This window comes from Anaerocolumna sp. AGMB13020 (assembly GCF_033100115.1).
Lineage (GTDB): Bacteria > Bacillota > Clostridia > Lachnospirales > Lachnospiraceae > Anaerocolumna.
Map to the genome: position 1 here is coordinate 634,386 of NZ_CP136910.1, position 115,343 is coordinate 749,728.

At 38.8% G+C, this 115,343-nt stretch carries 103 protein-coding genes, 1 pseudogene and 1 riboswitch (1 of these 105 only partly in view); of the genes and pseudogenes, 33 read left to right on the forward strand and 71 right to left on the reverse strand.

Going from position 1 to position 115,343, the window contains the following annotated elements; genetic code table 11:
* Positions 1 to 299: 299 nt before the first annotated feature.
* The 5 genes from R2R35_RS02675 to R2R35_RS02695 form a co-directional block, all read right to left on the reverse strand.
* Positions 300 to 707, reverse strand: a complete 408-nt coding sequence (locus tag R2R35_RS02675) for a hypothetical protein (RefSeq protein ID WP_317732949.1) — start codon at positions 705 to 707, stop codon at positions 300 to 302.
* Between the two features lie 446 nt (positions 708 to 1,153).
* Complete coding sequence (locus R2R35_RS02680) at positions 1,154 to 1,354, reverse strand: hypothetical protein (protein WP_317732950.1); 201 nt, start codon at positions 1,352 to 1,354, stop codon at positions 1,154 to 1,156.
* Between the two features lie 12 nt (positions 1,355 to 1,366).
* On the reverse strand, positions 1,367 to 1,570 hold the full coding sequence (locus R2R35_RS02685; protein ID WP_317732951.1) for a hypothetical protein: 204 nt from the start codon (positions 1,568 to 1,570) through the stop codon (positions 1,367 to 1,369).
* Between the two features lie 149 nt (positions 1,571 to 1,719).
* Positions 1,720 to 1,911 carry a hypothetical protein gene (locus R2R35_RS02690; RefSeq protein WP_317732952.1) on the reverse strand — a complete coding sequence of 64 codons (192 nt, stop codon included), beginning with the start codon at positions 1,909 to 1,911 and terminating at the stop codon, positions 1,720 to 1,722.
* Between the two features lie 96 nt (positions 1,912 to 2,007).
* On the reverse strand, positions 2,008 to 2,610 hold the full coding sequence (locus R2R35_RS02695; RefSeq protein WP_317732953.1) for a hypothetical protein: 603 nt from the start codon (positions 2,608 to 2,610) through the stop codon (positions 2,008 to 2,010).
* Between the two features lie 348 nt (positions 2,611 to 2,958).
* Between R2R35_RS02695 and R2R35_RS02700 the strand changes: the two genes are divergently transcribed.
* Positions 2,959 to 3,420, forward strand: coding sequence for a hypothetical protein (locus R2R35_RS02700; protein ID WP_317732954.1), 462 nt, complete (start codon positions 2,959 to 2,961; stop codon positions 3,418 to 3,420).
* A gap of 764 nt (positions 3,421 to 4,184) precedes the next feature.
* Here R2R35_RS02700 and R2R35_RS02705 read toward each other — a convergent pair.
* The gene (locus tag R2R35_RS02705; protein ID WP_317732955.1) at positions 4,185 to 4,391 is read right to left on the reverse strand and encodes a hypothetical protein; all 207 of its coding nucleotides are present in this window, start codon (positions 4,389 to 4,391) and stop codon (positions 4,185 to 4,187) included.
* A gap of 430 nt (positions 4,392 to 4,821) precedes the next feature.
* On the opposite strand from R2R35_RS02705, the pseudogene R2R35_RS24520 reads away from it, so the two are divergent.
* The 3 genes and pseudogenes from R2R35_RS24520 to R2R35_RS02720 all read left to right on the forward strand — a co-directional run.
* Positions 4,822 to 5,043, forward strand: a pseudogene (locus R2R35_RS24520) (transposase); the annotation flags it as partial.
* Positions 5,044 to 5,472: 429 nt separating this feature from the next.
* Entirely contained in the window at positions 5,473 to 6,600 is a 1,128-nt protein-coding gene (locus R2R35_RS02715) for a hypothetical protein (protein WP_317732956.1), read from the forward strand.
* 3 nt (positions 6,601 to 6,603) lie between these two features.
* Complete coding sequence (locus tag R2R35_RS02720; protein ID WP_317732957.1) at positions 6,604 to 7,029, forward strand: hypothetical protein; 426 nt, start codon at positions 6,604 to 6,606, stop codon at positions 7,027 to 7,029.
* A 92-nt stretch (positions 7,030 to 7,121) separates the two neighbouring features.
* Here R2R35_RS02720 and R2R35_RS02725 read toward each other — a convergent pair whose 3' ends face one another.
* Positions 7,122 to 7,400: a hypothetical protein gene (locus R2R35_RS02725; protein WP_317732958.1), complete on the reverse strand. Its 279-nt coding sequence runs from the start codon at positions 7,398 to 7,400 to the stop codon at positions 7,122 to 7,124.
* A gap of 211 nt (positions 7,401 to 7,611) precedes the next feature.
* Between R2R35_RS02725 and R2R35_RS02730 the strand changes: the two genes are divergently transcribed.
* The 5 genes from R2R35_RS02730 (at position 7,612) to R2R35_RS02750 (ending at position 13,306) form a co-directional block, all read left to right on the forward strand.
* On the forward strand, positions 7,612 to 9,198 hold the full coding sequence (locus R2R35_RS02730) for a recombinase family protein (RefSeq protein WP_317732959.1): 1,587 nt from the start codon (positions 7,612 to 7,614) through the stop codon (positions 9,196 to 9,198).
* A gap of 408 nt (positions 9,199 to 9,606) precedes the next feature.
* Positions 9,607 to 9,987, forward strand: a complete 381-nt coding sequence (locus R2R35_RS02735; protein WP_317732960.1) for a BlaI/MecI/CopY family transcriptional regulator — start codon at positions 9,607 to 9,609, stop codon at positions 9,985 to 9,987.
* Positions 9,980 to 11,575 carry a M56 family metallopeptidase gene (locus R2R35_RS02740; protein WP_317732961.1) on the forward strand — a complete coding sequence of 532 codons (1,596 nt, stop codon included), beginning with the start codon at positions 9,980 to 9,982 and terminating at the stop codon, positions 11,573 to 11,575. Before R2R35_RS02735 ends, R2R35_RS02740 begins: the two co-directional genes overlap by 8 nt.
* Before the next feature lie 338 nt (positions 11,576 to 11,913).
* The gene (locus R2R35_RS02745) at positions 11,914 to 12,330 is read left to right on the forward strand and encodes a glycosyl hydrolase family 18 protein (RefSeq protein ID WP_317732962.1); all 417 of its coding nucleotides are present in this window, start codon (positions 11,914 to 11,916) and stop codon (positions 12,328 to 12,330) included.
* Positions 12,331 to 12,355: 25 nt separating this feature from the next.
* A complete protein-coding gene (locus R2R35_RS02750) occupies positions 12,356 to 13,306 on the forward strand; it encodes a multicopper oxidase domain-containing protein (RefSeq protein ID WP_317732963.1) in 951 nt (316 codons plus the stop codon).
* Positions 13,307 to 13,310: 4 nt separating this feature from the next.
* Here the strand turns inward: R2R35_RS02750 and R2R35_RS02755 are convergent, their stop codons facing one another.
* The 3 genes from R2R35_RS02755 to R2R35_RS02765 form a co-directional block, all read right to left on the reverse strand.
* Positions 13,311 to 14,048 (reverse strand): amino acid ABC transporter ATP-binding protein, encoded by a 738-nt coding sequence (locus R2R35_RS02755; protein ID WP_317732964.1) that lies wholly within the window; start codon positions 14,046 to 14,048, stop codon positions 13,311 to 13,313.
* A gap of 137 nt (positions 14,049 to 14,185) precedes the next feature.
* Positions 14,186 to 14,950, reverse strand: a complete 765-nt coding sequence (locus R2R35_RS02760; protein WP_317732965.1) for an amino acid ABC transporter permease — start codon at positions 14,948 to 14,950, stop codon at positions 14,186 to 14,188.
* Positions 14,951 to 15,141: 191 nt separating this feature from the next.
* Entirely contained in the window at positions 15,142 to 15,981 is an 840-nt protein-coding gene (locus R2R35_RS02765) for a transporter substrate-binding domain-containing protein (RefSeq protein ID WP_317732966.1), read from the reverse strand.
* A 228-nt stretch (positions 15,982 to 16,209) separates the two neighbouring features.
* Positions 16,210 to 16,389: riboswitch (Lysine riboswitch) on the reverse strand.
* A gap of 160 nt (positions 16,390 to 16,549) precedes the next feature.
* On the opposite strand from R2R35_RS02765, the gene R2R35_RS02770 reads away from it, so the two are divergent.
* Together R2R35_RS02770 and R2R35_RS02775 are read left to right on the forward strand one after the other, a co-directional pair.
* The gene (locus R2R35_RS02770) at positions 16,550 to 17,563 is read left to right on the forward strand and encodes a substrate-binding domain-containing protein (RefSeq protein WP_317732967.1); all 1,014 of its coding nucleotides are present in this window, start codon (positions 16,550 to 16,552) and stop codon (positions 17,561 to 17,563) included.
* 185 nt (positions 17,564 to 17,748) lie between these two features.
* On the forward strand, positions 17,749 to 19,467 hold the full coding sequence (locus R2R35_RS02775) for an ATP-dependent metallopeptidase FtsH/Yme1/Tma family protein (protein WP_317732968.1): 1,719 nt from the start codon (positions 17,749 to 17,751) through the stop codon (positions 19,465 to 19,467).
* Between the two features lie 371 nt (positions 19,468 to 19,838).
* Here R2R35_RS02775 and trxA read toward each other — a convergent pair whose 3' ends face one another.
* From trxA to R2R35_RS02800, 5 genes are all read right to left on the reverse strand, one after another.
* Positions 19,839 to 20,156 carry a thioredoxin gene (gene trxA, locus R2R35_RS02780; protein WP_317732969.1) on the reverse strand — a complete coding sequence of 106 codons (318 nt, stop codon included), beginning with the start codon at positions 20,154 to 20,156 and terminating at the stop codon, positions 19,839 to 19,841.
* Positions 20,157 to 20,291: 135 nt separating this feature from the next.
* Positions 20,292 to 20,771: a glutathione peroxidase gene (locus tag R2R35_RS02785; RefSeq protein ID WP_317732970.1), complete on the reverse strand. Its 480-nt coding sequence runs from the start codon at positions 20,769 to 20,771 to the stop codon at positions 20,292 to 20,294.
* Between the two features lie 204 nt (positions 20,772 to 20,975).
* Positions 20,976 to 21,605, reverse strand: coding sequence for a hypothetical protein (locus R2R35_RS02790; protein ID WP_317732971.1), 630 nt, complete (start codon positions 21,603 to 21,605; stop codon positions 20,976 to 20,978).
* 41 nt (positions 21,606 to 21,646) lie between these two features.
* On the reverse strand, positions 21,647 to 22,519 hold the full coding sequence (aguB, locus tag R2R35_RS02795) for an N-carbamoylputrescine amidase (RefSeq protein ID WP_317732972.1): 873 nt from the start codon (positions 22,517 to 22,519) through the stop codon (positions 21,647 to 21,649).
* A gap of 98 nt (positions 22,520 to 22,617) precedes the next feature.
* Positions 22,618 to 23,628 (reverse strand): agmatine deiminase family protein, encoded by a 1,011-nt coding sequence (locus R2R35_RS02800; protein ID WP_317732973.1) that lies wholly within the window; start codon positions 23,626 to 23,628, stop codon positions 22,618 to 22,620.
* A 129-nt stretch (positions 23,629 to 23,757) separates the two neighbouring features.
* Here R2R35_RS02800 and R2R35_RS02805 point away from each other — a divergent pair, with 129 nt between their 5' ends.
* The 4 genes from R2R35_RS02805 to R2R35_RS02820 are packed head-to-tail and all read left to right on the forward strand — an operon-like array spanning position 23,758 to position 27,388.
* Positions 23,758 to 24,723, forward strand: a complete 966-nt coding sequence (locus tag R2R35_RS02805) for a hypothetical protein (RefSeq protein ID WP_317732974.1) — start codon at positions 23,758 to 23,760, stop codon at positions 24,721 to 24,723.
* Positions 24,695 to 25,714 (forward strand): SPL family radical SAM protein, encoded by a 1,020-nt coding sequence (locus R2R35_RS02810; protein ID WP_331670208.1) that lies wholly within the window; start codon positions 24,695 to 24,697, stop codon positions 25,712 to 25,714. The genes R2R35_RS02805 and R2R35_RS02810 overlap by 29 nt, the downstream gene beginning before the upstream one ends.
* A gap of 3 nt (positions 25,715 to 25,717) precedes the next feature.
* A complete protein-coding gene (locus tag R2R35_RS02815) occupies positions 25,718 to 26,413 on the forward strand; it encodes an SDR family oxidoreductase (protein WP_317732976.1) in 696 nt (231 codons plus the stop codon).
* A 12-nt stretch (positions 26,414 to 26,425) separates the two neighbouring features.
* On the forward strand, positions 26,426 to 27,388 hold the full coding sequence (locus R2R35_RS02820; RefSeq protein WP_317732977.1) for a phospho-N-acetylmuramoyl-pentapeptide-transferase: 963 nt from the start codon (positions 26,426 to 26,428) through the stop codon (positions 27,386 to 27,388).
* Between the two features lie 620 nt (positions 27,389 to 28,008).
* Here the strand turns inward: R2R35_RS02820 and R2R35_RS02825 are convergent.
* Positions 28,009 to 28,740, reverse strand: coding sequence for a sugar phosphate isomerase/epimerase family protein (locus tag R2R35_RS02825; protein ID WP_317732978.1), 732 nt, complete (start codon positions 28,738 to 28,740; stop codon positions 28,009 to 28,011).
* A gap of 166 nt (positions 28,741 to 28,906) precedes the next feature.
* On the opposite strand from R2R35_RS02825, the gene R2R35_RS02830 reads away from it, so the two are divergent.
* Together R2R35_RS02830 and R2R35_RS02835 are read left to right on the forward strand one after the other, a co-directional pair.
* Positions 28,907 to 29,749, forward strand: coding sequence for an AraC family transcriptional regulator (locus R2R35_RS02830; protein ID WP_317732979.1), 843 nt, complete (start codon positions 28,907 to 28,909; stop codon positions 29,747 to 29,749).
* Positions 29,750 to 29,915: 166 nt separating this feature from the next.
* A complete protein-coding gene (locus R2R35_RS02835; RefSeq protein WP_317732980.1) occupies positions 29,916 to 31,619 on the forward strand; it encodes a WG repeat-containing protein in 1,704 nt (567 codons plus the stop codon).
* Positions 31,620 to 31,667: 48 nt separating this feature from the next.
* Here R2R35_RS02835 and R2R35_RS02840 read toward each other — a convergent pair whose 3' ends face one another.
* Positions 31,668 to 32,753, reverse strand: a complete 1,086-nt coding sequence (locus R2R35_RS02840) for a radical SAM/SPASM domain-containing protein (RefSeq protein ID WP_317732981.1) — start codon at positions 32,751 to 32,753, stop codon at positions 31,668 to 31,670.
* A 308-nt stretch (positions 32,754 to 33,061) separates the two neighbouring features.
* On the opposite strand from R2R35_RS02840, the gene R2R35_RS02845 reads away from it, so the two are divergent.
* The 3 genes from R2R35_RS02845 to R2R35_RS02855 all read left to right on the forward strand — a co-directional run bounded on the left by R2R35_RS02845 (position 33,062) and on the right by R2R35_RS02855 (position 35,614).
* Positions 33,062 to 33,994, forward strand: a complete 933-nt coding sequence (locus tag R2R35_RS02845) for a serine/threonine protein phosphatase (protein ID WP_317732982.1) — start codon at positions 33,062 to 33,064, stop codon at positions 33,992 to 33,994.
* A 210-nt stretch (positions 33,995 to 34,204) separates the two neighbouring features.
* Positions 34,205 to 35,008: an ATP-dependent sacrificial sulfur transferase LarE gene (gene larE, locus R2R35_RS02850; protein WP_317732983.1), complete on the forward strand. Its 804-nt coding sequence runs from the start codon at positions 34,205 to 34,207 to the stop codon at positions 35,006 to 35,008.
* A gap of 234 nt (positions 35,009 to 35,242) precedes the next feature.
* Positions 35,243 to 35,614 carry an ArsR/SmtB family transcription factor gene (locus tag R2R35_RS02855; protein WP_317732984.1) on the forward strand — a complete coding sequence of 124 codons (372 nt, stop codon included), beginning with the start codon at positions 35,243 to 35,245 and terminating at the stop codon, positions 35,612 to 35,614.
* Between the two features lie 257 nt (positions 35,615 to 35,871).
* Here the strand turns inward: R2R35_RS02855 and R2R35_RS02860 are convergent, their stop codons facing one another.
* The 8 genes from R2R35_RS02860 to R2R35_RS02895 form a co-directional block, all read right to left on the reverse strand.
* Positions 35,872 to 37,722 carry a heavy metal translocating P-type ATPase gene (locus R2R35_RS02860; RefSeq protein ID WP_317732985.1) on the reverse strand — a complete coding sequence of 617 codons (1,851 nt, stop codon included), beginning with the start codon at positions 37,720 to 37,722 and terminating at the stop codon, positions 35,872 to 35,874.
* 1,136 nt (positions 37,723 to 38,858) lie between these two features.
* Positions 38,859 to 39,077 (reverse strand): cation transporter, encoded by a 219-nt coding sequence (locus tag R2R35_RS02865; protein WP_317732986.1) that lies wholly within the window; start codon positions 39,075 to 39,077, stop codon positions 38,859 to 38,861.
* 224 nt (positions 39,078 to 39,301) lie between these two features.
* Positions 39,302 to 39,796, reverse strand: coding sequence for a MogA/MoaB family molybdenum cofactor biosynthesis protein (locus R2R35_RS02870; RefSeq protein WP_317732987.1), 495 nt, complete (start codon positions 39,794 to 39,796; stop codon positions 39,302 to 39,304).
* 80 nt (positions 39,797 to 39,876) lie between these two features.
* A complete protein-coding gene (locus R2R35_RS02875; protein ID WP_317732988.1) occupies positions 39,877 to 40,308 on the reverse strand; it encodes an MOSC domain-containing protein in 432 nt (143 codons plus the stop codon).
* 16 nt (positions 40,309 to 40,324) lie between these two features.
* A complete protein-coding gene (gene moaA / locus R2R35_RS02880) occupies positions 40,325 to 41,314 on the reverse strand; it encodes a GTP 3',8-cyclase MoaA (protein ID WP_317732989.1) in 990 nt (329 codons plus the stop codon).
* 31 nt (positions 41,315 to 41,345) lie between these two features.
* Entirely contained in the window at positions 41,346 to 41,852 is a 507-nt protein-coding gene (gene moaC / locus R2R35_RS02885; RefSeq protein WP_317732990.1) for a cyclic pyranopterin monophosphate synthase MoaC, read from the reverse strand.
* Entirely contained in the window at positions 41,842 to 42,195 is a 354-nt protein-coding gene (locus tag R2R35_RS02890) for an arsenate reductase family protein (RefSeq protein WP_317732991.1), read from the reverse strand. Before R2R35_RS02890 ends, moaC begins: the two co-directional genes overlap by 11 nt.
* A 37-nt stretch (positions 42,196 to 42,232) precedes the next feature.
* Positions 42,233 to 43,060, reverse strand: a complete 828-nt coding sequence (locus tag R2R35_RS02895; RefSeq protein ID WP_317732992.1) for a M48 family metallopeptidase — start codon at positions 43,058 to 43,060, stop codon at positions 42,233 to 42,235.
* A 210-nt stretch (positions 43,061 to 43,270) separates the two neighbouring features.
* Between R2R35_RS02895 and R2R35_RS02900 the strand changes: the two genes are divergently transcribed.
* Positions 43,271 to 43,696, forward strand: a complete 426-nt coding sequence (locus tag R2R35_RS02900; protein ID WP_317732993.1) for a CBS domain-containing protein — start codon at positions 43,271 to 43,273, stop codon at positions 43,694 to 43,696.
* A gap of 284 nt (positions 43,697 to 43,980) precedes the next feature.
* Here R2R35_RS02900 and R2R35_RS02905 read toward each other — a convergent pair whose 3' ends face one another.
* From R2R35_RS02905 to nifH, 3 genes are all read right to left on the reverse strand, one after another.
* Positions 43,981 to 44,340 (reverse strand): NifB/NifX family molybdenum-iron cluster-binding protein, encoded by a 360-nt coding sequence (locus R2R35_RS02905; RefSeq protein WP_317732994.1) that lies wholly within the window; start codon positions 44,338 to 44,340, stop codon positions 43,981 to 43,983.
* A gap of 47 nt (positions 44,341 to 44,387) precedes the next feature.
* Positions 44,388 to 45,257, reverse strand: coding sequence for a radical SAM protein (locus R2R35_RS02910; RefSeq protein ID WP_317732995.1), 870 nt, complete (start codon positions 45,255 to 45,257; stop codon positions 44,388 to 44,390).
* Positions 45,258 to 45,322: 65 nt separating this feature from the next.
* Positions 45,323 to 46,201 (reverse strand): nitrogenase iron protein, encoded by an 879-nt coding sequence (nifH, locus tag R2R35_RS02915; RefSeq protein ID WP_317732996.1) that lies wholly within the window; start codon positions 46,199 to 46,201, stop codon positions 45,323 to 45,325.
* A 573-nt stretch (positions 46,202 to 46,774) separates the two neighbouring features.
* Here nifH and R2R35_RS02920 point away from each other — a divergent pair.
* Positions 46,775 to 47,713, forward strand: coding sequence for a hypothetical protein (locus tag R2R35_RS02920; RefSeq protein WP_317732997.1), 939 nt, complete (start codon positions 46,775 to 46,777; stop codon positions 47,711 to 47,713).
* Between the two features lie 162 nt (positions 47,714 to 47,875).
* Here R2R35_RS02920 and R2R35_RS02925 read toward each other — a convergent pair whose 3' ends face one another.
* The 3 genes from R2R35_RS02925 to R2R35_RS02935 all read right to left on the reverse strand — a co-directional run bounded on the left by R2R35_RS02925 (position 47,876) and on the right by R2R35_RS02935 (position 52,544).
* Positions 47,876 to 48,877 (reverse strand): LacI family DNA-binding transcriptional regulator, encoded by a 1,002-nt coding sequence (locus tag R2R35_RS02925; RefSeq protein WP_317732998.1) that lies wholly within the window; start codon positions 48,875 to 48,877, stop codon positions 47,876 to 47,878.
* An 80-nt stretch (positions 48,878 to 48,957) separates the two neighbouring features.
* Complete coding sequence (locus tag R2R35_RS02930; RefSeq protein WP_317732999.1) at positions 48,958 to 51,447, reverse strand: family 16 glycosylhydrolase; 2,490 nt, start codon at positions 51,445 to 51,447, stop codon at positions 48,958 to 48,960.
* A gap of 590 nt (positions 51,448 to 52,037) precedes the next feature.
* Complete coding sequence (locus R2R35_RS02935; RefSeq protein WP_317733000.1) at positions 52,038 to 52,544, reverse strand: HD domain-containing protein; 507 nt, start codon at positions 52,542 to 52,544, stop codon at positions 52,038 to 52,040.
* Positions 52,545 to 52,741: 197 nt separating this feature from the next.
* Between R2R35_RS02935 and R2R35_RS02940 the strand changes: the two genes are divergently transcribed.
* The 3 genes from R2R35_RS02940 to secF are packed head-to-tail and all read left to right on the forward strand — an operon-like array spanning position 52,742 to position 55,479.
* Positions 52,742 to 53,176 carry a hypothetical protein gene (locus R2R35_RS02940; protein WP_317733001.1) on the forward strand — a complete coding sequence of 145 codons (435 nt, stop codon included), beginning with the start codon at positions 52,742 to 52,744 and terminating at the stop codon, positions 53,174 to 53,176.
* 45 nt (positions 53,177 to 53,221) lie between these two features.
* On the forward strand, positions 53,222 to 54,493 hold the full coding sequence (gene secD, locus R2R35_RS02945; RefSeq protein WP_317733002.1) for a protein translocase subunit SecD: 1,272 nt from the start codon (positions 53,222 to 53,224) through the stop codon (positions 54,491 to 54,493).
* A complete protein-coding gene (gene secF / locus R2R35_RS02950) occupies positions 54,490 to 55,479 on the forward strand; it encodes a protein translocase subunit SecF (RefSeq protein WP_317733003.1) in 990 nt (329 codons plus the stop codon). The genes secD and secF overlap by 4 nt, the downstream gene beginning before the upstream one ends.
* Positions 55,480 to 55,652: 173 nt before the next feature.
* Here the strand turns inward: secF and R2R35_RS02955 are convergent, their stop codons facing one another.
* From R2R35_RS02955 to R2R35_RS03005, 11 genes are all read right to left on the reverse strand, one after another.
* Positions 55,653 to 56,876 carry a Zn-dependent hydrolase gene (locus tag R2R35_RS02955; protein ID WP_317733004.1) on the reverse strand — a complete coding sequence of 408 codons (1,224 nt, stop codon included), beginning with the start codon at positions 56,874 to 56,876 and terminating at the stop codon, positions 55,653 to 55,655.
* Between the two features lie 19 nt (positions 56,877 to 56,895).
* Positions 56,896 to 57,309, reverse strand: a complete 414-nt coding sequence (locus tag R2R35_RS02960; RefSeq protein WP_317733005.1) for a hypothetical protein — start codon at positions 57,307 to 57,309, stop codon at positions 56,896 to 56,898.
* Between the two features lie 15 nt (positions 57,310 to 57,324).
* Positions 57,325 to 58,647: an aminotransferase class III-fold pyridoxal phosphate-dependent enzyme gene (locus R2R35_RS02965; RefSeq protein WP_317733006.1), complete on the reverse strand. Its 1,323-nt coding sequence runs from the start codon at positions 58,645 to 58,647 to the stop codon at positions 57,325 to 57,327.
* A 22-nt stretch (positions 58,648 to 58,669) separates the two neighbouring features.
* Positions 58,670 to 59,830, reverse strand: coding sequence for a PucR family transcriptional regulator (locus tag R2R35_RS02970; RefSeq protein WP_317733007.1), 1,161 nt, complete (start codon positions 59,828 to 59,830; stop codon positions 58,670 to 58,672).
* Between the two features lie 47 nt (positions 59,831 to 59,877).
* Entirely contained in the window at positions 59,878 to 61,401 is a 1,524-nt protein-coding gene (gene preA, locus R2R35_RS02975) for an NAD-dependent dihydropyrimidine dehydrogenase subunit PreA (protein WP_317733008.1), read from the reverse strand.
* Positions 61,402 to 61,457: 56 nt separating this feature from the next.
* Positions 61,458 to 62,813, reverse strand: a complete 1,356-nt coding sequence (hydA, locus tag R2R35_RS02980) for a dihydropyrimidinase (RefSeq protein ID WP_317733009.1) — start codon at positions 62,811 to 62,813, stop codon at positions 61,458 to 61,460.
* 126 nt (positions 62,814 to 62,939) lie between these two features.
* Positions 62,940 to 64,043, reverse strand: coding sequence for an ABC transporter substrate-binding protein (locus tag R2R35_RS02985; RefSeq protein ID WP_317733010.1), 1,104 nt, complete (start codon positions 64,041 to 64,043; stop codon positions 62,940 to 62,942).
* A 60-nt stretch (positions 64,044 to 64,103) separates the two neighbouring features.
* The gene (locus R2R35_RS02990) at positions 64,104 to 64,904 is read right to left on the reverse strand and encodes an ABC transporter permease (RefSeq protein ID WP_317733011.1); all 801 of its coding nucleotides are present in this window, start codon (positions 64,902 to 64,904) and stop codon (positions 64,104 to 64,106) included.
* Positions 64,888 to 65,733, reverse strand: coding sequence for an ABC transporter permease (locus tag R2R35_RS02995; RefSeq protein WP_317733012.1), 846 nt, complete (start codon positions 65,731 to 65,733; stop codon positions 64,888 to 64,890). Before R2R35_RS02995 ends, R2R35_RS02990 begins: the two co-directional genes overlap by 17 nt.
* Before the next feature lie 32 nt (positions 65,734 to 65,765).
* Complete coding sequence (locus tag R2R35_RS03000) at positions 65,766 to 66,539, reverse strand: ABC transporter ATP-binding protein (protein WP_317733013.1); 774 nt, start codon at positions 66,537 to 66,539, stop codon at positions 65,766 to 65,768.
* A 256-nt stretch (positions 66,540 to 66,795) separates the two neighbouring features.
* The gene (locus tag R2R35_RS03005; protein ID WP_317733015.1) at positions 66,796 to 69,147 is read right to left on the reverse strand and encodes an ABC transporter ATP-binding protein/permease; all 2,352 of its coding nucleotides are present in this window, start codon (positions 69,145 to 69,147) and stop codon (positions 66,796 to 66,798) included.
* Between the two features lie 233 nt (positions 69,148 to 69,380).
* Here R2R35_RS03005 and R2R35_RS03010 point away from each other — a divergent pair, with 233 nt between their 5' ends.
* Both R2R35_RS03010 and R2R35_RS03015 read left to right on the forward strand, forming a co-directional pair.
* Positions 69,381 to 70,532, forward strand: a complete 1,152-nt coding sequence (locus tag R2R35_RS03010; protein ID WP_317733016.1) for a class I SAM-dependent methyltransferase — start codon at positions 69,381 to 69,383, stop codon at positions 70,530 to 70,532.
* A 21-nt stretch (positions 70,533 to 70,553) separates the two neighbouring features.
* A complete protein-coding gene (locus tag R2R35_RS03015; protein ID WP_317733017.1) occupies positions 70,554 to 71,141 on the forward strand; it encodes a TetR/AcrR family transcriptional regulator in 588 nt (195 codons plus the stop codon).
* A gap of 91 nt (positions 71,142 to 71,232) precedes the next feature.
* On the opposite strand, the gene hisS is transcribed toward R2R35_RS03015, so the two are convergent.
* The 4 genes from hisS to R2R35_RS03035 form a co-directional block, all read right to left on the reverse strand.
* Positions 71,233 to 72,468, reverse strand: coding sequence for a histidine--tRNA ligase (gene hisS / locus R2R35_RS03020; protein ID WP_317733018.1), 1,236 nt, complete (start codon positions 72,466 to 72,468; stop codon positions 71,233 to 71,235).
* Positions 72,469 to 72,895: 427 nt separating this feature from the next.
* Positions 72,896 to 73,837: a lipase family protein gene (locus tag R2R35_RS03025; protein WP_317733019.1), complete on the reverse strand. Its 942-nt coding sequence runs from the start codon at positions 73,835 to 73,837 to the stop codon at positions 72,896 to 72,898.
* A gap of 108 nt (positions 73,838 to 73,945) precedes the next feature.
* Positions 73,946 to 74,776, reverse strand: a complete 831-nt coding sequence (locus R2R35_RS03030; protein WP_317733020.1) for a hypothetical protein — start codon at positions 74,774 to 74,776, stop codon at positions 73,946 to 73,948.
* 69 nt (positions 74,777 to 74,845) lie between these two features.
* Positions 74,846 to 75,700: a pyridoxamine kinase gene (locus R2R35_RS03035; RefSeq protein WP_317733021.1), complete on the reverse strand. Its 855-nt coding sequence runs from the start codon at positions 75,698 to 75,700 to the stop codon at positions 74,846 to 74,848.
* 511 nt (positions 75,701 to 76,211) lie between these two features.
* Between R2R35_RS03035 and R2R35_RS03040 the strand changes: the two genes are divergently transcribed.
* The gene (locus R2R35_RS03040) at positions 76,212 to 77,996 is read left to right on the forward strand and encodes a methyl-accepting chemotaxis protein (protein ID WP_317733022.1); all 1,785 of its coding nucleotides are present in this window, start codon (positions 76,212 to 76,214) and stop codon (positions 77,994 to 77,996) included.
* A 214-nt stretch (positions 77,997 to 78,210) separates the two neighbouring features.
* Here the strand turns inward: R2R35_RS03040 and R2R35_RS03045 are convergent, their stop codons facing one another.
* The gene (locus R2R35_RS03045; RefSeq protein WP_317733023.1) at positions 78,211 to 79,167 is read right to left on the reverse strand and encodes an NAD(P)H-dependent glycerol-3-phosphate dehydrogenase; all 957 of its coding nucleotides are present in this window, start codon (positions 79,165 to 79,167) and stop codon (positions 78,211 to 78,213) included.
* 573 nt (positions 79,168 to 79,740) lie between these two features.
* Here R2R35_RS03045 and R2R35_RS03050 point away from each other — a divergent pair.
* Entirely contained in the window at positions 79,741 to 80,664 is a 924-nt protein-coding gene (locus tag R2R35_RS03050; protein ID WP_317733024.1) for an ArsR/SmtB family transcription factor, read from the forward strand.
* Positions 80,665 to 80,878: 214 nt separating this feature from the next.
* Positions 80,879 to 81,415 carry an HXXEE domain-containing protein gene (locus R2R35_RS03055; protein WP_317733025.1) on the forward strand — a complete coding sequence of 179 codons (537 nt, stop codon included), beginning with the start codon at positions 80,879 to 80,881 and terminating at the stop codon, positions 81,413 to 81,415.
* A gap of 146 nt (positions 81,416 to 81,561) precedes the next feature.
* On the opposite strand, the gene R2R35_RS03060 is transcribed toward R2R35_RS03055, so the two are convergent.
* The 17 genes from R2R35_RS03060 to R2R35_RS03140 form a co-directional block, all read right to left on the reverse strand.
* Positions 81,562 to 82,506 (reverse strand): IS3 family transposase, encoded by a 945-nt coding sequence (locus R2R35_RS03060; RefSeq protein ID WP_317734732.1) that lies wholly within the window; start codon positions 82,504 to 82,506, stop codon positions 81,562 to 81,564.
* Positions 82,461 to 83,141: a transposase gene (locus R2R35_RS03065; protein ID WP_317731278.1), complete on the reverse strand. Its 681-nt coding sequence runs from the start codon at positions 83,139 to 83,141 to the stop codon at positions 82,461 to 82,463. Before R2R35_RS03065 ends, R2R35_RS03060 begins: the two co-directional genes overlap by 46 nt.
* A 230-nt stretch (positions 83,142 to 83,371) precedes the next feature.
* Entirely contained in the window at positions 83,372 to 84,850 is a 1,479-nt protein-coding gene (locus R2R35_RS03070; protein WP_317733026.1) for an L-fucose/L-arabinose isomerase family protein, read from the reverse strand.
* 237 nt (positions 84,851 to 85,087) lie between these two features.
* Complete coding sequence (locus tag R2R35_RS03075; protein WP_317733028.1) at positions 85,088 to 85,711, reverse strand: peptidase C39; 624 nt, start codon at positions 85,709 to 85,711, stop codon at positions 85,088 to 85,090.
* Between the two features lie 53 nt (positions 85,712 to 85,764).
* On the reverse strand, positions 85,765 to 86,637 hold the full coding sequence (locus R2R35_RS03080; RefSeq protein ID WP_331670209.1) for an ABC transporter permease: 873 nt from the start codon (positions 86,635 to 86,637) through the stop codon (positions 85,765 to 85,767).
* Between the two features lie 56 nt (positions 86,638 to 86,693).
* Entirely contained in the window at positions 86,694 to 87,638 is a 945-nt protein-coding gene (locus R2R35_RS03085; protein WP_317733029.1) for an ABC transporter permease, read from the reverse strand.
* Positions 87,631 to 88,647, reverse strand: coding sequence for an ABC transporter ATP-binding protein (locus R2R35_RS03090; protein ID WP_317733030.1), 1,017 nt, complete (start codon positions 88,645 to 88,647; stop codon positions 87,631 to 87,633). The genes R2R35_RS03085 and R2R35_RS03090 overlap by 8 nt, the downstream gene beginning before the upstream one ends.
* 289 nt (positions 88,648 to 88,936) lie before the next feature.
* Complete coding sequence (locus R2R35_RS03095; protein ID WP_317733031.1) at positions 88,937 to 89,929, reverse strand: ABC transporter ATP-binding protein; 993 nt, start codon at positions 89,927 to 89,929, stop codon at positions 88,937 to 88,939.
* The gene (locus R2R35_RS03100; protein ID WP_317733032.1) at positions 89,926 to 91,578 is read right to left on the reverse strand and encodes an ABC transporter substrate-binding protein; all 1,653 of its coding nucleotides are present in this window, start codon (positions 91,576 to 91,578) and stop codon (positions 89,926 to 89,928) included. The genes R2R35_RS03095 and R2R35_RS03100 overlap by 4 nt, the downstream gene beginning before the upstream one ends.
* A 387-nt stretch (positions 91,579 to 91,965) precedes the next feature.
* A complete protein-coding gene (locus R2R35_RS03105; protein ID WP_317733033.1) occupies positions 91,966 to 92,091 on the reverse strand; it encodes a hypothetical protein in 126 nt (41 codons plus the stop codon).
* A 66-nt stretch (positions 92,092 to 92,157) separates the two neighbouring features.
* Positions 92,158 to 92,991, reverse strand: a complete 834-nt coding sequence (locus tag R2R35_RS03110) for a hypothetical protein (RefSeq protein WP_317733034.1) — start codon at positions 92,989 to 92,991, stop codon at positions 92,158 to 92,160.
* Between the two features lie 221 nt (positions 92,992 to 93,212).
* A complete protein-coding gene (locus tag R2R35_RS03115) occupies positions 93,213 to 94,694 on the reverse strand; it encodes a HAMP domain-containing sensor histidine kinase (RefSeq protein WP_317733035.1) in 1,482 nt (493 codons plus the stop codon).
* A 36-nt stretch (positions 94,695 to 94,730) separates the two neighbouring features.
* The gene (locus tag R2R35_RS03120; RefSeq protein WP_317733036.1) at positions 94,731 to 95,411 is read right to left on the reverse strand and encodes a response regulator transcription factor; all 681 of its coding nucleotides are present in this window, start codon (positions 95,409 to 95,411) and stop codon (positions 94,731 to 94,733) included.
* Positions 95,412 to 95,871: 460 nt separating this feature from the next.
* Positions 95,872 to 96,810, reverse strand: coding sequence for an EF-hand domain-containing protein (locus R2R35_RS03125; RefSeq protein ID WP_317733037.1), 939 nt, complete (start codon positions 96,808 to 96,810; stop codon positions 95,872 to 95,874).
* Between the two features lie 99 nt (positions 96,811 to 96,909).
* On the reverse strand, positions 96,910 to 97,833 hold the full coding sequence (locus tag R2R35_RS03130; RefSeq protein ID WP_317733038.1) for a hypothetical protein: 924 nt from the start codon (positions 97,831 to 97,833) through the stop codon (positions 96,910 to 96,912).
* Entirely contained in the window at positions 97,820 to 98,053 is a 234-nt protein-coding gene (locus R2R35_RS03135; RefSeq protein WP_317733039.1) for a helix-turn-helix domain-containing protein, read from the reverse strand. Before R2R35_RS03135 ends, R2R35_RS03130 begins: the two co-directional genes overlap by 14 nt.
* A 44-nt stretch (positions 98,054 to 98,097) precedes the next feature.
* Complete coding sequence (locus R2R35_RS03140; protein ID WP_317733040.1) at positions 98,098 to 99,099, reverse strand: hypothetical protein; 1,002 nt, start codon at positions 99,097 to 99,099, stop codon at positions 98,098 to 98,100.
* A 150-nt stretch (positions 99,100 to 99,249) separates the two neighbouring features.
* Here R2R35_RS03140 and R2R35_RS03145 point away from each other — a divergent pair, with 150 nt between their 5' ends.
* Together R2R35_RS03145 and R2R35_RS03150 are read left to right on the forward strand one after the other, a co-directional pair.
* Positions 99,250 to 101,484 carry an alpha/beta hydrolase family protein gene (locus tag R2R35_RS03145; RefSeq protein WP_317733041.1) on the forward strand — a complete coding sequence of 745 codons (2,235 nt, stop codon included), beginning with the start codon at positions 99,250 to 99,252 and terminating at the stop codon, positions 101,482 to 101,484.
* A 62-nt stretch (positions 101,485 to 101,546) separates the two neighbouring features.
* Positions 101,547 to 102,023, forward strand: a complete 477-nt coding sequence (locus tag R2R35_RS03150) for a TspO/MBR family protein (RefSeq protein WP_317733042.1) — start codon at positions 101,547 to 101,549, stop codon at positions 102,021 to 102,023.
* 102 nt (positions 102,024 to 102,125) lie between these two features.
* On the opposite strand, the gene R2R35_RS03155 is transcribed toward R2R35_RS03150, so the two are convergent.
* The 3 genes from R2R35_RS03155 to R2R35_RS03165 form a co-directional block, all read right to left on the reverse strand.
* Positions 102,126 to 104,504, reverse strand: a complete 2,379-nt coding sequence (locus R2R35_RS03155; protein ID WP_317733043.1) for a sensor histidine kinase — start codon at positions 104,502 to 104,504, stop codon at positions 102,126 to 102,128.
* Complete coding sequence (locus R2R35_RS03160; protein WP_033165896.1) at positions 104,470 to 105,189, reverse strand: response regulator transcription factor; 720 nt, start codon at positions 105,187 to 105,189, stop codon at positions 104,470 to 104,472. The genes R2R35_RS03155 and R2R35_RS03160 overlap by 35 nt, the downstream gene beginning before the upstream one ends.
* A 575-nt stretch (positions 105,190 to 105,764) precedes the next feature.
* Complete coding sequence (locus R2R35_RS03165; protein ID WP_317733044.1) at positions 105,765 to 106,616, reverse strand: Ig-like domain-containing protein; 852 nt, start codon at positions 106,614 to 106,616, stop codon at positions 105,765 to 105,767.
* 324 nt (positions 106,617 to 106,940) lie between these two features.
* On the opposite strand from R2R35_RS03165, the gene R2R35_RS03170 reads away from it, so the two are divergent.
* Positions 106,941 to 109,037: a serine hydrolase domain-containing protein gene (locus tag R2R35_RS03170; protein WP_317733045.1), complete on the forward strand. Its 2,097-nt coding sequence runs from the start codon at positions 106,941 to 106,943 to the stop codon at positions 109,035 to 109,037.
* Between the two features lie 111 nt (positions 109,038 to 109,148).
* Here R2R35_RS03170 and R2R35_RS03175 read toward each other — a convergent pair whose 3' ends face one another.
* The 4 genes from R2R35_RS03175 to R2R35_RS03190 all read right to left on the reverse strand — a co-directional run.
* Entirely contained in the window at positions 109,149 to 109,571 is a 423-nt protein-coding gene (locus R2R35_RS03175) for an Hsp20/alpha crystallin family protein (RefSeq protein ID WP_317733046.1), read from the reverse strand.
* A 470-nt stretch (positions 109,572 to 110,041) separates the two neighbouring features.
* Entirely contained in the window at positions 110,042 to 110,842 is an 801-nt protein-coding gene (locus R2R35_RS03180) for a 3-keto-5-aminohexanoate cleavage protein (protein WP_317733047.1), read from the reverse strand.
* A gap of 73 nt (positions 110,843 to 110,915) precedes the next feature.
* Complete coding sequence (locus R2R35_RS03185; RefSeq protein WP_317733048.1) at positions 110,916 to 113,954, reverse strand: glycosyl hydrolase; 3,039 nt, start codon at positions 113,952 to 113,954, stop codon at positions 110,916 to 110,918.
* A gap of 251 nt (positions 113,955 to 114,205) precedes the next feature.
* Positions 114,206 to 115,343, reverse strand: partial view of a DUF5605 domain-containing protein gene (locus tag R2R35_RS03190; RefSeq protein ID WP_317733049.1) — the 3' portion only. 395 nt of this gene lie beyond the right edge of the window; the window shows 1,138 of its 1,533 coding nt (coding positions 396-1,533); its start codon lies beyond the right edge, outside the window; its stop codon occupies positions 114,206 to 114,208.

Below are 115,343 nucleotides of genomic sequence, written 5' to 3' on the forward strand. Positions count from 1 at the left end.
ATGGGAAAAGCAACCCGTTGTTAATTGTTTATAAAGAAATCAAGCAGAAATATATTAAATCCATCTTTATACTCCTAACTATATATAAAATTAATATACTCCTTGTATTCATTGATCATTCGCCAGATGTACTTATATTCATCTTAAAATCTTTCTACGCTGATCCTGAATAACTCTCCTACCAAGTTTGTAAAGATTAATAATTCTTCGGCTTCATTCGCTATTTTAAGGAATCGATTCTGCATAATAAAAGCACCCTAACGAGTGCTTTTATTAATTGGGATAGAGTTATTTATTAATTAATATATTAAATTGCATCCTGAAGGATTTTTAAGATTCACTTGGTTAGCTTTATATGTGCCCGCAGGAAGCTTTGCATAGACTGTATATTGAACATAATCATTTCCAAAATATAAGTTTTGTCCATTAGTTGCTGTAAATTCCATAGTCGTTATTGAACCATTACTTTTCTTCATATCAAGTTTTATATACACCGTATTTACATACTGTAATGCTGCATTAAGTGCTAATATTTCCAAAGTTGCATATCCACCAGAAGAGCTTATATTATTAACACCACCAAGTCTTGTATAACTAGTAGTATTACAGTTAGCGCCAACGTATGTAGCAGCTAATGCTGAATTAGTTGACATAGATACTGTAAATACAATAACTAATAACATAGCAAATAATTTCTTTAATTTCATAATCATCCTCCCATATACTCATCCCAATTATTTACATTATATCACCCATATTTTGTAATTTCAATGCATTCCATAAAAAAACACGCTCTAATTTTCAGACGTGTCTTACAGGAAAAGTATTGTGAAAAAGCCTCCATCAAGAAGAAACGGAATATCCGGGAGTCGAACCCGGCAACTATGTCATTGCTCCCATATTTGAAACTGTCGTGCACACAGTCAATGACATAAACTGACACCGCAACAGGCTTAATATTCCTCTTGGTTTTTGATTCATCTTTTAACAGTGATGCAAAGAAACCAGGAAACAAAAATATCTGTCAATTCAGCTACCGTCCTTTGACAACCGGCAGCTACAGGAGGAAGCTCATTTGTACAGAGTTCCAATACGTCATTGGCACTTTAAGGTGCTCTTTGACTTATACTTAGTATAACGCTTTGAAATGGTATTAGGGGGGTAGTTTTAAATAATTTGCTATTTTCTTTCCAACGGTACTCCGATCCATATTTAATTTATCACCTATCTCGTGGAGATTGCTTCCCTCTATGTATCTATAGCTAAATAACATCTGTATTTCTTCATCACTTATTCCAGCAATAAACTCTTCTACTGCCTCAGTCTGCCTGGTTAGATTATCTATATCTTTCATAAGCTCTTCGATTCACTTATCTCTCTTCTCTGCTTGTACTGGATTATAAATCCATACCCCCATAAGACCATCAAGATAAGGAAAGTGCTTAGACGTCTTTTTAACGGTACCCATTTGTAACTCTGGCTCCTTTTCATAGCTTTCTGCAAGCTTAGAAACTTTATACTCCAATGAATATTTAAGTTTTCTATACTTCTCTAATTCTTTTTTAGTCAATAATATCCCTCCTCTCTGTTCACAATCTTTTCAATATCCCATCAAACAAAGGACACATTCTGCAGTTATACTTAAGTTGTGAATAAGTTAAACCCCTCGGTACTTTTTCATTATTGGCCAGTAGGATAACCTGCTGGCCATTCCTCTGTTTAATTCGATATCCGGTTTATTCTCTCCCTGATAACATCATACCAGGCTGTCCGCTCCACTTTATCCAGGCAATCACTGCAGATATCTGTTATTTCAGCAAGTTCCAGTATCTGTTCTGTCTCTACCAGTGTTTTTCTATTGCTGCCTGGTGCTATTTCCTTTTCACATATATCACAAAATAATTTCTTCATACGACACCTTCTTTCTTAATTTTGGGTACAAAAAAACTACCAACTGATGTTGATAGCCGGTAGTACTATTATGCATACATGTTATATAAATGAAAATTAAGTCAACTTTATTCTCTTGTTTAAAATCAGCAACTCAAAACATAACAACATAGTTCCTAACCCGTACCCCATTGGTGCAATATACCATATATTTTGATTAATTAGTATCGCTCCAAAAAAACCAACTAAACATAAGAATCCATTTACACACAGTGTTATTTTAATTTGTTTATGTATTTTTTCTTTTTCTATACCTAAAAACGAGAAAAGAAAAGCTAAACCCATAAACAAACCCCATGCTAAATAATCAATTGCCATTTCAACTGATGGCCATTTTCCTATTTGTAAATAATAAGGAACATCAATCCCCATTTTTAGCAATTGTTCTGTTACTGTTAAGTTAACCATATGTGTACCATTAGTAAGGATCATACAGGCAGCCGAAAATACAGTGGCAATAATTTTATAATTTACCATTTTCTCAGTTTTGGTAAATGGAATTACTAACACTAACATTATCATTAATAAACCAGACACCATTGTAATCAGTTCCATTGCAGTCAACAATATTGGTGAGCTTGTTATTATTAATCCAAAGGTTACAATAAAATATATTGAACATATTATTATTCCTAGAATAGCTACATTTTTTCTATTCATTTACTCCTCCGTATTTAAAGTTTAGCCTATTTAGTATAGTACAAATCTTACCAACTATCAATATCAACTTATCAATGTACGGATAAAAAAATTTACAATTTATGTCCGCTTTCTTCTCTTTCTTGGTTAATCTTACTCTGTAAATCAACAATGATAGCAGTTACAAATAATAAGTCAGTATTATCCAATAGACACATGCGTCCATTTACATATATTCACATTTTCTCTATAATGTAAATTATAGTAAATAAAAATGTTATTAATTGTTTTCTCAATGCTTTTTTTTAATCAGAGAAAATATTAATAAAGAAACTCGTTGAAAACATATTATGAAAGGTGGTTATTCTTATGAAGAAAAGTTTAAAACGTATTTTAGTACTAACATTCCTTGTTGTATTATTGGTCACTGCACCAACTACTACCGCGTTGGCCGCATCTACACCTGCGCTGTTATATGTGGATTATTCTAATGGTAGCACTTTTGTTTACAGTTATCAGCCTGCTGCGTACACATTATCATATGGAGTTTCTACTCAATTACTAAATATTTTTAATAGTAATGGAGATTGGATTGTTCCCGCATACAAAACTTTCCATATACAATATTCTCTTTACGATTCAAGTACTGTAAGACTAACAATATTAAAAATGTCAGGCTCTACTTTTGAAGTTGTTTATAACAGCGCTTCTACAAATTATGGATTAGGATATTCATTTACGAATAACTCTTCAAGTGATGCTACATATAGAGTCTTAGTTTCAGGTGAATCAAACGCACTCTTAACTTCTTATATTGCATCAATTAAGTAATTACTTTAAAACTATAAATGTGTTGGCTGTTCTTAGCAGAGCAGCCTTTTTTAACTTATCTTAGTAAGTCCCATGCGACCATTCTACAATAATATTTTTCTTTTATAGAAAAATTAGTCATCCTCCCAGTCTCCGGTTTCGCATATTTCATCAGGAGATTCTAAACGGCTTTTCAATACATTAGTATCTACGCATAAATTTATAGTTTCGTCTAATGATTCAAGCAGCCCATCCAGGCTATAGATCTCTTAGTCAATCTCTACAGTATAAACTAATTTCATGATATACACCTCCTACGCGAATCTAATTGTGGTTTACTATCATCTATTTTATTATTTGGCATTCTTTCCCCACCTTCAGGTAAGGTACATTAGCCTCTTTTAAAACTCTTGCTAAACCAGGGCAAACCTTTCCATTGATATCAATGAAACGATCAAGGCCTTTAGGACAAATTAATCTCCCTCATCTTCAATCAGATTCTTTGTCTCATCACAATTAGCACATTTAATGATCAGATTATAGACTTTTAAACAGATCATGTCTCTTTATGTAAATATCTCAACTGGCTCCCGATCTTTCATCCCCCTAGTTCTTCTTGTTTCGATTGGAAAGGTAATCCTTCCAAAAGAATCCAAATTTCTTACGATTCCTGTACTTTTCATTCCTATATCCTCCTGCTATTAAAGTTTTTTATTGCTCATTATCGAATACCTGTATGTAAAATTATTTAGATCTTGTCCATCAGTACTGACCGCATAAGCGGTCTATTGCTTATCTTTCGCATCAGTAGACTCAGCCTCTTTTGCCTTCTCCGCTTCCATCGCCAATCTTCTATACTTCGCTACCAAGAACTTGGAGGCCTTTTCGTTGAATCCTTTCATAATTTGAGCGCTCTCTTCTGGGCTTCTTATATAATCATCATGAATAAGCACCTTGGCACCTCTTATATTTAATTCCATTACCACTGCCATTCGCTTAACCTCCTGGTCTATCTGGTATATGGTATGCTGTATCGTTTGTACTAATTTCCTGTTGTTATTTGTTATATTTGTAAATGATGTTATAATCTCCTTACATTCTCTGCAAAGCCAAAATTCTTAGTAGAGTTAAAGATTATTATTATATTTGGGTTTAAGGAAAAATTTAATTACCTTAAGAGAAACACTGGGTAAAGTAAGGAAGAGCTAGGTAACAAGATAGGTTTAAGTAGATTCCCTGTATTTATTTATTAATCAGGTAAAAGAAATGTTAACCTATGGAGTAGTTTAAGATTATTTGTAGAGAATTTAATATCAACGAATCATGGTTGAGAACTGGAGAAGACACTGCATTCGTTGAAATTCTTTCATACCATCAGATGATACATAAACAACAAAATAAAAGACTCACCATCGTAAACAGAACTGGGATGCCATTTCCCCGATTTTCAAATTTTCAACAGAAGTGCGTAAAGTTATTTATACAACAAATGCAATAAAAAGTTTAAATGCTACATACCGAAAGCTGAATCGCCAAAGAAGTGTATTTCCAAGCGATACAGCACTTCTAAAAGCACTATATTTATCTACCTTTGAGGCGACTAAGAAATGGAACCTGCCACTCAGGAACTGGGGACAGGTCTACCCCTTAAATCTTTTTATCAATATTAGGGCTGGTATTACCATGTATCGTAATATTTCCTTTCCGGTTATAACTGATAACTATAACTTCACCAGGATAGTAATGTTTCTCTCTGCTGTGCAACATGTATTTCCATAAAAACCTCAAACCTTCATTTCTATTAAATATATGACTGATTGTAAAATAAAAACCGTGGACATTATGTATGTCTTAGAAGGTTTTTATTAGAGCCAGATGGAATCAACAGTTCAATAACTTTTGAATTGGACACAAACGTCTATTTACCATTGCAATAGTCACTGTTATAATATACTTGTATTGTGCTTCTCCGGAGAAGTTCATTCACCAACGACTGACTACTTAATTTCACATTATTCGTATCTGCAGCTATATGCTGAAAAATCAATAAAAGTGTAAAATAAGGAGGTTCTAATGAAGTTCAAAAGATTATTATCAAGTATACTAATTGTCATTCTGATGGTTACTTTATTTATTCCAGGAGCAGCAGTACATGCTGAAGAACTGATATCTACAGCTTCAGAACTTGATAAACTGGATATCATGATTTCTGCAAACTCAGCTCTCAGATCTCCTATTCTGGAAGATAGTATTCTGGATAAATCGTCTTCTCTTAAGGAAATCGTTGCATTATATAATACACAAGGCGATATTGTTGCATTCTATACCTCTTTTTCACCTAAGGGCTATTCTGTGATTAATAACAATCAAGATAATCCTACAGCGATTGAATTCGGGGATGGAGATAACCAGTTCATTCGGGAAATTCTTAATACCTCTCCCACATCACGTATAATCTATAACAGCCCTGTTGATGTTTATACAACTTCAGCCTACAGAATTAATTCTGTTGAAGATGCCGATGATCTTTATACAAATTACCCGGAACTGAACATTGCCAATGAATCTGTAAAGGCACTTCACGAAAAACAAAGAGAAGCGGTACTGAACCAAATAACTGTATCAACGGAAAAAGTTACTATATTTGGAGGAAGCTATGGCTTTATTGACTGGGATAGTATGCCTTCTGGTTCTTATACTTCCGGTTACATACCATTTGGAGGAACCAGTTGGTGTACCACTGGTGAAAATTCAGATATTGCCAATAATCACTGTGGTGCAACTGCTGCAACTAATATTGCTTTGTACTATGCGAACAGAGGATATACTAATCTAAAAAAGAATAACAGTAAACGTGATACTTTTGTAGCTGTTCATGATATTATAGGTGATGGACCTGTTATGATGATTGCCGGCGGTACTAAGGATTATTTCAGCAGCAGAGGTTATACTCTTAAATACAGCAGTGTGGGTACTTTCTCCGGTATCAAGACTGCCACATCAAATAACAGACCCTGTGGTATTTTATTGGCAAGCGGTATTGTAGACTGGCATTGGATAGTATCTACCGGATGGAGGGAGTATACAACTGGTGGAAAATATATTAGAATAGTAGATGGCTGGTCAGATTATGCAAATAATTTCTATTTGATTAATGACAGTGCACTTTGGATCTCTGCAACAGAGTATTGGATAGGATAATAAATGAAAATAGAAAATGATCTAGTGAAACAAGTTTATACAGGTGGAATTTTGATATTTCCCTTTATAGTCTTATACTTTATCTCCCATATTTTACTTGAAGATTATTATCTCTTTGATTGGACTGCTAATCATGGATACTTATTTATCTGGTTGCTGGTATTTTTATTTGTATTTCTTAAGAAATATTTACTGGCTGCAGCTATATCTATTGGGAATATTATAGGTATTATTATCGGGCAATTTCTTGGTGATTTTATACGTACCGAAAATATGAAGACTGTTACCGACAGTATGACGGGTGAGGAAAAGTACCGATTGCAACACCATCCCGGTTTTGAGATTTGGTTAATATGCCTTCTTATTGTATTCATATTAATGTTATTTCTACAAAATTCCATTCGAAAAAATAAGAATAAACTATCTTAGAAACAAATCAAAAGGCTGCTTTTTTGCAGCCTTTTTGCGTCTCCTATAATCCCCATTTTCATATCTCATAATTTTAAACCCAGACTATCAGTTTATTCTTTCCCTTTTGATTTAATGGCTTCTGGTTCATTATCTTTCTCAGCATCTATAACGAGTCTTCTATACTTCGCGGCTAAGAATCTTGATGCTTTCTCATTGAACTCCTTCATTATCTTAGTACTCTCTTCCGGACTCCTTATGTAATCATCATGGATAAATACTTTAGCACCTTTCACATTTAATTCTTTTATTACTGCCATCCCTGACCTCCTATGTCTGTCTGGTATATGGTATGCCCTATCGTTTGTACTAAATTCTTTTGCATATTCCATTTTTCTTCTCTCGTATAGTAGTCAGATTGGACAGGTTTCTTATAATTTTAATGAGAATAGTCTGCCGCATTTGTTTATATAATACGTATTATCTTATTACTTTTTATGCTACTCTTAATGTGGAAGGCAGAACCACATTTCCCAGGATAGTGCTGGAGATTGAGAAACGCCTTGGTTGCCAAGGCATAGCAACGAAAAATCAGGAGTGCTTATGGAAGAATACGCAGCCTACCTAAGAAAATCAAGAGCGGATCTGGAAGCAGAAGCACATGGGGAAGGTGATACCCTCCTTCGTCATGAAAAGACTCTTCTTGAGCTAGCTAGAAAGAAAAATATACAATTGACTGCATTTTACCGGGAAATCGTATCCGGTGAAACCATTGCTGCCAGACCTCAGATGCAACAACTCCTGCTGGAAGTCGGGCAAGGCAAGTGGAAAGGGGTACTTGTAATGGAGGTTGAACGTCTGGCAAGGGGCGATACCATTGACCAGGGTATTGTTGCTCAATCGTTTAAATACTCCAATACCCAAATCATCACCCCCCTGAAGACCTATGATCCTACCAATGAATTTGATGAAGAATACTTCGAATTCGGACTTTTCATGTCCCGAAGAGAATTTAAGACCCTTAACCGCCGTATCCAGAGAGGCCGGGTAGCCTCTGTCAAGGAAGGTAAGTTTCTTGGTGCTACCGCCCCTTACGGTTATAATAGGATAAAACTACAAAATGATAAGGGCTATAGTCTGGAGATTAATGAAGACCAGGCCAGAGTAGTCCGATTGATCTACAATTTTTATGTTCATGGTGAAGAACTGCCTGACGGAAAGAGAGTCAGACTTGGTTGTACCCGAATAGCCAGGAAATTGGACACCATGGGATTAAAACCTGTCAATCAGAAGCAATGGGCTAAAACTTCTATTCAAGACATCTTAAAGAACCCTGCTTATGTTGGTCTCATTCGGTGGTCTTACCGAAAGCAGATTAAACAAGTGGTTGATAATACTGTAAAAATTAAGGAGCACAGAGATGATAACCCAATCTTAGTCAAAGGTTTACACAAAGCAATTATAGATGAAGATATCTGGAACAAAGCGCAGCAGATAATGAGGGTCCGTTTCAATCCTCCCTTGAAAGGAGATGTTACGCTTAAGAATCCTCTAACCGGCATCGTATATTGTTCCAAATGCGGCAGGCTAATGTCTCGCCTTGGTCCTAACAAACACAATCCCTACTCTTCTCTTAAATGTACCACACCATATTGTAATAATATTTCCTCTCCTCTTGACTTGGTAGAGAATGTTATCCTTGGTTCCTTAGAAATATGGCTGGCTAGATATAAGTTCCAGATTGAGAATGACAAAAAGGCTGATCCCTACCAGAAATCTATTGCAGATAAAGAAACTATTCTAATCAAACTATCAAGCCAGATAACAAAATTGAATCGTCAACTTGATAAAACCTTTGAACTCCTGGAACAAGGTGTTTATACCATTGAAGTATTTCAGGAACGCAGAAAAAAAATAATGGAACAGATTGACACCCTGGAAGCAAGTAAAGTCACCTTAGCCGATGAACTTAACGTACTGAACAAAAGGCAACTGCAGAACAATGAACTTATACCAAAAATAGAACATGTAATCGAAGCTTATTACAACGTGGATGTTATGTCAGAAAGAAATGAACTTCTTAAGGATATTCTGGAAAAGGTTTCATATTTGAAACTTGAACCCAATAAAAAGGGGCAGAGAAATAATGCTAATTTTATTATTGAATTGTATCCTAAACCTCTGCTTTAGCTATCCTTACAGAGCTCTTTGCTAAATACTTAAACCCAAAGGCTGTTTCCTCCATATACAAAGGACAGCCTTTTTAATTTGGTTGGTTTTAATTTCTCTGTCTTCTGCCTGGAAACTCCTAAAATGCCAATTATAACAGCCACATTCTACTGTTACAGTACCGACAAAGTATGGAAAGATCAAAGGCTCCTGTGACACCATGCAAACAGGTTGTGCTTTAGGAAAATTTTGCCGCAAGGGAAGATTCTCAAAATATGCAAGTATGTGCACACTTGCCCTTCTTGCCTATTAACGGAAGCCTGTAATCATTATCAAATCACCATTTGAGGACTATTGCCTTGACATATGTATGACATGATGTTATTCTTTTATTAAATAACACTCTGTCATACATTGGAGGATAGCATAATGGTTCAACCTATATCTGACGCAGAATTAGATATTATGAAAATCGTTTGGGCAAATAATGAATCAACACTTTTTTCGCATATTATGGACGGCCTAAAAATAAAAGAAAGAACATGGCAAAAAAATACTGTTATAACACTACTCTCACGTCTCATGGATAAGGGATTTCTTAAAGCCAAAAAGACTGGACGCAGGAATGAATATACACCGCTCGTGACCGAAAAAGAATATCAAACCTTTCAAACTAAAAATTTTCTAGATAAAATATATGAAGGGAATGCTAGAGGCCTTATTTCTAATTTAATTCAAAGCGATTTGTTGACAGATGATGAATATAATTCTCTGAAAAGTCTTATTGAGGGAGGGAAGTGGAATGAATAGCGTATTTCTTATCTTTTTGTCACTATCGATTTCAGCCTCAATTCTTATTGTATTTTTATTATTTTGTAAACCATTTATAAAAGAAAAATTGAGCAAGCAATGGCAGTATTATATCTGGCTTATTGTTATTGCTCGGTTGCTGTTTCCTTTTGCTCTTGATGGGAATATTTTAGACAAAACGTTTGAAGCCATTGGAAGTGCTTATTACGGGGAAGTAACTCATTCATATAAAGAAAACACGGACAACATATTGGTACCTTTGGATAATAGTGAAAAGTCAGTTGACAGTTTCCTAGATGATGAAATATCTGTTGATCATCCATTACAGGAAGCATTTTGGCTATTTGTTGAAAATGTATGGTTGGTTTGGCTGGGTGTTGCATTGATTTTATTTATAAGAAAATTAACCGTGTATAGAAGTTTTATCCGGTATGTAAGAGCTGGAATGGAACCTGTTTCTAAAGTCGCACTTTTAGATCAGGTTGCCATTATTGGTAATAAAATAGCAGTAAACATACCCTGTGAATTATGCGTGAACCCTCTTATTTCGTCTCCCTTACTCATCGGCTTTTTCCGTCCTTGCATTGTGATTCCCAGCACTAAAATATCAGAAAAAAGTTTTTATTATATTGTGCTACACGAACTTACTCATTATCAACGGTGTGATATGTTCTATAAGTGGTTAGTTCAAATCACTATCTGTTTACATTGGTTTAATCCCCTCATCTATTTGATGGAAAAAGAAATTACAAAGGCATGTGAATTTTCATGCGATGAAGTTGTTATTACTAAAGCAGGTGTACAGCATTTGCAGGATTACGGAAATACTCTGCTGGAAACGATGGCACTTGTTGGGCAATATAAGGAAATCCTTGCTTCGGTAACTTTAAGTGAAAATAAAAAAATACTAAAGGAAAGGCTGGGAGCTGTCATGAAATATAAGCATAAATCAAAAAAAATTGTATGTTTTACTCTCGCATTAACGCTCATCTTGCTTGTCAGCGCAACAACAGTTGGCGCTTATACAAGAACGAATCAAGTAACTTCTTCTCCCGTTGACAATAAATCTATTATCTTTAATACAGATAAAGAAATTGCTATTACTTTGGAAATTAACGCTGGTGGGGTAGAGATTATGCAAGGTACGTTTAATCATATACAAGCAGATTATGATGCTCAATATTATGATGTTAAACTTATTGAAGAGAATGATGAATGGAATGCAACGGTTTCAGGAAAGAAATCAGATATGGGAGCTCACTACATTAAGCTCTATCTCCCCGACGCACGTTGCAATATTACAGCTAATGTGGTTTGTGGTAGTTTGTTTTACGATTTGCCACAAGACAGTAAAAATTCCATACAAATTACTGCAGAAGATTCTTCACTTAAATTTTCCGAACTTAATCAATACGAAAACTATAGTATTTCAATTGCTGCAAAAGAAGAAGAATTTATGCAATATGGTCATATTAACTATCCTGATTATTTTTATAAATCACAAGATAAGATATTATATAATAGCGGTACAAGTACAAATGAAATTAATATTATGTTGACTGGCTTTACAAACATAAATTTTGAATAACATCAGCATGGCTCAACCGTAAGTAATATCAAAGTGAGACTAACTATTCCCATCATAAGCGGAAAGAAAAAAACTGTTGTTCGACGAGGGAGTCGTTATACCATACAAGACAAAATATTGAAGAACAGTGGTTTTTGACTAAATTTAGCCGTAGTTTTCTGTTTGGGAGGGGCTGTTGCTTTATCGTAATGGCCAGATATAGCAGACGATTTTCTGAATAGTTTCAGGAAAGTATTTCAAGCAGGGGTAATTCCCACGCCTATTTTCATTCTACGAAGTATTATCCGCCTTTTCTTATTCACCTATATCCTGCATGGGACTATACTTACAGTATTCCAATGGCAACTGCTCCCTTAAACAGCGTCAGGCGTGTACTTGCATATGGTACTTCCGTTATAGACCCTGACAAGATCTTAATGGGTATGCCTAATTACGCTTACGATTGGCCTCTTCCTTATGTCAAAGGAGAAACCAAGGCCGAAACCATCAGTAACGTTGAAGCTATTGAACGAGGAGTACAGCATAATGTAACAATTCAGTTTGATGAAGCCTCACAGGCACCTTTTTACTATTACACAGCCGCGGATGGTATAGAGCATGCCGTATGGTTTGACGATGCCAGAAGTATGAATGCGAAGTATCGCCTCATTCCAGAGTTCGGATTGAGCGGTTCTGGTGTTTGGCAGATTATGAACTATTTTCCGGGAGCCTGGTTAGTGGTTAATAACTTATTTGAAGTAGCAAAGGTTCTTTAAAAGTCAGATTTTCAGGAGTTATAAAATGAATAGTAATGTTCATCAATCAATAGAATCCAAAGGGCCTGCTTATATCTGGGAATCCCACCTTATGACTCCGGATATGTCCATCGCCCCTTATAAGAGTTCTCATAAAGCAAGATCATTCTGTCTAAAAGCAGAACCCATTGAACACCCAATCCTTTCTGAGGTTACCCTGGACGCATTAGGCTATAATGGCAAAACTCCAGGGCCTGCTATTGTAATTGTACAAGGGGAATGGCTTTTTCTGACTCTTGAAAATCATCTAGAGGAAGCTACTGGAATAATGATACAAGGCTACGCAAAAGCCGGGGCGTTAAAAAACATTCCGGATTTTGAACAGTACGGTCCCAGTATTGAACCGGGAGCTTCTTATACCTACAAGCTTCTTTGCGACAAACCTGGAACTTTCCTGTACCGTTCCTCCCATGATTTTCAGTCATCGCTGGGTCTTACCGGTGCCTTGATTGTTCTTCCTGCTGAGGAAAATATCGATCCGGATAATATTCCGGATAAGGACTTTATATTATTAATGCAGCAATGGGAGATATCGGAACTGCCTTTGGGTAAAATTATTCCAGGCAAATACAAGCCCAATAAGTATCGAAGAAACCCTAACTTTTTTACCTTGAACGGTAAATGCTACCCCAATACTGCTCCTATACACTTTAACAAAGGCGATAAAATCAGAATGCGTTTTATTTCAAAAGTTGGTGAAGTTGGCTGGATTCACTTGGAAGGGCATCCCTTCCAGGTAATTTCCATTAATGGCTTTACTAGATATAACCAGATGAATGATACCATAGAATTTAGTTCGGGATTTCGCTCAGAGATTGAGCTGACAGCAAACAACCCGGGTAATTGGCTGCTAAATGCGACCGCTTTGTTTCAACAGTCCAATAACGGCATTTTCCCGGGTGGTATAACATCTAATATTATTTATTTAAAAGTTTAAATACTTATTTTTCCAATACTCTGCTTAAGAACTCTCTGGTTCTTTCATGCTTGGGATTATTAAAGATATCTTCCGGTTTCCCTTCTTCGGCAATTACCCCCTGATCCATGAATACTACTCTGTCTGCTACATCTTTTGCAAAACCCATTTCATGAGTCACAATTAACATGGTAAGTCCCATACCAGCCAGCTCTTTCATGACCTTAAGCACTTCTCCTACCATTTCAGGATCAAGGGCAGAGGTTGGTTCGTCGAAAAGCATAACATCCGGTTCCATAGACAATGCTCTGGCTATTGCTACCCTTTGTTTCTGGCCTCCAGACAATTGTCTTGGTTTGGCATTGATATATTGATCCATTCCTACGGTCTTCAGATATTTAAGCGCAACTTCCTTTGCCTCATCTTTTGCTCGTTTTAAGACCTTTAGCTGACCGACCATACAGTTGTCCAATATATTATAATTATCGAACAAATTAAACTGCTGGAATACCATACCAAGTTTTGTACGATATTTAAAAAGATCATGTTTGTCATCCAATATGTTTTCACCATTATATATAATCTGTCCACCGGATGGCTTCTCTAAAAGATTTACGCATCGAAGAAGTGTTGATTTGCCGGATCCTGATGAACCGATTATGCAGATAACTTCCCCTTTATTTACTGTAAAATCAATATCTTTTAAGACTTTATGATCACCAAAGGATTTACTTAAATGCTGAATTTCTATTAAATTCTCCATTGAATTACCTATATTTCCTTTCTTCTTACGCTTTAATAAATTTCACATCTGCTTATTAGCCTTAGCAAAGGCAGCCGCGAAATGATATCACTTACTATGCAGCTGTCTTTCTATGCTGTCAACAAACTGTTAGTCTGTTACCTTCCTGCTTTTTTAGCTTTGTCTTCAGGTTTCTCCACCTGCATCTGATTGCCAAGAAGTATATAATTGTCCGGACCATCCAGCTTTTTCTCGGCATAGCGCAACAGCTTTGTAACGGAATAGGTCATAACAAAATAAATAATACAGGTAATAAAAAAGGTATCATAATAACGGAAGGTATTGCTAACAACCGATTTTGACATGAAGAAAAGTTCGGTTACAGAGATAACATTGAGTACTGAGGTATCCTTTATATTAATAACAAACTCATTTCCGGTAGCAGGCAGTATATTACGGATTACCTGAGGCAGAACAATATAACGCATGGTCTTAATGTGGTTCATACCAATTGCCTGTGCCGCTTCAAACTGTCCTTTATCAATGGAAATAATGCCACCGCGGACGATTTCAGACATATACGCACCTGTGTTAATGGAAACGATAAAGATAGCTGCAATTGTCTTGTTCATACTAATATTCAAAGCTTCCGCAGAACCGTAAAAAATCAACACTGCCTGCACGATCATGGGAGTTCCTCTGAATATGGCAATATATACGGAAAGAATAATGTTCACTATTTTTAGAACAATCTTTTTGATTCCTCTCTCCGGTACTGGAATAGTTCTTATAACTCCTATTAAAAGTCCAATAACAGTTCCTATAACAGTTCCTATAATGGATATATATAAGGTAGCCCATGCTCCCCGTAAGAACATCGGCCAATAACTCATAAAAATATCTAATATACGTTCTAAATTCATCTTTATACCCATCGCATACCGCAGACTAGCTACGATACTGCCACAAATAATACAGGTTGAAAGAAGCCTGATGTGGCATCCTTTCCAAACTTATATTTTCTTTCAACCTACTTCCTCTAAAAGCTTAAGAAAAACCGGCTGCTGACATCACACCCGGTTTTTCCTCTGATAAATATGCAGTCTGACCGTAATTAATTGGCAGCAGGCTGATTCTTTATAGCGTTATCCATAATGCTTGTTCGATCTTCTTCTGAAATTCCTGAAAGAATCTCATTTATTTTAGTAGTTAAGTCACTGCCTTTCTTTACACCAACAGCAATTGCGGTATCATCATCTGAGGTGACAAAACCATCTGTAAATTCCACCATCACAAAATTTTCATTCGCGGAGGAAGCACTAACACCTTCCGGACGCTCAGATACATAACCATCAATGATACCAGATTCTAAAGCAACTCTCATGGAAGGGAAGTTATCCATAGCTGTTTCCTTTTTAACACCTTCGATCTGATCGATTACATTATAGTGAAAGGTACCCAACTGAGCAGTTACTTTTGCTCCTGAAAAATCCTTGATAGAAGTTGCGTTTTCATAGGCACTTCCTTTCTTTACTACCATAACCAGATTGGACTTATAATAATTATCTGTAAAATCAATTACTTCTTTTCTCTCAGCAATAGGTGACATACCAGCAATAATGGCATCGATCTTACCGGAAGTCAGAGCGGGTAAAAGTCCGTCCCAATCAGTTTTAACAATAACGAGTTTCTTACCCAGGCCATCTGCTATCTTCTTTGCAATCTCAACATCGTAGCCGCCTGCAAATTCAGAAACTCCATCAATTGCAACACCACCATTTGAAGAATCTAATTGAGTCCAGTTAAAAGGTGCATATGTACATTCCATACCAACTCGAAATACTTCTTCTCCATCTGCTGAATCACTTCCCCCAGTGCTTTTGGTTCCACATGCTGTGAAAAGTGTCACAACGGACAAAGTTACAGCAAGCATAGCCATCCATCTCTTTCTCATAACCATCTCTCCTTTTATTATCCCTTTTCAGGGTATTTATAAGTTCAAACCGATTTTTGATGTCTCAGAGTGTGTGTTTAAATACTTCCTTATGATTCTACCCAAACCACGAACAAAATCTTTAGTTTAACTTATATAATAATCCTTAATGCATTAACTTCATTGAATCAATGCATTAAAAAAAGTCCTAAGCAAATACAGGACTTCTAAATACAGCCCCACAATCCCAAATGAGATAGCACAACTTATCAGCCGGGTAGCCGATAAGACAGTCCTGCAGCTATTAACTACAGCCCCAGCAGCATGCATTGAGGATACATAACTGCTTCGGCGGTCTTTCCTTCTCCTAATCCTCATAGCTCCTCTGCTCTGATTAAGACTGTTAAAGGCCGCGCCTCTACCTCACTGCCATAGTGAGGTTTTATTCAATTTATGTTTTTAATCTTACAACACAAGTCTAAGCTTGTCAATCCTTCAAAACGATTTTTTAAGTCAGATGGGGGTTAGCCGAATGCCCCATGCTACAGATGCATATATTAATTAATATACCAGCAAAAGGTTTGATAACATGAATCCTGTCAAAAAAATACTTCACGGTCTCTTACTTGTTACAGCAACTCTTCTGTTTCTTGTTCTATATGAACATTTTAATCTGGAAAAACAGTTGACACTGGCTCCTGCTAATAATGCTGCTGTCTCGGAAACCCCTTACACGATAGGTTGGTCTGTTTACAACAGTGATTACGAGTTCTTTCAGACCATGGAAGACGGTGTATTGGCAAAAGCAAAGGAATTAGGAATAAATGTTATAACTCACAATCAGAATAGCAGTACCTCCGAAATGATATCCGGTGTTTCTGATCTGATAGCGCAAGGGATTGACGCCTTGGTGATCTCACCCTTTAATCCCAATGCCATGCCAGTTATTTCTGCAATGGCACAAAATGCTGGAATTCCTGTTATAATCGTTGATATCGGAACGGATGACGCCTCCTATGACGCTTTCATTGTATCTGATTCCTACGGTGGAGGGGTTCTGGCTGCCGAATATGCTCTTAAACTGTTACAGGATAAGAATAACACCAGTAAAAATGCAGCAATCATTAAAACAGAAGCTACTGCAGAGTATGCTAATCTAAGAGGTGATGCCTTTAAAAGAGTTATGACTGACAGCGGCTATACCGTCGTAGGCGAACCAAGGGGTGATTCCAGAGAAGACCTTGGGTATTATGCAATGAAAGAACTCCTTGCCAGATACGGTGATGACCTGGCTGTCGTATTCAGCGAAAATGATCGTATGGCTATTGGCGCAGCGAATGCACTCAAAGAAGCCGGTAAAACCGGCGATATCATCCTGATTGGATTTGACGGAGATGCAGCTGCAATAGCCGCTATAAAAGATGGACTCATGCAAGGTACAATTGCTCAGAGACCCTATGAAATGGGAACATTAGGCACTGAAACAGCCTATAAGATTCTTCGCGGCGAAACGGTAAGCTTTGATGACAGGACGGATAAGCTGATGTTAGTGGAAGTCAGCCTTATTGATCAATATGCTAACATAATGCCTCTGATTCCTTAAATACACGATAGCTGTCCATAATCTCTATTCTCTTTTACAGCTGAAGGTATTTACCAGATTCCTGCATAATTACCAGTAATATTTTGTAGATTTATGGTATATATTGCTTTACAATAAATCTATTGAATTCTGCAAATTTAATAGGTCTATTACAATAATAACGTAAATCTCAGGGAGGATATTTCATGAAGAAAATATACTGGTACATCCTTGGTGCACTGATCCTGGTCTGTATAGGTGCATTGGGAATCTCAAATTTACGCTACCGCAATACCGATATGTCCTACCCCTCTTTTTTGGAGGCTGTGGAGAACGAACAGGTAGCTTCTGTAACAATAACCACGGAAAGCCCCAATTTTCAAGCTTTCTTAAAAGACAACAAATCCGAAAAATTTACTGTTCCCAATCCTAAAACAGAAGACTTTACGGAATATCTCCTTTTGCATAACGTTAAGCTAAACTATACACAGGATAATATTTATGTGAAAGCACTTCAGATTTTATTTCTTCTTGCAGTCGGAAGTGTAATATTCTTTTCTATTAGAAAAAATACCAATAATAAACCCTTGATATCCGATGCCACAAAAAAAACCGCAAACACGCCTAAAGTCACGTTCAGTCAGATTGCAGGTAATACAGAGGCCAAACTTATGGTTGAGGATGTCATTTCATTTATTAAGGAACCAGACAAGTATAATGAAGTTGGTGCCCGTATGCCCAGAGGTATCCTCTTGTATGGACCTCCCGGAACTGGTAAGACCCTTATGGCAAAAGCCATTGCAGGAGAGGCCGGCGTACCTTTTTATGCAATGAGTGGTTCTGACTTCGTACAGATGTATGTAGGTGTTGGTGCCAGTCGTGTACGTTCCTTATTTAACAAAGCAAAGAAAAGCGAACGTGCTGTAATTTTTATTGATGAAATTGATGCAATTGGAAAGAAACGAGCCAGAAGCCTCTCTGCAAGCAACGACGAAAGAGATCAGACCTTAAATGCTCTGCTGACTGAAATGTCAGGTTTTCACGACAACAGCGGAATTGTAGTCATAGGAGCTACCAACCGACTTGATACCCTGGATGATGCCCTTCTTAGACCCGGACGTTTTGACAGGCAGATAGAAATCGGTCTGCCGGATGTAAATGCCAGAAAGAAGATTCTTGGTCTGTATGCCGGTAAAAAGCCCATATCCGATGATGTGGACCTGGAAGGTTTGGCGAAATCAACCGTTTACTTTAGCGGTGCCATGCTAGAAAATCTGTTAAACGAGGCAGCGATTAACGCCGCCAATGAAAAACAGAAGGTCATAAACAGAGAGCATATCGACCGAGCTTTCTATACTGTTATTGCAGGTGCACCAATTATGGATCGAAGTTATATTTCCGAGAAGGATAAGAAAATTACTGCTTATCATGAAGCGGGTCATGCCCTGGTAACAAAACTGATCAAGCCAGACCAATACATTTCCAAGGTCACTATTATCCCGAGTGTAAAGGGTGCCGGAGGTTTCAATCTATCCATACCAAAAGATACCTTATTTAAGTCCAAGCAGGGCATATTATCAGAAATTAAGGTTTTATTAGGAGGCCGTGCAGCCGAAGAACTCATATTCGGTAAAGAAGAAATTACCACCGGAGCCAGTAACGATATTGAAAAAGCCTCCTCTTTGCTTTATGATTATATGAGTCGTTACGGAATGGATGAAGATATGGGTATGTTCAGTCAGGCTGCCCTTGCCGATACCCTTGATAAGGGACTTCTGGAAAAATGCCGTGTTCAGATGAAGCAACTATACAACGAAGCCTTTGATTTATTAGCTGCTAACCTTTCAGTTCTTGAAAGCATAACAAACGAACTATTGGACAAGGAGTCTTTAAATGGAGAGGATATTGATCGGATCTGCGCATAGAAATTAACTACTGACTTCTTCTTAATCGATAATTGGATAAAAAAGCGGCTGCATATTTAAAGTGTCAGCCGTTTTTATGTGTGCTCTTTATGCTACTATCCTTATCTCTTACAATGCAGTAGATTGAAGCTATACAATAGATTGAAGTTATGCAATAGATTGAAACGATTCAAAAGATTGAAGTTATGCAATAGATTGAAACGATTCAAAGATTGAAGTTATGCAATAGATTGAAACGATTCAAAGATTGAAGTTATGCAATAGATTGAAACTATACAATAGCTTGAAGTTGCCAAGGTATTTGGAAGCCTTAACCTAAAAATGCTGCCGCAGTTTGACACTGCAGCAGCATTTGGTTCCTCACTTAATAATTATTCTTCCGCTTTCTTAAGGAGTTCTTTAATTTGTGCCTTGGTCTGGACTCCAACGGATTTTTCCTTCAGTTCACCATTCTTAAAAATGAGTAAAGTAGGAATGGAGCGGACTCCATATTCAGCTGCAATATCGGAATTCTCATCTACATTGAGCTTTCCTACCTTAACCTCTTTTTCCTCCTCCGCAATAGCTTCCACTGTAGGGCTTAACATCTTACATGGTCCGCACCAGTCAGCATAGAGATCTACCAGAACAACTTTATCGTCCTTTAACACTTCCTTTTCAAAATTCTCATTATTTAATACATGTACCATAATAACTCCTTTCCTGAATATAAAATCATTGATTTAATGTTTTTAAAGTTTTAGTGGAACAGTCTTTTATCATCAATGAAAATTAATTCTATCTTTTAAATCTTGTCTGCAGGTTACGTAAGGGACTGTTATTCATTATTTCTTTAACAGTTCTTTTATCTTTTCTTCCATTTTAGCAGGATTTACAGTAGGTGCATATCTTTCAACCACCTGTCCCTCCTGGTCGATGAGGAACTTCGTAAAGTTCCATTTTATATTATTACCTAATGTACCTTTTGCTTCATTTTTCAAATACTTATAGATAGGATGTGTATTGCTTCCGTTTACATCAACTTTTTCATACATATCAAAGGAAACACCATAATTTAATTGACAGAACGAATTAATTTCATCATTATTCCCCGGGTCCTGTCCGGCAAACTGGTTACAGGGAAATCCAAGTATAACAAGCCCTTCATCCTTATACTTCTCATACAGCTCTTCCAGATCCTTAAACTGTGGAGTAAAACCACATTTGCTGGCAGTATTTACAACAATTGCCACTTTTCCTTTGTATTCGTCCATGGAATGCTCTTTACCGTCCATCTTAACGGCAGAATAATCATAAAATCCCATCTTAACCTCCTGCTTATTTATTTTATTAAATTTAATTGTGTTCAATATATTTAATATATCTCTTTCTTCCTCTTTTGTCAATACCCTGTGTAGGGATTATCAAATAAATCTCTTACGGAAAATTACCAAAGCATCTTTTATAAAAAAAGGACCGCAGCTTATAACATAAGCTTAGGTCCCCTCAATAATATTTATACATTAAGATTAGCTGTAATAGATTAATCCACCATGCATTTTGGTGGTTAGATACCATAGTCCTAAATCGAAATCTATCTTTTTACCTTCATCAGAAGCTGTTGCCCTGATTCCGTTTTCTGTAATATCTGCCGCGGTTATAGTAATCCAATGCCAGCCCTGGATACTCTTTTCCAGACCTCTTGAAAGATTTAAGAATGCAAGTGGACAATCCGCCTCCAGGCCTTCCTTTACAAAATCAATAATATCCTTAACCTCTCTTAATTTTCTCGGCTTTTTATCTGCTTCAAAAACCTTAGGTGTCAGGTTTATCTTCCTCTCTTTCAGATATCGATCAAAACCCTCGGTAAATTTATTTACATGATTGACCCCCATTACGCCCGGGGTCACATACTGAAACATCTCTTCCATGTGCTTTGTAAAATTCGTCTTATCCATGGTGTCATAAGGATAAAGGGCTTTCACACCTTCATTAGCCGCTGCAAGATAAGCTGTAATATTAGCAGCGCTGGTAGGTCCACAACCAGCTTCCCTGTTCCAGTTTTTTTCATACCATTCCTGGTCTCCACCAAAGTAAGATGTATTCTCTAAGGCACTTGTTATTGTAAGCAGTTCTTGTTTTTTAACAGATACAAGCATAACCGCACCTCTTTTCTCTTTCTATCTGTAACATATCTTTACTATTTCACTTTTCCGTCATAGGTAAGGATTGCTTTATATAATTCGGGTCTTCTGTCTCTAAAGATTCCCCATTCTACCCTTGCCTTTTCCAGTTCCTCCAAATCAAGCTCTGCAGTCAGAATCTCTTCTTTATCTCGGGAAGCTTCTGCTATTACCTCTCCGGTACCATTCGTAATAAAGGAGGAACCATAAAAGTTGATTTCCGAATCCTCTGCTTTCTCTACTCCGATACGGTTAGAAGCAATTACCGGAACCAGGTTACAGGCAGAATGACCAATCATGCATCGCTGCCAGTGTCCTTTTGAATCAATTTCTCCGTTTTCCGGTTCTGAACCAATTGCCGTGGGATAGAAAAGAAGCTCTGCCCCCATTAAAACCATACATCTGGCTGCTTCCGGAAACCACTGATCCCAGCAGATGCCGGCTCCTATCTTGCCGTATTTCGTATGGAACACCTGAAAACCTGTATCCCCAGGATTAAAATAATATTTTTCTTCGTATCCCGGTCCGTCCGGTATATGGCTCTTTCGGTATACACCAAGAACTGTTCCATCTGCATCAATCATAGCGAGAGAATTGTACCTGGCATAATTGCTCTTTTCATAAAAACTTATTGGTAATACAACCTTCAGTTCTGCTGCCAGACGGCTAAAATGCTCTACTGCTTTGTTGGCACTTAAGTCCATGGCATACTCATAGTAATCCGGTTTCTCCTTCTGACAGAAATAAGGTGTCTCGAAAAGCTCCTGAAGAAGTATAATATCTGCTCCTCTGGCTTTTGCTTCTCTGACAAGCCGGTCTGCTTTCTCAATATTTATATCAATGTTATCCGTACAGCTCATCTGGGTAGCTGCAACTGTTACTTTACGCATAAAAACCTCTTTTCTTTCTTTTCCTTGCCTTAAGTTGTGTCTGGCAGCTTATGCCGGTCTGCCTGTTGTAAACAGCAATAATATATAGGAATCTTATCTTAAGAACGTGACGGCATCTGCTGGGTAATGCAATGAACATTACCGCCTTCTTTGATTAAGGGGATACCATCCACTTTTCTAATGATTCTATCCGGGAAGGTCTCCTTTAGTATTCTTTCTGCCTCCATATCAGTATCTGCTGCGTCTTCACCAAAAACAGGTAATATAATGCCGCCGTTTACCATGTAGTAATTAATATAACTTAAGGTAAGCCTTTCCTCTTCATAGTATCTAGCTGGAGGTTGCGGAAGCGTAATTAGCTTAAGCTTTCTGCCTCTGGCATCCACTGCAGCTTCCAAGGTCTTTTTATTATCCTGGGTTATCTGATAATTTGGATCTTCAGTATCTTCGCAAATCTGTAATATTACCATACCAGGATTAGCAAAGCAGGCTGCATTGTCAACATGTCCATCCGTTTCATCACCGAATAGCCCATTTTTTAGCCAGATAATCTTCTCGATTCCAAGTCTTGGCTTAATAATTGCCTCAATATCTTCTCTGGTTAAATGAGGGTTCCTGTTTTTATTCAGGAGGCATTCCTCTGTAGTCAGTAGGGTTCCTTCTCCATCCGTATGGATAGAACCACCCTCCAACACCAGGTCCACCTCCTCCACCGGTACCTCATAGGCTTTTGCAACAAGGCTTGCCACTTTATCATCCAATTCATAGGAACCGTACTTCTCTCCCCAGGCATTAAACCTCCAGCTCATTGCCGTCAGGACCTTACTGTCTTTGTATACAAAAGTTGGTCCATTATCCCTGCACCAGGCATCATTATGCGGAATTTTAAGTAGCTCTGCGTATTCTGCTATTTCATTGAGAAAAGGGTGTTCTTCTCCTGGATTTATAATAACCGTAACCGGTTCAAACTCACTGATTGCTTTTATAACGTCTCGGTAGCCTCCGGCAACCTCTTCATAATTCTCAGGGTGCACCAGAGAGGACTTAACAGGCCATTCAATAAATGTCCGTTCATGTTCTTTCCATTCACCGGGCATAACATAGCTCATATTCTTCATTCCTTCGTATTTTTTTTATTTCCTTATTATATCTATTAATCTTCATTCTTACAATATTTTTTCTTAAAAATTAGAATATACATTGACAGGCAGGTAAAAGTTTCCCATAATAGAGATAATTTGAATTCTATTTTGGAAGGAGGGGGCTACTGCAAATGCTGCAAATTAGCCCTTACTGTTATGCTTATTATTGCTGCTGCACTTTATAGTGAAGCAAAACCTTTTATAGATTATCTTGCACTTAAGAAAGATACATCCTGTCACCACTGCCAGGTCTTTCGTAATAAGGACACTGCATTATATCTGACCGGAACCGGTCCCATGAATGCTGCAATTAAGTCTGCTGTCTTTCTTGCTACAGAACCTCTTGCTGATACAGATTATTTCCTAAATATCGGTGTCTGTGGAGCTGCCACAGAGAAAGAAAGGAACAATATCCTCTTAGGTACACCTGTCCTCTGTAATAAAATTATTGAACATGCCTCCGGTAATACCTATTATCCGGATGTTCTCTATAAACACCCCTTTCAGGAAGGTACGGTTATAAGTTCTTATCAGTTCATGACCTGGGAAATGGTAAATGCATATTTTAAGGACATTTCACCACCGTTAAGGAATACCGGCTTAAGCAGTATGTTTTTTGCAGATATGGAGTCTTCTGCCCTTTATCAGTCAGTATCCTGCTTTTTTAAACTAAACCAAATGTTTTTTATAAAAGTCGTATCCGATTATATAAGCCCTGCAGCGGCAGAGCAACGGCTGGTAACTTCTAAAGACGTTAGTCAGCTTTTAAAAGAGCAGGTTGGCAACATATTAAACTGGTTAGAGGATATTATGGCAAGTACCCCTGGCAGACCTGCGGAATTTTCAGAGGATGAACTGCATTACCTTACTGCTCTGTCAGAGGACTTTAAATTCTCCGTTACCATGGCCAACGAACTGAAACAATACCTTCGATATTATAAGCTGCAAAAGGGAGAATTCATCCCATTTACAGAAATTTTAAGAGAAAATATCCCTCGTTCTGTAAAAAGTAAAGCGGAAGGGAAGAAATACCTTGACTACTTTAAGAAAAACCTTTTATAATTCGTTTTTTTCTCACATATATATAGAAAAAGAAGCTTTGAATTATCCAATAACTAAAACCATACTTGCTCATTACCCCAATGCTGCTATCGTAATGATTGACCACTACAAGGATGTATTTAACCGACGGCAGCAAAATTACAGGGAACAGAAAAATACACCTTCGCTGATTCTGGCAGTGAATCCAACTACAGGTATCTATGAAGGTTCTGCTGCCTGTCAGAATTTTGGAAATGACAACTTTTATTATACCTCAGGTGTAATGAACTGTATCTATGATTGTGAATACTGTTATCTGCAGGGCATGTACCCCAGTGCCAATATGGTAGTGTTCGTTAATCTAGCGGATTCTTTTCATGAAATACTGAAACTTTTAAAGAAACAGAAGGTCTACCTATGCATTTCATATGATACTGACCTCTTAGCACTAGAGTCCTGGCTCGGTTATGTCAAGTGCTGGAATGAGTTTGCTGTATCAAATAAAGAGCTTACGATTGAATGCCGAACCAAAAGTGCTTCTGTTAACCAGCTTAAGACCTTAATACCATCAAATAATTTCATACTTGCCTGGACTCTTTCCCCTCCCGCCGTTCAGAAGACTTATGAGCATAACACGCCTTCTTTTTCAAACCGTCTGACAGCGATTGAAAAAGCCATTGAACTAGGGTTCACCATACGTCTGTGCTTTGATCCCCTGCTTCGGGTACCGGACTGGAAAAAGGAATACGAAGAAATGTTTACTGCGATTTTTCAGCGGATTCCGGCGAAGCATATCCTGGATGTGAGCCTTGGCTGTTTTCGTGTTCCCGCAGATTTTATGAAGGTTATGAGGAAGCAGAATAAGGAGTCCCTTGTTTTGAACTTTCCTTATACCAGTGAGAAAGGAATTTTAAGTTACCGCTCAGAGGAATCGGAGGAAATATTATCCTATTGCTTATTTTTATTGACGAAATGGATAAAGGAGGATAATATTTATGTCTGGAAGGAGTAACATATGAAAACAGCCATTGTAACCGGGGCATCCTCAGGAATAGGCCTTGCCATAACCAGGATGCTTCTTAAAAAAGAATACAAAGTCTATGCCTTTGGCAGAGAATTTAAAGAGGACTCCCCTGAAGGCAGCAGTTTTATACCTGTAAACTGTGATATTACCAATACCTCTCTGCTTACAGAACATATAACTGCCATTAAAAAGAAAGAAGAGATAAGCCTTCTTGTTAATAATGCAGGTGTAGGTTATTTTGGCCCCCACGAGGAATTGAATCCAAAGAAGATTCATGAAATGGTAACTGTGAATGTAGAAGTCCCCCTTTTAATAAGTCAGCTCTTACTAAGGGACCTTAAAAAACATAAAGGCGTTATTATTAATATATCCTCTGTAACCGCCAGAGGCAGCAATACTTACGGCTGTGCTTACGGTGCAACCAAAGCCGCTTTGACGAGCTTTTCCGGAAGCCTTTTTGATGAAGTGAGAAAATATGGTGTAAAGGTATGCACCATTCACCCGGATATGACCAAAAGCAATTTTTACCGTAATGCAAACTTTAAGGAAGGGGATACACAAGATTCTTACCTATTACCCCAAGAGGTTGCAGACGCTGTGGAATTAATGATAACAGGCAGAGAAGGACTGGTGATGACAGAAATTACATTAAAGCCTCAGCTTCACCGCCTTCAAAAAAATAAATGATAGGAGAACATAATGATTACTCTGTTAAATACCAACTTAGACCATAGAATGATAGCTTTGATCGGCATACTGTTTACCTATGCCGCAACCTTTATACTTTTAAAATTTGGAACCGGAATACTGCCCCGAGACGGTGGCAGGGATTTCGCTCATGACGGCAAACTCTCACAGGGTAAGCCAAGAGGTGCAGGTTTCCTTTTCATACTGGTATTTGCCATTGCGACTCTCCTGTTTCTTCCCATATCAAATGAAGAACTTATCTATGTTATCATGATACTGGCAGCTATGTTAACCGGTTTTCTGGACGATTGCTCCAAAAATCCATGGGGAGAATTAAAGAAAGGTCTGCTGGATATGGCTATTGCTGTTACAACTGCAATTACCTATGTTAATTTTAATTCCTCAACCTTTGATATACCTTTTATTAGCAGCCCGGTAACCATACATCCGGTTCTATTTGTTATATTGGCAACCATCCTGATCTTTGTTTCTATTAACGTTACAAACTGCTCCGATGGTGTAGACGGTCTTTCCGGTACTTTATCTGTCATTACACTGTTAACAATCTATGGACTGGGTAGAATTACGGGAATGGATCCGGGTGATACTTATATGCTGTTAATCATGGTGTCCTGTATTATGAGCTATCTCTGGTTTAATGCTACTCCAAGCCTTATGATGATGGGGGATGCAGGTTCCAGGGCCCTTGGCTTCTTTATAGCTGTTGCTGCTTTAAAGACCGGTAGTCCTCTCCTTTATATCCCGGCTGCTTTTATGCTGATACTGGATGGCGGTCTTGGTCTTATAAAGGTATCCCTGATCCGTTTCCTAAAAGTTCGTATTTTAAAGAACACCCTTACACCTATACATGATCATGTTAGAAAGAATCTTGGCTGGTCGAACACACAGGTAGTATTTAAATTTGCTATCATACAGATTCTTATCTCCTTTACCTTGATCTGGATCTTAACCTAAATACCATCTTTACTTCGCCTCTGTTTAACAAAAATACCGTCTTCTATTCAAATTAAAGCCTGTAATAGAAGACGGTATTTTTTTGTTAACTGGAGTCAATGTACTTACTTTGATTTTTTTGATGAAGCGGCTGATGACGTAGCCTGTGGAGCTGATTTCTCAGCAGACTGCTTTTTCTTAGGTGCCTTCTTTGGATTCTTATCTCCCATCTGTATCACCTCCTTTGCCAGCTAAATCATAAAAAGAATCATCTGTTATCCATTGTATGGTATTTACCATTATTTGTCAATTAATTACTTGTGTTTCATAGATATCCTCAAGGTTTTTGCGGCTGAAAAAAGCTGCACCTCCCACTATAAATTACGTAGTAAATGCAGCTATATTGTTGGTTCGTTCAATATGAAATTGTCGATTTATCGTAATCACTGTGTAATCTCTGTTTTACTTTACATATTGACTGTATTACTTGTTGCTTTGTATTACTTATTGTCTTTTTATGCATTATTTGGTTTAATTCATTTGATTTGTATTAATTATTTGCTTTATTCTTTATTGCTTTTATATTATTTGCTTTGTTCATTATCTGTTTAACTCGTTATCTGCTTAACTCATTATTTTCTTTATTCTTTATTTAACAGCTTGTTAAGATAGTTAATACTTCGTCCTATATCAGATAGTCCGTCGGGACTGGGATTATCGTTTTCAATTATTAATTGACTTAAGCCAATTTGGGATGCCATGGCAGCAATCCCTTTGATATTATTATACCCTTCGCCCAAGGCAAGGGGATGCCCTTCAAAATCACCATCTTTCAGATGGATAAGCGCAATATCCTCGGCATGCTCTTTTATATATGCACAGGGTTCTGTACCGGCATGAAATACCCAGAAAGTGTCCAGCTCCAGTCTGATGGTCTCTCTTATGAGCTCGATAGGCAGCCTGCCATCCGGCAGCTTCACAAATTCATGGGCATGATTATGGTAAAGCAATTCCATGCCATTTTCTTTGACCACCTCTCTTGCAGTGGTAAGAATTTTAAGAAGATTTTCCATCTCCTCCTCTGTAGAAGTAGGAGCAATTGCGCATGCAATATAAGGTACTCCAAGAATTTTATGATAGCGTACGGTTTCCTCTAAATTAACACTTAAGTTTTCAAGACTCTGGTGACTGGATATGGGTGTTAATCCTATCTCCTTCAGATAATCTCTTAAGTCTTCTGCCGTAAGATCTGCAAAACCTGCAAATTCCAGTTCTTCAAACCCAAGTTCCTTTACTTTTTTCAATATTTCTTTTAATTCCTCTCCATTTGTATAGGAATCACGTATGGTATACAACTGTAAACCCTTTTTCATTAAACAAATCCTCCTGGTTTCTCTATAATAATTTTAATTTATGCCAGATAATGCTGTCTAAATTTAATTTGTTTTTCGATTACATATACATTATAATAAGGTATTAGTTAGATGTCGTGTCACATGATGGTATCATTGTGACAAATAATGCTGCAAAGGAGCTTCTATGGTCGTAAAGAATCAACCTGAAAACAACAGGTATCGTAATGGTATCTCCTATGAATATATGCGTGACAGCAAACAGGCCTTTAACTGCTGGGAAGCGGTGAATAACAAATTCTGGCCACATTTTCACAGCAGTATTGAACTTATTTACGTCACAGAAGGAGAATTGAAGGTTACCTTAAATGGTCAGCTTTACAGCATATATAAGGATAATGTTCTGATAGTACCCAGTTATTATATCCATAGCTACGACACCGATGAGTATTCCAAAGCATATATTGCAATTATTCCGCTGGACTCTATTCCATCCTATAAAACCATGCTTTCACGCAAGACTTTTATTAACCCGCTTATCAGTAATTCTACTGACAAGACTGAACTCCTGCATTTATTTGAATGCCTCTGCCAATATAATACGGACAACGTTGATCCCGTAACTGCTTCTATTCGTAAAGGGTATTCCTACGCTTTGATGGGACTGCTGATTCAAGAAAGCGGTTTAACTGAGGTAACCAACAACAGAACCATATCTTTAGCTCAGGAAATTCTTATTTATCTTCAGGAGAATTATCTGAAACCTGTTAGCTTAAAAGACACTGCACTTCATTTCGGTTACAGTAAAAGCCGTTTTTCCCATATATTCAATGAATACTTTGACTGTACTCTGGTGGATTATATTAACGGATTGAGAAGCAGACATGCACTTAAGCTTCTGCAGGAAAGCGATACTACGGTAACTGAAATTGGCTTTAGCTGTGGTTTTGACAGTACCAGAACCTTCTACAGGGCATTTTCCAGGACTTTTGGCTGTACACCGGGAGAATACCGTAAATCAGGAATGTAATAATATAAGACAAATATGTAATCATTTCGTCACAGAAACTTAATTTGAATCCTTGGTACTGTGCTGTTATAATAAAATAAGATAACTAAGCTGGTAAATCCTCTGTGTATTAACAGAGGTTTTACTCTGTAACAAATGTTTTATTGAGACAACAAGGAGAAGCTGTATGAAAAAATCCAACTATTTAATTCTGCTGCTAATCGTTCTGGCAGCCGGAGGTTGCAGCAGACAACAGACAAATGAACAGGTTACTGTTAATACCAACAACAGTACCATAGAGACAGAAATTGTAACCAAAGATATGACAACGGAAGCCGCCGCTGATGAAAATATAGATACGCTCTATCCTGCGTATATACTGAAAGATAATGATAAGCTCTTTGGTTATATTGACTCTGCCGGAAATTTTGTCATTGACCCTGTGTATGACCAAGCCACTGATTTTAGTGATGGTGTTGCCGTAGTCCATGACTCTCAAACCAATGAATACATTTTAATCGACAGGCAGGGCAATGTGATTTATCGAACTACCAATACCATTGGTGCTTTCCAGGAAGGATATGCAGTTTTTGAAGTATATAAGGACAACAAATCACTGGAGGGTTATCTTGATACCACCGGAACAATAATTTTGCCTGCCGTTTACGATGCTGCCTCCCCTTTTAAAGACGGGAAAGCTTATGTGTATACAGAAAATCAGATTCAGCAGATTGATAAAGAAGGAAATGTACTAAACAGTTATAATATAAAAGAGAATGATATTTATGTCTCTGATTTCCGGGACGGTTATATCATTTATAACAGTACTGGAAGCAATATTATGGAAGCTATGAATTATAGAGGTGAAAAGATTCCTCTTCCGGTGAATGTCTCAGAAAATTACACCGGTTACTCCAATCTGTTTTATCTGGGTGAAAACATTTTTGCTGTGATGCAGAAAACAGATATAGAAGATTATTCCTCCTCTTATACTACTCCATATGCACTTTTTGATGCTAAGGGAAAACAGCTTACAGATTATATCTACTATGACCTAAGTAATTTCAGTGATGGTGTGGCTTCTGCAACAGATGACGACTACACTTATTTCCTTGATACCAATGGTAAGGTTGTTACCACTCTCCCTAAATTCGAAGGCAGAGGTACTCTTACTCTTAAAGATGATATTATAAAGGCTGAGATTGATAATGATTTTAGTTATGAAACTGTTGCAGGCAAAGTCATCTATGAAACAGAAGATGATATTAAATTAAATGATGAATTAACCTTAAAATCTAAAAAGTTTAAATCGAATAAATACGTTGTCGTGCATTACCCTATCTTAACAGGTCTTACAAACAGCCAGGTTGAGAAGCAAATCAATGAAGAGCTCTATAAGCTTTTTGTAGATGGCAGAAAGGATTTAACCAAAGAGGATAATCTTACTGTAGATGACAATTTCGAAGGCAGCCTTATCAACAACATATTATTGGTATACCAAACCGGTTATGACTATCCTATGGGGGCTGCTCATGGAATGCCTATAAGAAATTACTACCCGATAGACCTTACCACTGGTAAAATCTATGAGCTTTCGGATTTATTTAAAGCAGACAGCAGCTATGCTGAGGTTCTCAGTGCCATTGTAGCCTCTAAAGTAAAGGAAGATTCGGAAAAAGATGAATCCATTTACTTTGAGGATGCAGATCCTGCTATTGCTGCCGATCAATATTTCTATTTGGATGACAAAAATCTATACCTTTATTTCTATCCCTATGATATTGCACCATATGCTGCAGGATTCCCGGAATTTAAGATTCCCTTTGATAGTATAAGAGATATCCTCAACTATGATGGAGACTTTTATAAAGCACTTAATCCATTAAAATAATCCTTAAAAAAGCAGCTGTTTCATTTTATAAAAGAAACAGCTGCTTTTTCACCTATTTAAACTTCCGAACTTCTTACGATAACCGCATTTTCTGCACAGCTCTTCTCTTGCTCTTCTGCCGGAAAAACCGTCATATATAGCCTTTGCTCTTGGACTGTCGATAATTTCTGTAAAAGGAGTCGTTATTATATTCCCCAGGTTGATTACTCCTTCACCGTCAAGGCAGCAGGGAATAACCGTTCCATCTGAGAGTATACCCACATGGGTTCTTAAACCATAACAGAAACCACAACCATCATCCTCCTCTTCTGTTAACCCAGGCCAGGTAAATTCATAATCTCTGCTGATATATACTCTTTCTGAAAGTTTTATACCTCTTCCCGGTTTCACATCTTCTTTAAGGCTGCCATTAAAGCCATATACCTTTTCCAGGCGGTTTAGATATTTATCGGTAGCATTCACCTTATATGGTGTTCTATTGGTTTCTTCTGTTTTATCCATATTCCAGAAACGATACGATATATTGGTTGCTGTTGAATGCAGTAATTCTTCTGCTCCTTCAAGGATATCCTCCAGGTATCGGCCTCTCCTGTCTGTTTCTTTAGGACTTCCAGTTTCTTTAAGACCGCAGCTTTCCTTAAGACCACCGTTTTCTTTAAGACCACTGTTTTCTCTAAGACTGCCGTTTTCTTTTAGTCCGCCGTTTTCTTTTAGTCCGCCGTTTTCTTTTAGTCCACAGTTTTCTATAAGACCGCCGTTTTTTTTAAGACCGACAGATTCCTCTTCTATATATTCTCCACCAAAACTATGCAAAGAAAAGTTTATCTGTCTTAAGGCATCTTTCCCCTTTAATTCTGGTAGTGCTTTTTTTATAAGGGTTCCATTCGTGGTAATGTTAACCTTTAATCCATGTTCACTGCAAATAGAAAGAAAACTGCCCAGCATCGGATGCAGCAGAGGTTCTCCTTTCACATGTAAATAGACATAATCTGTAAAGGGGCTTATTTCTTCGATTATTCTTTCAAACTCCTCCTGTGACATGTAAGTACTCTTCCTTTGTGTTTTAGGACAGAAACTGCAAGACAGATTACACAGGTTGGTTATTTCTATATATATTTTTTTAAACCGTTTCATTTTTTCTCCAATACTGCAAATACATTTTGTGGAATAAATTTTTTGCATTAAATTTTGTGCATCACTTTTGAGCATTAAATTTTGTTCATTAATATTTGAGAGAACTTCGCTGGAATAACATTTACAGGAAAATGTATAAACCGTTCCTCACGTGCTCTATTCCTCCAAACTCAAAGAGAATCAATTGAATAAATCACTCTGTATCAGGCCTTCCATCAATAATTTGAATAAACCTCCGAGGATTGCACAAAATTAAGAGTATCAAATATTATCAGTTTTTACAAGCTGAATATTTCAGGAGGTTACGGATGTTTACACAAAAACGTCTTTCACAGGCATATAAAAATGCGAAAGTAGAATATTTTGATAAAGATTCCAGGTATATATTTTTCAGTGACTGCCATAGAGGGGATGATAGTGCCTCCGATGAATTTGCCAAAAATCAACATGTTTTTTTGCATGCACTGGATTATTATTATAACAATGGTTATAAATATGTAGAGGTCGGTGACGGAGATGAGCTTTGGGAATACACTGACTTTAACCATATAAGGCTTGCTCATACCGATGTATTTCTTGGAATGAAGAAATTCAGCAATGATAACCGTCTGATATTCCTCTTCGGCAATCACAATATCTATCTAAAGAAAAATCGATTCGTAAAAAAGAACTACTATAGTTATTATGATGAGTACAATCAAAAAAAGCAGAGCCTTTTTTCCAATCTAACACCGCATGAATCCATTGTACTCAAGCATCGGAAAACAGGGCAGGAAATACTTGTAGTTCATGGTCATCAGGGTGACCTGATGAATGACCAGCTCTGGTTCATTTCCATGCTCATGCTCCGTTATATCTGGCGTTTCTTACATGTTGTAGGTTTACACAGCCCTGCCAGTCCCGCCAAGAATCTTTATAAACGCCATAAGATAGAGAAAAATTATAAGATCTGGATCATTAAGAATAAAAGGATGCTGATTTGCGGTCATACCCACAGACCACATTTTCCAAAAACCAGCGAACTCCCTTATTATAATACCGGCTGCTGCATACATTCCAAAGGCCTTACCGGAATAGAAATCATAAATGACACCATTCTCATGGTAGAATGGAGAATCAAAGCGGATGACAATGGAACCTTAAACATTGTCCGCACGGTGGTAAGAGGTCCAGAAAAAATCTGTAAGTATAAAATGGGTAATTTCCCGTGTTTAAGCAAATATTTTAATGAGGTCAAGTAAAAATCAAAGAGGATTTCGCGGTGAATGATAACTGATACAGGAATATCAAATCGATGACTATTCCTTATAAAGCATAAGATGTAGTAATGTAGTATCCTGTACACATGAGTTCAGCCTGTTGACAGGACAGCCGGCTTGTTATACTATTAGATTGTTAACAATTCATAGTTTAATAATCGAATTATAGTATTTGCAGGAAAAGAGGAACATATGGAACTACATGAAAAATTTGAGGTATTAAAGAAAAATCTCTCCTCCCTTGACAGCCTTTGTGTTGCTTTCTCCGGTGGTGTAGACTCTACCTTTTTATTAAAAGCAGCCTTTGATGTATTAGGAGATAAAGTACTGGCAATTACTGCACGCTCATCTACTTATCCAGAAAGAGAGTTTAAGGAGGCCGTGGCCTTTACTCAGAAATATGGCATACCACACGAGGTAATTTATTCAGAAGAACTGGATGTTGACGGCTTCTCAGATAATCCTGTCAACCGCTGTTATTTGTGCAAAAATGAACTATTTGATAAAATCATTGATATTGCAGCTGCCAAGGGAATCACAAGCATTGCAGAAGGTTCTAATATGGATGATTTAGGCGACTACCGTCCTGGTCTTCAGGCAGTATCTGAGCACAAGGTATTAAGTCCTTTGCGAGTTGCTGAGCTTACCAAAGATGAGATCAGAGCACTTTCAAAGGAAATGGATCTTCCCACCTGGAACAAACCTGCTTTTGCCTGTCTCTCCTCAAGATTTCCTTATGGACAGAAAATAACAAGAGAAAAACTTGAAATGGTTGATAAAGCAGAACAATTCTTATTAGACCACGGTTTCAGACAGGTTCGTGTAAGACATCACGGAGAAATAGCACGAATCGAAGTGGGACAGTCTGAAATGGAAAAATTCTTTCATGTAGAATTGATGAAGGAAGTACAGGAGAATTTTAAGAAGTTCGGATTTTCTTATACCGCACTGGATCTGAAAGGTTACCGTACCGGCAGTATGAACGAGACCTTATAAAGTAATACATGCTTCGTAATACATGATTCTAAGAAATAGCATTAGTCATTTCTTAGAATCTTTCTTTTATAACCATAAGTGAAACTCTCCCTTAAAGAACTCGCATACTAGTCTTTCTATTTATATTAGCTGTTAGATTTGTACTTAACATTTGACATGTATTCTAAGAAAGGATACTATATTAAGCATAAGGGTTTTCATAAATCAGGAAAACCAATTCAAAGGAGTTACTATATGAATAACATTACCATGCCGCATGACCATGGACAGAATATTGATAAAGTACTGGAAAAAATGCCGGAGTCATCCATGTTCTTAGAAGCAGCAATCACCTTTCAACAGCTTTGCGATGGGTCTCGTCTGCGTATATTGTGGCTGTTGTGCCACTCAGAGGAATGTGTCTCCAATATAGCAGCAGCTGTTAATATGAGCGGTGCAGCCGTATCCCATCATCTGAAAACACTGAAATTAAATAATCTGATAACCAGCAGGCGCGACGGAAAAGAAGTTTATTATACACTGGCTGATAACAAAAAAGCACACTTGGTGCATCAAATGATTGATGACTACTTTCAATTAAACTGCCCGACGAATCATAACCACTAAGAAACCCTAGCGTGTGTCTGAAAACTCATTGTACCTCTCTGAATGTCCCTCTTGGCGGTATTCTGCGTTGCAGTTTGAGGAACGAAAACCACTACATCCGCTAAAATACGCCTTGTCAATTTTCGCAAATTTCCTACTACCAAGTGGAATCTTTGGCCAGGCACAAACAGCTTTCAAACACACCCCAGATAAAAAAACTATTTTGAACCATCTAATTTCTTTCAGAAATTAAGGTGCAAAATAGTTTTTATTTGTTATTACATCTTTTTTATATTTAAAGCTCGCATCGCATTTAAAATTGCTATCACAGACACACCAACATCTGAAAATACCGCTGCCCACATAGAAGCAAAACCAAGCGCACCTAATACCAAAACTACACCTTTAACACCCAATGCAATTACGATATTTTGTCTGACGATACGAAGTGTCTTCTTGGAAATCTTCATAACCTGAGCAATCTTAGAAGGTTCGTCGGTCATAATAACTACATCTGCCGCTTCAATTGCTGCATCTGATCCTAAGCCACCCATTGCTATACCGATATCTGCTCTTGCAAGAACCGGCGCATCGTTAATACCATCTCCTACAAAAGCCAATTTACCTTTCGGACTCTTCTCCTGCATCAATTCTTCCATACGGTCAACTTTATCTGCCGGAAGCAGCTCAGTATAAGCTTTCGTAAGCTTTAACTCCTTTGCCACTTTCTGGCCTACAGAATCTGCATCTCCTGTTAACATTACTGTTTTACGGATACCCGCAGCCTTCAAATCCTGAATCGCACGAGGTGAATCTTCTTTGATTTCATCTTCTATACAAATATAACCCGCATACTCCCTATCAATTGACAGGTGAACCACTGTACCCGCCTGCTGTTCTTCTTTACAGGCAATACTCTCATTCTTCATCAGTTTAAAATTACCAGCCAGAACTTCTTTACCATCTATAACCGCTTTGACACCGTGGCCTGGAATTTCTTCAATCTCACCAATACGAGAAGAATCTATCTCTTTTCCAAAAGCTTTTTTTATAGAGAGCGCGATAGGATGATTTGAATAGTCCTCTGCATAAGCTGCGGTTTCTAATAATTCATCTGCTGTAATTCCTTCCGGTAGTATCTTACTTACAGCAAAAGACCCTTTGGTCAGCGTACCTGTCTTATCAAATACTACGATTTCAGTATCCGCTAAAGCTTCCAGGTAATTACTACCCTTAACAAGGACACCTGATTTTGAAGCACCTCCTATACCCCCAAAGAAACTTAATGGAATGGAGATGACCAGTGCACAAGGACAGGAAATAACAAGGAAGGTTAACGCTCTGGCTATCCAAATACTAAATTCCTGCCCCAAAAGTAATGGTGGCAGAACTGCAAGCAAAACTGCTGCAATAACAACAATAGGAGTATAATACCGGGCAAACTTGGTAATAAAATTCTCACTTTTGCTTTTCTTATCACTGGCATTCTCCACCAGTTCCAGAATCTTGGCAACTGTTGACTGCCCGAACTCCTTTGTAACTTTAATGTTTAAAACTCCGGTCTGATTAATACAGCCACTAATTATATCCTGCCCCGGCTGAACATCTCTGGGCACCGATTCGCCGGTCAGTGCGGAAGTATCAACAGCCGATATACCTTCTAAAACAATACCATCAAGAGGTATTCTTTCACCGGGCTTAACAACTACCGTATCCCCCACCTGAACTTCATCCGGGTCAACCTGCACCAGCTGACCATCCCTTAAAACATTCGCGTAATCCGGTCTTATATCCATAAGTTCCGAAATTGAACGTCTGGATTTAGAAACCGCATAGGATTGAAACCATTCACCTACCTGGTAAAACAGCATAACAGCAACACCTTCCGGATACTCCCCTAAACAGAAAGCACCCACTGTAGCTACCGCCATAAGAAAATTTTCATCAAATACCTGTCCATGAAGAATATTTCTTACAGCCTTAAGAAGGATATCACCTCCAATAACCAGATACACAATCAAAAAGACTGCTAATCTGGGGATACCTTCAAAAGGAAGCAGTATAGCTATCGTATAAAGAACCGCTGTCAGCAGTATACGTAATAATTGTTTTTTCTCTCTTTTAGACATAATTACCTCCAATCCAACTCATTGAAGAGACTATAAGTTAAATTAATATTGTAGTTTAAAATTTGATATAAAATATTTGGTTATAATTCTATAATTATGGTTTTTTGCATTGATTTTGATTATACTATTTACTCATTTCTATCTCTTTGCTATGTCTCTATTTACTAATACCAGATTAAGAATTGGTTTAAAATCTTGATATAAGCTCTTGCTTAAAGCTTTTGCTTTATTTTATTGATTTAGTTTTTGCTTAAGCTTTAGTTTTTTGCTTTATCTCTGGCTTTCAGCTTTTGATTAATCTCTGGTTTAAAAATTTATCTAATGTTTAATTCTGATTTAATCGCTTGCTTTAAATTTGATCTAATCACTTGCTTTAAATTTTGATCTAATCGCTTGCTTTAAATTTGATCTAATCACTTGCTTTAAATTTTGATCTAATCGTTTTGCTTTAAATTTTAGTCTAATCATTTGCTTTAAATTTTGATCTAATCATTTGCTTTAAATTTTGATCTAATCGTTTGCTTTAAATTTTAGTCTAATCATTTGCTTTAAATTTTGATCTAATCATTTGCTTTAAATTTTGATCTAATCATTTGCTTTAAATTTTAATCTAATTATTTGATTTAAACTTTTGATTTTACATTAATCTAATCTTTTTATCTAAACTTTTGAATATGTTCTAAAACACAAGGAATTAACTATCATATGATTTCAGGCTAATTGTGCAAAACAGAAAAGAACGAATGCGCCTATGGAAAGGTATTAGAATTCCTTTTCTCTGGATATTTTGTGCTATATTATAAAACTGATTGTCTGAGCGTAGCGAGTTATCAGTTTTATAATATGTAAAGCACAAAACATCCAGAGAATTAGGAATTCTTATACCTTGGAATTGAAGCATGAGTTTTTTTCTGTTTTGTGCAATTAGCCGTCCGTCTTATACAATTTCAACGTCCGTCTTATACAATTTCATCGTCCATCTTATACAATTTCATCGTCCATCTTTGCAATTAGCCGTCCATCTTATAACCAAAAACAAACCCACCCCTTTTTCTCAAAAAAGCTGCTGCAAACTATAACTATCATCTCCTGTAGTAAATATTATATACAGAGAATTCTGCAGCAGCTCAATATCTTTATGCCTTTACTATTACATCCGGCTCAATTTTTTTAATAAGTCTTTTTGCTTCATTTAAAACATCATCATACTTGTCATCAGGAGCTTCCAGTTCCATCTTCTGACTGAGAAAGTTAACCTTAACCCCTGTTACTCCCTCCACTTTCTTAATAGCATTTTCAATTTTAGCAGCGCAGTTCGCGCAATCAAGGTCCTGTAATTTAATAGATTTTTTCATATAATATCCCCTTTCAGACTTTTATGAATTAATTTTTTTTGTTTTGTTCAGGTGAACCTTTTATCAATTAAACAATCATTTAATTGTTTAATCATAGTATATGCATTCTAAGTTATTTTGTCAATATAAATTATTGAAATTCTTTCTCAATAAATAAGCAAAAAACCATGAAACTCTCAAAAGCAGCATAACCGCTTACAATGGTCTCATGGTTTTAAAAACTCTTATGACAGACTTCCGCATTCACCGTCTTCGCCTTTTAAAATTGCAAGACCGTGTTCTAAAGAATCAATAATATAACTTAAGTTCTCTCTTACTGCCTTAGGGCTCCCCGGCAGATTGATAACCAGTGTTTTTTTCCTAATAACTGCTGTTCCTCTGCTGAGCATAGCCCTTTTGGTTATCTGAAGACTATGATAACGCATTGCCTCAGCAATACCCGGCACTTCTCTCTCTCCAATATTTTTAGTAGCCTCCGGCGTTACGTCCCTTTCGGAAAATCCTGTTCCACCAGTGGTAAGAATCAGGTCCACTTTTCCAGAATCACACCATTTAATCATGGTATCTTCCAGCTGCTTTTGCTCATCAGGCAACAGGATGTACTCTATAACCTGAAACCCATACTCACTGGTTAATTCTTTAATAACCATGCCGCTGGTATCCGTTCTTTCTCCCTTGCTTCCTTTATCACTGGCCGTAATGATGCCTACTCTAATCATAACCTTCCTCCTTCACAACCAATGATCCACCACTTTTTTTATATATTAAAAATCTCCAGAAAGCTTATACAAAGGTTAAGTCAGTTTAATGTCTTGATATCATCCCCTACTGAAATAATCCCACCTCTTAAGACCACTGCAAATACACCTTCTCTGGGCATTATACAATCCCCGACTTTATAATAGATTTCGCAATGGCTATGGCATTCCTTACCAATCTGGGTAATTTCAAATAAGACCTCCCCTGATTCCAACCTGGTACCAATAGGCAGGTTTCTTAAGTCATAGCCTTCTACAATTACATTCTCACCAAAGGCACCTTTCTCAACTCCGGCACCTTTCTGATTAAATTCCTCTATTTTCTCCTGAGATATCAGGCTTACCTGCCTGTGCCAGTTTCCGGCATGGGCATCGCCTTCAATGCCATAATTCTCAATAAATCTGGCCGTATCAATGCTTATTTTCTGAGTACCTCTTTTTTCACTGATGCAAAGAGCCACTATTTTCCCCATAGAGACTGCCCCTTTCTTAACCGCCAATCTGCGACATTCCTTTATCCTCCAGAGTTTCAGAGAAAGCAGGTCTGTCTTTCGTAAAAACATGGCTTTCCGGTTTTCTGTCAATCGCGTTCTTGATCATATCCTTTATTTCTTCTTTTGAACTTCCTTCCCTCAGCGCTGCTTTTATATCTGTACCGCCGCTGTATTGAAGACAGGTCTTAAGTATTCCGGCAGAAGTCAGCCTTACCCGGTTACAGGAGGAGCAGAATTCGTGACTTACTGCACTGATAAAACCAATTTTACCTTGAAAACCGGGAATACTATAATACTTTCCGGGACCATTTCCCAGACTTTTAGTATATTGCTCTAATTCTCTGTAAGAACTTCTAAGAATATCTATTATCTCTTGTTCAGAATAACCTTCCATGTGTTTTCCATACCCCAGTGGCATTACTTCTATAAAACGAACATGGAGTTTTGTATCCTTTGCCAGGGCGGCTAAAGCTAACAAACTATCCTTATCATGAAACTTCCTTAAAGGTACACAGTTTATCTTAATCGGTACATTCTGATATGCAAGAGCTTTAGTTATACTTTCCCTAACCTTTAATAATCCGTCAAAGCCTGTTAACTCTGTGAACTTATTCTGGTCTAACGTATCCAGGCTGATATTGATACCATCAATGCCTGCCTTTATCAGTGCTTCCAGCTGCTCCTCCAGATAAATACCATTGGTGGTAAGGGTTACTTTCTCTATCCCCTTGATCTGTTTCAGTTTTCCGACCAGACCAATGATGTCTTTTCGTACCAGCGGTTCGCCGCCTGTCAGCTTAATCTTTCGAATTCCAAGTTCACCAAAGCATTCTGCTATGGAAACAATTTCCTCACAGGTCATAACAGCACTGTGGGGAAGGAAGGTAACTCCCTCCTTTGGCATACAGTATACACATCTTAAATTACAGCGGTCAGTTACGGATATGCGCACATAGTCTATTTCTCTGTTGTATTTATCTATCATAGAACCGCCTCATTTCATAAGTCGAATTACTTTATGCATCCATTAATCCACCAGAAGCATCACGGTTTAGGAACACCCCGCTTTTACCGCCTGTCTTTTCTTCCAGCCTGATATCTGTCATTACCATTGATTTGTCCAGTGCTTTGCACATATCATAAATGGTAAGCAGTGCGATCTGGACACCGGTAAGAGCCTCCATCTCAACGCCTGTCTTGCCTTCTGTTTTCACCTGGCAGATTGCAGTTATAGCAGACCTCTCTTTCTCAATCTCAAAATCCAGTGAGCACTTTTGAATCATAAGAGGATGACAGAGAGGAATGAACTCCCAGGTTCGCTTTACTGCCATTATTCCGGCTAATCTGGCTACGGATAATACATCCCCTTTTTCAATTTCCTTATTTGTGATTGCTTCAAGGATTCTACTGCTTACAATTATTTTCCCTCTCGCCGTTGCTGTTCTTTGTGTAATTTGCTTACCGGAGACATCCACCATATGGGCATTTCCTTCTCCATCAAAATGACTCAGCTTATTTTCCATAGAATTCTGACCAATCCTTTTCTTTAAAACCAATCAATACAGTATCCTTATCAATTATTATAGGACGTTTAACCAGCATACCATCACTTCCCAGCAATTGGTATTGTTCCTCTTCAGAAATTGTGGGTAGTTTATCCTTTAATTCCAGTTCTTTATAAACCAAACCACTGGTATTGAAAAATTTCTTTAAAGGAAATCCGCTTAATTCGTGCCAGTCCTTTATCTCTTCTGGTGCGGGATTGTCCGCCTTAATATCTCTTGCTTCATAACTTATGTGATTATCATCCAGCCACTTTTTAGCTTTCTGACAGGTTGTACATTTGGGATACCATAAAAATAGCATTTGTCTTCCTCCTTATCCTTACAGGCAATCTCATCTGCTAATAGCAGGTATAAAGCCTGCCATTCTTTTTAAGCCAGTCACGTTTGATCTTGTAATCCGGCAGTACTTTTTCCACCTCAAACCAGAAGTTTTTAGAATGATCCATGTGTTTTCTATGTGCCAGTTCATGTATTACCACATAATCGATAATTGCTTCCGGCATCATCATCAGCTTCCAGTTAAAATTCAGGTTACCTTTGCTGCTGCAGCTGCCCCATCTGGTCTTTTGTTCCCGGACAGTGATTCTTCCATAATCGGTACCCATTCGTTTTGCATAATAAGAAGCTTTCATTTCAAGAGTGTCTTTTGCATAACGTCTGTACCAGTCCGCAATATATTCTCTGATGACAGCTTTATCTTCTGTCTGGGTTTCAATTGTCAGTATACGCTTACCATCAGGAAGTTTATGATAGTGAAGATTAACAAAATCTCTTCCGCCTCTTTGAACAATCTGTAAGGTCAGCTCACCCAATACAAAAGGAAGTGAAGCTCCGTCCTGATATATTTTTTCATACCCTGCCTGAGCGGTTAATCCGCCTTCCTTCTCTTTGTAATTGCAGAATTCTTTATATTTATTATATAATCTGTATTTATTCTCATTGATCAGCTGCTTGACTTCATAGTCCGGAACGCGGTTAGGAACTCTTGCAGTCATAGTGCCATCGGCTTTCAGCTCAAGGCTTATGGTTTTTCTGGCTGAATAGACAACCTTTACTGCAAACTTTTCATTATCAACTTCAAAATTAACCTCTTTCAGCAGTTTATGACACCTCCTTACAGGATTAATTGTTTGACTGATTAATCTATAGCAGGTATTATAGCACATCTTTATTGAATATCCAATAAAAAAACTTCTACAGCAGATAATGCTGTTATTATTTTAAACAGTAATGAAACTTCATTTCAAACCTTCTATCCATTTTCCAAAATAATATAAAGTTGAAATAAAGCCCTCTGTATAATTAACCATTAAACTCATAAAGTTTCATTTATAAATAATCAGTAATATGGGTATTCTAATTTCGGAGGTGATTTTATGAAAGTAAAAGACATTATGTCAACAGAAATAGAAAGTGTATGCTGCGAAGATTCTATTGAAAAATGTGCCCAGCTGATGAAACAACATGATATCGGTTCTCTCCCTGTTTGTGATAATGATAGAGTTGTTGGTATTGTTACCGACCGAGATCTGGCTTTACGAAGTATTGCAGAAGGTCAGGATTGGAAGTCACAGAAGGTCGCCGATGTCATGACAAAGAATCCTTCCCTTGGAAGCCCGGATATGAATGTAAAAGATGCTGCAGAGATAATGAGCCGCCAACAGATCAGGCGTTTGCCTATCGTGGAAAACAACAGTCTGGTAGGAATTGTTGCTTTAGGTGATATCGCCCTTGAGCCTGCCCTATCCGACAAAGCCGAAGACAGCTTACGGGATATCTCTAAGCCAAACCATTTCCACTAGGGTGAGTTGAAAACTGTTTGTAATGTGCTGGAGTGTGTGATGAAAACTTTGTGAAATGCTGGAAATTCCACTTTGTGGGAAGCAATATGTAAAAAACAGCAAGGCGGAATTTCTGGACGATGTGGTGTTGCGTTCCCAATACCGCAAAGGCGAGGCTTTCAGAACGGTACAATGAGTTTTTCCTACACACCTTAAGCAAATAAAAAGCTGTTACCTGCCAGAAGATTACTGGTTCGTAACAGCTTTCATTCACTATGAATCCTACCATTCGTCAGATTATCCCTTTACTTTTGTTGATAAATAAAGTTAATCCTTTTGTCATATTCCATAAGTTTGTTAACCGCACTGTCAATATAATGTCTTATAGTCAATACAGTAATTCCCTTCTTATTCAGCACATACTCCGCAGAAGGCCCAATTTGGCTTACAAGGATATAACGGCAATCCGCTAACCTTTCAGCAATGTTATACAGAACCTCAGCTTCATGTTCCTTCCCCTGACAGACAGGAGTCAGCTTTCTTTCCTCCAGATACCGAAACTCCTCCCTGTCATTCACTTCGCCTATGTAGAAATATTCCGCTCTTCCGAAATGCTGATTAACCACTTTTCCGTCCGTGCTTGCAATTGCAATCTTGTAAGCCATGTTTTCCCGCCCTCCAATATCTGGTTGTACTATCATCTATTTGCTCATCAGCCGTGCGAGAATGTTTCTTTCATGGACAATCTTCCAAAATATATCTGGTCAGCAAATTCCTTCTCCCCCGGAATTCCCACTGCATCTGCACGACATCTCTGACAATGTCTGAATACGTCAATATATTTAGCCGCCTTCTGTCTTGCTCCGTCTATTTCAAAACATCCAGGCGCTTTTACCTCTTTTAACTCATGCTGCGGTATCAAGGGTATAATATTATAGATTGTAGCACCTGCTTCACTGACTATTCTGGCGATTTCTTCAATATGATCTTCATTAATTCCAGGAATCAACACGGTATTAACTTTTATGGTTATACCCGCAGCAGCTACCTTCTTAATGCCTCTCAGCTGATTTTCTATCAGAATCCTTGCACCTTCTTCTCCTTCATACCTCTTACCGTGATAATATATACCAGTGCAGATTTTTGCCTGTATGGACGGCGAAACCGCGTTTACGGTTACGGTAAGACTTTCAATACCTGTTTCTATCACTTCATCTGCTTTTTCATACAATAACAGTCCATTGGTACTCATACATTTCAATAAATCCGGAAACTCCTTTTTTATCAACCTGAATGTATTTAATGCATAAGGCGAAGCCAAAGTATCACCAGGACCTGCAATACCGGCTACGGTGATTTCCGGACAGAGTTCCAGGGATCTTCTGATAACCTCCAAAGCTTCCGATTCCTTTAATACACCGGAAGAAACACCGGGTCTTTGTTCTGTCTGATTGATCTTTCTGTCACAGAACTTACATTCTATGTTGCAACCGGGACTTACCGGTAAATGAATACGTCCTTTGTTTGTTTTATGCCCGCCGAAACAAGGGTGGGAAGCCTTTAAGTTTTCGTAATTGCTCATACCATTTCCCCCTTCTAATAATATGTTCTGCCGAAGCTTCTGATATTAGCCGCCTACGGGTATTCTTAGATGTTTACAGCATTTTCCGTTCTTATCGTGCCGGTTTCCAATGCAAGGAGATAATCTCCCCATTTGGCAGCCCATTCTCTCAATTCATTTGTCTCAAGAGGAGACGGCACTTTGGATTCGGTATGAGAAGCAATCTTCTTTGCAAGAGAACGGTATACCTCTGCCTGTGCAGATGCAGGTGCTGCTTCTATGGTAGTTTTACCCTGAAGCTCACTCTGGGTTACCGTAACGGAACGCGGTACATATTCCACCACCTGCGTATGAGTCTGTTTTACAAAGTCATCAATGATTTCTTTGGCATAAGGAGCATTGATGGAGTTAGCAATAACACCTCCAAGTAAAGCACCGGCAGAGTTGGAATATTTATGAATTCCTTTGAACAGGTTGTTGGAGGCATACACAGACATAAAATCAGCAGACGAAACCGTAAAAACATGCTCTGCAATACCTTCTCTAATCGGGACAGCAAAACCTCCGCAGACAACATCCCCCAATACGTCATATATAACATAGTCAAGATCCAGTTCCTCAAAGGTTTTCTGCTGCTTGAACAGCTCTACAGCTGTAATAATACCTCTGCCTGCACAACCAACTCCAGGCGCGGGTCCGCCTGCCTCCACACAATATATCCCGTTAAATCCTTCATATATAACATCCTGTGCTTTTACGGTACTTCTTTCTCTTAAGGTATCTAACACAGTCGGTATGTACTTTCCGTTTCTTAACGTATTGGTGGAATCACTTTTGGGGTCACAGCCAAACTGCATGACCTTGTATCCCATCTCTGACAAGGCTGCTGAAATATTTGAGGTAGTTGTAGACTTACCGATACCGCCTTTTCCGTAAATTGCTATCTGTTTCGCTTTCTTTGCCATAATTTCTGCTCCTTACAATGATTTTGTGATTCTTAGGCAAAGGTCAGAAAATAAATTTCAAACCTTTCCTGAATAACCTGCATAGGAATTAAAAAATACGATTCATATAGGAAGAAAAGTCTTTCATAAAAGCTTTCCTATACAAGAAAAAGACCTCAGAAAACATGCTGCTGTTTTCCGAAGTCTCTAGTTATCTAGTCAACTTGCGAGTGGTTAATGGGTATTCCATTATTTCTATAAGAACATATCTATATCATAGTATTCTTATATGTTTAATATGTTTATTGTAAGTATAGATATTTTTTCCTGCATTGTCAAGTGTTTTTTATATTAATACAATGTTGGGTTATTTTTAATCTATTCAGGTGTTTTTTTAATGCTATATTAATAGATACATGTTATGCTGATAAAGAACGTTCTATAGAAGTCAACCAAGGTGTTTCTGAAACTATTTGCAAGGGGCTGGATGTTTCGCTTTATGAGAGTTTATTTTCTTTACGGGTAAGAACGTGATAAAAGGTGCGATTAAACAGAATCAGCTGTAATAAAATATAATAAAAAGGGAGTGTACTTATGTTCGAAGAATTAAACAGCAAACTGGAACAAAGCAGACAAAATATCGGTAAATATCAAAGACTTGGAAACAAGCTTACCGATTATCGCAAACAATTAAATGAACTGGAGGATAAAAAATCAAATCTACTTACAGAACTTAAGAAAGAGGAGCGGGATTATGATAATCTGTTAAAGAAAAGCCTGAATAATCTTTTTCTTGAGATGCTTGGTAAAATGGAAGCCAGAGAACAGAAAGAATATCAGGATGTCATTGCTGTGAAGCTTAAACTGGAGGAAACCGAAACTCAACTTATGAACCTTAAAACCTCAATCCATCAGCTGGAGGAGGAACGTGCTTCCCTTTACAGCTGTGAAAGAGAATATGAAGAACTATATCAATTGAAATACCGACAATTATCAGAGAGTAATGCGGAATATGCTAAGAGGCTTCAAACCTTTGAAGAGCAGCTGCAATCTATTAAATGTAATCTGGCTGAAATCAGGGAAGCTGAAGCAGCTGGCAGAGCAGTCCTCTCTAAAATTGAACTAGCGGAAGAAAAACTTGATAGTGCACATGGCTGGGGTACCTGGGATATTCTTGGCGGAGGTTTGATCAGTGATGTTATGAAGCATTCTTATCTTGATGATGCCCAGGAAGCAGTAAATAGCATCCAAACTCTTCTTCATCATTTTCATACAGAACTTGCCGATATTAAACTGGATGAAAATTTAAGTGTTCAAATTAATGGATTTACTAAATTTGCTGATTTCTTCTTCGACGGACTATTTTCAGATTGGGCTGTACAGTCAAAAATCAACTCTTCTATTGAAGATATCACTAGACTTCATTCCAGCGTAGACAGAGTCATGGATAAACTCAATACCTTAAGAAAAACGGCAGAAGGTGATCTTACAAGAACAGAAGAGCAACGAAAGAATTTTATTGAAAACAGCTAAGGCAGGGCTTACGCAGTTTGTGTCTGGCAGGGCATTTAAACTGTGCCACGGGTGTTCAGGCTCTTCTCAACTGACATTTTTCTTTAATTGTCAGTGCCTGATATCCCGGCTGAGGCAAGTGCAGAGAATCTTCTTGACTTGCCTTTTCAGCCTTTTACTCTCTCAACCTATTCTTAGTTTACAGGAATCCCTGATAACAAGTGTTGGTGAAAGCCTAAAGACTCCTCCCTGCACAACTTCCTCACTCTGTATCAGCCTGAGAAGCTCTGTAGTGGAATATGCCCCAAGCTCAGCCACCGGACTGTGCACTGTTGTTATAGAGGGAGAATTATATTTAGCAACTGCATTATCATCAAATCCAACGATACTGATATCATCAGGAACTCTTAAGCCGGCCTCGGTAAGCGCTCTGATACAACCCCAGGCCATCTCATCGTTTGCGCAAAAAAATGCTTCCGGCAGTTTTGTTCCTTTAAGCAACAGAACCCTCATTTCACTATAAGCCAGGGTTTCTTCAAAATACGCTCGAAGAACAATGGATTCGTCTATAGGAAGATTATATTTACGCAATACGTTTTCATAAGCTTTGTATCTGCATTCATCATCATAATTATAGATACCATGAAAATAACCGATGCGTCGATGTCCTTGTTTGATCAGGTATTCCATAGCAAGGGCAGCACCTTCCGTACTGTCAATGATTACACTGGACATCTGCTCTTTGCTGTATTCACGATCAATAAATACAATGGGCATATGGGTTAAGGAAAGTCTGTCTATATATTCATAGGATAAATGTTCATTCAGTACTATGGCACCTTCTACACCGGAGGATATAATCATACTGTAAATTTCTTCGCTGGTATTTTCATTGCTGATGTATATATTTAACTGATATCCTTTTAATTTACATTGAAGATGCACCGCCTGCATCAAATCTTTATAGAAATCGCCCTGAATACTTGACAGAAATAAACCTATCGTATTCTTTTTATTCGATTTCAAAAACTTTGCATTCATATTTGGGACATAATGAAGCTTTTCTGATGCCTCCAGTACTTTTCTGCGGGTCTCTTCACTTACAACATCCACATTATTCAGAACATTAGATACCGTAGAAATTGCTACCCCTGCTTCTTTGGCCACATCTTTTATTGTTACCATAATGGTTTCTCCATTCGTCTCTCCGTTATATTCTAAACGAGCCTTTTTGGATCTGGCTGCACTTTTTATTTATGTACAACTTAATCCATATCCGCCTTTAAATTAATAATTTCCTCGCTTTGATATACTCGGACATAATCAATTTCCATCCTTTGAGGATAAACAGAAGAATCAATCCCTTTTGCACCACCCCAGTTCCCACCAACAGCCAGATTTAAAATCAGATACATCTTCTTATTAAAAGGCCACTCCCTATAAGAAGGATTCTCTTCATAATCTGTTGGTTTAAAAGTAAAATATACTTCACCGTCAATTAAAATCTTTATGATATCCGGCAGCCAGATAAGGGAATAAAGATGGAAATCCTCACTAACACCCTTGACATATTTAGTAGCTGTCTTCTGTGTATTAATGGAATGATAATATGCCTGGGTATGTATAGATGCATGAATTGTATCCTGATTATAACCTACATGTTCCATAATGTCAATTTCTCCGGAAGCCGGCCAATTGCCGTATTCCTGCCCTGATGACAGCAGCCAGATAGCCGGCCAGGTACCAAGTCCCTTTGGCAGCTTTGCCCTTACATCAATTCTCCCGTAGAGCCAGTCTCCTTTCCCTTTGGTAATCAACCTTGCAGAGGTATATTCCTTCTCCTCTTTCTCTGCTTTTCTGGCCTCAAGTATTAGTTTTCCGTCTTCTACCCATGCGTTATCGCCAGGTGTATAGTACTGCAATTCATTGTTCCCCCAACCGCTTCCGCCTACATCGTAACTCCACTTATCCGTATCAGGAGCACCCTCATATTCAAATTCATCATTCCATACAAGCTTATAGGTTAATTTATCTTCTTCATAATAATATCCTTTTGCCATCACAGTATTTTCGTCCTCCTTTAATGCTGTGCCACTCACTGGCTGATCCGTTACCCCGGTATTCTGATCTGATGCAGCTGTATTGAGCTTCGACAGAACTGAATTTTTTATAGTACTAATCATGGAGGGATTTGCTTTGGGTAAATTGGTTTTTCCATATAGATACATCATATCCAGCGAGAAATTCTGCTCTTTTAAAATTTTTGCAAGGTTCTCCATCATTTTTTGCAGAGAATTATTCTTACCGGTAAGATATACTTTATAGAAAGCTATTTTCCCCGGATGGTTCTGCAATTTATTGATTGCATTAAGTGCCTCATTAAGATCTGTTACAAGCTTAGCTTTGTTTCCCCTATCGGCATACCTTCCCAGAATATACTGGATATAGCGAATCAGTGTCTCATACGCCTTAAGATAGTCTGTCGTCTCAGGTATGTATTCACTCATATTAATGGAACCTTCAGAAGTTTTGCTATCATTGGTTCGTTTAATGCTATCTGCTGCAAGTTGTGTTATATGCTCTGATATAAGACCAGTGTATCTGATAACTTTGGCAATTGGCTCGATTTCTGAGCGCAGAGTTATCAGATGCTGTCCTTTTGTAAGATAAATCAAATATGGATTCCCCTCTTCATCGGATAATACCTCATTTTCCCATTTATCAGAGGTTGCTGGAAAAGGATAATTTAACAGTTCTTCAAAAGGGACTTGACCATCAATCCGAATTGATTCAAAAACTGACATTTCCTTTTCGTTATTCTGGTAGTGAAAAGCCATCTGGTACAGTCCGTCTTTGGGAGTAATAATTTTGTAGGTAATCTCAGTTCCTGGTGTATTTAAGGATACAACATTGATTAACTTTTTATTACTGGCATGTGGTGTCAGGGCGGTATTGTTAATCGCATAATAGCAGGCTTGCAGAGAGTTCTTATATAGGTAATCATTTGAATTAATCATATATATTTCCTCTGCCAGGCTCCCCTTATGCTTCCCCTTATATTCTTCATAAGAGATAACATCAATGTCTGCAGTTGCTTCTAGCTTCCCTAAACATAAGCTATCAGGAGACAGGTTCTGCAACGTTATGGTATTCAAGCCTTTTTCCAGCTGAATCCCTAAGGGTCTGGCAGATACATAGTTACTGTCATACAAGAAAAGATTTCGCCAGCCACTTATTTTATCAAGCTCCGGGGAGGTCTGATTTCCAAATTGATCTTCCGGAAAGAACTTTGTACTATCCTTCCAATATAGCGGAAGTACCATATGATTCATTTCAGAAAATTGCTGCTCTCCATTCACTTCCATGGAAAGAATATAATCGGAAAATGCTCCATTGGAAGGCTTGTAATCCACCTTAAAATAATATACCCCCGGGGAAGTAACTTCAACTTCATAACAGGCCGTATCATTCTTTTTTAAGGCTACACTTAACCCCTCGTAATCTTCCATGTCAACACTTCCAATGGCATAGGCGCTACTCTCACCTTGGCCGGCAACCCGGTCTTCTTCAAATAAGTCTGTATACATGATGGACTTATTTGACAGCGAATCACTTAAGAGCTGATAAGCTTTTCTGGCTTCTTCTTCGTCTATGGTTTGGGAATTCGTTTGCCGGTTGCTTTGTATACAAAATCCCACCGTACCGATTAGAAGAATTGCAAAAACTGACATCCTTGTTAGCTTTTTATTTTTCATCGAAGCTCCCTTGCATACTATTTGCAAACAGACTTTTTTAACTACAACCAGATTATAATATAGCCACGTATATTTTACAATAGATAAAAACATTTTTATAGTATATTTTTCACATATTTACTTTCCTTTACCACTACCAAAAGAGTCATTTTTAACTATAACAATGTTACGTTTTTTGTATTGTAACAGACAGACTGTGTTATAATATACCATAATAGTAATTTTCACAATTTAGTAAGTTGTTATTATAATAAAATACGTTTTTATTTTATGCATTTATAGTTATAACGTTATTTTTATTCAATGAATATATAATATATTAAGGCATATTCTACAATAACCGAAAATTTTTTTCTTAATAGCTAATAAATACAGATATCTTATTTTATGCACAATGCATAAGATACTCAAGGAAAATCTGAGGTCTTCGTCTTTTTTGAAAAGAAAAAGCTGTAGAAATTTAGTATATCTACAGCTTTTACAGGTTCTTTATATAGAATATTATTTGATATGATTATAGAAAATACTATACGTTTTAGGAACTATAATGTTAAATGATATTAATCTTATACCATATCCTTCTTCACTTATCAGGAAGCTTTCAAACTAACCAGGTACTTGCTTGTTAGATTCTGGTATGCATCTTTATGGAATATTTCATAAAGGGAGCAGCATTTATCTACCAGGCATACCAGGACACTTTCCCTGTAGACAGGGGGAAAAGGTGTAAGCGGAAACATATGTTTTCTGATAATATCATCTTCAATCTTATGAAGATTTTTAATTTTCAATGCGTTATGCCATGCCTTTTTAGGATGGGTTAAACCATGGAACCGGTGCCCTTTCTCCTTTGTATGCCAATCATAAAATACATAATCATGGAGCAATGCTCCTACTGCCAGGCATTCATAATCACACTTTATTCTTAGTGCTTTGGCAACCTGAAGACTATAGTACGCAACAGCTACACTATGCCAGAAACAACTGGTTTTGTTGTGCTGTATAATGTCATCCAACTTTTGATAATCTCCGACACGGATAAGCCACATTAATTTTCTTCGTATCAGATCTTCCGTATCAAATGCCAAATCTCCCATAATTACCTCTTTCCATATAAACCTCAATGTTTGTTTTATGTGTTTGGTTTTGTTTTCACTTTGCTTTATTTTTCATGCAATCCTACAAAATATGATATACAAAAGCTTCAAATTGTGATATTTTATAATAGTGACTAATTCACAGCTGTAATTTATTTCTAGTCACAAATTTTAACGGAGAAAAAGGGGATTATTTCATGAAAAGCAAACTGCATAGTTTCCATCAGGCTGCTTTAGTTGCCATTTTAATAATTACCTATTCTTCTTTTTCTGATTGTTTTAACTCCTCGAATAATTCTACAGACCAAACTAATCTGGATATTAATACAAATAAAATACCTTATAAAAATCCATATATTTATTATTATCTGCCTTCTTTACCACAAGATGAGGATTTCGGTGGACTTCTTCAGAAAATCACCTACCGTTTTATGTTTGTCCGTCAGGGTAATAATCTGAACATATTTCATGCATCACTTTTTGATGTGACTGCACTTTTAATACTGCTGTCTTCAAGGACGATAAAGCTTCGAAAGCTGGACAAGCCACGACTTTATTTCACGCTGACACCAAGAGGTCACAGCCCGCCTGTTTATAGCCCTACATTTAGTCTATCACAAATTTGTGAATAAACAATATATAAATCGAAAAATTATACAAGAAGAAAGGATTATAAAATGAAAAGTAAGAAACCAGTATTTTTTATTGTTTTATTAGTAGCCTTACTTATGGCTTACACCGCTGCATTTGGTGTAGAAATAGGCTCTTTTAAAATTAAGGGTGCTCCGGATATCCGTTTTGGTATTGATATCAGAGGCGGTGTGGATGCAGCCTTCCAGGCGGCAAATTTGGACCGTAAACCGACTCCAAATGAACTTGAGGCCGCACGTACCATTATTGAAACCCGTCTTGATAACAAAAATATCCTTGACCGTGATGTTACCATTGACAAAGATAACGGCTATATCATAGTTCGTTTCCCCTGGAAATCCGGTGAGAAGAATTTCGATCCCGCAGATGCCATTGCAGAGCTTGGAGAAACAGCTCTTTTGACCTTCAAAGATGATGCAGGCAATGTACTGCTGGAAGGATCACATGTAAGCAACAGTGCACCGCAATTAAATCGTCAGACTAATAAATATTCCGTCAGCCTGACCTTTGATGAAAAAGGTACTCAGCTTTTTGCAAAAGCTACCAAGGAATTAATTGGTAAAAATATTAATATCTATATGGATGATACTCTGATTCAGACTGCGGTGGTCAATGAAGCTATCCCTAGCGGTAAAGCTGAGATATCCGGCAACAACTTTACTTATGATACTGCGAAAGAACTTGCGGATAAGATTAATTCCGGCTCTCTTCCTTTTTCATTGATTACAAAGAACCACAGTACCATCAGTCCCACACTGGGTTCCGGAGCTTTGGACGTTATGCTTGATGCAGGGCTTATAGCTTTTGCTATTATCTGTGTCCTTTTAATAATATATTACAGAGTTCCCGGTACGGTAGCTTGTATCTCTCTTTTAATCCAAACTACCGGACAGATACTGGCACTTTCCATCCCTCAGATGACCTTAACCCTACCTGGAATTGCAGGTGTTATCCTCTCCATCGGTATGGGTGTCGACGCCAACGTTATTATTTCCGAGCGTATCAGTGAAGAAATCAAATCCGGCAAAACAGTTCGTTCTGCAATTTCTTCCGGTTTCAAAGGTGCTTTCTCATCGGTATTCGATGGTAATATCACCGTATTGATTGTTGGTGTTATACTTATGATCTTTGGCTCAGGAGCATTACTTTCCTTTGCATACTCCCTGCTTACAGGTATTTTCTTCAACTTCGTTGCAGGCGTAACTGCTTCCAGACTTATGATTCGCTCCTTAAGCGATTTCGATGCACTTAGAAAACCTTCGCTTTATACATGCTTTTCAAAAAGGAGAACACTATGAGTAGAGATAATCAATCCAATGCACCGGTAGCATTAACTCCCTCCGGTAGCGGCATATTACATTTTTTCAACAAAAGATTTATCTTTTTTAGCATTTCCATTTTAATTATGATCGCCGGATTAATTAACCTGGCAATCAGCGGAGTTCAGTTAGATATTCAATTCAAAGGTGGTGCTCTCTTAAAATACACCTATACCGGAGACCTCAATGCAGATGATGCTGCTGATGTAGCAACAGAAATACTGGGAAGACCCGTATCAGCTCAGATTACAGAGGACCTGGCTTCCAAAGAAAAACGCCTTATCTTAAACATTGCCGGTAACTATGGTGTAGATGCCAGTGAACAGGTAAATTTCGATAACGCATTAAAAGAAAAATTTGCTGATAACAAGCTTAATTTAAGTGAATCACAAATGGTGGAACCCTTTTTCGGCCGTAAGTTCCTCACAAATGGTATTATTGCAATCGCACTTTCCTTCAGTCTTGTTATGGTTTATGTATGGATTCGTTTCAGTAAAATTGGTGGCTTATCAGCTGGTGTTATGGCGCTGGTTGCGCTGCTCCACGATGTATTAGTCGTATTCTTTACCTGTGTTATATTTAAGATACCCATTGGTGATTCCTTTGTTGCCGTGACATTAAGTATTATCGGATACTCCGTAAACGATACCATCGTTATCTATGACCGTATCCGTGAAAATCATGACTTACATCCTAAATTACCGGTTGAGACCCTTACTGATCTGTCTATTTCACAGTCCATTACCAGATCATTGAATACCAATATCGCTGTATTCTTAAGTGTAAGTCTTGTATTTATTATGGCAAAGGCCAACAGCATTGACTCCATTCAAAGCTTTGCACTTCCTATGGCTATCGGTGCTGTCAGCGGCTGTTATTCCACAATCTGTATTGCAGGACCCCTCTGGGTAATGTGGCAGAAACGCAAAGAGAAAAAAGATCCAAAGAAACTGGCAAACGCATAGCAACAATTCAGTTTGTCTCATCATCGTTTACTATATAAGCGTTTACTATATAAGCGTTTACTATATAAGCATTTACAATTGAAACATTAATACCAGCGAAAAGCAGTTGCACCGTTACGATAGATGCAGCTGCTTTTTATTTGTATCCTCCTGTTAGGTCTTTGGCTCTCCAATTACTTATCACTATCAATGGCAAGAATCGTATGAAGCAGGACATTAGCTCCTTTTAAACAAGTCTCAACAGGCGTGTATTCTTCTTCACAATGGCTGTGTCCGCCAATACTTGGTACGAATATCATGGTAGTAGGAAGAACTTCCATTAGAAACTGTGCATCATGACCGGGACCGCTGTACATGCGTTTTGTACTGTAATTCAGTTCCTTTGCCTTCTTTTCTACCAGATCAACAAATTCGGTACAAAAGGATACCGTATCTCTTGCCCATGCTTTTGTATATCCAGTCTGGCACTTCTCAACTTCTGCCGGAATAGCTTCAATAATTTTCAATACCTGTTGAATCACTTCCGGATCCTGATGTCTTGCATCCAGTGTAAACTTAACCAAATCCGGTATAATCGTATGTATATTAGGATGTGCTGATATCTTTCCGGTCGTATAAACCAGCTTTGAATCCAGCTTATCCAATTCTTCATGAAGATACTGAATGGTTTTCACTGCTGCATAAAGAGCATCCTTCCGATAAGGCATCGGTGTTGTTCCGGCATGGCCTGCCTGACCGGTAAAGGAAAATTCATAATTAATCATTCCGCATACACCTTCTACCACACCAATATCAATGCCCTCCGCTTCCAGCACCGGTCCTTGTTCTATATGAAGTTCCAGTAGGGCAATACAGTTCGCCGGATCGATCCGATTTCTTACTTCGCCTTTGTACCCACTTGCATCCAGTGCTTCTTTGAAGGTAATTCCTTCTGAATCTTTTGATGCAAGCATCTTTTCCTTATCAAATTTACCGGTTATAACCCCCGACGACATCATAGCAGGTTCAAAACGTGCGCCTTCCTCATTTGTCCAGATAACGACCGTAATAGGATGTCGGTGAGGAATTCTTTCTGTCACAATGGTTTCTACTGCTTCCAAAGCAGTAAGTACCCCCAGAATGCCATCATAATTACCGCCCTGTCTTACAGAATCTGCATGGGAACCTGACATAATGGCCGGCAGCCCTTCTTCTCCGGGTAAAGTGGCATAAACATTTGCCATATCATCCGTAACCACTTCCATACCAAGTGTCTTACATCTTTTCACGAATTCCCCTCTGGCAGCCAAAGCCTCCGGAGATAGAGAAAATCTGGTAATACCTCCTTTCCCCGTATCACCAAAACCGGAAAAAGTCTTTATTTTATCCTCTAATCTCTCCAAACTGCAACTTACCATATATTCTCCTATCCGTGCCCTATGTCGCACTTACTTTCTGCTCCGGAATACGGCAGCAATTCTTTAACAGCTCCAACACCTCAAAGGAAGATACATAGAAGGACAATTCCCTGTTATTCTCTTCTCCTTCGATTATAAGTGAGAATTTAGCGTCCCAATCCTCCAGGTACATTAATTTGATTTCTTTTACGGCGATATTGATTTCACTGCATAACTTTTCAAATTCTTTTGTAATTTTTGCATATGCATACATTTTGCCATCCCAGGGTGCTTTAAAGGAAAGCTTTTGTAAAAAGGTATCTTTAAGGTCAATTTCAACACAAATTTCTGTAGCGGCCTTTTTCATATCAAAAGATTCCACAGTCCGAAAATGAGTTGGCGGTATCATCTTTAACAGCTCGATTTCCCTTTTATGAAAGCGCTCATTTGTCACTGGATCACCCCTTTTCTAAATTTCCATATCTACTTCTTTCAACACCTCATCTAATTTTACCAATTCTTCCGTTATTTGCTCTCCGGTAATAATCAGGGGTGGCGCTATCAGTATCATATTTTCATGAGAGTAAGTCATAAATCCCTTGGCTGATAACCTTCCTATAATCCCTTTCATAACTCCAGCCGTATCCCTGCCATAAGGAACCAGAGGTTCTTTCGTTTTTTTATCCTTTACCAGTTCCACAGCAGAAAATAATCCGATATATCTCACATCCCCTACACTGGCATGTTTCTCCTTCAGCCTCTCTAACTCTTTGGCAAGTATTTTACCGGCTTTATTTACATTGTCAAGAATTTCAGCATCATCATAGAACTTAAGGCAGGCAATACCTGCCGCACAGGCAAGCGGATGACCACTGTAAGTAAGACCGCAGGAAAGGAAGTTTTCCTCAAAATATTCAGCTATCTTCTTACTGACGGCAACACCTCCAAGCTGTATATAACCGCAGGTCACACCTTTTGCAAAGGTCACAAGGTCCGGTTTGATGCCCCAATTCTCAAAGCCGAACATCTTTCCTGTTCTGCCAAAGCCGGCCATAACTTCATCACAGATCAAGAGAATACCATACTCATCACATAATTGTCTGATTCCCTGCAAATAGCCTTTGGGAGGTATTATGATTCCATTGGAGCCGGTGATGGTTTCCAGTACAATTGCGGCAACACTGTTTTCTCCTTCGTATTGAATCTGCTCCCGCAGTTTGGCAATATAATACTCAGACGCTTCTTCTTCTGTGGTAAAATGAATCTTTTCGCGATAAAGGTAGGGGTCAAAAAATTTCACAAAACCTGGGATTCCAGGTTCTAAAGGATATCTTCTTGGTTCACCGGTAAGGTTACCGGCACCAAAGGTGGAACCGTGATAACTTCTGTATCTGGAAAAGACCTTATGCCTGCCGGTATATTGCCTCGCTATTTTTACGGCATTTTCATTGGCATCTGCTCCGCCGTTGGTAAAGAAGATCTTACCCATATTATCCGGCAGTCTCTCAATTAACATTTTAGCCAGTTCCGCCCTGGGTTCACTGGCGTAGCTTGGTGAAATATAGCAATACTTTTCTGCCTGCGCTTTTATGGCTTCGACTATGTAACCGTTACCATGGCCTACATTGAGATTAACCAGCTGGGAGGACATATCGGTATAACGATTCCCTTCATAATCCCACATATAGATTCCTTCACCCCTTTCAATGGGTATAGGCTTCAAACCTTTTTGTTTTGACCAGGATTGCAATACATATCCTGTTTGCTGTTCTTTGATTTCCTGTGAAGTCATGCTGACCCCTCCAATCCTTATGTTATTCTGCTGTTATTTTCTTAATATCAAAAGCCAGCCACAGCCTGGCGATATCTTCATAATCCATTTTCAGCCCAAAGATTTCTCTGATTGCTTTCATTTTGTAGTTAACGGTATTACGATGGACCTTCATTATCATCGATACCTTTTGAATACTCCCGTTATTCTCCAGATACACTTTTAAAGTATTTTCAAAATCAGTATTATGCAGCGAATCATATTCTCTGATCTCCCACAAGGTATCTGACAGATAACGCTTTAACACACCTGTTTCTTCTACTGCATACAACAGCTTATAGATTCCGGTGTCCTGATATTTAACTGTTTCTTTCCGAAGCAGTTTTGCTGTTGAAATTGATGTCACTGCCTGCCGGTAACAAAAATGCAGCTCATTATATCCCATAACCGTATCAGAGATTCCAATAAACAGCTGTACTTCTTCTTCCGGAAACAATTCTTTTTCAATAAGCTTACCGTATCCCTCCATTTGAGACCAGTGTATGCCAGACGCAATGATGACCAGATAGTTTTCCTGATCGAAAATACAGATAGGTTTATCCACATACCGCAGCACACTTTGCAGCCCGAATTTCAGGTTATTCCACTCGTCCCCTAATATAAGCTTTTCATTTTTCACCGCCTGTATCAGCATCAGTGTGTATTCTCCCCTGTTATGGAAACCACCTTTCCCTAATGGCTGTACATAAGCATTCTTATTACCAGGCGTAAAGATCAGGTTACGAAAGGCAGAGGCCGTATCTGTTTCATGTTCTTCATTTTCTATGATACGGTGGCAAAAATCAAAGGTAACATCAATCAGATGAATTTCCCAGGGTACGGTAAATAACGGAAAACCATTATCATCGCAGTATTGGGTAACTGTAGCGGGTATTTCTTTAATATAAGGCCCCACATTCAGAATCAGTCCTATTGCACCATGTTTTCTCAGGCTTTTCACAAATTCCACCAGCCAGCCGCTCCCCGCATGTGCAATACCAGTGGTCATTATTAATTCATTGCCGTGGAGAAACCCCGGAACTTCACTGTCTTCTACCATATGAACCCAGCGTACCAGACTTTTCATACCCTTTTGACCTGCCAGCAGCTTGATTTTATAATTTTTTTCTGTGTTTGCAAAAAGCCTAGCAAGTGTTACTGCCATGATATCACCACAACTTTCCTTTCTTTAGCTGCCGTTGAATGAAAGACCTATACCTGTACTGATTTTTTGGTGCTGTCAGGTTTATTTACACGCCTTGACCTTTCAATTGCATTACAGGGACATACCAACAGACAGAGATGACAACCAACACAGTTTTTCGCAGACAGCATAGGTTTTCTCACGGTCTTATCAAAGCTTATTGCCTGATGCCCGGCATCCTGACAGGAGATGTAGCATCTGCCACATCCAACACATCTTGCTTTTTGAAAAACAGGATATTCCATGGTCTTTCTGTCAAGGGTGTCTGGGTTGACAATGCTCTCCAGCGCACTACCGCGTAATTCTGTCAGAGAACGGTAGCCTTTTCTCTTTAAGAAGCCACTCAGACCAGAAATCAGGTCATCGATGATGCGATAGCCATATTGCATCACAGCAGTGGTTATCTGAATATTTCCACAGCCCAAAGCTATGAACTCAGCTGCATCCTGCCAGGTCTCGATTCCTCCCATTCCACTGACTGGTACCCCCTTTAACTGCTCATGGCTTGCAATGTCATGAATAAATCGAAGTGCTATCGGTTTTACAGCTTTACCGGAATAACCGGAAATAGCTGATTTGCCGTTTATATGAGGCGGAGGTGCCATATTATCCAAATGGATGCCACTAATGCTCTTTAAGGTATTGATCGCGGCAATCCCATCCGCGCCTCCCTCCATGGCTGCAAGGGCAGGCAGCTCCATATTTCCGAGATTAGGTGTCATCTTGGCAAGAATTGGCAGATGTGTACCTTTTCTGGTATATTCCGTATACCTCTTTACCAATTCTGTATTCTGCCCCACATCAGAACCCAGACCCTGTGCAGACATATGAGGACAGGAAAAATTACATTCGATAATATCGGCTCCAACCTCTGTAACTGCTCTGGCAAGCTCCGTCCATTCCTCCTCTGTCTGCCCCATTATAGAAGCTACGATTATTTTCTCAGGAAAATCCTGCTTTAGTCTTCTTATATACTCCAGGTTCTCCTTCAGACTGTGTTCTGCAATCTGCTCCAGATTGCGAAAGCCGATAAAAGGGGTACCCTCTTTTCTTGTTGCATCAAAACGCGGGGATACCTCCTCCGGTTGAAGAAAGCCTATGGTCTTGAATACGATTCCTCCCCATCCGGCTCTCAATGCTTTTGCGCACATTTCATAATTACTAGCGACGATAGAGGAGGACAGGAAAAATGGATTTTCACACTGAACTCCGCAGAATTCTATAGATAAATCACTTACTCCTGCATCATCTGCTGCTGTCTCAGTTTCTGTAAACGAAACCATTTTTTGAATCTTAACAGGAACATCATAATGAATACAGGCTTTCTCACAGGCAGCATCACAGGAACGGCAGGTTTCTGTTTTCACAGCCTTTAACCCGGCACTGAGATTTTCGAATCTGACCGATCTTACAAAATCCGAAGGCCTCAAACCTTCCCTGCAGGCATCGGTACAGGGTGCCCCATGGCATAAAAGGCACTTGGCAGCTTCCTGTGCCAGAAAAAGCTCAGCGTATTTCTTGTCAGCAGACATATCAGCACCACCTTTCACACTTATATCTTTCACTTCACAGATTCGTAGCGGCTACTTCATTTTAAGCTGCGCTTGATAAATTTACCCCATCCGGCTTCACCTACAAATTCTCCATTGTCAAACACCACTCTTCCTCTGGAGAAGGTCTTGATGGGATAACCTTTTAACTCAACCCCTTCCCAAATGGTATGGTCGTAATCAGAATGCATATTCTCACAGGTTATGGTAAAGTGCTTCTCCGGATCATAGATAACGATATCTGCGTCTTTTCCCGGTACCAGGAAGCCTTTCTCCCTGCAGCCAAATAGCTTCGCAGGGTTTTCACAGCAGAGTTCCACTGCCTTATGAAAAGATATCTTACCTGTATTGGCAGCCGACAGCATATACGGATACATATTTTCTATTGCCGCACATCCATTGGGTATCTTGGTAAAGTCCTCTTTTCCCCAGTCCTTTTCATAGCTTTGGAAAGGGCAGTGATCGGTAGCAATGGTATCGATATCTCCCCGCTTGATTGCCTCCCATAGAGCATCCTGGCTTTCCTGTCCTTTGATAGGCGGAGAGCATACAAAGTTTCTGCCGTCCTCTCTTTTATAGACTTCCTTGGTAAAATGCAGATAGTGGGGACAGGTTTCTGCATAAATCTGATAGCCTTCTTCCTTTGCTTTGGTAACCGCTGCTACTCCGTCTTTGTTGGCAAGATGTACGATATACAAAGGTGCATTTAAGGATTTCGCCCATTCAATTGCACGTGTGTCCGCTTCTGCTTCTACAAATTCAGGCCTTGACAGGTAATGATACCAGGGACTGGTTTTTCCTTCTGATAAGAACCTTTGGATCAGCATATTGGAGATTTCTTTATTCTCTGCGTGAACACTGATCATCCCTCCGCAGGCTTTTGCCTTTTCGAGAACCTGGTAGAATACTCCGTCACTGACCCCAAAATCATATACCATAAATACCTTAAAGCTTGGAACTCCGAAATTCACTGCTTCTTCCATGGAATCAAGCAGGTCACCGCTTACATCCTTCACACCAACATGAAAGGCATAGTCAACAGCTGCCTCAGGTGCACAAAGCGCAGCTCTTCTTTTAACGGTATCAACCATATTTTCCTTAAAATCCTGAAGAGCAAAGTCAAATACCGTCGTCGTCCCTCCGCAGGCTGCAGCTCTTGTACCGGCAAAATAACCGTCTGCCGAAAGGGTTCCGCCAAAAGGCATGGCAAGATGAGTGTGTACATCAATAGCTCCCGGCAGTACAAGTTTGCCTGCTGCATCAATTATCTCTGTATCCGCCTCTGCCGGAAGGTTCTTTCCAATAGCAGCAATTTTACCGTCTTTTATCAGAATGTCACTTTGATAGGTTTCTTTTGAATTAACAATAGTACCATTTTTTATTAGGTAACTCATTTCACTTACCTCTCCTTCCGCCGAACATATCGGCACAAAATTGACAAAAGTAGCAAAAGGCAATCACAGCCAGGTAATTACCGTGATTGCCTTTGCTGTTTAAAATAAAATAGGAGCTGTCTTATATTACTTGTTGTACTTATATACCAATACAAGACCCGATCTTTGATAGATCTGAGATACTTCAACAAGGTCCATTCCACCGGCATTTGCTGCAATCAGGTTAGATACCCAGGTTACGCCAAAATCAACGGTACCGTTATTAACTGCTGTGGTTTCTCCGATATCACCGCCACCTGGTACTATATTCACCTCCAGGCCGACTTCACTGTAATACCCTTTATCCAGTGCCACATAATAACCCATGAACTGTGCCTGAGGAAGCCATTTTAACTGTATGGATACACTTGATTTTTCGGGTGTTCCGAACTTTCCGTCTCCGGAAGCATTGGCCGCCTCCCAATAAGAAGTATCCCTGATATTATCAAGTGTTATAGTCTGTAATTTATCTGCTGCTGCAGAGTCATCTAATTTGATATATTTTTTTGCAAGGTCCAGGGTCTGCTGCATTGCTGCATCCTCCATCTTCCCGTAATCCTTTACACTTGTTCCTTTTGTATCAGTTTCCACCAGTTTTTTAACCTCTTCTGCCATATAGGACTGATGCTCACTGGATACACTGGAGCCATATTTAAATACGATTTCTGCTGCTTCTTCCGGATTGGCACAGGCATATTCCCAGCCTTTTAAGGAGGCATATAAGAAAGCTTTTACGGTATTAGGATTAGCCTCTGCAAAAGCTCTGGTGGTAAATATATTATCCTCCAGCATAGCAACCCCTTCGTCATTCATATCGATATAACCTACGGAATCACCGTATTTATAGCCGCCTTCATAAGAGTTCCTGACAAGACCCAATTCGTTATAGGTCATGGCAGATGCAAGCAGGATGGAATCATCATCAAAGCCATCCATATCAAATGCCTGACTTAGATAAGTCGTAGGCTGTTCGTACTTTGAAAGTAATGCCTGAATTTCATATTCGTTACCAATACCCCAGTTGCCTACCTTGCCTTCTGTTGCTGCCTTTACTACGATGTCTTTTGCACTGGCTTCTTTGCTGAAATAAGCACCTGCTGATGAACTTTCTGAATCTCCTTTTGCGCTGCAGGCTGCAAGACTGAATACCATTACCAGAGAAAGAGCTGCTGTTAATAACCTTTTTTTCATGATGTTTCCTCCTTATTTTGCTTCCTTATTCTTTTTATATAAGCCAAAGTCCGCCTTGAATCACTTCCTGCGATGCTTCAGCAAAATACCTTCAAAAACCATAAGAATCATATACATTAGGATTCCAATCAGACAGGCTACCGTAATATAAGCCCAGGCTGTGGAATATTGAGCTAATACGATATTCTCTCTTATCTGTCTGCCTACCCCTGTTATATATTCAGCGAAATATTCACTTACCAGCGCACTGATAACACAGGCTGGTACGCTAACCCTCAGAGCAATAAATATATAAGGGATACTGTTTGGCAGCCTAAGCTTAACAAAAGTGGTAAGCTTATCAGCTGCATAAGTCTTCATTAAGTCTTCACTAAAGGGTTTCACTTCTGTCAGTCCTCTGTAGGCATTAATGCTCATTGCAGCTGTACAGATCACCATCACCACCAGAATTTTTGCAACCATGCTTCTTACGCTGGCATCCTTGCTTACATCCTTTGTCCAGTTCGTAATAACCGGAGCTAACGCAACGATAGGCACTGCGTTAAAGGCAGATACTACATTAAGTCCCCCTCCACCCCATCTTGGAAATATGGTTGCAAGGATTGCAACTGCATATCCCAGCAGAGAACCTGCTAAAAGCCCAAGAACCGCAACGATTAAGGTGGATTGAATGTTTCCCGCTATCTTTGGAAGATTATCCAGAATGATATTTCCGATACGAGACGGCAAAGGTAATGTAAATTCATCGGTTCCAAGTAATTTATGTAGAACGCCGGTCTGCCACAAAGCAAAGATAAGTCCTCCAAAACTTAAGGGATATACAAAGGAAGTTAATGCTGCTTTTTTATTCTTTGTCTTCATAATTCCTTCTCCCTCCCATAACCCGCTTCCTCTTATGAGGCATAAACAGTTTCTCAATGACACCCATCAAGTAGAAACTTAAAATACCGATAATGGCACTCAGCAATACAATCTGCCAAAATACCATAATAGACATGGCATGTTTCAAGGATTGCGATAACATACAACCAAGACCTCCATCTCCCTGCAGGGTATCCACCAGTATAGAAGCGGTTATTGCCATAGGTGCCGATATTTTCAGTCCGGTGAAAAAGTAAGGAATAGCCGAAGGTATCAAAGTCTTTGTATATACCTGCCATTTACTGGCTGCACATATATACATCAGATCATGTTTTTCCCGTTCTATGGACTTAAAACCGGCCAGTGTATTGGCTGCTACCGGATAGAAGGTCAGGATTGCTGCAATTACGATCCGGCTAATGCCAATATCTCTGGTGATTGCAAGAACAATTGGTGCCATTCCAAGTATTGGTATCATCTGGATTATCATGAGATATGGAAAAGCTATCTTTTCAATTACACCGGACAGATTCATTAGTAATGCCAGAATAAAACCACTGATCATACCAATGAAAAAACCGGCTGCTGCTCTTAAGAGAGTGGCACCGGCGTTGGTGATGACTATTTGGAGGGCTGTCTGCCCGCTGCTTACTGGTTTGTTACTGAATACAGAACCTAATATCTGGTAAATATGCGGTAATACATTTTCAGGTGTCCTCTTAGTTCCCTGTACATAAAAGGCTCCGATTTCCCAGACAATCATAATACCAAGAGCCCACACCAGCGTTACTGCTCCTTTGGTGTCTCCGATTCTTTTTAAGATCTTCAAGGTTTTCTCTCCTTCCCAGCTATCATCCTCTGCTATACTCCTTCAAAGCTGTTTCTTACTTTTGCTACCAAAGTAGTAAATTCAAAGGTATCCTTTATTTCTTTTCTTCTGGGTCTTGGCAAATCAATATCTACTACTGCTGAAAGTCTTCCTGGATGAGGTGAGAGGACACATACTCTGTCAGAGAGGAATACAGCTTCTGCAATATTGTGAGTTACAAAGATAACCGTCTTGTTGGTTTTACTCCAGATTCGAAGCAAATCCTCATGAAGCTTCTCTCTTGTGAATTCATCCAAAGCGGAGAAAGGTTCATCCATTAATAAAATTTCCGGTCTTAAGGCCAAAGCTCTTGCTATACCTACCCTTTGCTGCATACCACCGCTTAACTGATGTGGATAATGCTCAGCAAAGGTCGTGAGTCCTACTAAGTCGAGCATTTTTTCAGCTCTGGCTTTTCTGTCTTCTTTTTTAACCTTCATCAGTTCCAAAGGCAATTCAATATTCTTTCTTACCGTACGCCATTCATAAAGTACCGGGCTCTGAAATACCATTCCATATTTGCGGCTAAGTCTTGCTGATTCCGTTGAACTTCCCTCTATGAGGACTTCTCCGCCTGTAGGCTTTAAAAGGTCAGCCACTATGCGAAGCAGTGTCGTCTTTCCGCAGCCGGATGGTCCAAGGAGAGAGATAAATTCACCTTTCTGTATGTCCAGGCTGACACCGGTTAATGCGGTGACCTCATTGTTGTCTGCCTGATAAATCATACTGACATTATTTAGTTTTATCTCGATATTAGTGTTTTCCATGAAAGGCTCCTTTCGCTCTATACAAAAGCAAAAGGGCAACAGCGCCTTTTCCTGCGCCATTGCCCTACGAATCATGTGATTCATTATACACGTATTTCCAAAAGAAGCAAGTGTTTTTTTCAAAATTTTATGTGTTTTAGCACATATTATAATAATTATTTCGATAAAACCATTAAATCAAGTATATATTCATATATTTTCGATGCAATATGTTGTGTTGCAGCACAATTTATTTGCCTTTGTAACAGGTTACTTACTATTCTGACCTTAAAGCTTCAATGGCATTCTTTCTGGAGGCCATTTTTGCCGGAATATGACCGCCTAATACAGTAAGAATGGTACTGATGGCAACCAGGAATACCGCATGTTCAATCTTAAGAGAAGCTACGCCTTCCAATTCTGTAATATTGAATAATATCGCATTGATGGGAAAGGTCAGAGCCCATGCCAAAACGACACCAAGTAAACCGGAAAAGATTCCAAGAATGGTAGTTTCAGCGTCAAATACACGGGTAATATCCTTCTTTCTGGCCCCTAAAGCTCTTAAGATACCGATTTCTTTCGTGCGCTCCAATACAGAAGTATATGTTATGATGGATATCATAATAAGGCTTACTACCAGTGAGATTGCTGCAAAGGCAATGAGAACAATGGTAATACCATCCATAATACCGCTGGTCAGGCTGGACATGGTTGCTGCCAGATCAGTATATACTACCTGGTCTTTCGAGTCTTTACCGGAATTATACTGATCCAGATAATCGGTAACCGCATCCTTATCTTCAAAATTATCGGGATAAACCATGATAACATAAGGAGTTGCATTTCCGCCAAGGTAGGATAAAAATACGTCTTTGGTGTCCTCTGTTAATTCCTCCATGGTTATCACGTTCTTGTCACTGTTCTCCTGCGCTTTTACAATAGCAGAATCTTTGGCACTGTCTATTACAAGTTCTGATAATTCATCGCTGTAGGCGATGCCCGGAAGCAGGAGACCCATGGTGACCTCTTCCTTCTGACGGACGACACCAGCTATCCTGACAGTAATGGAATCTGCTGAATCAAACATCGCCTGATAATCGTTACCCGGCAAATAAGTTCCTGCTTCCGTGGGTACATAATATACATCATTGGGTATGATTTTAAATTCTGTTCCCACAATATCGTCAAAATCTATACTGTCTTTTTTATCGGTATCAAAACCAAGACTCTTAAGGATATTATAGTCCACACGGTTTCGGGTATCAATTACAAGTACCAGGTCGGTTTCTTTTGTGGGATATTCCCCGGATAACAGATCATAGTTCTTAGTCAGATAAGACTCTTCGTCCGCTCTTAATTGTTTCGGATAGGAAGAGAGTCCCATTGAGCCGGTTAGTGCTGCTCCTGATCCGCTGTTACCGGAGCTCTGGCTCTGGGAACTTAAGGATACAGGTATTACGTTGCCCTCTGTTTTGCGGACCATGTTCATGGATACCAATCTGGAGTATCCGATGCTGCTGCAGATTTCAGGATCAATCTTGTTCAGGTAATCCAAATACTCCTGTGTAAAGATATTTCTGTGGGAAATCTGAGTGTCCGCCGGGTCATACAGAGTTACTTTATCTGTTTCCTTAAAAGATTCTGCTTCTTCATTGGCTCTCTCCTCCCGCATCTTCTCCATGCTCTCTGCATCTACTGTTGCAGCTGACTGGGAAATAATAATGGGGAACTCCGCCATGGCATCTCTTTGAAAGTCATCAATCTGAGTCTGAAAACCAGTAGACAAACTCAATATAACTGCGATTCCGATAATACCGATACTGGAAGCAAAAGCAGTTAATATGGTCCTGCCCTTTTTGGTACGGATATTGTTAAAGGAAAGCCTTAAAGCTGTAAGAAAACTCATACTGGTCTTTTTAAGCTTAAACTCATCCCCTTTTGGTCTTTCCATATGAGGATGGGTATCGGATATGATTTTACCATCCTGAAACCTTATGATACGATCCGCATAACTCTCTGCCAGTTCCGGGTTGTGAGTTACCATGATTACCAGTCGTTCTTTGGCAACTTCTTTGATTAGTTCCATGATCTGAATGCTTGTATTGCTGTCCAGAGCGCCGGTCGGTTCATCACACAAAAGAATCTCCGGATCATTTGCCAATGCTCTGGCTATGGCAACACGCTGCATCTGTCCACCGGAGAGCTGATTGGGTTTCTTATGCAAATGCTCCTTTAACCCAACCTTTTCCAGTACTTCGATAGCTCTTCTATGCTTTTCTTCTGCTGATACACCACTTAAGGTCATTCCAAGCTCCACATTCGCTACAATACTTAAATGCATGATCAGATTATAGCTCTGAAATACAAACCCTATGGAATTGTTTCGATAGGCATCCCAATCTCTATCGGTAAAATCCGCTGTTTTCTTACCCTTGATTACAAGATCTCCGGAATCATACCTGTCGAGTCCTCCGATGATATTCAAGCAAGTTGTCTTTCCAGAACCGCTTGTTCCAAGTATTGCCACGAATTCCTTTTGCCTGAAGGCAACACTGATTCCGTCAAGAGCCTTGGTCTCTATGCCTCCGACGTTATAGGATCTCTTTATATTTTTTAATTCCAGCAAACTTTTTTCCTCCTTATGTCTTAAGTATTTTGCCACGTTCCTGTCATTATACATAACAGAGGTAGCAAAATCAAAAAAAATACTCTTAAATAATTGTTAAAATTTTATGATAAATGCTGAGACAAGATTTACTTACAAATTTAATACTTTTTTCTCCTATATCTTTACAAATATCATATTACGTTATATACCATACATACTGTTTTGTATTTTTAGTATATATAGGATGGAATATGAAAAAAATAAACTCTATCAACTATGGTTACAAGATAATATGTGGTGCTGCATTCTGCTTGATTATTGTCCCCATATGCTGTCATTTACTCTGGACAATAACAAACCTGTCACTGCTTCAGTTATTTTCAAAGGTGTTTATCATAATAGGTTTTATCATACTTTTATTCCTTTTTCTTTTGCTGAAAATTGAGCTTTCTCAGGACAAGAAAATAAATGACTATTATAAGGCCAACTCACAATGCCGCCTGCCACTGAAGAATGGTTTATTTGAATGCCAGAGCTGCAGAAATAATCAGGTAAATGCAGAACATAGAAGTTGTATTATCTGCGGTACAAATTTTAAAATAGGAGAGCATAGAATGGAATTCAAAAACAATCATGATTTACTGCCGATATCAGAGACTTTATTTATCCCGCTTGTAGCACGTGCTTTTGAAACGGCAAAGGAAAACCCAATAATTTCAGATGAAAAGTCATCAGAAATTCTTAAAACCGTAGAACTTAATGATATAATAACAGATGGTGGACAAATAGCAACACATGGTATTTTAGCGCGTACAAAGATTATTGACGATGAGGTAACAAATATTTTATCCCAGGCTGTAAATACTACGATCATTAATCTGGGGGCAGGATTAGACACTCGGATAACACGACTGGATAATGGTCATTTGAAATGGTATGACCTGGATCTGCCGGATGTTATTCAAATCAGAAGACGGTACTTTACTGAAAATGAACGTATTCAGTTTATTTCCAAATCGGTCCTGGACCCATCATGGACGGACCAGATCCATAACGGTGAGAACAGTACGGTCATTATCATCGCAGAAGGTCTCCTTATGTATTTCAGCGAGGAAGAGGTGTCTGAAATATTGTCACTTATTGCAAATCGGTTCCCTGGAGCCCATATGTTCTTCGATGTCATACATAGCTATTTTATCAATAAAAAAATTAGTAATACCTTTATGTGGGGAATTGACAAGGCGAAAGATATTGAGAAGCTGAATCCAACTATTCAATTAATTCATTCCTGGAGTGCCGGTGATCTTTTAAAAGAACGTCAGCCAAAGATATTTCGCTTCCTAAATTTCCTGCCTGCCACCAGAAACAGAAGTCAAATACTGCACCTTCAGTTTAAGCAGTAACTTTATAAGGAGAAGTGAGGCATGCCGCGTTTTAGCGAAAATGAGAAAAAAAGATTATCTGAAAAACTCCTTACGGAGGGAGAAAGGCTTTTTACCAAACACGGAATCAAGAAAGTCACCATTGATGATATTGTCGAAGCCGTAGGAATAGCAAAAGCGTCCTTTTATACTTTTTATGAAAGTAAAGAGTATCTTTATTTAGACATAGTTCAAAACATACAACAGAAAATTTTTGCAGAACTAAATACGAGACTGGATTCCAATACAGCTTTATCAAATAAAGAGCGTGTTCTGCAGGTGTTTGATTGGATGAATACGCTGATGTATCAATACCCTATTTTAACTCATATGGATACTGTTACCACAGAGTTGATTGCCCGTAAAGTCTCAACGGAACGGCTGCTGCTATTCCAGGAGCAAAATTATGATGCTGCCCTGGTACTGTATAATCATGGAGTACGTTTTTCCTGTGATATTAAGACAGTGTCCCATACTTTTCAGGCTATTTACCACAGCTGGATGTATCTGCACGCTCAGGGAGAAGAAGTACAAGCCGCAGTAACTGGCCTTCTTTTGCAAGGTGTTGTCAGCCAGATTGTCACCAATTAGTGAATAATTGATAAGACTTGTCAAATGCCATTCAAGCTGTCATTTGACAAGTCCATATTGATAACTTAATAAAAAGTCATTTATGGGATTATTAATCCCCTATCAATTGCAATTCTTCTGATTGTCCATAAATAAAGAAACCATCATACCCCTGCTCTTTCAGTCTGTCAATAAATTTACCTGTCTTCTTCGGTTTCACATACAGTGCCACGTTGTGCGTCTCACGGAAATTCTTAGCAGTCTCCATCGCTGGAAGGAAATCCTTCTCCTCATAAATAACAGCAATCTGCTTCTTCCTGTCAGGAATCTGATAACCGATATCCGTTAAGATTCCGAATATTCTTTCAAATCCGATAGAAAATCCAACCGCAGGTACACTGTCATTTAAAAATTTTCCGATTAGGTTATCGTATCTTCCGCCACCTGCTATTGCACCTCTGAATTTCGTACTTTCTACTTCAAAAACAGTACCGGTATAATAACCCTGTCCTCTGATAAGGGTAATATCATAATCAATTTCCAATTCACTGTTTACAGCTTTTACAGACTCCAGGATAAATTGAATTTCCTTTAAACTTTCTTCTTCCGGGCAGATTTCCGATGCCTTACTTAAAGTAAAAGGTTTGGTAGAAAGTATCTCTGCAAGCTTCTCTATGCTGGCTGCAGCATATCCCTTACCGGCAAGTTCGTTCTTGACTCCGTCAAGCCCAATCTTATCCAGCTTATCGATAGAAATGCAGACACTGTCAAGCTCTTCTGCCCCAAAACCTGCCGTAGTCAGAATGGCTTTTAGAAGCTTTCTATTGTTGATCTTTACCTTGAATTCACCGATTCCGATATTCTTAAGTGCCTGAGCGGTTGTAATTATAAGTTCAACCTCTGCTGTCAGGGAGGTGGTTCCAATGATGTCAATATCACATTGATAGAACTCTCTTAGACGTCCTTTCTGAGGACGTTCCGCACGGTAGACTCTGTCTATCTGTATGCACTTAAAGGGTGCCAGAAGCTTGTCCTTATTGCTTGCATAATATCTGCTGAGGGGTAAGGTAAGATCATAGCGAAGTCCCATATCACTAAGCTCTTTTTCTTCTTTTGCCTCGAGTGCTTTCTCTAATTTATCCCCTCTTTTTAATATTTTAAAGATAAGGTTTAAATTCTCGCCACCTTCACTTTTATCCAGATTCTCAATATCCTCAATGACCGGTGTCATAATTCTCTGAAAACCGCAGGATTGATAGGTTTTTAATATCTGATCCATTAAATAGTCCCTAAGGGCTGCTTCTTTTGGTAAATAATCATTGGTTCCTTTTACGGTAGAAATTTTCATAGCTGTTCTTCCTTCTTTCAATAAATTATTGTTACAGGCACAGAGAATGCCTGAGGTAATTACAAAAACCCCATTTGCTGTTCTGTCCGCTTCATTTGTTATCAATCTACTTTATTTCTGTACAAATGGCATCATTTTGCTTCCCAAACAGCAGCTTACTTACTGTCTCTTGCATCTTGTCGCTTTTAACAGACCCAGGGAAATCTGCTCCCTAAAGCGTAACCCCCTCATGGAAACAATAGTCAAACGCACCCTAAATAACAGAATTTGGCAGCATGGAATGCTGCCCTTTATCACACGATATAAAATTCGGCCTCTCATATATCCGCCTTCTGTGTTAACAGTAACTGTTCTTTTATCAGGCGAATAAAGAATACCGGAAATAAATCCTGCTAACAACATAACGAAGAGTATTCTTAAGAATACTTTAATGTAACACAGTGTATTTGTCAAGCAGATAGTAGTCTTTTCCATGACTGTTTGCCAGTATTTGCAATGCTCCGTAACGTATTACCTGTTCTATGGCACAGAAGGAATTAAGGGTTTCTCCTGATATATTTCTTGCATTCGGCGGGTATTTTCCATAATTATCCACCTGATGATATATGCAGAATTCCTCTCCTACCGATTTATATGCCGGCAGTTTAAAACATTCGGCAAATAGTTCCTGAATGGGTCCAAGCCGTTTTAATAAGGTCATTTCCTGTACGGTTAAAGGCAGATGACAGACAACATCCAAAAAAGCCTCATAACGATAGTGTTTCAGTTGGTAATTTTCAGCGAATATCCTGTCTCCAACTCTTGGCGCACCAAAGGTATATAACGTTATCCTGTTCTTATATTCTTCTTGGTTTATTTCTGCCAGCATTTCTGCCATTAAACAGGCAACGGCTCCGCCTTTGCTATGACCGGTAACTATTATTTCCGGCTCCAGACCACTGCCTTTAAGTTTATCATAAAGTACTGCTGCCTGAGTTAACATACCCGTCTTAAGACTTTCTGCAGCACTTAAAAACCCTCCATGGACGAACCCCCTGCCATAAGGAGTAAAGGGTACAGGAAAAGCAATAAAATTATTCAGCCAATCCAGAATGCTGCCCTCCAAGGTATCATCCCCATCTGTTCCTCTTAATGCGATTATGAGCTTATTTCCGGCTATACCCATTAATCCGGCATGTATATTATTAAGACCCGCTGAAAAGGTATATATTTTATCTGTAAATCCAGCCATCTTATACCAGTTGACCGGTCTTCCATTCAGCCACTCATCAATCCTTATGCGATAATAAACCGGTAGCTTTCCTCCTTTAATGTTATACGTCAGCATAGAAGCTGCTAACATAGCCATGGAATCCTTATTGTCAAACATAATCACCACCATTTCTCTATCAATGATCGATAGATTATAACCTGCCCCTCTGTATACCAAGACTGCTTCTGATACATCTTTAATAGAAAGAATAGACTCAAGTGTAATTTACATGTCTTTTTTGCAAATACCAGTTAAAGTCACATCAACCGACACTTCATCTGCAGTAGTGCTTTTTACAGTTCCGGCAAGGACAACAGTGGTAATCTTACCAACCGGAATACGGAGAATCTTAATTTGATCATCATAAAGATAGATGTCATTTACCAGACTATCCTTTACAAGTTCACCGCCGACAATCAGGGTGAGCGTAAATATCAAATTGCAGTCTTTGGCTCCCTGTAAGGTAATAACACATTCTTCCCAAAAGCAATTTGCATTAAGATAAAGATTATCAAGTGTCCCGATTCCTTTAAATTTCCCAAACCAGCTGACGGAAGTCTGTTCCACTGCTTCAGGCGTTATAATGTTGGTGATTCGTCCTGCCTGTTCAAATCCCTTGGTGATATTATGCGTTTCTGCAATTTCTCCATAATCAGAAGAGATATCAAGACGATGAAGCTCTCCCTCCCCAGGCTCTGATAAAATAAGGCGCAAGGTGCCTCCATTTACCCACCCTAAGGATTTTGTCTCCCTTTCAGTGATATTCTTTGACGCCATATTTTCAAAGTAAACTCTTAAATCTTTGCTTTCATGATCCTCATAGGCCAGGACAATAAAGGAGCTTTCTGTATGTTCCAGCTGATAGCAAACAGCTGCTGCAAGATTTTGTGAGCCTACAGCAGCTGTCTCTTCCCATTCCACATAAGCAACAGCTTCTGTCTGCCTTTTGATTCGCCCGGGAAAGCAGAAGTTCTTCATATTTACTTTAAGATTTCTAATCAGAATCCAATCGTAATCTGTTTGATTTATAAGAAGTACATAACCTTCCTGTTTCAAAACACTCCCTCTTTTTCTCTGCTTACTTTTTACAATCTATGAAAGAGGTTGTGTATCCATACACGTTTTTTAGATTTTCCTGCTCGCAGAACATACTTTTGCAAGTTCATAAAGTCCTTCTTCAAAATTAACGCCAAAGCGGTTATCTGTTCCGGCTCTGTAGGTTCTTTTTATGGCTTCGGCTGTAAAATCTACGGCCAGCTTTAAGGCCTCCTCCATGGAAAAACCGCTTAACAGCCCGGTTAACAGAACACTTGAGAATACATCACCGGTTCCATGGTACATTCCGGGTACCTTCTCTCCGAGAGAATAAACGGTCTGTCTGCAAGTGCTGTCATAAGCTGCTGCACCAATTTGCCCTTCCTCGAAATAAACTCCTGTAAGTACAACTTTCTTTGCACCAAAGTCAGCCATTTTGTGAAGCAGTTTTTCTATATATTCCGGTGTATAAGGGCCTTCCAGGTACTCCTCCTGTACCAAAAGTGCTGCTTCTGTAATATTAGGAACAAGAATATCAGCCTTTTCACAAAGTCCTGCCATACCTCTGGGAAAATCCTCTTTAAAAGAAGTATATAATCTGCCATTGTCGCCCATAACGGGATCGACAACAATTAAAGTCTCCTTTTTCTTATACATATCAAATATCTGCGAGACCATATCCAACTGCGCAAATGAACCCAAATACCCCGTATAAATTGCGTCAAAGGAAATATCAAGCGTTTTCCAGTGTTCTGCAATAGGGAGGATATCCTCCGTCAGATCTCTGAAGGTGAAACCTTCAAAACCGCCTGTATGAGTTGATAATACCGCTGTTGGTATAATACTTGTTTCATAACCTCCTGCCGACAGGATAGGTAATGCTACGGTAAGGGAACATCTGCCGAAGCAGGATATATCATGTATGGCTGCAACTCTTTTCTGCATGTGTAAATTTTCCTCCTCTATATTCAGCAGTAAGTTTATAAGCTCACTGCTTTTTTCAGATCAATTCCAGTAAAAGACTGGTAATTCCAAATTCCGCTTATTTTTTTATTTACGATATCCGATAAAGTAACCATAGCAATAAAGCTTGCATTTAATGGTTTTATTAATCGGGCGATTTGCTATATCTATATTGGTATGCTGCTCCTTCATTTGAACAGCCTGGTGCTTTCTCCTTTTAGGTACCTTTATTTTCCTTTCAGATTACTGATATGATATAGCAAAACTGGTATATACACAATATCCAGTTTTATTATTATGGATAGTGCCAGATTGTCTCGACAAATAATACCTTTATTGTCAATATTTAAGTTATATTGTAGAATGTATTATATTCAAGTTGAACTTATGTTTTAGACCCATCCAAGATAAAATACTCCGCTTTAAATTTTTTACTTGGGCTCCAAACATTTGATCAACTTTTATTGTTACTATTATTTAGGGAGGGTACTTTATGAAGCTCAAAAATTTAAAAGTACGTACACAAATTATACTGCTTGCTACTGTTCTGGTTACTGCTACTGTTCTAATTGGAATTGTTTCACTCATTTCACAGCAAAATAGCCTAAAGAGCAACCTGCACGTACTGGAGACCAGCATCCGGTTAGATTATGACAACAATGTAAAGACACAAGTAGAGACAGCAATCTCATTGCTGAATACGGTTTATGAGAAATACGAGTCCGGTGATTACACGATGGAAGAAGCCAAGGTAGTCGGTGCTGACCTGTTACGTAACCTTACCTATGGGGATAATGGTTATTTCTGGGCAGATACTTACGACGGTACCAATGTTGTAATGTTAGGCACGGAAACAGAAGGAACTAATCGTTTTGATCAAAAAGATGTAAATCAGTTTGCTTTTATTCAGGCAATAATTGAAGCTGGAAAGAATGGCGGCGGGTATACCGACTATTGGTTTTCCAAAGCAAATGAGACAGAAGCCAGTCCAAAACGAAGTTACAGTCAGGCTTTTGAACCCTTCTCCTGGGTTATCGGAACAGGAAATTACACAGATTATATAGACGATATCGTAAAACGGACTTCACAGGACCAGGAAAAAAAGGTAGAAGCGGTTATCATGAATAACATTATCATCATTCTCCTTACCGCTGTTGTATCAATTTTCCTGTCAGTTGTTATTATCCTACGTCTAAATAACAGCTTCAAGGCAATCAGCAAGTATTTGGAGCAGCTGGCGAAAGGAGATTTCAGGACAACCCTTCCTGCTATCTTTAAGAATCGCAAGGATGATTTCGGACTTCTGGCGAAGGATTTGGAGCATATGAAAAACTCTGTTGGCAATTTAATCGGCAATACCAAAGCTGAAGCAGATAAGATTGTTCAGGCAGTTGCTAATGCAAAGGATAATATGTTATCTCTAAACAATAATCTGTTAGAAGTATCCGCAACCACGGAGGAACTGGCTGCAGGTATGGAAGAAACCGCCGCTTCTTCTCAGGAATTGAATTCAACCTCTTTAGAAATCGAATCAGCCTCAAGAAGTATTGCTGAAAAATCTCAGGATGGAAGCTTAAAGGTTATTGAAATCAGTAAACGTGCTGCCAGCACGAAAGAAACTGCGGAAATTTCCCAAAATAAGATACAACGGATTAGCAGCGATATCAGTTCACATCTGAAGGAAGCGGTTGAACAGGCTAAAATCGTTGAACAGATTGATGTATTATCCCATTCCATCATGAACATAACCGCACAGACAAATCTGCTGGCATTAAATGCAGCCATTGAAGCAGCCAGAGCCGGTGAGGCCGGTAAAGGTTTCTCTGTGGTAGCTGATGAAATCAGAAATCTTGCCGAACAGTCCAAATCTATGGTTCAGCAGATACAAGGTGTTACTGTGAAAGTAACGGAAGCTGTTGAAGATTTGTCTCAAAGTGCAAACAGCCTGTTAGATTTTGTAACAAGCGATGTTAACGAAAGTATTGAAAGCTTTATCGGAATTGCAAAGGATTACAAAGATGATTCTCTTTATGTAGACAACCTGGTCACAGATTTCAGTGCAACGGCACAACAGTTGCTGGCTTCTATCCAGAGTATCTTACTGGCAGTTAATCAGGTTTCCCTGGCAGCCTCTGAGGGTGCCTCCGGTACCAGTGATATTGCCGTAAAAGTAGGGGATGTCAATGTTAAATCTGAACAGGTAGTAAGCCTGATTGCTTCTGCTGATGAGAGCTGTCTGGTATTAAAGAAAGAAATCAGTCATTTTAATGTTTCATAAATAGCCAAAATACAAAGATACAGATTAACAACCGGACAAAAGACGGAGGTTGAGAGAAACTCAAGCAAGTTTTATGTCCGGTTAATTCATATCATTTTTATGGAGCTGATTAAAAGAAACCTTCTGGCTTAAGTTTTCTTTCCTTCTTAATCAGCCACAACAATTGATTTAATAATTGAATAATTATTAAATATACAGCTACTATAAATTTGCTCTAAAATTCGTTTTTTAAATCCCTGGAAAATAATTGCTCCAGAATAGTCTTTGTATCTTTCTTCTCATACAATACAGCAAATACTGCCTTGCAGATTGGCAGGTCTACCTGATATCTCTCGCCTAATTCAATCAAAGCTTTTACTGTATAATAGCCTTCTGCCAGATCTGTAAATACCTCTCCTTTTACAAAGCTTTCCCCAAACCCTCTGTTATGACTGAACTCTGAAAATACCGTAGCCTGATAGTCTCCCAAATGACATAAACCGTAGGCAGACAGTTCATTACCGCCCATTGCTTTGATCAGTCTTGCGATTTCCCTGGTTCCTCTGGACATTAATGCCCCTTTTAATGTGGTAAGATTAAGACCATCCAACATACCTGCTGCTATACCAATAACATTCTTGGCAGCTGCACCTATTTCATTTCCAATTAAATCCTGACCATAATAAAATCGTATCAGCTCGCCGGAGAATTCACGAATAAGCCGCTCTTTCACCTGTTTTTCTTCGCTGTCTATTACCATGCAATTCGGAATATCTCTTAAGTATTCCTGCACATGTCCCGGTCCCAGCCAAACGGCAATATGGTTGCTGTCATCAAGGCCTTGTGCAGCAATTTCTGTTAATCTTCTGCCGGTTCCAATCTCAATCCCTTTCATACACAACACAAAAGTCTTATTAACCAGGTTCCGCTGCCCTATATCAGCCATAAGCCTTTCTAAACCCTGGGAATTAATCGAGATTACAATAATCTCAGCAGAATCCAGGTCTGATAACTCCACAGATAGCTGAACACTTTCCTGAAGCGTTAAAAGTCCATTGCTCCTGGTCTCTAAAAATTCCTTCATATGCTTGGATGTACTTCTGCCATAAAGTGTTACCTGATGACCTATTTTATCTAAATACCAGGCTATAAAGGAGCCCCATCTTCCACAGCCAATCACCGTAATGTTCATTTTTACCTCTTTCTCTATCAACCGCACCTGCTTCAGATGCAATTTTCTGTGTCTTTTTATACCTGCTGCTTACTGACTGAGAGCTTTACGTAAGAAACTCAGTTTATCGTACCAAATGCTTTGTTATTCCATTAATCATCACAAAATAGAATCTCCAAAGCCAGTAGCAGCTTATCTGCCAATCCTGATTTTTTCCGTAATACTATATTATTTTCCTGTAGCTATATTAGTGTTCATTTTATGTCTTAATAACATTCGTATTATATGAAAAAAAGAGCCGATAATCATAAACGAAAACGTTTAAGGATCGGCTCTGGGGATGCAAATTTATATAACTAGGTTATAACCAGATAATACCATACTAAATAATAAAATGCAAGAGAAAATTTTAATTTTTCTCATTTTATATCATATTTTTCTTCGTCTGCAATTTATTTCTTCCATCCTGACCACGCTATACATGAAACCGTTGACTTTAACAGATGGCAATTCTATAATTAATAGTATACTAAGAATATAATCAGTGTTTGAAGGTATTTCTCCTTCCTTTAAACTCTACGAAAGGAAACAATTATGCTGTATTTTAAATCCATTCAAGAGGCAGAGGAGGTTTTGAGAGCATTAAGTACACCTGTAAGAATGAAGATTATGGAAATGATTTATGCAGATGACCAGTTAAGTATGAATGATCTTGCAGAAGCACTTGGACTTACCAACAGTGCTATCTCAATGCATGTCAGTAAATTAGAAAAAGCCGGACTTGTTAAAATTCGTACCAAACCCGGTAAAAGAGGTACTATGAAAATAGTCCGTCCTCAGCATGACCGTTTGATGATAGATTTTGCCGCTATGACAGAAGCCAGAAAATATTATCTGGATAACTTACGAATAGGTTATTTCACTACCTCAAAGGTGTCACCTACCTGTGGTCTGGCATCCGTTAAGAACATAATCGGCGAATATGATGATCCACGTTATTTCAACTTTCCTGAAAGGTTTGATGCCGGAATACTCTGGTTCGGAAGCGGTTTCATAGAATACAATATACCAAATCATTTAAAACCCGGACAAATCATAGAAGAATTGCAGATTTCCTTTGAAATCAGTTCTGAATATCCGAAGTTTAAAGCAGATTTTCCTTCCGATATTTATTTTAATATTAATGGTGTATCCCTTGGTTACTGGGTAAGTCCTGGTGACTTTGGCGACCGTAAGGGTTATCTCTCTCCTTCCTGGTGGCCGGATTCCATGAATCAATACGGCCTGCTGAAAACATTGATCGTTAATGCAGAGGGTACCTTTATCGATGGCGGAAATCAAATATCAAATGCTACCATCGATGATCTTTCCATCGACTATACTTCTCCTATTACCTTCCGCTTTGAAGTCCCCAAGGAAACGGCAAACTGCGGAGGTCTTACCCTGTTTGGAGAAGATTTTGGTGATCATAACCAGGCAATCCGAATAAAGACCATCTATAGAGATGATAAGAGATAATATGCAGAAGGGACTGTTACGAAATATATTCCAAAACTGCTTATTCTTAAGCAATTACAAAATAACTGCTTTTATAGAAAGAGAGCCGCTATTTGTTTGATAATAACAAGAAATAAAATTTATATTATTTAGCAGATACGAAAGCAATACTATAATTTTATGTGTTATAGCACATGAAAATCACTTATATTATGGGCGTTTAGGGGGTATGCAGATGAATGCTATGAATGTCTTGGTATGGCTGTTTCCTATACTTTTTATCTTTCACGATTTTGAAGAAATAATTTTCATGAAAATGTGGGTACGTAAGAATAAAAACTATTTAAGTGAAAGACTTCCTGCATTATCCAAAAGGTTACTGCCTCATTTTGATAATATCACAACATCAGCGTTTGCATTTGGCGTTGCAGAAGAATTTATTCTGATAAGTATAATTACAGTTGCTTCTTATATGACCAATTGGTATATCCTATGGATAGGATTGTTTATCACATTTACTTTGCATTTAGTAATACATTGTTTGCAGGTATTGATCGTAAGAATATATGTCCCTGCTATTATTACAAGCATTATTTGCTTGCCTGTGTGTATTTATATTATTAAGATTATATTGAAATTGTTTCCGTTAGATACTGTTGTCTTGTACTCTGTTATATCCTTTATAATTATGGTGGTTAATTTAATTTTTGTTCACAAGGGTATGGATGTATTCAGCAAATGGTTAGCAAAAAATGAACAGCAAAACCAATGACTCCTTTCAATAAATCCTTTTCCAGGAAAATTTTGTGCTATAAGGTAAAACAGATTGTCTGAGCGCAATGAACTGCTTCCCGTCAAGTAGACAATTAAAAAAATATAAATCTTTCTGCCAGTAAAGTATAACTTACTGGCAGTTTTTTATGCTGCCTGTAGATATAACTCATGTTTCTCCATCGGAGTTAATACACCTAGATTTCTTTGTAAGCGTTTATTGTTATAGTATTTCATATATTTCTCGATCATTTCAACAACTGCTTTCTTACTCGTAAAACGTTTTCCATAATAACGCTCTCTTTTAATAATTCCCCAAAACCCTTCCATTGGCCCATTGTCAATGCACTTTGCCACTCTTGACATACTCTGAGTCATTCCTGCTGATTCAACTTTTGAACGGAAAATCCTGTTTGTATATTGAAATCCTCTGTCACTATGAAATAGTGGGCAAACACCTGGGTTGGTCTCAATCGCAGCATCAAATGTATCAAAGACTAACGAATTATTGTTGTTGTCACGAATGATGTACGATACAATCCGACGGTCATACAAATCAAATATGGCGCTAAGATAGACCTTATGCTTTTCGATGCCAATGTAATAGTGAAATTCAGTTACATCGGTAAGCCATTTCCTGTTGGGTGCATCCGCTTTAAACTCGCGGTTGAGTAAATTTTCTGCTATGTAGTATGGGTTTACTGCTTGTCTTGTACATCCATTACTAGAGTACTTGATTGTTGATTTTATATTCCGATTCCGGCAGATTCTCAATACGCGTTTATCATTTACTTTTATATCATGATACCGTTCCAGGTCATCCCGGATTCTTCGATACCCTTTATCTGGGGATTCCTCATGGATCCGTTCAATGATATCTGCTATGCGCCTGTTTTCGGTTTCGCATGCGGGGATATTCCTGTTTATCCACTTATAGTATGCAGAGCGGGAAATACCACCAAGCTTACATAAAGCATGTATAGGATAGCCGTATTTTTCGTTTACCTCTTTGATTGCCTGGTAAATACTTTCATGGCGAATCAGGCTTAATACCGCCTCCTTTCTATCTCCTCGAGTTTTTTTAAGAAGGATACCTCCATTTCGGCTCGTTCTTTTTCTGCTCTCAAAATCTTGTTTTCAGCCCGGAGTTTCTCTAACTCGTTCATTTGTTCTTTCGATTTCCTTTTTCCACGACTATCATTTAAAGCTTCAACTCCATCTGATTCATATTTAATGGTGTAATTGCGTGCCTGCTGATAGGATATCTGGTGTTTTTCTGCTGTTTCTCTGTAATTGTGATTATGTGCAATACAATACTGTACTATTTCCACTCGCTCATCAAATGTGGTGTTTCTACCTTTGGTCATGATACGGCCTCCTGTTCCGGAAGCTTTCAGCTTCTCATGACCATTATACTTCAAAATCCAGTTTCGTAGTTGGGATGATGAACGAATTCCATATTTTCTGCAGAGTTCAGAATAGGAACCCTTACCATTTAGATAATCTAGTACAGCATTTTTTTTTGTATCCGAAGAATAAGCGGTATTCTGGGAAGTAGTAATAAGACCTTCTTCTCCCAAAGATTGATATAAAGAAATCCACTCCAAAATGCGTGTCCCGCTGATACCTAATAACTGCGCTTCATGATTAGCAGAGGTCTTACCTGATAAATATCTTTGAACAATATTTATCTTTATTTCGAAAGAAAACTTAGCTTTTCTTCCCATAAAAATATGCTTCCTCCTAAGTAACAAGTTTTTTATTATTTCACTTGTCTACTTAGAGGGAAGCATATCACAACAGGTTATCTGTTTTGCATTATAGAAAGCATAAAATATTCCTGGAATCAGGATTTCTTATATCTTGGAATTGTAGTATGAGTTCCTTCTGTTTTGTGCAATTCGCCGTCCACTTATACCAAACTGGCCTTTTCCACTAGAATTCACTTCTTATTACTTTAGCCTGCAAAAGGATTTTCCGTAGGATAAAGAATACCCTTTGGTTGATTGTATCCGATTTCTTTTACATCAACCCCAATGTATTTAAACACTTCATAGATAGCCTTACCATAATGACCAAAAGCGACTGCTCCATGATGAGGATAATTCTTCTCAATCAGTACATGACGGTAGAACCTACCCATTTCAGGAATTGCAAATATACCGATACCACCAAAGGAACGGGTAGCTACAGGTAATACTTCACCTTGGGCAATATATCCTCTTAAGCCGCCTTCAGCTGTTCCCTGTAAACGGAAAAATGTAATATCTCCAGGTGCGATATCTCCCTCTAAGGTACCCTGTGTTACTTCTTCTGGAAGGTTTCTTGCCATAATCATCTGGTATTTCATGGAACAGAAAGCTAATTTGCCGGAAGTTGTATTTCCGCAATGGAAGCCCATGAAGGTATCTTTTAAGCTATAGGCGTGTTTACCCTTGATATCTTCCTCGTAAAGATCTGCCGGTACACTGTTGTTAATATCCAACAAGGTTACAGCGTCCTCACTGATTACTGTTCCGATGAACTCACTGAGGGTTCCGAAAATATCCACTTCACAGGATACCGGTATACCCATTCCTGTCAGTCTGCTGTTTACATAACAGGGCACAAAACCAAACTGTGTCTGGAAAGCCGGCCAGCATTTACCTGCTATCGCAACGTATTCTCTGGAGCCTTTATGCGCCTCTACCCAGTCTAACAGCGTAAGTTCATATTGTGCGAGCTTAGGAAGAATCTCAGGTTTCATGTTTCCTGCCCCCAGCTCTTCTTCCATACTTTTAACTACTTCTGGAATTCTGGAATCTCCGTCATGTTTGTGAAAAGCCTCAAACAAATCAAGCTCTGAGTTCTCTTCAATTTCAACTCCCAGATTATATAACTGCTTAATAGGTGCATTGCAGGCAAGGAAATCCTGGGGACGAGGTCCAAAGGAGATAATCTTTAAATTATTCAGTCCGTTTACTGCTCTTGCGATAGGCAGGAATTCCCCTATCATATCTGCGCATTCAGCTGCTGTCCCTACAGGATACTCGGGTATGTAAGCTTTGATATTGCGAAGCTTTAAGTTATAGCTGGCATTTAACATACCGCAATAGGCATCGCCTCTGCCCCCAATCAGATTACTGCCGGTCTCCTCTGCTGCTGCCACAAACATAACAGGTCCGCCGAACTCTTTGGCAAGTAATGTCTCTGCTGATTCCGGTCCAAAGTTACCCAGGTACACTACCAGTGCGTTGCAGTCAGCTGCTTTTACTTCCTCCAGTGCTTTTCTCATATGGATTTCATTTTCCACACAGGTGGGACATTCATATATCTCTCCGTATTTCTTCACAAACTCTGCCACAACAGCTTTTCTCCTGGATACGGACAAATCCATGGGAAAACAGTCTCTGCTCACTGCTACGATACCTAATTTCAATTCGGGTATATTTTTCATCTTGCTGCTCCTTTTCATACTAGCTCCCATTGTAAGTGCGGTACTGCCACACAGATAAGGTGCAATGCTGTCTTCTGCACATTAACACCACATGATGTAAGCTAAAGATAAATGATATTATTTACTAACTAAACTATTGTAATCCAATATGCTGATTCTTGCAAGTTCTATTCGAAAAGAATTTAAAATAAAAAGGCTGCAGCCTCACATGGTTGCCCCGTGATGCTGCAGCTTCTACTAAATGAAATATTCAATCGATTTTTCCGGGGTCTTCCGATTATTGCAGTTATACAAAAGCATTGCCTCCCTGCCTTTTGAAGGTCCGAACGCATAGCTTCTTACCGTAACTTCATTAAAGATTTCTTTTCGTACTTTGCGATTCATTTTCTTTGGCTGGTCTTCTACCTTGATTATATCAACACCATTAACCGGTCCTTCATAGTCGTAGGGATCAAAAAGGCAGATATAATCTCCTTCTATATCTGTAAGCAGAACATAATGCTCATAGGTATCAAGCCATAATCTTACGATAACCGCTCCCCCCTGCTGAAGGCATCCTATAATCCTGCTGTTCTGTCTGATCCATACCTGTTCTCCTATCAGCATTTCCGTAACAATAGGAAAATGTTTCTTCTCTCCGAATTGATTGAACCACTTGGACAGATACATCATTGCCATTGTCGAGGTACCGCTTTTACCGGATTCACCTGAATTGTCATACTCATCTAAGGTATAAAGCGAAATTGCTTTTAATATATCCGGAACAATTTCTTCTCTTTCAAACAAATATCTCATCGCATTAAGAAGTGTTGTGGGACCGCAGTCATACTCTGATGCCTGATAACTTAATAAATTCTTCATGTCAACCTCTTTCCACAATAGTCTTTGCAAACAATTATTGTCTTTTTTTCATGCTAGCTCTCCGTCGGATCAAAGGCATCTCTAAGAGCATCACCGACGAAATTTATACTGACTACCAAAAGAATTATTACGATTCCGGGGGGCAGCCATAACCAAGGTTTTGAGGTCAGAATCGATAAAGACTGTGCTCCGTTGAGCATATTACCAAGACTCGCCTGAGGCGGCTGGATTCCCATACCAAGAAAGCTAAGAGCTGCTTCATCAAGCATGGAGATAGCAACAACGGAAGTGGCATATACCAGAATTGGTGCTATGGTATTTGGCAGTATCTCAGAAAAAAGAATAAATCTTTTTGGCATCCCTGCTACGATATCTGCCTGAATAAAAGGTTTTTCCCTTAAGGAAAGTACATTACCTCTTACAAGCCTTGCAATACCGGGCCAGTCAACAAAACCCAGTATCAATATTATTGTATTAAGACCCGGTTTAAAAATTGCAGCGGCAACCAGAACCAATAAAATATATGGAAAGGACATGACCATATCCGTAAATCTCATAATAAGCATATCAAGAACTCCCCCAAAATAACCAGCCAGAAGTCCCAATACTACACCGATAACAGTCGATACAGCTGTTGCAGCTAAGCCCACATACAGGGAAATCCGCATGCCATACAACAGTCTGCTCAATACATCCCGGCCCACCTGATCCGTACCCAGAAGGAACATTTTTGACGGAGGTCCGCTGAAATCCCCCACCACTTTATTCGGATCATACGGAGCCAGGAGAGGAGCGAACAAGGCACAAAATACAGCAATTATAAGAAATAAAAAACCTGCTGCTGCCAGCCTGTGTTTTAAGAATCGCCTGATGATATTACCTTTAAGGGACTGCTTCATACTATTATCCTGATTCCTCTTTTTCATTCTAATCCCCTTTTCTTTATCCTAAAACCCTTTGTATTTTCTATTTGGTATCAAGCTTAATATTGAATTGTCGGATCTGCAACGGCATACAGAATATCTGTCAGCAGGTTGGCTGCCATTACTACCAGTGCAGTAATAAGACAAACTCCCATTATAACAGGGTAATCCCTGTTAATGATGGCACTCATAGTCATCAGTCCAAGACCCGGCCAGCTAAAGACCTGTTCAACGATAATAGCTCCGCCAAAAAGAATTGGGATTTGCATACCAAATACTGTAATAACCGGCAGTAATGCGTTTCTTAATCCATGCTTGTTGATGACTTTAAATCTTCCAATCCCTTTGGCTTTCGCAGTTCTAAGATAATCTTTATTCAGTATCTCAAGCATTGAGCTCCTGATATAGCGGATATTGTTACCGGCCATAGACACTGACAGCACAATAACCGGCATTATCATATGTTTTATTACATCCAAGGCTCCACTTTCCGTTCCAAGGGTTTTCATACCGCTGGAGGGCAGAACACCGAGCTTTATGGTAAAGATATAGATCAGTATAAGGCTCAGAAAAAATCCGGGTATACTGGTTCCCAGAAAAGAAAGGGTAACAACGGTATAATCCCCCGGTGAATATTGCCTGACCGCACTATAGATACCTGCTGGAATCGCTATGAGCATACTGACAAAAAGCGAAGTACCCATCAGCAGCAAGGTAGGACCGATATAGGTCTTGATCATACCGGCAACCGGTTGGTATGTTTTCACCGATACTCCGAGGTTTCCTTCAAATAGTTGTCTAAGCCACATGAAATATTGTATATATACAGGCTTGTCAAGTCCTAAAGCAACTCTCTTCACTTCGATTGCCTCCTGGGATATCCTTGCTCCCTGAAGCATTTCCAGCGGATTACCTGCCAGACTCATGAGAAAAAAGTCAATCACTGTTATACCAAGCAACACTGGCAGGGCAATCAGAATTCGTTTAACAATATACTTAAACATCCTTTTCCTCCTCTCTGAGTTTCTTTTGGATAACCGGACAAGCTGCCATATGGACAAGGTCAGAACCAAATGTTTGCAGCTCAGGTATGAAGGTGCTGCATTCTTCCAGGGCATAAGGGCACCTGGGATGGAATCGGCAGCCGGAGGGAATACGATTGGCAGAAGGAATTTCTCCCTTTAACAGAAATTTTTCTCTGTCCCTGCGTTCCGGGTCCGGTATTGGCGCTGCACTGACAAGGGCTTTGGTGTAGGGATGCAGCGGGTTAGCAAAGAGTTCTTTTGAAGCCGCAACCTCCACAATCTTGCCGAGATACATTACCGCAATGCGGTTACTGACATACTTTACCGCCTCTAGTCCATGTCCGATAAAGAGATAAGTGAGTTTTAACTCCTTCTGCAGTTCTTTTAAAAGATTGAGAACCTGCGCCTGGATGGACACATCCAGCGCACTAACCGGTTCATCGCAGATAATAAGCCTGGGATTTAACGAGAGTGCTCTTGCTATGGCAATACGCTGCCGCTGTCCACCAGAGAATTCAAAAGGATATTTCGTTAATGTGTTTGCAGGAAGGCCTACAAGCTCAAGAAGCTGCTTCAGTCTCTCTTCCAGCTGCCTTTTTTCACATATTCCATGATAAAGCATAGGGGCTGAAAGAATATCCCTAACGGTTTTTCGTGGGTTTAAAGAAGAGTAAGGGTCCTGAAATATCATCTGAACCTCTCTTCTTATGTTCTTCTCTATTTTTCCTGTGTTGGCACCCAGATTAATGTTCCTATAAATTATCTCACCAGCCGTAGGCTTTTCCAATGCTGCCAGCTGTCTTCCTACTGTAGATTTACCGCAGCCGGATTCACCTACCAGTCCCAGGGTCTCGCCTTCCTTTATTTCAAAATCAACCCCATCCACTGCTTGAATAAAGCTGATGGTATGCGGTATGATACCACCTCTTACAGGATAATATTTTTTTAGATCTGTTACTTTTAAAAGGGGCTGCTCTTTCTTTTCCATTATACTGCTCCTAACAATTTGGTGAACTTCTATGATTTAAATCTTTGGTTATGGTGTTTCATAACAAGAAGAATCCATAACTTGTATCTATTTCATATCTGCTCGTTTATAAACTAAAATAACTCAATAAGTAGAAAAAATCCAGTCATAATTAATAATTTCATTCAATTTTTTCTTTAGAGATGGAACAGGGCTACAACCGAAACATTATCTGTAAATAAAAGGATGAGATTGGTTTGCATCCAGAAAAATGTAAACCAATCTCATCGGATATTGTCAAAGTCATCCTCTATGCATTTGCTTTATCTATTAAGGCGTTCAATTTATTGTACTTAATACATCTTACTGAATGTCCTTTAGTAATTTCACGTAATTCCTGCTTCACCTTGCATTCCTCCCCTGCATGAGGACATCGATTGAAAAACCTGCAGCCTGTCAGCTTATCATAATTCTCCGGAACACTGCCTTCGATAGGAATCAAACGCCCTTCTTCACCACCGGCACCCGGAATGGAGCCTAAAAGAGCACGGGTATAGGGATGTCCGGGATTTAAAAATAGCTCTTTCACAAAAGCCTCCTCTACAACCTCTCCCGCATACATTACAAGCACTCTGTCGGCAGTTTCTGCAACCACTCCCATGTCATGGGTTATTAATATGATGGACATATTAAATTCCTTATTAAGACTCTTCAGCAAATCCATAATCTGTGCCTGTATGGTTACATCAAGTGCTGTTGTCGGTTCATCGGCTATTAAGAGTTTCGGATTGCAGGCAAGTGCCATTGCAATCATAACTCTCTGCCGCATTCCTCCGGAAAGAGTGTGGGGATATTTCTTAAGCAAAGTACCCGTGTCCGAAAGTCCCACTTTTGTAAGAAGATTTGCAGCTCTTTCAGAAGCTTCTTTTCTACTCAGTTTGGTATGGCTTCGTATTGCTTCCGTCATTTGGTTTCCAATTGTAAATACGGGATTTAGACTGGTAAGTGCGTCCTGAAATATCATGGTCATTTTACAGCCTCTTATTTTATCTAATTCTTTCTCCGATTTTCCCATAAGCTCTTCTTTGTCAAAACAAATGCTTTCTGCAGTCGCCTTACCGGTCTTTCCCAGCAGTCCCATAAGGGACAGGGTGGTAATACTCTTACCAGACCCTGATTCCCCTACAATACTTAAGATTTCACCGGTATTTACATGAAAATCGACACCTGAGATACCGGTAAATGTATTTTTATCCTTCTGAAAGCTGACCTTAAGATCTTTTACTTCCAGTAAACGTGTCATTCTGTCACATCCCACTCATAGATATTGATAAAAGCTCCATAAACGTCAGGAGTTGCATTGACCAGTCTCTTATTAGCGACACCAATGGCACTGATAACATAAGCTGAAAGCATAGGAACATCCTGTTGTACAAGTGTATCAATGGTCAGATACTCTTTCCTGATATCATTTACCTCACTGGTTTTCTGGGTAGCATTCAATGCCTCTGTAATAGTAGTATTGGCATAACCGGTCCAACCGTCAGCTGACAACAGCCAGTTTACATCTGGATATGGGTCAACCGGTGCATAGGTGTATTGTACTGCCATAAGATCAAATTCCTTGCTGCCTGCCTTAGACATAAGTGTTGCAAGGTCTACGGTATTAACCTGAAGTTTGATACCAACTTCCGAAAGGCTTGCAGTTATAAAATCTGCTGCCTGTGTAAACGTGGTATCTCCGCTGTTTACATAGAACTGTAAAACCTTCGAGGAATCCCAGCCATCGCCTTCTGCTGCTTTTACCAGTTCTTTGGCTTTATCTGCATTATAGGGTGTAGGTGTCAGAGAGGGATCATAAAAAGGTCCTGCACTGGATAAAAATCCGTCTATTACTTCACCTTTTCCATTTAAGAGTCCGCTGACCAGCTTTTCTCTGTCTATACCGTATAAAATAGCCTGACGAATCCGGGGATCCGTAACTGTTGTGGTATTAAAGAAAATGGACTGGTTGGTTACCGGGGCGCCATAATTGATATTTACGTTGGTTAACCCTTCTACACTCTTATAATCCTCTTGCAGAATTCCGCCGGTGGTCTGCTGAACAAAATCAATTTCTCCGGATTGAAGACCGGTTAAGAGCTGCGCTGCTGATACGATTTTAATATTCAGCTTATTAATTTTAGGGGCCCCCCTAAAATATTTGTCATTTGCTTCATAAGATACATAATGCTGTAAGTCTACATCTGTAATTTTATAAGGTCCGTTAACTACCGTAGGAGCATTAAACCAGGTATAGGCAGCCAACTGATCCTCTGGTACATCCTTTAATATGTGTTTTGGAACTGTCAGGATATATCTTCCATAAGTATTCTCAAAAGTCGTCAGCGCCATATCGTATTTTGTGGTAAACTGAACAGTTTTATTATCCAGCGCTTTTACACCAGAGATTTCTGTGGCACCTTCCTCTACAAAACCATCATCGCCTACACCTTCAAACGCATACAGTGCCATACTGGCATTGGCAAGTTTAGGACTTGCAAGTTTTAATACGGTAAACACTACATCTTCAGCAGTCACTGGCGTTCCGTCAGACCAGACTGCATTTTTATCTACGTTAACAATAAAATTCCTGTTGTCTTCCGTGGTAATAGAAGAAGCAAGCATTCCCTGAAATTCCAGCTTGCTGTTTAGTTCCACCAAAGGAAGGAACTCCATGGAAACACTATATTTTAATATTTCAGTTGCATCCATTAAAAGTGGATTGACACTGGTTAAGGTGTCTGTCATACCGATATTTACAATTTTTTCTTTCGTCCCGCCTGAAGATTCCGATGAGTTACCCTTTCCTCCCTGGCTGCTATCATTACTTCCACCGCAGGCAGTTAACGAAACCGCCAGAAATAAGCTTAGTACAATGGCCGTTATTCTTGTTTTAATTTTTTTTCTCATATTTTATACCCTTGCATACCACAGTTTACCTGTAATACTGCCACTGAAAATTATATAGAGTGAAGGAATATCATTGTGGCACCTTTCTTTTACAGTATTTTCATTCACCCTTTCTATGGTCATACCCCTTGTCTGGCATCACATCGCAAATACCACCTTACCCCTTTGGTGTTCTTCTGTTTGATGGATTTTTTTAGCGGTATACAATAGCTTTATGATTCTATAGCATTATTTTATTCATGTATTCATATATGTTTACTATAGAATTATTAAAATTATTCTACTACCAGATAAATGGTTTGTCAATGCAGAAAGTGGCACAGTAGTATGTGCCACTGTGCCGCTTTTCTATATTATAATAGGTAAATCTTGTTATAGCAAGGTCATTTAACCAAATATCTCATTTAAGACCTTCCGGCTATGTTCGTCGGTTAGAAAAAGTATCTCATCCTCTGCCACAATTTTTGTATCACCTTTTGGAAGTCGTCTTGCATTGCTGCTAGCTTTTTCCAAATTATATTGCAGATCTCATCAAAAGCTTTGCTATGCAATATTTCTACAAGGTTAACACCTTCGATATTACTTAAATGGTACATTTGATACTTTAGAACTGTTATTAATATCCCTTGGTGTAATTCCCGGTTCATTGTATAAGCCTGTAGTTTCAATATCGATCCCCTGATTATAGTATCCTGCCCAATTTAATTCAGAGCAGTACCAGTCAGGCTCACTGGCACTTGTATTCTTTTGAAAATCAATCATATACCCCTTGCCTAATTGGCCGACACAGAAATTCACTGCATTTGCTATTATGGTATCGGTTGCCCCCTTTACCCGTAATACAACCGTATCCTTTTCATCTACCCGGGTATCGTCCAGTACACTTCTTACTACCCCATCAGTGATTGCTTCAACTACCCTGATATAGTACTGCTGATAGGTACTGCTGTAGTATTTTCCTTCCACGATTGCTGTATGTCCCGTAATCCCGAAGCCTCCTTTGGATTCATAGATAATATCACCTTTCTTCACAGAATCCAACAGTTTGTACTTTGAGTAATTGGCACTGCGGGGCAGCGCCGTTCCAGTATTGTAATACCATTTACCGCCACCGCTGGAATTAGGAAGAATTGCAGTTTGCCGAGCTGTAAGAATACGATAGTAGGTATTTTCATATTCCGTTATGTCCGTTGCGTGTGAAGCCTTGAATTCCTCAATAAATGTATCAAGACTTAAATCTAGGGGTACCCCGTTTGCATAAGCATAATTGTTCACATTTTCATATGCTTTTTGTAGCTTTTCTTCTGCTATTACCGCCTCTAGGTTCATGCTCTTAGCATAAGCAAAAGTACTCATACTAAATAGCAGTACCCCTGTAAGTAGTATAACTAATAAACGTTTGACTCTCTTCATTTTATACTCCCATCTGCATACTTTTTGCATGCGTAACATACCTGGGGGTGTAAAAGTTCCTTTCTTTCACCCAACCCCTCCTATTAATAGCCTGCAGTCTTTTCCCCTGTAAAGGTTGTCAGACTTATTAATTTTATATGCATTGGCAGAAAAGAGTATAACTCAAATTGTTGTAAAGCCTATGTAAGGCTAACGAACTCCGGCACTGTATTGCATAAATTTCACTTATGAAAATCACACCAAAATACTACCCCCTCCTCTTGATTCTGCACGCCATAGGAAAAACCCTGTGCCTCCTGGATGGCACGTACAATGGAAAGGCCCAAGCCAGTCCCGTTATCTTCCCTGGTTCTGGCACGGTTCCGTTTATAAAAGCTCTGCCACAGTTTATCAAGTTCCGCCTCCGGTATCGGCTGACTGCCGTTGTAGACAGAAAAGACAGCTTTATAATCCTGATTGCTTAAAGAGATGGATATTCTTTTTCCTGCTTCTCCATGATGAACGGCATTCATAATATAATTTGTCATAACCTGTTCTGTTCTGATTCTGTCTGCAAAAACAATAATATTATCCGGGATATCTGTTTCAGGCACAAAACCTTTTTCCTGAAAAATTTCATTATATTTATCCAAAAGTGAGTACAAAAGCCGGGACAGATTAAACTCTTCTTTCTCAATAGTAAATCCTCCCTGCTTAAGCCTCGATAAGTCCAATAATTCCTTTATCAAGACATCCATTTTCTCTGCTTCCTCCATAATAACTTCACAGTAAAAGTCCCGTTTCTGCTGATTACTGGTAACATCCTCTTTCAGTCCTTCAGCATAACCTTGTATCAGAAACACCGGTGTCTTTAGTTCGTGGGATACATTGGCAATGAACTGTCTTTCATAATCAATATCCTGTGCCAGTTTCAAATTCATCTGATTTAGTCTGTCAATCGCTGTATTTAAGCTACAGGAGAGCTCATTAATGCTGATTGAAAGTTCTCCCAGCTCATCTTTGGAATAGATTTTAAGTCTATCTGAGAAATCCAGTTTTGACATTCTGGCAGTTATTTTATTCATCTCTTTTATAGGTTTTGTAAACTTATCTGATATTAAGAAAGTAAAACATAGGGTTAACAGAATTGTCAGAAGACCGATCAACATGGTAAAACGATTGGATAAAGCTGCATTTTCTGATATCTCAGCCATTGGAACCCAAATAACGATGACCAGCCCGTCTTCCTTCTGGATCTGGTATCTTAAAGTGTTTATATCATAGTCCGGGTCTTTCGTAATGATAAATGGTGAAGGACTGTGCTTTTCTTCGCTGCCGCCTGGCTTCCCTTCCGGCGGCTTTCTGCTTTCACTATGAATAAGTCCGGCGGGCATACCTTTAGGACCATTGGTAACCGGGTAATAGATGTCCTCTTTTTCCTTGCCTATAACAATGGTACCACCCAATTCCTTTTCAATTCCGTTTATCTTTTTTACAAGTTCCTCCTCCTGCAAGACGGTTTTATAATCTGCCGTCCCAGCCGCAGCAATATGTTGACTCAAACAAAGCTCCAGCTCATTTCCGGCAGCCAGAAGCGCATTCTTTTTATGATAGATATAATATTTCTCCGCAAAGAAAGTATTAAAGGTGAATAGCAGAAGGGCAAAAACGATTATTACTGCCAGCATATATGAAAATAGTTTAATTCTGATTGATTTACGCATTTGTATCCCCTTATAAACAAAGCTGATTTCTAACAGCTATCCTTCGAACCGGTATCCAAAACCCCGGATGGTGGTTATGCAGTCACCTTTTTCTTTTAATTTTATTCTTAACCTGTTTATATGGGTATCAACTGTTCTTAAACCTCCATAATAATCATACCCCCAGACTCTTTGTAATAATTGCTCTCTGGAAACAATATTTTTTCCATATTCAATGAGGGTTATAAGAATGCTGTATTCTGTCGGGCTTAGACTGACTTCTTCTTCCCTTAACATCACCTGATGGCTGCCGGTATCAATTAACAGTTCTCCGTATCGATATACACTATCTTTACCGCTTTTATCCAGCCTGCGAAAAAAAGCATTTAATCTTGCTACCAGCACTGTTGGTTTGACCGGTTTTCGGATATAATCGTCAGCTCCGATTTCCAGACCATGAACTTCATCAAAGTCCTCTCCTCTTGCGGTTAACATGATAATTGGAACCTGAGATTTTTTTCTGATTTCTCTGCATACTGTCCAGCCGTCGAATTCCGGTATCATGACATCAAGAAGTATCATATTGATTTCCTGCATTCTGCAATAGAAGATATCCATTGCCTCTCTTCCATCCTTTGCCTCTATAATATGATAACCTTCCTTTTCCAGAAAATCCTTCAGGAGAATCCTTATTTTAGTTTCGTCGTCCACCAGCAATATGGTCTTATCCGCAAGCATTTCTTAACCACCTTTTCTTGTATTCGTACTATCTCATATCAGAAACTTTTTTATCTGTTATAATCTGTAATTTCCCTGCCGTAAGTATAAATTTTTTATATGAATTTTTAATCCGTCTAAACACAAAACTTATTAACCAATATAACAGGAATTTGTGGACAAAAAGTGACGGCTGAATTTAAACCTCAGGAACGGTAATGGAGGAAGCTCTTACGGTATCGTAAGAACTTCCTCCTCCTTTTCTAATCCGATCTTTGAGTGAAATGATTCCAAGTAACACTCCCTACCAAGTGTACTATAATTAAACATGAAACTATACTGACTAAATCGGTACTATCGTTCTCCATTAAGCTATACTGTCTAAATCGGTACTATCGTTCTCCATTAAGCTATACTGTCTAAATCAGTACTATCGTTCTCCATTAAGCTATACTGTCTAAATCAGTTCTATCGTTCTCCATTAAGCTATACTGTCTAATCCTGTACTTCTTTCATCCTCTGTATAACGGTAACTGTTTTCATATGCTTTAGCAACCTGCTGTCTCTGCCCTGCTGCTTCCATGGCTGTTTTTATTTCCTCCGCACTTATCTCACCATCACCATCGGTATCATACTTTGTAAAGAATTCCTCTGATGAAAGTGTATTCTCTGTACCAAGAAGGGATACCAGATTCTCATATTCATCGGCTGAAAGAGAACCATCTCCATCCAGATCTATCTCGGAAGAAAGTCCCCGTACAGGGGGTTCTGGCGGTGTAACCTGTGCTTTTTCTATACCACTTCTTACTTCCTCGGCACTAATCTTTCCGTCCTTATCCGTATCATACTGTGTGAAAAATTCTTCAGAGCTTAAGGGTTCCTCCGTGTTCAGCCCAGATACAAAGGCTTCGTACTCCTCCGTAGATATATAACCGTCTCCGTCCGTATCTACCGCAGAAGAGAAACCTTCCTCAGATTCCTCTTCCTCCAATACAGGCGGGGGTGGAGGTGGCATTCTCTTCTCAGCGTTAACCGCTCTAAGTTCTTCTGCCGTGATTTCTCCGTCTTCATCCGTATCATACCTTGCAAAGAAATCCTCTGAGCTAAGGGCATTCTTTAATCCCAGCTGGTCTACAAGGTTTTCATACTCGTCTGAAGACAACGTTCCATCCCCATCCAAATCCAACGTGCTGCTATTGTCATCCTTGACATCTTCTTTTGTCTCCGCTTCTTTTACACTGCCTGTTTTCTGCATTAATCCCATAACATCTATCAGGGATAGATTGCTTCTAGCAGCCTTCTCCTCTTCCTCTGTAAGGGTATCTGTACTAACATTTGTAACTGCCTTCGTAGTTCCATTTTGGTAGTTTTTAGTCTGCTGATACCAGTTTACAGAATTGGAACTGATTGAATGAATCATAACATTACTCCTTTTCAGTATTCTGTATTACCTCTTATACATCGGAAGTCCATGTTACAGTTCTGTCACAGCTGTGTGTCGGTTTGTTTACAACTGCTGCTATTTTGAAATTTCCAGGGTAAGGATTCCTATATCCGCTTTCTCTCCCGGAAAGTTGCATTGATGGGTATACTTGTTTTCTTTACCGAAACTGAATACGCTCCTCTTCATATAATCACCTTTTTCCTTATTTGAGAGTGTTTCCTCTACCAATACATAACTGGTCTGCGCCATTACTTTATAAGGAATTTTCTCTTCCTTGCCGTTCCGGATTTCTGTTGTAGCTATAACTTCATCCTGTTCGTTCATTTCCTTTAATACTAGTTTCTTAACCGGATCAACAAGCCTTACCGTTATTTTGATGCTGGTTTTTTTGGTGTTCATAATCTGTTTATCCATGTTCTCAGAAAGTGAAGTACCAATGGTTACAGTATACTCCGAATCCGCTGAACCGTCTCCAATATGAACACCTTGCGTATTATTTATCAGATAAAAGCTTCCATCTGCCCTTCGATACACCGAATATGCTCTAAAGGAACTCATACAGTCTGTAGGAAGCAGAAAAGTTGCCTCTCCTATTTCTTCATTCCCGCTATCTGATACTTTGAGCTGGTTTGATACATCTGAAAATCCATCATCGGCAATTACCCCAATACCCTTGTCATCTTTGTTCTCTTCCTTTAAAAACCCTATAAAGTAACCATCAATGCCTTCAAAGCTTACGGTATCATTACCATAGCTACCTTCTAAGATATTGTCTTTTTTCTGTATGATCTCTCCCTTACTATTTACACCAAAGCCTGAGGAAATCAGCTCATTATATGTGCTGCCATCACCTGGAAATACCAGATAAGCCCCACAAAATTCATCTCCACCTGATTTCTGTTCCGGCAGGGCAAGACTGCAACCCGTTAAATGAATCAAAAGCAGTATGAGTAATATCATAGCATTGCTTCTTCTGTTATACTGTCTATTCCTCCTCATTCTCTTCCTCCTCTAATATCCCGTCACAATCCAGTATGTCCCCTACATTACAATTAAGATAATGACATATTTTGTTTAAAGTTACAAAACGAACACCTTTTGCCTTCCCGCTTCTAAGTACTGACAGATTTGCTTCCGTAATGCCGATTAAACCGCACAATTCCTTGGAAGTCATGTGTCGTTCTTTCAGAATTTCATCCAGATGAATACTGATTGCCATAATTCCCTCTCTTCATATAAGCAGATTTATAATCATTTAACTTCTTATATATATAACTCATCATTTTCCTTAAGTCTGCCTGCTTCCTTAAAATAACCGGACAGAATCATAGATACAAAAGCTGTAATCAGGGGAAACAGCGGCAGATAGATATTAATTGTTAAGTCCTTTAAATATCCGCATATTATAAGCTGAAGTAAATTCGAAGCAAGCCCGCATATTACGCCCCCATAGATAGCAATTTTACTAACCCTTCCAAGTGCAATTGCAGCCGTCTGTTCCTCTTTCTTTAAATGTCTATCCGTCATAGCTTCTAAGAGATCGATTCCTTTTACAAAAATCCATATTGTTAAGACAACAGGTATACTGTTAATAGCATATAGGAGAAAGAGTAAGATTATTTTAATATTACCGGCAGTTTCAGCTGCACCTTCTGTCTGCGCACTCCGCGATACTTCTGTTAAAACAGGATATATCCTACAAAAGCTATAAATTATCGTATAAAGATATGTTCCTGCTTTTAGCAGTAGCTGCAGCTGTCTGATCATTGGAATACTCTTATGGTAACTGGCAGGAGCCAGGACAATATCTGCACTCTTAAGCAGAAAATAGCTAAGCCACATCCCCCAGAAAAGGAACGCCAGAATTGCTTTGATACTTATGACCATTACCTCAGAGCCATAATCCGGGAAAAGTCTTATTACCATTATCCCCGGATTAATAAAGAAGTAGATCAGAAAAAGGCTGTAAACGGATATAATCGGCAGCAGGAACCCTGCTGCAGGCTTGTTCCCTGCCTTCCTGCTAATGAACCAATATATGAACGGAATTAACGCCAGACACAGATAAACTGCAATAGCCACACCGTTTCCTATAGCAGAAGCAAGAGACAGCAAGCGCAAACCCTTCCCCAAAAGTTCAAAAGGAACATACATGAGCTGAAATCCGTTAATTATACCTAGATACAGATGTGCAAGTACCGCTGCCCCAACGGATAAGAAGGCCGAAAACATCAACGACAGCCTAATATCTTTTACAAAAGCCATAACATCCTCCCATGAAATACTATTATTGTTTTACGATAATTATATGAACATTATTATCGTTTGTCAATAATTATTTTATTTACAGAAGTAGTTATTGAGTTCTATTCCAGGATAATATATAATTGAATAATATTGGAAAGGAACTGGCAAATGAAAACAATTAGAAAAATAAAGTCTGTCTTTAAGGCAGTACCAATAAAAGTTAAAAATTTCTTTCAGTTAATGCTATCAAAATGTAAAAATTGGGCTAATCGTAATTTTAAGGACACCGGTAAACCTCTGTCGCTTCTTACTGATATTTTAACAAGTATGCTGCTGGCTTTGATGCTGTTAGATTCAGGCCTTCCAAAAGCAGTAAGCTTTCTGCTGGCATTCGTAGTATTCTTCCTTCTGCTGAACCTGCTGCGGCTGATTGTATTACCTTTGCTGAAAGTGTTCTTGAAGATCTCTCCCAGAAGCGTTTATCTTTTTCTTCAGTTATTTATTTTATTTGCATACCTTTGGGATTTTTCCTTAAACAGCGGTGGTGAGAATACCTACTTGATTTCCAGAATAGCAGCCGTAATTCTTACAATAGCATTTCTTATTATGCTGCGCTGTTGTTATGCAATTTTCAAGCTTCGCAGGAAGACCCCTTCCTTATTTGTGATATTAATGATTACTCTTATCCTGACAGGTGCAGGAGGGTACTTATGCATTGGCACCGGCTTTTCCTATAATTACGTTGATAAATATCTTAACCTATACAAAGAAGATATTACTTCCTCCTACTCCGGCAAACTTAAAAAAGGTACGCTTGAAACTTTGTTTATAGATTATGGTACAAATAAGGAGGAAATAAAATCAAGAACTGCCAACCTGTCAAGTTATGTTGTGTATGAGGGTTTCACGAAAAAAATCAGAGATTTCTACTGGGGTTACAGTATTGATAAAGTTCCTTTAAAAGGCAGGGTATGGTACCCTGCTGACGGTGATAATTATCCGGTATTATTTATAGTCCACGGAAACCACATCATGACCGCAACTTCCTACAAAGGTTATGACTACCTGGGTGAATATCTTGCCAGTTACGGTTATGTAGTGATTTCCGTAGATGAAAGCTTTCTAAATGGATATATCAACAATGGTTTATCCGGGGAGAACGATGCAAGAGCAATTCTCTTGCTAAAAAACATGGAAGAAATGAAACGAAAGAACAAAGAAGAAGGAAATCCGCTGTACGGAAAAATGGATTTTAACAACCTGACTCTTGCCGGTCATTCCAGAGGCGGTGAGGCTGTTACCGTAGCTGCTCTCTACAACTCATTAAAGCGTCTTCCGGATAACGGTAATATAAGCCTTTCCTATGATTTTGATATCAGCTCCATAATAGCCATTGCTCCTTGCGCCGATCAGTATCGTCCCTCGAACAGGGATGTATCGCTGACCGATGTGAATTATCTGTTAATTCACGGAGCCAATGACCAGGATGTTTCCTACATGATGGGTGAGAAGCAATATAACAATATTTCCTTTACCGGTGAAGATGACTTTTTCAAATCCTACCTATACATAGCGGATGCAAATCATGGACAGTTCAATACCAAATGGGGAAGGTTTGATATCAGTGCTCCTTTTAATATGATGCTTAATACCAAGAATCTCTTAAACCCATCCATACAGCAGGATATCCTGAAAATAACTGTGAAGGAGTTTCTGGATGCTACAATAAAAAAAGAGGCTGCTGCCAGGGATTTCTTCCGTGACAGTAACGCAATGCGCTCTGAACTTCCGGTTAATCTTTATCTGAACGGTTATGAAGACAGCAGCTTTGATACTATCTGCAATTACGAAGAAGATACGGATATTACAACGGCAACCAAAGAAAATGTCAGCTTATCCTCCGCCAGCGCTTCCTATTGGTATGAGACCCAGGTATATTATGAATTAAATGGTCCTGACCGTGATAATTATGCCTTAATCTATTCCTGGAAAGACTCTTTATCCTCCTATTACAATATTGCTTTTGAAACACCTTATTCTGAGCCGATGAAGTACTTGCAATTTAATGTGATGGATGATAGGGAATTCGTTGAAAAAGAGAATGAAATAGATCCTCTGGATTTTACCGTCAAACTTACTGACTCAAAAGGAGAAACCGCATCCTTAACCTTAACGGACTATGCCACTACCTATCCTTCTCTGCCTGTAATGACTACGAAACTTCAATTTTTTCATAACACACCGGTATTTAAACATTATTTTCAGACTGTTCGACTGCCTCTTGAAGCCTTTCAGAGCAATAATAGAAATATTGATACCTCTGACATTACAGATATCCGCTTTCTGTTCAATAAACTGGAGACCGGAAAAATAAAGCTTGATAATATTGGTTTCGCAAGATAATTCATAAAAGCAAAATAAAATTGCAACTTCTGCATAGATTATATTAAAAACAGGTATTAACCATGAAAAATTTTTCTATTAAGGGTGCTGCTATAAGCGCAGGTATAGCCTTATTAACCGGTATGCTCTCCAGCCTGTTATCCGGTGGTCAGCAACAATTGTATGGGCAGTTGATACAACCTCCCTTTGCACCGCCTCCCTGGTTATTTGGAGTTGTATGGCCTATTTTGTACATACTGATGGGAATAGCCGCTTACCTCATCTACATTACGCCAGCAGCACCGGCAGATAAACAGGTAAGTTTGTTCTACTATGGTGCCCAGCTCTTTGTAAACTTTACCTGGAGCATTGTCTTCTTCCGTTTCCAGGCATATGGGCTGTCTGTATTGGTATTGGCATTTTTACTGGTATTAGTTACCTTTACCATGATCTATTTTTTCGACCTCAACAGATTGGCGGCTTTATTGTTGTTGCCCTATTACCTATGGCTGTTAGTAGCCTATTACTTAAATATCGGAGTATTCCTTCTAAATCAGTAAAGATCATAAGAAACTTTAAACATTAAAACTCCTCCTAAAGCAGATTGGGCTTATTCGCCTTGTCTGCTTTAGGAGGAGCGTATCATCTGACTTGGGATTTTTTTATTCTACCTCGGTGATTGCTTCGCTGATATTCTTAACGAGGGGAAATACAATAACTACCTTGAATAAATCTCCATCCGTCGTAACGGTAAAGGTTCCATTCTGTAATCCGGTAAAACTCTTTGCAATGGCAAGCCCCAGTCCCGAACCTTCCGAATTTCTGGCCTTATCTCCTCTTACAAAACGTTCAACAATCTCATCTCCAGTAAAATTCAGTTCCTCCCTTGATATATTTCGTAAAGTGATAACCGTCTGTTTATCATGAATCTCCAGATCCAGATAGGCTCTGGAACCACGCTGGGCATATTTACACATGTTATTCAGCAGATTTTCAAATATCCTATAAGCTTTATCGCTGTCCAGCTTAACAATAACTTTATCCTCTGGCATCCTGACTCTGAAATCAATTTCTGCCGCAGTAATTCTGTCACTCATTTCGAAATGTACCTGCTTTATTAAGGCTGTCAGATCCATCTCTATCGGATGTATGGTTATGGTATTGCTGGCTGCTTTGCTCATCTCAAAGAGATCTTCTATCAGAAGTTTTAAGCGAAGCGCCTTTCTGTCCAGGGTTTCCACATAGGATTCTTTTTGTTCTTCTGAAATATTCTTATCCTTTAACAGATCGATGTAAGTAATAATAGCAGTTAAAGGTGTTTTTAAATCATGAGAAACATTTGTTATCAGTTCTGTTTTCATTTTCTGACTCTTGGTTTCTTCCAGCACAGCTCTTCGGAATCCTGTCTGCACCTCCATGAGCTCATCTCTTAAGGAATTAAATACTCCCAGATCCTTCTCAATAGATATATCCAGTTCTCCCTCTGATATACTGCTGGCTGCTGCTAAGATCACCTGATAATCTGAAGCTATTTTGTCTTTTCGTTTCTTTATCTGATAGAGAAGTACACCTGTATAAATGATAACAGCAAATATTCCCACGTACCAGAACATGCAAAAAACAATCAAAAGAAGCATATTGCAGCCCAGGAGCAATAGCAGTTTCTTATTATCCTTTTTACTCATATCAAAGGAGGTTGCATATCGGATTAATTTTCTGACCTCTCTTATAATCCAGTTCAAAAATCTTCCAATGAAGGAATTCTCTTTCACGTATCTGACCGGCCCCTTTATAAACAACTCTCTGATGGACAGTACTCCTGTAAACCATACGAACAGTATTACCAGCCATATAAGAATATTAAAGACATAGGAAACACCTCTTGCGGCATTTGTCCCTAAGATATTATTCGCGTTTAACTCAAACAAATCGCCCCATACTGTTTCATTTATTAATGGCAGGAAAATCTCACTGTAAAATGCAACGGTTATTGAAAATCCAATCAAACATATTTCTATCGGAATACTGGCTTCAATTCCTTTTCCAATTCGCAGAGGTTTTATTAAAGGAAGCAGGAAGCCCAACAGTACTATTATTATCATAGCTGCTGCAAATAAATAAGCTCCGCCAGCTTTCCCATAGGCATTGTTATTAAGCTGTTCCATTAGATAGCTGTATTGCCAGGTATTTGCGTTTGAAAGGGCTTCTTCTGACCGAACAGCATATATTACCGACATATCAGAGGGTTTCTTTACCCGGCTGGCATACCACGCCGGATTGCCCCAATTTCTCTCAACCATCTGTTGGGTCAGATTCTGAGCCAGATAGGCATTTGGATTATCACCCATAATTCCATGAAAGTATGGTATTGTGACATTCCCATCTTTGTCAAAATTTATAACCGCATAAAAATAATAATCCTCCTGGATTTTCTTGATTTCCTCCGCCATATTCTCTGAATCTAAAAATGCATTAAGCTTTGTTCCTGTATTGCTTATTATCTGTCCGCTTTGGTTATCAACGCCATAATACTCTAAGGCATAAGCAGAAAGGGTATTATAATAGAACTCATAGCTCCAGTCATCCATAAGATTTGCAAAATCTTGTTTAAAGGATTCCATATTCATGGAATCTTCGTACTCTTCTTCTGTATAATCCTTGAAATCTTCACTGGCATTTATATTAGCATCTTCTTGCGGAGTACCATATAACTCCGTATCGCTGTTTACCGTATCGCTATTTTCAAGGAACACACCGCTTGCATCAAGCTTTTTATTATTTTTCTGCCTGTCAAGATCCCATTTTAATACATAAGTGCCCTGAAAAAGCTTATTTAAGAACTCTTTCTTTTCAGACTCTGAAAATTCATTAAGCTGCTCCTGTTTCTCTTCTTTTTCTTTCTCAATAAACACCTTTGCATTTTCTGCTATCGGCTTATATAACAATACAATGAATGCAGCCAGAATTGAGAGGAGTACGACACTTACATACAGACCCGCTCCTTTTCTATCGCTGCTGTTTTTCAATTTTATATCCAACACCCCACACCACCTTCAAATATTTTGGTTCCTTCGGGTTATATTCAATTTTTTCCCGAAGATTGCGAATATGTACCATAATGGTATCCGTATTTACTGCGCGTTCATTCCATACTTTTTCATATATCTCCTCAGCAGAGAATACTCTGCCAGGGTTCTTCATCAATAGAGTCAGTATCTTAAATTCTAATGGTGTCACCTTTACAGGATTTCCATCCACACTAAGGGTAACCGTGTTTTCATTAAGCTCCAGTCCACCTACTGTATAGACATTCTCTTCTTCCTCTTCTTTTTCTTTATCACTTAAGATATCCAGATACTTTTTATACCTGCGAAGGTGAGAATTAACCCTTGCCAGTAACTCCAGCGGGGCAAAAGGTTTGGTTACATAATCATCGGCACCGCACTGAAATCCCGTCAGCTTATCCAGTTCTTCCGATTTGGCAGTGAGCATTATTATAGGAAAGTCGTATTTTTCTCTGATTTTCATAGTCATGGTAATACCATCCATCCCCGGCATCATAACGTCTACAACAGCAAGATGGATTTTCTCTTTTTCTGCAAGGGCAAGGCCCTCTCTTCCATTTTCTGCCTTTAGTACTTCGTACCCCTGATTCTTTAGATAAATACCAATTCCCTCTAATATCTCCCTGTCATCTTCCACCACTAATATACGATAAGCTTCCATAATTCCTCCCTGATTTACGCATTTTCTCTTTCTATTAAAATTTTAATTATAGAGAGTTTAAATGCTTTTCATGCTTTACCGGACAGCTCAGGATATATATCCGATAGAATGCATTTTACTCCTGAGTCTGTTCTTCTTTTTCTTTTCAATCAGGTTTATTATACAACATTTGAGGGACATACGGAAAGACCTTCGTGTCAGAATAGATTTTCTATAACATTTAATCGGGATCTTTTTCGTATTTACAGCTTTGTTCTCCAGTAGCATTTCATTCCTCCGTTAAATTTTATCTTTGATACTCTATATTATAGAGAATGATTATAAAAGACACCTGTAGATAAAACGAAAGAAATTCGAAAGATTTTAGAATAAATAAATTAGGTATCTCTGAAAACGAATCTCCTTCTTAAGTATCTCACTTGCATTATAATTTTGTAAAATCAACTCCCTCATTTTGTTGTTTACTTCCGTCATCCTTCATTATTCTTAAAATCAGCAAATAAAAAAACTCCTGTATTATACAAAGGCTTGACAGCCAGGTAATAATACAGGAGTTTGTTTGTTATAATTTTATTTTATTTCGCTACTTCCAGGGTCTCTATAAGGTATTTGGCTACCTGTTGCACATCCGGTGAAAGGTTATCTGATATATCTGATACTGTTATCTGAAGCAAGCATTTCTCAGTATAAATATCATAAATGGTCTGTTTCGCTGTAGCACCATCATAGGTTAGATTAAAGCTTGTTAAATAACCTACTCCAAGATCAGTATCAAACTTATCTACAGTAACATTATCCACCGTTACCTCCAGACCTTTTTGTGCGTACTGAGATACCAGTAAATCGGCCGTTACTCCTTTATAAGCTGTTTCCAAAGCTGAAGTTTCAGGAATGCCGTCTGTATCAATAACCAGCATTGAAATGCCGGATACATCCGTACTTGCATCACTAACTGCAGGTACAAGCGCTATTTGTCTGTAACCGGTAGCTTCTGCTTCTGATTTCGTCCAATTACTTGGATAAATATAAGTTACATTACCAAAAGTCGCTGCCTGGGCTTTAAAGGGTGCTCCATCAACCAGAGGATTAGCAGCCACAGCTGCTTTCACAGTTACCGTACAGGTATATTTCTTTTTATCAACTGTAGCGGTTATAGTTGCTTTTCCGGCTTTTTTCGCTGTAACCTTTCCCGTCTTACTTACTGCAGCTATTGTACTCTTACTGGATTTCCAGGTAACTTTTGATTTGGTGCCCGTAATTTTAAGTACTTTTGATTTACCAACCTCCAGTGTCAGCTTTTTCTGACTTATGGCTGTTTGTGCTGCTTCTGCCGCCTGAAGATAATGTGCCGGAAGTACTGTCTGAAATGTCAGTGTAAGCATCATGACAACAGCCAGCATTCTTCCGAATTTTTTAATATGCTTCATTTATGCCCTCCTTTATTATTGTACGTGCTATTCTATTATAGTCTTTTTGGTAAAATTTTTCCAGTTAAATCTGGTAAAATATTCTTAATATGGTATACTGAGGATATACTTTCCTAAAGGTGCCTTAATTACGCCATGTCACAAGTAAGCTTATTCCTTACATAGGTTTTGATTGGAAATTCTGAATTTTCTTTTCCCTTCCAGCTGTTTCGCAAGCAAGCTCTTATGATAGGCATTAGAGGCCTGTCTTTAAAGCAGTGTCCCATGAACTGCGGTATACATGGAAAGTAGAAACATACAAAATTGTTAAGAAAAGAGGTTTATATGCAAATTTTTAAAAAATTACAGATTAAAAGATTCTTATCGGCAGTAATAATCCTTCTCCTTCTTACCGCCACCCCATTAACAGCAATAAATGTTAAAGCAGCTGACGAAACTGTCCAGTCAACCTCTGTTGATTTAAAGGCTCTCGCAGAACAAAAAGCGAAAACCCTTACCTCGCTGTATGGATTAGACAGTGTATCTTATGCACTTATTGACAACGGAAATATCATTCTTTCCGAAAAGTATTATTCTCCAACCAAGATATATGAAACAAAAACATCAGATGTCTATGGAATAGGCTCAATCAGTAAGATATTTACTACGGTTGCAGTCCTTCAATTATCAGGGCAGGGTAAGCTCTCCCTTGATACACCTGTTGTAGTCTACCTGCCGGAATTTACCATGGCCGATGACAGATATAAGGACATAACTGTCAGAATGCTTCTTAACCATTCTTCCGGACTTATGGGAAGTACCCTGAACAACTCCATGCTCTTTAAGGATAAAGATACCGTCGCTCATGATAACTTTCTGGAAAGTTTAAAGAGTCAGCGCCTGAAAGCTGCACCAGGCTCCTTTTCAGTCTATTGCAACGATGGCTTTACCCTGGCTGAAATATTGGTCGAAAAAGTTTCAGGAATAAGTTTCAGTCAATACATAAAAGATAATATAACAACTCCCTTAGGTTTAAAGAAAATTCTGACACCTGTTGAGAGTATACCTGCCGGTCTTTTATCCGGTACCTACGCAAAATTATTAAAAGCTCCTCTTCCTGCCGAGTCCGTTCTGTCAATAGGTGCAGGGGGAATCTATTCCTCAGCTGATGATCTTTGCCGGTTTTCCCAGTTATTTATGGCTGCCGGCTCTTATGTAAATGTATTGTCTGCTCAAGCTTCAGCTTCCATGCAGAATCCTGAGTATGCCAAAGGACTTAACCCCGCTCAGGGAAGCTCATTGACTTATGGTCTGGGCTGGGACAGTGTAACTACTGCTCCTTATGAATCCTATGGAATCAAAGCCCTTGTAAAGGGCGGTGATACCTTAACCTACCATAGCAGCCTGACTGTCTTGCCAGAGGAAAACATGGCTATTGCAGTTATGTCCTCCGGTGGCAGCAGTCTTTACAATCAGATTTTCGCACAGGAAATTATGCTGGAAGCCCTAAAGAGCAAAGGACGTATAGCAGAGATCAAACCTGACGAGACTTTCTCCCTGCCGAAAAAAACTGCCATACCAGCCGATCAGAAACAATATGAAGGTTATTACGGCAACTTCACCAATATGTTGAAGGTTACAATGAAAGATACCGGAACCATGACACTCACCAGCCTGCTAACGCCTGATGCCTCACCTCAAATATTTTATTACACTGGTAACGGTAAATATTACTATACCGATGGCAGCTATTATTTATCCTTTGAGAAGAACACAAATGGAAATACCTATATTTATTTTTCAGGTTTCACCAATCTTCCGGGCCTGGGTCAGAGTCCTTCTTACAGTTATCTGGCGCAGAAACTAACTGAAAATCCTCTTACTGCTGAGGTTGAAAAAGTCTGGGAAGCACGTTCCGGCAAAACCTATTTCCTGTTATCAGAGAGATACTCCTCCCAGATATATGTTCTTTCATCACCCTACTCTGTTATTCCAATGACTGAGGGCATTAAAGGTTACTGGATAAATACGGAGATCATAGATAAAGATAATGCCAAAAGTCCTCTCCAGATTCCTGGGAGTTATGGACGGGATCTGATAGATTATCGTTTCTTCCGGGAAAATGGCATAGAATACCTGGATGCAAAAGGAAACATTTTTCTCTCTTCTGACAGCCTTAAGTCACTTCCGGCAAAAACTGCAAAATATACTATCGGAGAAAAGGGATATGCCTCCTGGTATAAATTATCCAGTAATACAGCTTCAAAGAAAATTACCGTTACGGTACCTGCCAATGCTTCTTTCGCAGTTTATAACGAGAAAGATGTTTGCATAACCAATTACTACCTTAACAAAAACAAGACAATAACCCTTCCAAAGAATGGTTATATCGTATTTATGGGTGATGCCGGTTCCGTATTCCATTTAAATTTTGCCAAATAAAAAAGCTGCTTTAAATTATAAAAGGGACTGTTTCTGGAAAACAGTCCTTTTTCTCTTGTATATGGACGCTAAGCTCATCCAATACGAAGGTTTCATGCTTATTTAAATTGCTTATTCAATTGCAATATAACCTCTCTTATCTTCTATCCCTGTATATGATTTGGGAACGGAAAGACGAAGTATCCCATCTTTAAATGAAGCCTTGATATCTTCCTCTTTCACCTGATCTCCCACATAAAAACTTCTCCTGCTGCTACCTGTAAACCGCTCCCTTCTGATATAGTTTCCATCCTTATCCTTTTCTTCTTTACTCTCATTCCTGTTCGCAGTAATGGTTAAATAACCATCTCTTAATTCAGCATGCAAGTCTTCTTTTGTAAATCCGGGCAATTCCATATCTATGAGGTAATTCCCATCCTTTTCCTGCACATCTGTTTTCATCATCTGAGATTGATTAAACCATGCTGGTGCTTCCAAAAAAGACTCTTTAAACATTTCATCAAATAAATTATTCACTCTGTTTGCCAGAAACATAGATTATACCTCCTTGAATATTATATATGTTATTGTTGTTATATATATTATATAACATTAATATTTTGCAATGTCAAGAGTTAAAATAGATTTTTTTAATAAGAAAGCTCATATGCCTTTTTAAAAAATATAAGTTGAATATAAGCTCTCCTGCATCCATCTATAAAAGGTCTGAGTAAACACGTTTTTATATTTGGATAATGAAAAACCTAATTCAACTTATATTGTTATTCTTTATTTAATTCCCTGGATTGTATATCAAATGTATTATCGTTTTATTTCCTCAAGTATTCTGCCACATAGATCAAGCGTCAAGAACTATGCGTAAACACTTCACCCGGGTTCACCACGCCGTTTAAATGGGCCTGATACCGGTTGTTTTATAATCTTCTGATATGTTATTAAATCATACTATCGTGTTTTAAATTTGCGAGAGATAAAACACTTCGATAACCAACATATACATTTAACTAGTTGCACAGTTTTAAGATTTCTCTGGCCTCTGCCACGGATGCCACTTTAAGTCCCATAGCGTGTATCAGCTCAGCTAACCTTTCAACCAATTCATAATTTTTTTCAGCACTTTTATCCGGAGCCAGATAAGCACTGTCCTCGAAGCCGATACGTACTTCCGCGGCCCCCATTGCAATTGCGGCAGCGAGAAAAGACCAGTTATCCCTGCCATAATGAGTGACACCCCATAAACAGTCTTTTGGAACAAAAGACTTAAACGCATAGAGAGCTTCTACTGTAGGCTGCATCCCCCCTCTGTGGCCAAATACCAGGTTGAAGAAGACGGGCTCAAGAAAAGGCTGCTCTGCTCTTAGCTTATTGATATTATCAATCATTCCAATATCAAAGACTTCTATCTCCGGCAATATTTTTTTCTCATAGCAGACTTTGGAGCAATATCTGATATCCTCCAGAGAATTTCTATAAACGGCTTCTCCCAGATTGGTGGAGCCACCGTTTAGAGATGCGGTTTCTGCTTCCGTATACTCTAAAGGATTGCATCTTTCCCGGATATTCATATCAGAGACTCCGCCTGTGGAGGTTTGTACCACAACATCCCGCTGTCTTAGCACTTCATCAAATATTTCACACATCACAGATATGTCAGGTGTAAGTTTCCCTTCCCTGTCTCTGCTGTGAATATGGCACATGGAAGCTCCTGCGTCTATGCTCTTTACAATATCTTCTGCTGTTTCCTGTACAGAAAAGGGTCCTGTTGCTGCATTTACAGGAGCAAGGGATAGGATTACCTTATTCATACAATTTCCTCTCTTTCATAAATAAAAATTTACCTTGCTTCAAGTGCCAAAAGACAGCTTCAATGAAGAAAAACTATTCCTTTAAACCAAACTTTACAAAGCTATAAGAATCTGTCCAATAGTTTTTCGTTCTGTCTGCTATGTCTGTAGCATCTGCTTCTGACTTACGCTCCACCCAGCTCCATTTGCCCGTAAAGCTGTCTGGCCCGACATTATAGCATTCGCCGTCAATATGATGATGGGGTCCCAGAAGGTTACGGTTTGAGGCATAAATCCATAACTTGATCTCGTTTATACCTTCCTTCACATAGTCACTGATATCTGCAGTGTAAGGAGCCCATAAAGAATCTTTGACCAGGCACCCGTTTACAAAGATTTTAATCAGCGGAGCATTCTGCTTTCCGAAATCCAGCAGATACTTTTTATTCCTATCACTAATTTCAATCTCCTGGCTAATTACCATATCCTCTGCAAAAAACAGAAGTCCCTGTTTTGTAAATTCATTTCCAGAAAAAGCAGCCGGTTTATCCACTACCAGAAAAGGTCCGTCACTAAACATAGCCTCCCTTTCAACCTTTCTGAATGGAGTTTTAGAAATAACCCCGAAATCACCCAAGAGGTAAATGCTTTCTAATTCAACCTCGTAGGTTATCTTGTTTTTTTCTGTTTCATAAACATTTTCTCCGTATAATACATCATATACCTTCTGACTCTGGCGGAAAGTTGTATGTAACGTGATTTCATTTCTGCCGTTTATGACGTTCGGTTTAATGTCTACTTTTTTGAAGGTCTTATCCTTCCAGTAACCGGCTTCTTTACTATAGGGAATAGAAGTACCATTTACTGTAATATCAAATATTTTCGCTTCTTCTGCCACCAGATAGAATTCTTTATTGGCATCCAGATCAAGGTCAGCCTCGAAAGAAAAATTCATAGTAACCTCACAAGGTCTTCTAAGCTCCATCAGAATATCCTGAAGCTTGATAACTGAAACCGGCCCCAGGACTTCTCCCCCGTCTATACTGTAAGTACAGAAATCCAAGGTTAGAGAATTCAGCCCTAGTTTTTCAATTTTCCAGTTTCTTTGCAAGGTTATGATTTCATATTCTTTAACAGGTAGAGAAATTGTCCGAGGTTTTTCTGTCTGCTCCAGCATAAGGATATAGGATTGCATCGGTTTAAATTCCAATGGAAAGACAGTCTTATCCTTCTCTGCCAAAAAGCCTATTACCTCTTCTTCTCCGGTTTCACCCAGCAGTCGTTTAACCTGATAGCTGCCATTAAATACTGTAACCTCCGCCTGATAGGTCTCCTTCTGGTCATGATTAACAAGAAAGAGCAGGGTTCCTTCTCCTGTTTGCCTCTGCTGATATGAGATATTTCTAATCTCTTTCTTCTTTTCCGCTATACTCAGAGACACCAGCTTTACCTCCTTGAGATAGTCTCTGATTTCTTCCGCCTTAATCGTTACACAGCCAGCTTTTAACTGACTAAGTTCTTCTTCGCTGCCATTCGTAAAAGTAGGGAATCTTCCTGCGCTTAGTACAACACCTCCTTTGTTCAGAAACTCCAGTAATAGTTTCACAGTTATTTTATCAATGGAATGCATATGAGGAAGTATGACAGTTTTGTAAGCGATTTTACCTAAACAGAATTGTCCTTCTTCAATGCGTCCATGATTCTCGATAATTGTCTCATCTCCATAATGATAGCTTATATGATTTCCGGAAAGGCTTACAGAGATTTTTGTAAATTCATCATCTAAGACTCTGATATCCTCTGTTCTGGTACCATCATAGGTCAGGAAACCGCTTCTCATTGGATGCAGCAGAAGTACATCTGCTGACTGATTTCCTTCTGATAGTGCCACACATAAACGACCCAGATAATCATTGAATTTCTTGTAATCCTTCCACCAGGTCTGCTGATGGAACAAGGACGGCGGATAATCCCTCTTTCTGGAGCCTCTTATCGTATATGCCTGTAAATGCTGACAGATCATGTTAACACCGTTTACAAACTGCCACTCAGCAATCCATTTTAATTCTTCAAAAGATACATTCCAGCCGCAGAGTGCAAAAGACTCTGTGATTACTTTATCTTTTCCCAGCTGGCAGGCAGCAGAGCCAACCTGTTTCCCGATAACAGGTGTTGAAATAGGACGCCTTAACCAATCAATCCCCGGAATATGCATGTACTCATAAAAAGGCATAACTCCGCCGGTACTGGTCATCTGACTGAAAATGCTCTCCTCCATCATAATATGCCCGGTAGATTTGCAATCATGTGCCTCACACCAGTCATATATGGTCTTCATATAGCTCTTAACAAATAAATCGTTCACCAGCTTCCAGAAATCATAGCGGAATTTCTCATAATTACCGGATTTGATAAACAAAGAAGGCAGACAGTCCAAAAGCTCATAGCCATAACGGTTCTTAAAATTTTCTGTCAGATCATCAGACCAAGGCAGCTCCCCAAAATGATTGCAGGTAAGCCTTGGTTCATCGGTAAAGAATCCTTTTATATAGGTTCCGAAGTCTTCTCCGTATTTTTCATAGTAAACCTCATGGGTGCATTGTAAGAATGCCTCCACTGCCCTCTTGTTCATTGTATCAATATAATATGGATTGGTATGTCTTCTAACAGCAAGAAATTCCTGTCCATCATTTAACAGCGTATTATAGTCCCAGTCAATCTTAACATAGAACTCCCTTTCCTTATCATATAGGTATACTGCTAACATGGCTGTTTTATCAATATCCTTTAGGGAAGTATATCTTTCAAGAGTCATGAATTTGGCATGATAATCTGCTGAAAGCGCCGGAACGATTCCTCCTGCAAAACCGCTGGGCCAGCCTTCTTCATCATAGAGCCAGACATCCAGGTCGACCTCTTTTCCTTTGTCTATTCCGGCTTTGATGCATTCAAACCATTCTTCTCCCAGATAATCCACCTTTAAACCGGACCTGGCATGGAAGAAAGCACCTCCCACGCCTGCCTGTTTCATCTCCACTATCTGATTCTGTATTTCCTCTTTCTCCAATTGATCATTCCAGGACCAAAAAGGTATCGGTCTGAATTTATTGGAAGGATTTTTAAATTCTTTCATTTGAATAACCATTCCTTTCTTAAAATCTGCAGCTACTTTGAACCAAAGCCTTTTACTGATTCCTCCAGCCTCTCAGTACAATATTCTCTAAATACCTGTGCATCTTTCTGCCTGTAAATTCACATAGACTGTATTATACAAGTGAAGGCAGGGGGGGCTTACTCCAAACTTGAATAATTACCATATGGAAGCCAGAACAGAATAATGCATAGGTATTTGCAGAATATTGTACTGTTTGTGCAATTATATGATTACGTCAGGCTGGTGGCGTCTATGCCTTCCTCCCAAATTCTCAATGCCATATATTCCTTTGAAGGAAGCTCTATTCTAAATTTGTTATGAAATACACCTCTGTCTTCAATCGTCATATCCCAGGTATCAATTACCTGCACGACATATCTCTTTCCTTGCTGGAATTCAAACTCCTTAAAGGCTGGCCTGGTATGACCGGTATAAAAGAGAAAATATCTGCCACTGAAACCAGGATGGGAAGCAGTTGCACAATTATCCTCCCATTTCTTCATTTCTGCCGGTTTCAAGCCATGTCCGGGTGTCTGCAGCAACAGTTCATATAGAAACTTAAGTCTGTCCGCTGACTCACCATAGAGAACACCGCCATGGGACCACCAGAGTTTATCCTTTTCATGCATATAAGTTTCTCCGTGTCCGCAGTAACCTCCACGAACAGTTGTTGTCCAAAATAATCTTACCATTTCCTCAGCAGTGAGATTACCCCAGGAAAAATTAATATTTCCTTCGTAACCAACCTCATCAAAAACAACCGGCTTGCCATACTGTTCTCTTAAAGCTTTAGTGCCTGCCGCAGAGAGATAGATTTCTGTACGCTGTACGCTGCAATGAGTAATCCAGGGTCTTGTATAGTCATAGAGGAGCTTGCAGTTGTGAATGGAACGAAGCCTGCGGTACGGATCTTTCTTTACCAGGATATCTGCATATTCCTCCCAGTCTTTTAAGCCTTTTTTCTCACACAGATCATATTCATTGGCAAGTGACCACCATACATTACGGTAAGCTGCGAATCTGGCGGTTACATAATTGATATACAGCGCACTGCTTTCGCTGTCCATTTCTGAGAAGCCCCATCGGTCATAAGGATGCATCAGAATCAGATCTGCTTCGATTCCCAATTTCATCAAATCCTGAATCCGCTTCTCGATAATTCGAAAATGTTCCGGATTAAATCGTTTATAATTCCAATTATTATCTGGATTAGACGGTAAATATTCCATAAAATTATCCTTTGTGATTCCGCTTATATCACAGGGCTTACCTTCGTAAGGATAGGAAATCGGCTCATAAAGGTTGTAATCATAATGCTTTGGAAAAATGCAAAATCTTATTTTGTTAAAGGGACTTTTTCTTAAAGTA

Excerpts from the sequence above, each read along its gene's own strand:
- R2R35_RS02675 (WP_317732949.1), bottom strand. The coding sequence starts at position 707 with ATGAAATTAAAGAAATTATTTGCTATGTTATTAGTTATTGTATTTACA.
- R2R35_RS02680 (WP_317732950.1), bottom strand. The coding sequence starts at position 1,354 with ATGAAAGATATAGATAATCTAACCAGGCAGACTGAGGCAGTAGAAGAG.
- R2R35_RS02690 (WP_317732952.1), bottom strand. The coding sequence starts at position 1,911 with ATGAAGAAATTATTTTGTGATATATGTGAAAAGGAAATAGCACCAGGC.
- R2R35_RS02695 (WP_317732953.1), bottom strand. The coding sequence starts at position 2,610 with ATGAATAGAAAAAATGTAGCTATTCTAGGAATAATAATATGTTCAATA.
- R2R35_RS02700 (WP_317732954.1), top strand. The coding sequence starts at position 2,959 with ATGAAGAAAAGTTTAAAACGTATTTTAGTACTAACATTCCTTGTTGTA.
- R2R35_RS02705 (WP_317732955.1), bottom strand. The coding sequence starts at position 4,391 with ATGGCAGTGGTAATGGAATTAAATATAAGAGGTGCCAAGGTGCTTATT.
- R2R35_RS02715 (WP_317732956.1), top strand. The coding sequence starts at position 5,473 with ATGAAGTTCAAAAGATTATTATCAAGTATACTAATTGTCATTCTGATG.
- R2R35_RS02720 (WP_317732957.1), top strand. The coding sequence starts at position 6,604 with ATGAAAATAGAAAATGATCTAGTGAAACAAGTTTATACAGGTGGAATT.
- R2R35_RS02725 (WP_317732958.1), bottom strand. The coding sequence starts at position 7,400 with ATGGAATATGCAAAAGAATTTAGTACAAACGATAGGGCATACCATATA.
- R2R35_RS02730 (WP_317732959.1), top strand. The coding sequence starts at position 7,612 with ATGGAAGAATACGCAGCCTACCTAAGAAAATCAAGAGCGGATCTGGAA.
- R2R35_RS02735 (WP_317732960.1), top strand. The coding sequence starts at position 9,607 with ATGGTTCAACCTATATCTGACGCAGAATTAGATATTATGAAAATCGTT.
- R2R35_RS02740 (WP_317732961.1), top strand. The coding sequence starts at position 9,980 with ATGAATAGCGTATTTCTTATCTTTTTGTCACTATCGATTTCAGCCTCA.
- R2R35_RS02745 (WP_317732962.1), top strand. The coding sequence starts at position 11,914 with ATGGCAACTGCTCCCTTAAACAGCGTCAGGCGTGTACTTGCATATGGT.
- R2R35_RS02750 (WP_317732963.1), top strand. The coding sequence starts at position 12,356 with ATGAATAGTAATGTTCATCAATCAATAGAATCCAAAGGGCCTGCTTAT.
- R2R35_RS02755 (WP_317732964.1), bottom strand. The coding sequence starts at position 14,048 with ATGGAGAATTTAATAGAAATTCAGCATTTAAGTAAATCCTTTGGTGAT.
- R2R35_RS02760 (WP_317732965.1), bottom strand. The coding sequence starts at position 14,950 with ATGAATTTAGAACGTATATTAGATATTTTTATGAGTTATTGGCCGATG.
- R2R35_RS02765 (WP_317732966.1), bottom strand. The coding sequence starts at position 15,981 with ATGAGAAAGAGATGGATGGCTATGCTTGCTGTAACTTTGTCCGTTGTG.
- R2R35_RS02770 (WP_317732967.1), top strand. The coding sequence starts at position 16,550 with ATGAATCCTGTCAAAAAAATACTTCACGGTCTCTTACTTGTTACAGCA.
- R2R35_RS02775 (WP_317732968.1), top strand. The coding sequence starts at position 17,749 with ATGAAGAAAATATACTGGTACATCCTTGGTGCACTGATCCTGGTCTGT.
- trxA (WP_317732969.1), bottom strand. The coding sequence starts at position 20,156 with ATGGTACATGTATTAAATAATGAGAATTTTGAAAAGGAAGTGTTAAAG.
- R2R35_RS02785 (WP_317732970.1), bottom strand. The coding sequence starts at position 20,771 with ATGGGATTTTATGATTATTCTGCCGTTAAGATGGACGGTAAAGAGCAT.
- R2R35_RS02790 (WP_317732971.1), bottom strand. The coding sequence starts at position 21,605 with ATGCTTGTATCTGTTAAAAAACAAGAACTGCTTACAATAACAAGTGCC.
- aguB (WP_317732972.1), bottom strand. The coding sequence starts at position 22,519 with ATGCGTAAAGTAACAGTTGCAGCTACCCAGATGAGCTGTACGGATAAC.
- R2R35_RS02800 (WP_317732973.1), bottom strand. The coding sequence starts at position 23,628 with ATGAGCTATGTTATGCCCGGTGAATGGAAAGAACATGAACGGACATTT.
- R2R35_RS02815 (WP_317732976.1), top strand. The coding sequence starts at position 25,718 with ATGAAAACAGCCATTGTAACCGGGGCATCCTCAGGAATAGGCCTTGCC.
- R2R35_RS02820 (WP_317732977.1), top strand. The coding sequence starts at position 26,426 with ATGATTACTCTGTTAAATACCAACTTAGACCATAGAATGATAGCTTTG.
- R2R35_RS02825 (WP_317732978.1), bottom strand. The coding sequence starts at position 28,740 with ATGAAAAAGGGTTTACAGTTGTATACCATACGTGATTCCTATACAAAT.
- R2R35_RS02830 (WP_317732979.1), top strand. The coding sequence starts at position 28,907 with ATGGTCGTAAAGAATCAACCTGAAAACAACAGGTATCGTAATGGTATC.
- R2R35_RS02835 (WP_317732980.1), top strand. The coding sequence starts at position 29,916 with ATGAAAAAATCCAACTATTTAATTCTGCTGCTAATCGTTCTGGCAGCC.
- R2R35_RS02840 (WP_317732981.1), bottom strand. The coding sequence starts at position 32,753 with ATGAAACGGTTTAAAAAAATATATATAGAAATAACCAACCTGTGTAAT.
- R2R35_RS02845 (WP_317732982.1), top strand. The coding sequence starts at position 33,062 with ATGTTTACACAAAAACGTCTTTCACAGGCATATAAAAATGCGAAAGTA.
- larE (WP_317732983.1), top strand. The coding sequence starts at position 34,205 with ATGGAACTACATGAAAAATTTGAGGTATTAAAGAAAAATCTCTCCTCC.
- R2R35_RS02855 (WP_317732984.1), top strand. The coding sequence starts at position 35,243 with ATGAATAACATTACCATGCCGCATGACCATGGACAGAATATTGATAAA.
- R2R35_RS02860 (WP_317732985.1), bottom strand. The coding sequence starts at position 37,722 with ATGTCTAAAAGAGAGAAAAAACAATTATTACGTATACTGCTGACAGCG.
- R2R35_RS02865 (WP_317732986.1), bottom strand. The coding sequence starts at position 39,077 with ATGAAAAAATCTATTAAATTACAGGACCTTGATTGCGCGAACTGCGCT.
- R2R35_RS02870 (WP_317732987.1), bottom strand. The coding sequence starts at position 39,796 with ATGATTAGAGTAGGCATCATTACGGCCAGTGATAAAGGAAGCAAGGGA.
- R2R35_RS02875 (WP_317732988.1), bottom strand. The coding sequence starts at position 40,308 with ATGGGGAAAATAGTGGCTCTTTGCATCAGTGAAAAAAGAGGTACTCAG.
- moaA (WP_317732989.1), bottom strand. The coding sequence starts at position 41,314 with ATGATAGATAAATACAACAGAGAAATAGACTATGTGCGCATATCCGTA.
- moaC (WP_317732990.1), bottom strand. The coding sequence starts at position 41,852 with ATGGAAAATAAGCTGAGTCATTTTGATGGAGAAGGAAATGCCCATATG.
- R2R35_RS02890 (WP_317732991.1), bottom strand. The coding sequence starts at position 42,195 with ATGCTATTTTTATGGTATCCCAAATGTACAACCTGTCAGAAAGCTAAA.
- R2R35_RS02895 (WP_317732992.1), bottom strand. The coding sequence starts at position 43,060 with ATGTGCTATAATACCTGCTATAGATTAATCAGTCAAACAATTAATCCT.
- R2R35_RS02900 (WP_317732993.1), top strand. The coding sequence starts at position 43,271 with ATGAAAGTAAAAGACATTATGTCAACAGAAATAGAAAGTGTATGCTGC.
- R2R35_RS02905 (WP_317732994.1), bottom strand. The coding sequence starts at position 44,340 with ATGGCTTACAAGATTGCAATTGCAAGCACGGACGGAAAAGTGGTTAAT.
- R2R35_RS02910 (WP_317732995.1), bottom strand. The coding sequence starts at position 45,257 with ATGAGCAATTACGAAAACTTAAAGGCTTCCCACCCTTGTTTCGGCGGG.
- nifH (WP_317732996.1), bottom strand. The coding sequence starts at position 46,201 with ATGGCAAAGAAAGCGAAACAGATAGCAATTTACGGAAAAGGCGGTATC.
- R2R35_RS02920 (WP_317732997.1), top strand. The coding sequence starts at position 46,775 with ATGTTCGAAGAATTAAACAGCAAACTGGAACAAAGCAGACAAAATATC.
- R2R35_RS02925 (WP_317732998.1), bottom strand. The coding sequence starts at position 48,877 with ATGGTAACAATAAAAGATGTGGCCAAAGAAGCAGGGGTAGCAATTTCT.
- R2R35_RS02930 (WP_317732999.1), bottom strand. The coding sequence starts at position 51,447 with ATGAAAAATAAAAAGCTAACAAGGATGTCAGTTTTTGCAATTCTTCTA.
- R2R35_RS02935 (WP_317733000.1), bottom strand. The coding sequence starts at position 52,544 with ATGGGAGATTTGGCATTTGATACGGAAGATCTGATACGAAGAAAATTA.
- R2R35_RS02940 (WP_317733001.1), top strand. The coding sequence starts at position 52,742 with ATGAAAAGCAAACTGCATAGTTTCCATCAGGCTGCTTTAGTTGCCATT.
- secD (WP_317733002.1), top strand. The coding sequence starts at position 53,222 with ATGAAAAGTAAGAAACCAGTATTTTTTATTGTTTTATTAGTAGCCTTA.
- secF (WP_317733003.1), top strand. The coding sequence starts at position 54,490 with ATGAGTAGAGATAATCAATCCAATGCACCGGTAGCATTAACTCCCTCC.
- R2R35_RS02955 (WP_317733004.1), bottom strand. The coding sequence starts at position 56,876 with ATGGTAAGTTGCAGTTTGGAGAGATTAGAGGATAAAATAAAGACTTTT.
- R2R35_RS02965 (WP_317733006.1), bottom strand. The coding sequence starts at position 58,647 with ATGACTTCACAGGAAATCAAAGAACAGCAAACAGGATATGTATTGCAA.
- R2R35_RS02970 (WP_317733007.1), bottom strand. The coding sequence starts at position 59,830 with ATGGCAGTAACACTTGCTAGGCTTTTTGCAAACACAGAAAAAAATTAT.
- preA (WP_317733008.1), bottom strand. The coding sequence starts at position 61,401 with ATGTCTGCTGACAAGAAATACGCTGAGCTTTTTCTGGCACAGGAAGCT.
- hydA (WP_317733009.1), bottom strand. The coding sequence starts at position 62,813 with ATGAGTTACCTAATAAAAAATGGTACTATTGTTAATTCAAAAGAAACC.
- R2R35_RS02985 (WP_317733010.1), bottom strand. The coding sequence starts at position 64,043 with ATGAAAAAAAGGTTATTAACAGCAGCTCTTTCTCTGGTAATGGTATTC.
- R2R35_RS02990 (WP_317733011.1), bottom strand. The coding sequence starts at position 64,904 with ATGAAGACAAAGAATAAAAAAGCAGCATTAACTTCCTTTGTATATCCC.
- R2R35_RS03000 (WP_317733013.1), bottom strand. The coding sequence starts at position 66,539 with ATGGAAAACACTAATATCGAGATAAAACTAAATAATGTCAGTATGATT.
- R2R35_RS03010 (WP_317733016.1), top strand. The coding sequence starts at position 69,381 with ATGAAAAAAATAAACTCTATCAACTATGGTTACAAGATAATATGTGGT.
- R2R35_RS03015 (WP_317733017.1), top strand. The coding sequence starts at position 70,554 with ATGCCGCGTTTTAGCGAAAATGAGAAAAAAAGATTATCTGAAAAACTC.
- hisS (WP_317733018.1), bottom strand. The coding sequence starts at position 72,468 with ATGAAAATTTCTACCGTAAAAGGAACCAATGATTATTTACCAAAAGAA.
- R2R35_RS03025 (WP_317733019.1), bottom strand. The coding sequence starts at position 73,837 with ATGTTTGACAATAAGGATTCCATGGCTATGTTAGCAGCTTCTATGCTG.
- R2R35_RS03035 (WP_317733021.1), bottom strand. The coding sequence starts at position 75,700 with ATGCAGAAAAGAGTTGCAGCCATACATGATATATCCTGCTTCGGCAGA.
- R2R35_RS03040 (WP_317733022.1), top strand. The coding sequence starts at position 76,212 with ATGAAGCTCAAAAATTTAAAAGTACGTACACAAATTATACTGCTTGCT.
- R2R35_RS03045 (WP_317733023.1), bottom strand. The coding sequence starts at position 79,167 with ATGAACATTACGGTGATTGGCTGTGGAAGATGGGGCTCCTTTATAGCC.
- R2R35_RS03050 (WP_317733024.1), top strand. The coding sequence starts at position 79,741 with ATGCTGTATTTTAAATCCATTCAAGAGGCAGAGGAGGTTTTGAGAGCA.
- R2R35_RS03055 (WP_317733025.1), top strand. The coding sequence starts at position 80,879 with ATGAATGCTATGAATGTCTTGGTATGGCTGTTTCCTATACTTTTTATC.
- R2R35_RS03065 (WP_317731278.1), bottom strand. The coding sequence starts at position 83,141 with ATGGGAAGAAAAGCTAAGTTTTCTTTCGAAATAAAGATAAATATTGTT.
- R2R35_RS03070 (WP_317733026.1), bottom strand. The coding sequence starts at position 84,850 with ATGAAAAATATACCCGAATTGAAATTAGGTATCGTAGCAGTGAGCAGA.
- R2R35_RS03075 (WP_317733028.1), bottom strand. The coding sequence starts at position 85,711 with ATGAAGAATTTATTAAGTTATCAGGCATCAGAGTATGACTGCGGTCCC.
- R2R35_RS03080 (WP_331670209.1), bottom strand. The coding sequence starts at position 86,637 with ATGAAAAAGAGGAATCAGGATAATAGTATGAAGCAGTCCCTTAAAGGT.
- R2R35_RS03085 (WP_317733029.1), bottom strand. The coding sequence starts at position 87,638 with ATGTTTAAGTATATTGTTAAACGAATTCTGATTGCCCTGCCAGTGTTG.
- R2R35_RS03090 (WP_317733030.1), bottom strand. The coding sequence starts at position 88,647 with ATGGAAAAGAAAGAGCAGCCCCTTTTAAAAGTAACAGATCTAAAAAAA.
- R2R35_RS03095 (WP_317733031.1), bottom strand. The coding sequence starts at position 89,929 with ATGACACGTTTACTGGAAGTAAAAGATCTTAAGGTCAGCTTTCAGAAG.
- R2R35_RS03100 (WP_317733032.1), bottom strand. The coding sequence starts at position 91,578 with ATGAGAAAAAAAATTAAAACAAGAATAACGGCCATTGTACTAAGCTTA.
- R2R35_RS03110 (WP_317733034.1), bottom strand. The coding sequence starts at position 92,991 with ATGAAGAGAGTCAAACGTTTATTAGTTATACTACTTACAGGGGTACTG.
- R2R35_RS03115 (WP_317733035.1), bottom strand. The coding sequence starts at position 94,694 with ATGCGTAAATCAATCAGAATTAAACTATTTTCATATATGCTGGCAGTA.
- R2R35_RS03120 (WP_317733036.1), bottom strand. The coding sequence starts at position 95,411 with ATGCTTGCGGATAAGACCATATTGCTGGTGGACGACGAAACTAAAATA.
- R2R35_RS03125 (WP_317733037.1), bottom strand. The coding sequence starts at position 96,810 with ATGATTCATTCAATCAGTTCCAATTCTGTAAACTGGTATCAGCAGACT.
- R2R35_RS03130 (WP_317733038.1), bottom strand. The coding sequence starts at position 97,833 with ATGAGGAGGAATAGACAGTATAACAGAAGAAGCAATGCTATGATATTA.
- R2R35_RS03135 (WP_317733039.1), bottom strand. The coding sequence starts at position 98,053 with ATGGCAATCAGTATTCATCTGGATGAAATTCTGAAAGAACGACACATG.
- R2R35_RS03140 (WP_317733040.1), bottom strand. The coding sequence starts at position 99,099 with ATGGCTTTTGTAAAAGATATTAGGCTGTCGTTGATGTTTTCGGCCTTC.
- R2R35_RS03145 (WP_317733041.1), top strand. The coding sequence starts at position 99,250 with ATGAAAACAATTAGAAAAATAAAGTCTGTCTTTAAGGCAGTACCAATA.
- R2R35_RS03150 (WP_317733042.1), top strand. The coding sequence starts at position 101,547 with ATGAAAAATTTTTCTATTAAGGGTGCTGCTATAAGCGCAGGTATAGCC.
- R2R35_RS03160 (WP_033165896.1), bottom strand. The coding sequence starts at position 105,189 with ATGGAAGCTTATCGTATATTAGTGGTGGAAGATGACAGGGAGATATTA.
- R2R35_RS03165 (WP_317733044.1), bottom strand. The coding sequence starts at position 106,616 with ATGAAGCATATTAAAAAATTCGGAAGAATGCTGGCTGTTGTCATGATG.
- R2R35_RS03170 (WP_317733045.1), top strand. The coding sequence starts at position 106,941 with ATGCAAATTTTTAAAAAATTACAGATTAAAAGATTCTTATCGGCAGTA.
- R2R35_RS03175 (WP_317733046.1), bottom strand. The coding sequence starts at position 109,571 with ATGTTTCTGGCAAACAGAGTGAATAATTTATTTGATGAAATGTTTAAA.
- R2R35_RS03180 (WP_317733047.1), bottom strand. The coding sequence starts at position 110,842 with ATGAATAAGGTAATCCTATCCCTTGCTCCTGTAAATGCAGCAACAGGA.
- R2R35_RS03185 (WP_317733048.1), bottom strand. The coding sequence starts at position 113,954 with ATGAAAGAATTTAAAAATCCTTCCAATAAATTCAGACCGATACCTTTT.